This window comes from Streptomyces sp. NPDC005803, from assembly GCF_040630435.1.
GTDB lineage: Bacteria > Actinomycetota > Actinomycetes > Streptomycetales > Streptomycetaceae > Streptomyces.
In genome coordinates this window covers 112,155-226,743 of sequence record NZ_JBEXXO010000012.1, presented here as the reverse complement: position 1 = coordinate 226,743, position 114,589 = coordinate 112,155, and the positions used below count along the sequence as shown (strand labels likewise).

The 114,589-nt window shown below is 71.7% G+C and carries 99 protein-coding genes, 7 tRNA genes and 1 pseudogene (2 of these 107 only partly in view); 23 read left to right on the top strand and 84 right to left on the bottom strand.

Going from position 1 to position 114,589, the window contains the following annotated elements:
* A protein-coding gene (locus ABZ454_RS19275) for a hydroxyacid dehydrogenase (RefSeq protein ID WP_359539371.1) crosses the window boundary here: on the top strand, positions 1-185 show its end. It extends 841 nt beyond the left edge of the window; only the last 185 of its 1,026 coding nucleotides appear in the window; its start codon lies off the left edge, out of view; its stop codon occupies positions 183-185.
* Positions 186-230: 45 nt separating this feature from the next.
* Entirely contained in the window at positions 231-1,079 is an 849-nt protein-coding gene (locus ABZ454_RS19270; RefSeq protein ID WP_359539368.1) for a fumarylacetoacetate hydrolase family protein, read from the top strand.
* Between the two features lie 8 nt (positions 1,080-1,087).
* Here ABZ454_RS19270 and ABZ454_RS19265 read toward each other — a convergent pair whose 3' ends face one another.
* From ABZ454_RS19265 to ABZ454_RS19245, 5 genes are all read right to left on the bottom strand, one after another.
* A complete protein-coding gene (locus tag ABZ454_RS19265) occupies positions 1,088-2,788 on the bottom strand; it encodes an NAD(P)/FAD-dependent oxidoreductase (RefSeq protein ID WP_359539365.1) in 1,701 nt (566 codons plus the stop codon).
* 49 nt (positions 2,789-2,837) lie between these two features.
* Positions 2,838-3,635 carry a carbon-nitrogen hydrolase family protein gene (locus ABZ454_RS19260; protein ID WP_356318793.1) on the bottom strand — a complete coding sequence of 266 codons (798 nt, stop codon included), beginning with the start codon at positions 3,633-3,635 and terminating at the stop codon, positions 2,838-2,840.
* 263 nt (positions 3,636-3,898) lie between these two features.
* Positions 3,899-4,354 (bottom strand): Lrp/AsnC family transcriptional regulator, encoded by a 456-nt coding sequence (locus ABZ454_RS19255; protein WP_018103925.1) that lies wholly within the window; start codon positions 4,352-4,354, stop codon positions 3,899-3,901.
* A 157-nt stretch (positions 4,355-4,511) separates the two neighbouring features.
* Positions 4,512-5,969 (bottom strand): aldehyde dehydrogenase family protein, encoded by a 1,458-nt coding sequence (locus ABZ454_RS19250; protein ID WP_356318792.1) that lies wholly within the window; start codon positions 5,967-5,969, stop codon positions 4,512-4,514.
* 196 nt (positions 5,970-6,165) lie between these two features.
* A complete protein-coding gene (locus tag ABZ454_RS19245; RefSeq protein ID WP_356318791.1) occupies positions 6,166-7,632 on the bottom strand; it encodes a GuaB1 family IMP dehydrogenase-related protein in 1,467 nt (488 codons plus the stop codon).
* A gap of 306 nt (positions 7,633-7,938) precedes the next feature.
* Here ABZ454_RS19245 and ABZ454_RS19240 point away from each other — a divergent pair, with 306 nt between their 5' ends.
* Entirely contained in the window at positions 7,939-8,961 is a 1,023-nt protein-coding gene (locus tag ABZ454_RS19240) for a terpene cyclase (protein WP_359539364.1), read from the top strand.
* A gap of 72 nt (positions 8,962-9,033) precedes the next feature.
* On the opposite strand, the gene ABZ454_RS19235 is transcribed toward ABZ454_RS19240, so the two are convergent.
* The 4 genes from ABZ454_RS19235 to fmt all read right to left on the bottom strand — a co-directional run bounded on the left by ABZ454_RS19235 (position 9,034) and on the right by fmt (position 13,450).
* Complete coding sequence (locus ABZ454_RS19235) at positions 9,034-10,050, bottom strand: sugar-binding domain-containing protein (RefSeq protein WP_356318845.1); 1,017 nt, start codon at positions 10,048-10,050, stop codon at positions 9,034-9,036.
* A gap of 164 nt (positions 10,051-10,214) precedes the next feature.
* The gene (gene rpe, locus ABZ454_RS19230; RefSeq protein ID WP_359539363.1) at positions 10,215-10,898 is read right to left on the bottom strand and encodes a ribulose-phosphate 3-epimerase; all 684 of its coding nucleotides are present in this window, start codon (positions 10,896-10,898) and stop codon (positions 10,215-10,217) included.
* A gap of 112 nt (positions 10,899-11,010) precedes the next feature.
* Entirely contained in the window at positions 11,011-12,444 is a 1,434-nt protein-coding gene (locus ABZ454_RS19225; RefSeq protein WP_356318788.1) for a transcription antitermination factor NusB, read from the bottom strand.
* Positions 12,445-12,517: 73 nt separating this feature from the next.
* Positions 12,518-13,450, bottom strand: a complete 933-nt coding sequence (gene fmt / locus ABZ454_RS19220) for a methionyl-tRNA formyltransferase (protein ID WP_359539360.1) — start codon at positions 13,448-13,450, stop codon at positions 12,518-12,520.
* A gap of 241 nt (positions 13,451-13,691) precedes the next feature.
* Between fmt and ABZ454_RS19215 the strand changes: the two genes are divergently transcribed.
* Complete coding sequence (locus tag ABZ454_RS19215; protein ID WP_359539358.1) at positions 13,692-14,237, top strand: hypothetical protein; 546 nt, start codon at positions 13,692-13,694, stop codon at positions 14,235-14,237.
* 730 nt (positions 14,238-14,967) lie between these two features.
* On the opposite strand, the gene ABZ454_RS19210 is transcribed toward ABZ454_RS19215, so the two are convergent.
* From ABZ454_RS19210 to pyrR, 14 genes are all read right to left on the bottom strand, one after another.
* Positions 14,968-17,115, bottom strand: coding sequence for a primosomal protein N' (locus ABZ454_RS19210; protein WP_359539355.1), 2,148 nt, complete (start codon positions 17,113-17,115; stop codon positions 14,968-14,970).
* A gap of 215 nt (positions 17,116-17,330) precedes the next feature.
* Positions 17,331-18,539 (bottom strand): methionine adenosyltransferase, encoded by a 1,209-nt coding sequence (gene metK / locus ABZ454_RS19205; RefSeq protein WP_359539354.1) that lies wholly within the window; start codon positions 18,537-18,539, stop codon positions 17,331-17,333.
* A 240-nt stretch (positions 18,540-18,779) separates the two neighbouring features.
* On the bottom strand, positions 18,780-19,982 hold the full coding sequence (coaBC, locus tag ABZ454_RS19200; protein ID WP_359539353.1) for a bifunctional phosphopantothenoylcysteine decarboxylase/phosphopantothenate--cysteine ligase CoaBC: 1,203 nt from the start codon (positions 19,980-19,982) through the stop codon (positions 18,780-18,782).
* A 146-nt stretch (positions 19,983-20,128) separates the two neighbouring features.
* Positions 20,129-20,401 carry a DNA-directed RNA polymerase subunit omega gene (gene rpoZ / locus ABZ454_RS19195; protein ID WP_003970369.1) on the bottom strand — a complete coding sequence of 91 codons (273 nt, stop codon included), beginning with the start codon at positions 20,399-20,401 and terminating at the stop codon, positions 20,129-20,131.
* Between the two features lie 80 nt (positions 20,402-20,481).
* Entirely contained in the window at positions 20,482-21,099 is a 618-nt protein-coding gene (gene gmk / locus ABZ454_RS19190; RefSeq protein ID WP_356322765.1) for a guanylate kinase, read from the bottom strand.
* Between the two features lie 38 nt (positions 21,100-21,137).
* Positions 21,138-21,461, bottom strand: a complete 324-nt coding sequence (locus tag ABZ454_RS19185; RefSeq protein WP_018524251.1) for an integration host factor — start codon at positions 21,459-21,461, stop codon at positions 21,138-21,140.
* Between the two features lie 245 nt (positions 21,462-21,706).
* The gene (gene pyrF, locus ABZ454_RS19180; RefSeq protein ID WP_356322766.1) at positions 21,707-22,546 is read right to left on the bottom strand and encodes an orotidine-5'-phosphate decarboxylase; all 840 of its coding nucleotides are present in this window, start codon (positions 22,544-22,546) and stop codon (positions 21,707-21,709) included.
* Entirely contained in the window at positions 22,543-23,652 is a 1,110-nt protein-coding gene (locus ABZ454_RS19175) for a quinone-dependent dihydroorotate dehydrogenase (protein ID WP_359539350.1), read from the bottom strand. Before ABZ454_RS19175 ends, pyrF begins: the two co-directional genes overlap by 4 nt.
* Before the next feature lie 96 nt (positions 23,653-23,748).
* Complete coding sequence (gene carB, locus ABZ454_RS19170; protein WP_359539348.1) at positions 23,749-27,057, bottom strand: carbamoyl-phosphate synthase large subunit; 3,309 nt, start codon at positions 27,055-27,057, stop codon at positions 23,749-23,751.
* A complete protein-coding gene (carA, locus tag ABZ454_RS19165) occupies positions 27,050-28,192 on the bottom strand; it encodes a glutamine-hydrolyzing carbamoyl-phosphate synthase small subunit (RefSeq protein WP_356322769.1) in 1,143 nt (380 codons plus the stop codon). The genes carB and carA overlap by 8 nt, the downstream gene beginning before the upstream one ends.
* Positions 28,189-28,776 carry a hypothetical protein gene (locus ABZ454_RS19160; RefSeq protein ID WP_356322770.1) on the bottom strand — a complete coding sequence of 196 codons (588 nt, stop codon included), beginning with the start codon at positions 28,774-28,776 and terminating at the stop codon, positions 28,189-28,191. Before ABZ454_RS19160 ends, carA begins: the two co-directional genes overlap by 4 nt.
* A complete protein-coding gene (locus tag ABZ454_RS19155) occupies positions 28,773-30,059 on the bottom strand; it encodes a dihydroorotase (RefSeq protein ID WP_356322771.1) in 1,287 nt (428 codons plus the stop codon). Before ABZ454_RS19155 ends, ABZ454_RS19160 begins: the two co-directional genes overlap by 4 nt.
* A gap of 2 nt (positions 30,060-30,061) precedes the next feature.
* Positions 30,062-31,048 carry an aspartate carbamoyltransferase catalytic subunit gene (locus ABZ454_RS19150; protein ID WP_356322773.1) on the bottom strand — a complete coding sequence of 329 codons (987 nt, stop codon included), beginning with the start codon at positions 31,046-31,048 and terminating at the stop codon, positions 30,062-30,064.
* Between the two features lie 86 nt (positions 31,049-31,134).
* Positions 31,135-31,719, bottom strand: coding sequence for a bifunctional pyr operon transcriptional regulator/uracil phosphoribosyltransferase PyrR (pyrR, locus tag ABZ454_RS19145; protein WP_359539345.1), 585 nt, complete (start codon positions 31,717-31,719; stop codon positions 31,135-31,137).
* A gap of 221 nt (positions 31,720-31,940) precedes the next feature.
* On the opposite strand from pyrR, the gene bldD reads away from it, so the two are divergent.
* Positions 31,941-32,441: a transcriptional regulator BldD gene (gene bldD, locus ABZ454_RS19140; RefSeq protein WP_018103903.1), complete on the top strand. Its 501-nt coding sequence runs from the start codon at positions 31,941-31,943 to the stop codon at positions 32,439-32,441.
* Between the two features lie 185 nt (positions 32,442-32,626).
* Here bldD and nusB read toward each other — a convergent pair whose 3' ends face one another.
* The 13 genes from nusB to ABZ454_RS19075 all read right to left on the bottom strand — a co-directional run bounded on the left by nusB (position 32,627) and on the right by ABZ454_RS19075 (position 45,995).
* Positions 32,627-33,058 (bottom strand): transcription antitermination factor NusB, encoded by a 432-nt coding sequence (nusB, locus tag ABZ454_RS19135; protein ID WP_266776532.1) that lies wholly within the window; start codon positions 33,056-33,058, stop codon positions 32,627-32,629.
* 2 nt (positions 33,059-33,060) lie between these two features.
* A complete protein-coding gene (efp, locus tag ABZ454_RS19130) occupies positions 33,061-33,627 on the bottom strand; it encodes an elongation factor P (RefSeq protein WP_311313502.1) in 567 nt (188 codons plus the stop codon).
* A gap of 74 nt (positions 33,628-33,701) precedes the next feature.
* The gene (locus ABZ454_RS19125) at positions 33,702-34,808 is read right to left on the bottom strand and encodes an aminopeptidase P family protein (protein ID WP_356322774.1); all 1,107 of its coding nucleotides are present in this window, start codon (positions 34,806-34,808) and stop codon (positions 33,702-33,704) included.
* A gap of 100 nt (positions 34,809-34,908) precedes the next feature.
* A complete protein-coding gene (locus ABZ454_RS19120) occupies positions 34,909-35,793 on the bottom strand; it encodes a Pro-rich N-terminal domain-containing protein (protein ID WP_359539343.1) in 885 nt (294 codons plus the stop codon).
* A 138-nt stretch (positions 35,794-35,931) separates the two neighbouring features.
* Positions 35,932-36,372, bottom strand: a complete 441-nt coding sequence (aroQ, locus tag ABZ454_RS19115) for a type II 3-dehydroquinate dehydratase (RefSeq protein ID WP_356322776.1) — start codon at positions 36,370-36,372, stop codon at positions 35,932-35,934.
* Positions 36,369-37,997 (bottom strand): 3-dehydroquinate synthase, encoded by a 1,629-nt coding sequence (gene aroB, locus ABZ454_RS19110; protein ID WP_356322777.1) that lies wholly within the window; start codon positions 37,995-37,997, stop codon positions 36,369-36,371. Before aroB ends, aroQ begins: the two co-directional genes overlap by 4 nt.
* Entirely contained in the window at positions 37,994-39,178 is a 1,185-nt protein-coding gene (gene aroC / locus ABZ454_RS19105; protein WP_359539341.1) for a chorismate synthase, read from the bottom strand. Before aroC ends, aroB begins: the two co-directional genes overlap by 4 nt.
* Positions 39,179-39,325: 147 nt before the next feature.
* The gene (locus tag ABZ454_RS19100) at positions 39,326-40,162 is read right to left on the bottom strand and encodes a shikimate dehydrogenase (RefSeq protein ID WP_359539339.1); all 837 of its coding nucleotides are present in this window, start codon (positions 40,160-40,162) and stop codon (positions 39,326-39,328) included.
* Positions 40,149-41,951 carry an endolytic transglycosylase MltG gene (gene mltG, locus ABZ454_RS19095; protein WP_359539338.1) on the bottom strand — a complete coding sequence of 601 codons (1,803 nt, stop codon included), beginning with the start codon at positions 41,949-41,951 and terminating at the stop codon, positions 40,149-40,151. Before mltG ends, ABZ454_RS19100 begins: the two co-directional genes overlap by 14 nt.
* Positions 41,952-42,045: 94 nt before the next feature.
* Positions 42,046-42,531, bottom strand: a complete 486-nt coding sequence (gene ruvX / locus ABZ454_RS19090) for a Holliday junction resolvase RuvX (protein WP_359539336.1) — start codon at positions 42,529-42,531, stop codon at positions 42,046-42,048.
* The gene (gene alaS, locus ABZ454_RS19085; RefSeq protein WP_359539334.1) at positions 42,528-45,197 is read right to left on the bottom strand and encodes an alanine--tRNA ligase; all 2,670 of its coding nucleotides are present in this window, start codon (positions 45,195-45,197) and stop codon (positions 42,528-42,530) included. The genes ruvX and alaS overlap by 4 nt, the downstream gene beginning before the upstream one ends.
* The gene (locus tag ABZ454_RS19080; protein WP_359539333.1) at positions 45,197-45,547 is read right to left on the bottom strand and encodes a DUF6167 family protein; all 351 of its coding nucleotides are present in this window, start codon (positions 45,545-45,547) and stop codon (positions 45,197-45,199) included. The genes alaS and ABZ454_RS19080 overlap by 1 nt, the downstream gene beginning before the upstream one ends.
* Positions 45,548-45,554: 7 nt before the next feature.
* Positions 45,555-45,995 (bottom strand): DUF948 domain-containing protein, encoded by a 441-nt coding sequence (locus tag ABZ454_RS19075; RefSeq protein WP_356322793.1) that lies wholly within the window; start codon positions 45,993-45,995, stop codon positions 45,555-45,557.
* 211 nt (positions 45,996-46,206) lie between these two features.
* Between ABZ454_RS19075 and ABZ454_RS19070 the strand changes: the two are divergent.
* Positions 46,207-48,439, top strand: a pseudogene (locus tag ABZ454_RS19070) (tetratricopeptide repeat protein).
* 18 nt (positions 48,440-48,457) lie between these two features.
* On the opposite strand, the gene rpsD reads toward ABZ454_RS19070, so the two are convergent.
* A complete protein-coding gene (gene rpsD / locus ABZ454_RS19065) occupies positions 48,458-49,072 on the bottom strand; it encodes a 30S ribosomal protein S4 (protein ID WP_136327444.1) in 615 nt (204 codons plus the stop codon).
* A 188-nt stretch (positions 49,073-49,260) separates the two neighbouring features.
* On the opposite strand from rpsD, the gene ABZ454_RS19060 reads away from it, so the two are divergent.
* Positions 49,261-49,962: a DUF2470 domain-containing protein gene (locus ABZ454_RS19060; protein ID WP_359539331.1), complete on the top strand. Its 702-nt coding sequence runs from the start codon at positions 49,261-49,263 to the stop codon at positions 49,960-49,962.
* A 10-nt stretch (positions 49,963-49,972) separates the two neighbouring features.
* Here ABZ454_RS19060 and ABZ454_RS19055 read toward each other — a convergent pair whose 3' ends face one another.
* The 4 genes from ABZ454_RS19055 to ABZ454_RS19040 all read right to left on the bottom strand — a co-directional run bounded on the left by ABZ454_RS19055 (position 49,973) and on the right by ABZ454_RS19040 (position 54,422).
* Positions 49,973-51,364: a replication-associated recombination protein A gene (locus ABZ454_RS19055; protein WP_356322787.1), complete on the bottom strand. Its 1,392-nt coding sequence runs from the start codon at positions 51,362-51,364 to the stop codon at positions 49,973-49,975.
* 101 nt (positions 51,365-51,465) lie between these two features.
* The gene (locus tag ABZ454_RS19050; RefSeq protein WP_356322788.1) at positions 51,466-52,101 is read right to left on the bottom strand and encodes a vitamin K epoxide reductase family protein; all 636 of its coding nucleotides are present in this window, start codon (positions 52,099-52,101) and stop codon (positions 51,466-51,468) included.
* Between the two features lie 358 nt (positions 52,102-52,459).
* Positions 52,460-53,722: a histidine--tRNA ligase gene (gene hisS, locus ABZ454_RS19045; RefSeq protein WP_359539327.1), complete on the bottom strand. Its 1,263-nt coding sequence runs from the start codon at positions 53,720-53,722 to the stop codon at positions 52,460-52,462.
* 13 nt (positions 53,723-53,735) lie between these two features.
* A complete protein-coding gene (locus ABZ454_RS19040) occupies positions 53,736-54,422 on the bottom strand; it encodes an MBL fold metallo-hydrolase (protein ID WP_356322790.1) in 687 nt (228 codons plus the stop codon).
* Between the two features lie 148 nt (positions 54,423-54,570).
* Here ABZ454_RS19040 and ABZ454_RS19035 point away from each other — a divergent pair, with 148 nt between their 5' ends.
* Entirely contained in the window at positions 54,571-55,362 is a 792-nt protein-coding gene (locus ABZ454_RS19035) for a peptidylprolyl isomerase (protein ID WP_359539324.1), read from the top strand.
* A gap of 187 nt (positions 55,363-55,549) precedes the next feature.
* Entirely contained in the window at positions 55,550-56,779 is a 1,230-nt protein-coding gene (locus ABZ454_RS19030) for a DUF349 domain-containing protein (protein WP_356322792.1), read from the top strand.
* Positions 56,780-56,878: 99 nt separating this feature from the next.
* On the opposite strand, the gene ABZ454_RS19025 is transcribed toward ABZ454_RS19030, so the two are convergent.
* The 15 genes from ABZ454_RS19025 to pgsA form a co-directional block, all read right to left on the bottom strand.
* Entirely contained in the window at positions 56,879-59,446 is a 2,568-nt protein-coding gene (locus ABZ454_RS19025; protein ID WP_359539322.1) for a bifunctional (p)ppGpp synthetase/guanosine-3',5'-bis(diphosphate) 3'-pyrophosphohydrolase, read from the bottom strand.
* A 181-nt stretch (positions 59,447-59,627) separates the two neighbouring features.
* Entirely contained in the window at positions 59,628-60,179 is a 552-nt protein-coding gene (locus ABZ454_RS19020; protein ID WP_359539321.1) for an adenine phosphoribosyltransferase, read from the bottom strand.
* Positions 60,176-61,288 (bottom strand): protein translocase subunit SecF, encoded by a 1,113-nt coding sequence (secF, locus tag ABZ454_RS19015; RefSeq protein ID WP_356324040.1) that lies wholly within the window; start codon positions 61,286-61,288, stop codon positions 60,176-60,178. Before secF ends, ABZ454_RS19020 begins: the two co-directional genes overlap by 4 nt.
* A 1-nt stretch (position 61,289) precedes the next feature.
* Entirely contained in the window at positions 61,290-63,014 is a 1,725-nt protein-coding gene (secD, locus tag ABZ454_RS19010) for a protein translocase subunit SecD (protein ID WP_356324038.1), read from the bottom strand.
* A gap of 146 nt (positions 63,015-63,160) precedes the next feature.
* Positions 63,161-63,637 carry a preprotein translocase subunit YajC gene (gene yajC, locus ABZ454_RS19005; protein WP_359539318.1) on the bottom strand — a complete coding sequence of 159 codons (477 nt, stop codon included), beginning with the start codon at positions 63,635-63,637 and terminating at the stop codon, positions 63,161-63,163.
* A gap of 164 nt (positions 63,638-63,801) precedes the next feature.
* Positions 63,802-64,875: a Holliday junction branch migration DNA helicase RuvB gene (ruvB, locus tag ABZ454_RS19000; RefSeq protein WP_359539316.1), complete on the bottom strand. Its 1,074-nt coding sequence runs from the start codon at positions 64,873-64,875 to the stop codon at positions 63,802-63,804.
* A gap of 80 nt (positions 64,876-64,955) precedes the next feature.
* Positions 64,956-65,582 carry a Holliday junction branch migration protein RuvA gene (gene ruvA / locus ABZ454_RS18995; protein ID WP_359539314.1) on the bottom strand — a complete coding sequence of 209 codons (627 nt, stop codon included), beginning with the start codon at positions 65,580-65,582 and terminating at the stop codon, positions 64,956-64,958.
* The gene (ruvC, locus tag ABZ454_RS18990; RefSeq protein WP_356324029.1) at positions 65,579-66,154 is read right to left on the bottom strand and encodes a crossover junction endodeoxyribonuclease RuvC; all 576 of its coding nucleotides are present in this window, start codon (positions 66,152-66,154) and stop codon (positions 65,579-65,581) included. Before ruvC ends, ruvA begins: the two co-directional genes overlap by 4 nt.
* Positions 66,155-66,287: 133 nt before the next feature.
* On the bottom strand, positions 66,288-67,040 hold the full coding sequence (locus ABZ454_RS18985; RefSeq protein ID WP_329035552.1) for a YebC/PmpR family DNA-binding transcriptional regulator: 753 nt from the start codon (positions 67,038-67,040) through the stop codon (positions 66,288-66,290).
* A gap of 61 nt (positions 67,041-67,101) precedes the next feature.
* A complete protein-coding gene (gene pdxT / locus ABZ454_RS18980) occupies positions 67,102-67,695 on the bottom strand; it encodes a pyridoxal 5'-phosphate synthase glutaminase subunit PdxT (RefSeq protein ID WP_356324027.1) in 594 nt (197 codons plus the stop codon).
* A 6-nt stretch (positions 67,696-67,701) separates the two neighbouring features.
* Positions 67,702-68,622: a pyridoxal 5'-phosphate synthase lyase subunit PdxS gene (gene pdxS, locus ABZ454_RS18975; protein WP_356324025.1), complete on the bottom strand. Its 921-nt coding sequence runs from the start codon at positions 68,620-68,622 to the stop codon at positions 67,702-67,704.
* 157 nt (positions 68,623-68,779) lie between these two features.
* Positions 68,780-69,325 (bottom strand): hypothetical protein, encoded by a 546-nt coding sequence (locus ABZ454_RS18970; protein ID WP_356324023.1) that lies wholly within the window; start codon positions 69,323-69,325, stop codon positions 68,780-68,782.
* 72 nt (positions 69,326-69,397) lie between these two features.
* Positions 69,398-70,558, bottom strand: a complete 1,161-nt coding sequence (locus tag ABZ454_RS18965) for a glycosyltransferase family 4 protein (protein WP_356324021.1) — start codon at positions 70,556-70,558, stop codon at positions 69,398-69,400.
* 254 nt (positions 70,559-70,812) lie between these two features.
* Positions 70,813-71,742: a phosphatidylinositol mannoside acyltransferase gene (locus ABZ454_RS18960; protein WP_356324019.1), complete on the bottom strand. Its 930-nt coding sequence runs from the start codon at positions 71,740-71,742 to the stop codon at positions 70,813-70,815.
* A complete protein-coding gene (gene pgsA, locus ABZ454_RS18955; RefSeq protein WP_356324017.1) occupies positions 71,739-72,419 on the bottom strand; it encodes a phosphatidylinositol phosphate synthase in 681 nt (226 codons plus the stop codon). The genes ABZ454_RS18960 and pgsA overlap by 4 nt, the downstream gene beginning before the upstream one ends.
* A 464-nt stretch (positions 72,420-72,883) precedes the next feature.
* On the opposite strand from pgsA, the gene ABZ454_RS18950 reads away from it, so the two are divergent.
* Both ABZ454_RS18950 and ABZ454_RS18945 read left to right on the top strand, forming a co-directional pair.
* Positions 72,884-75,109, top strand: coding sequence for an elongation factor G-like protein EF-G2 (locus ABZ454_RS18950; RefSeq protein ID WP_356324014.1), 2,226 nt, complete (start codon positions 72,884-72,886; stop codon positions 75,107-75,109).
* A 147-nt stretch (positions 75,110-75,256) separates the two neighbouring features.
* Positions 75,257-76,927 (top strand): hypothetical protein, encoded by a 1,671-nt coding sequence (locus ABZ454_RS18945; RefSeq protein WP_356324012.1) that lies wholly within the window; start codon positions 75,257-75,259, stop codon positions 76,925-76,927.
* A 66-nt stretch (positions 76,928-76,993) separates the two neighbouring features.
* On the opposite strand, the gene ABZ454_RS18940 is transcribed toward ABZ454_RS18945, so the two are convergent.
* Positions 76,994-77,560 carry an HIT domain-containing protein gene (locus tag ABZ454_RS18940; protein ID WP_359539306.1) on the bottom strand — a complete coding sequence of 189 codons (567 nt, stop codon included), beginning with the start codon at positions 77,558-77,560 and terminating at the stop codon, positions 76,994-76,996.
* A 66-nt stretch (positions 77,561-77,626) separates the two neighbouring features.
* On the opposite strand from ABZ454_RS18940, the gene ABZ454_RS18935 reads away from it, so the two are divergent.
* A complete protein-coding gene (locus tag ABZ454_RS18935) occupies positions 77,627-78,304 on the top strand; it encodes a potassium channel family protein (RefSeq protein ID WP_356324006.1) in 678 nt (225 codons plus the stop codon).
* A 24-nt stretch (positions 78,305-78,328) separates the two neighbouring features.
* Here ABZ454_RS18935 and thrS read toward each other — a convergent pair whose 3' ends face one another.
* From thrS to ABZ454_RS18920, 3 genes are all read right to left on the bottom strand, one after another.
* Complete coding sequence (gene thrS / locus ABZ454_RS18930; RefSeq protein WP_356324004.1) at positions 78,329-80,305, bottom strand: threonine--tRNA ligase; 1,977 nt, start codon at positions 80,303-80,305, stop codon at positions 78,329-78,331.
* 115 nt (positions 80,306-80,420) lie between these two features.
* Positions 80,421-81,674 carry a hypothetical protein gene (locus tag ABZ454_RS18925; protein WP_359539303.1) on the bottom strand — a complete coding sequence of 418 codons (1,254 nt, stop codon included), beginning with the start codon at positions 81,672-81,674 and terminating at the stop codon, positions 80,421-80,423.
* Entirely contained in the window at positions 81,674-82,240 is a 567-nt protein-coding gene (locus ABZ454_RS18920) for a DUF4365 domain-containing protein (protein WP_359539300.1), read from the bottom strand. The genes ABZ454_RS18925 and ABZ454_RS18920 overlap by 1 nt, the downstream gene beginning before the upstream one ends.
* A gap of 190 nt (positions 82,241-82,430) precedes the next feature.
* On the opposite strand from ABZ454_RS18920, the gene ABZ454_RS18915 reads away from it, so the two are divergent.
* A complete protein-coding gene (locus tag ABZ454_RS18915) occupies positions 82,431-83,156 on the top strand; it encodes a 3'-5' exonuclease (RefSeq protein WP_359539298.1) in 726 nt (241 codons plus the stop codon).
* A gap of 138 nt (positions 83,157-83,294) precedes the next feature.
* On the opposite strand, the gene ABZ454_RS18910 is transcribed toward ABZ454_RS18915, so the two are convergent.
* Positions 83,295-83,366, bottom strand: a tRNA-Val gene (locus ABZ454_RS18910).
* 39 nt (positions 83,367-83,405) lie between these two features.
* Positions 83,406-83,852: an SRPBCC family protein gene (locus ABZ454_RS18905; protein WP_356323996.1), complete on the bottom strand. Its 447-nt coding sequence runs from the start codon at positions 83,850-83,852 to the stop codon at positions 83,406-83,408.
* 83 nt (positions 83,853-83,935) lie between these two features.
* On the opposite strand from ABZ454_RS18905, the gene ABZ454_RS18900 reads away from it, so the two are divergent.
* Positions 83,936-86,428, top strand: coding sequence for a hypothetical protein (locus ABZ454_RS18900; RefSeq protein WP_359539297.1), 2,493 nt, complete (start codon positions 83,936-83,938; stop codon positions 86,426-86,428).
* A 36-nt stretch (positions 86,429-86,464) separates the two neighbouring features.
* Here the strand turns inward: ABZ454_RS18900 and ABZ454_RS18895 are convergent, their stop codons facing one another.
* From ABZ454_RS18895 to ABZ454_RS18865, 7 genes are all read right to left on the bottom strand, one after another.
* Positions 86,465-89,212, bottom strand: coding sequence for a Tat pathway signal sequence domain protein (locus tag ABZ454_RS18895; protein WP_359539295.1), 2,748 nt, complete (start codon positions 89,210-89,212; stop codon positions 86,465-86,467).
* 91 nt (positions 89,213-89,303) lie between these two features.
* Positions 89,304-89,885, bottom strand: coding sequence for a hypothetical protein (locus tag ABZ454_RS18890; RefSeq protein ID WP_359539293.1), 582 nt, complete (start codon positions 89,883-89,885; stop codon positions 89,304-89,306).
* A gap of 7 nt (positions 89,886-89,892) precedes the next feature.
* Positions 89,893-90,774, bottom strand: coding sequence for a carbohydrate ABC transporter permease (locus tag ABZ454_RS18885; protein WP_356317246.1), 882 nt, complete (start codon positions 90,772-90,774; stop codon positions 89,893-89,895).
* Entirely contained in the window at positions 90,771-91,703 is a 933-nt protein-coding gene (locus ABZ454_RS18880; RefSeq protein WP_359539414.1) for a sugar ABC transporter permease, read from the bottom strand. The genes ABZ454_RS18885 and ABZ454_RS18880 overlap by 4 nt, the downstream gene beginning before the upstream one ends.
* Before the next feature lie 70 nt (positions 91,704-91,773).
* On the bottom strand, positions 91,774-93,057 hold the full coding sequence (locus ABZ454_RS18875) for an extracellular solute-binding protein (RefSeq protein ID WP_356317248.1): 1,284 nt from the start codon (positions 93,055-93,057) through the stop codon (positions 91,774-91,776).
* 176 nt (positions 93,058-93,233) lie between these two features.
* Positions 93,234-93,305: transfer RNA gene (locus ABZ454_RS18870), tRNA-Val, on the bottom strand.
* 54 nt (positions 93,306-93,359) lie between these two features.
* Positions 93,360-93,848: a TIGR02611 family protein gene (locus ABZ454_RS18865; protein ID WP_356317250.1), complete on the bottom strand. Its 489-nt coding sequence runs from the start codon at positions 93,846-93,848 to the stop codon at positions 93,360-93,362.
* A gap of 190 nt (positions 93,849-94,038) precedes the next feature.
* Between ABZ454_RS18865 and ABZ454_RS18860 the strand changes: the two genes are divergently transcribed.
* Together ABZ454_RS18860 and ABZ454_RS18855 are read left to right on the top strand one after the other, a co-directional pair.
* Positions 94,039-94,452 (top strand): SsgA family sporulation/cell division regulator, encoded by a 414-nt coding sequence (locus ABZ454_RS18860; RefSeq protein WP_003987206.1) that lies wholly within the window; start codon positions 94,039-94,041, stop codon positions 94,450-94,452.
* A gap of 349 nt (positions 94,453-94,801) precedes the next feature.
* Positions 94,802-95,377, top strand: a complete 576-nt coding sequence (locus tag ABZ454_RS18855) for a CGNR zinc finger domain-containing protein (protein ID WP_359539290.1) — start codon at positions 94,802-94,804, stop codon at positions 95,375-95,377.
* 4 nt (positions 95,378-95,381) lie between these two features.
* Here ABZ454_RS18855 and ABZ454_RS18850 read toward each other — a convergent pair whose 3' ends face one another.
* The 4 genes from ABZ454_RS18850 to ABZ454_RS18835 all read right to left on the bottom strand — a co-directional run bounded on the left by ABZ454_RS18850 (position 95,382) and on the right by ABZ454_RS18835 (position 98,485).
* Positions 95,382-95,537: a hypothetical protein gene (locus ABZ454_RS18850; protein WP_356317255.1), complete on the bottom strand. Its 156-nt coding sequence runs from the start codon at positions 95,535-95,537 to the stop codon at positions 95,382-95,384.
* 179 nt (positions 95,538-95,716) lie between these two features.
* Positions 95,717-96,688 carry an acetylxylan esterase gene (locus tag ABZ454_RS18845; protein WP_359539288.1) on the bottom strand — a complete coding sequence of 324 codons (972 nt, stop codon included), beginning with the start codon at positions 96,686-96,688 and terminating at the stop codon, positions 95,717-95,719.
* Between the two features lie 75 nt (positions 96,689-96,763).
* A complete protein-coding gene (locus ABZ454_RS18840) occupies positions 96,764-97,783 on the bottom strand; it encodes a LacI family DNA-binding transcriptional regulator (protein ID WP_356317259.1) in 1,020 nt (339 codons plus the stop codon).
* 246 nt (positions 97,784-98,029) lie between these two features.
* The gene (locus ABZ454_RS18835) at positions 98,030-98,485 is read right to left on the bottom strand and encodes a hypothetical protein (protein ID WP_359539287.1); all 456 of its coding nucleotides are present in this window, start codon (positions 98,483-98,485) and stop codon (positions 98,030-98,032) included.
* Positions 98,486-98,705: 220 nt separating this feature from the next.
* On the opposite strand from ABZ454_RS18835, the gene ABZ454_RS18830 reads away from it, so the two are divergent.
* A complete protein-coding gene (locus ABZ454_RS18830; protein ID WP_359539284.1) occupies positions 98,706-99,221 on the top strand; it encodes a DsbA family protein in 516 nt (171 codons plus the stop codon).
* 302 nt (positions 99,222-99,523) lie between these two features.
* Here the strand turns inward: ABZ454_RS18830 and ABZ454_RS18825 are convergent, their stop codons facing one another.
* The 3 genes from ABZ454_RS18825 to ABZ454_RS18815 all read right to left on the bottom strand — a co-directional run bounded on the left by ABZ454_RS18825 (position 99,524) and on the right by ABZ454_RS18815 (position 102,332).
* Entirely contained in the window at positions 99,524-100,366 is an 843-nt protein-coding gene (locus tag ABZ454_RS18825) for a GNAT family N-acetyltransferase (RefSeq protein ID WP_359539282.1), read from the bottom strand.
* Between the two features lie 110 nt (positions 100,367-100,476).
* The gene (locus ABZ454_RS18820; RefSeq protein WP_359539279.1) at positions 100,477-101,298 is read right to left on the bottom strand and encodes an aminodeoxychorismate lyase; all 822 of its coding nucleotides are present in this window, start codon (positions 101,296-101,298) and stop codon (positions 100,477-100,479) included.
* Entirely contained in the window at positions 101,295-102,332 is a 1,038-nt protein-coding gene (locus ABZ454_RS18815; protein ID WP_359539412.1) for a chorismate-binding protein, read from the bottom strand. The genes ABZ454_RS18820 and ABZ454_RS18815 overlap by 4 nt, the downstream gene beginning before the upstream one ends.
* A 163-nt stretch (positions 102,333-102,495) precedes the next feature.
* Between ABZ454_RS18815 and ABZ454_RS18810 the strand changes: the two genes are divergently transcribed.
* From ABZ454_RS18810 to ABZ454_RS18790, 5 genes are all read left to right on the top strand, one after another.
* Positions 102,496-102,568 (top strand) — tRNA-Gly (locus ABZ454_RS18810).
* Positions 102,569-102,605: 37 nt separating this feature from the next.
* Positions 102,606-102,679, top strand: a tRNA-Cys gene (locus ABZ454_RS18805).
* A gap of 1 nt (position 102,680) precedes the next feature.
* Positions 102,681-102,752: transfer RNA gene (locus tag ABZ454_RS18800), tRNA-Val, on the top strand.
* Between the two features lie 19 nt (positions 102,753-102,771).
* Positions 102,772-102,843: transfer RNA gene (locus ABZ454_RS18795), tRNA-Val, on the top strand.
* A gap of 23 nt (positions 102,844-102,866) precedes the next feature.
* Positions 102,867-102,938: transfer RNA gene (locus ABZ454_RS18790), tRNA-Val, on the top strand.
* A 105-nt stretch (positions 102,939-103,043) separates the two neighbouring features.
* Here the strand turns inward: ABZ454_RS18790 and ABZ454_RS18785 are convergent.
* The 4 genes from ABZ454_RS18785 to ABZ454_RS18770 all read right to left on the bottom strand — a co-directional run bounded on the left by ABZ454_RS18785 (position 103,044) and on the right by ABZ454_RS18770 (position 105,465).
* A complete protein-coding gene (locus ABZ454_RS18785) occupies positions 103,044-103,328 on the bottom strand; it encodes a zf-TFIIB domain-containing protein (protein ID WP_356317269.1) in 285 nt (94 codons plus the stop codon).
* Positions 103,329-103,396: 68 nt separating this feature from the next.
* A complete protein-coding gene (locus ABZ454_RS18780) occupies positions 103,397-104,404 on the bottom strand; it encodes an aminoglycoside phosphotransferase family protein (protein ID WP_359539277.1) in 1,008 nt (335 codons plus the stop codon).
* A gap of 405 nt (positions 104,405-104,809) precedes the next feature.
* Positions 104,810-105,019, bottom strand: coding sequence for a hypothetical protein (locus ABZ454_RS18775; RefSeq protein WP_359539275.1), 210 nt, complete (start codon positions 105,017-105,019; stop codon positions 104,810-104,812).
* A gap of 185 nt (positions 105,020-105,204) precedes the next feature.
* Positions 105,205-105,465, bottom strand: a complete 261-nt coding sequence (locus ABZ454_RS18770) for a hypothetical protein (protein WP_356317275.1) — start codon at positions 105,463-105,465, stop codon at positions 105,205-105,207.
* A gap of 205 nt (positions 105,466-105,670) precedes the next feature.
* Here ABZ454_RS18770 and ABZ454_RS18765 point away from each other — a divergent pair, with 205 nt between their 5' ends.
* Positions 105,671-106,954 (top strand): protein kinase, encoded by a 1,284-nt coding sequence (locus tag ABZ454_RS18765; RefSeq protein WP_359539273.1) that lies wholly within the window; start codon positions 105,671-105,673, stop codon positions 106,952-106,954.
* A gap of 238 nt (positions 106,955-107,192) precedes the next feature.
* Here the strand turns inward: ABZ454_RS18765 and ABZ454_RS18760 are convergent, their stop codons facing one another.
* The 4 genes from ABZ454_RS18760 to cbiE form a co-directional block, all read right to left on the bottom strand.
* A complete protein-coding gene (locus ABZ454_RS18760; protein WP_359539271.1) occupies positions 107,193-108,011 on the bottom strand; it encodes an RNA methyltransferase in 819 nt (272 codons plus the stop codon).
* 63 nt (positions 108,012-108,074) lie between these two features.
* The gene (cobA, locus tag ABZ454_RS18755; protein WP_359539269.1) at positions 108,075-109,328 is read right to left on the bottom strand and encodes a uroporphyrinogen-III C-methyltransferase; all 1,254 of its coding nucleotides are present in this window, start codon (positions 109,326-109,328) and stop codon (positions 108,075-108,077) included.
* A gap of 216 nt (positions 109,329-109,544) precedes the next feature.
* Positions 109,545-113,102, bottom strand: a complete 3,558-nt coding sequence (gene cobT, locus ABZ454_RS18750; protein WP_359539267.1) for a nicotinate-nucleotide--dimethylbenzimidazole phosphoribosyltransferase — start codon at positions 113,100-113,102, stop codon at positions 109,545-109,547.
* Between the two features lie 331 nt (positions 113,103-113,433).
* On the bottom strand, positions 113,434-114,589 hold the 3' portion of the coding sequence (gene cbiE, locus ABZ454_RS18745; RefSeq protein ID WP_359539264.1) for a precorrin-6y C5,15-methyltransferase (decarboxylating) subunit CbiE. 95 nt of this gene lie beyond the right edge of the window; 1,156 of the gene's 1,251 nt are visible here — the last part of the coding sequence; its start codon lies off the right edge, out of view; it ends in the stop codon at positions 113,434-113,436.

Here is a 114,589-nt window from a genome sequence, read left to right as displayed (position 1 = left end):
CGCTGCCCGTGGACCACCCCTTCCGCGCGCTGCCGAACGTGCTGCTCACCCCGCACCAGGCGGCGGGCAGCGTCGAATGCCGGCAGCGGCTGGGAACCAGCGCCGTCAACGAGGTGCTGCGGCTGCTGGCCGGGCGTCCCCCGGTGCACGCCGTCACCGCCGACGCCCTCACCCGCCTGCACTGATCCCCCCAGTCCCGCACCCCGTACCCGTCAGGAGACCTCACCGCCATGCGACTGATGCGCATCGGCGAGCCGGGCCGTGAACGCCCGGTCGCCGTCTGCCCCGAGGGGCGCCCCTACGACCTGTCCGGCATCACCGACGACATCGACGGCGCCTTCCTCGCCGCCCTGGCCGACCAGCCGCACCTGATCCCCGCCGAACCGAGGCTCCCTGGGACCGACATCACCGGACAGCGCGTCGGCGCGCCGGTGGCCCGGCCCTCCGCCCTCCTGTGCATCGGCCAGAACTACGCGGCCCACGCCGCGGAGTCCGGTGCCGAACCGCCGGAGCAGCCGATCCTCTTCTACAAGTCGCCCAACACGGTGGTCGGTCCGTACGACGACGTGCTCATTCCGCGCGGCTCGAAGAAGACCGACTGGGAGGTGGAGCTGGCCGTGGTGATCGGCCGCCGCGCCTCCTACCTGGACTCCCCCGCCGACGCCGCCGCACACATCGCGGGTTACGCGGTGAGCAACGACGTCTCCGAGCGGGCGTTCCAGCTGGAGGAGTCGGGCGGCCAGTGGTCCAAGGGCAAGAGCTGCGCCACCTTCAACCCGCTGGGCCCGGTGCTGGTGACCGCCGACGAGGTGGGCGATCCGCAGCGGCTGCGCCTGCACAGCTCCGTCAACGGCGAGCCCCGGCAGGATTCCTCCACCGCGGACATGATCTTCAGCGTGGCGCATCTGGTGCACCACCTGTCGCAGTACCTGGTGCTGGAGCCCGGCGACATCATCAACACCGGTACGCCGCAGGGCGTGGCGCTGTCCGGGCGCTTCCCGTACCTCGGCCCGGGCGATGTGATGGAGGTCGGGATCTCGGGTCTGGGCCGGCAGCGCAGCGTCTGCCGGCCCGCGTAGCGCCCGGCTCAGTCCTCCGGGAGTTCGACCGGGGCGATCTCGTCGAAGAGGTCGCCGGGGCCTGGGTTGGTCGCGTCGGTCGCCCCGCCGAACTGGGTCATCACGCCCCAGACGGCGTTCAGCGCGGTCTGCACGGCCCCCTCGGCCCAGCCGGCGGTCCAGGAGATGTCGTCGCCCGCCAGGAACAGGCCCCGCTTGTCGGCGGGCAGCCGGTCCTGCATGAAGTGGGTGAACAGGCGGCGCTGGTAGCGGTAGTGGCCGGGCAGATTCGCCTTGAACGCGCCCATGAACCAGGGCTCGTTCTCCCAGGAGACGGTCACCGGGTTGCCGGTGATGTGCCCCCGGATGTCCACGTGCGGATAGATCTCGCCGAGCGACTTCAGCATGACGTCCATGCGCTCGGTCGCGGACAGCGGCAGCCACTTCAGGCTGTCGTCGCACCAGGTGTACGAGAGGCAGATGCTGGCCGGCTTGTCCGGGCCGTCGTCCAGGAGGTACGTGCCCCGTGTCATCCGGTCGGTCAGCGTCATCGACATGGCGTCGCGTCCGGTGGTCTCGTCCTTGTCCAGCCAGAACGGCCGGTCGACGGGGACGAACAGCTTGGACGACTCCATGTAGTGGGTGCGCTCCATCGCCGTCCAGTGGTCGATCGGGAAGAGCGCGTCGTCACAATCGATCTTGGACAGCAGCAGCCAGGACTGCCCGGTGAAGACGGCGGCCCGGAAGGTGCGGATGTCACCCGTGGCGTCGGTGACGGTGATCCGGTTGCCGGCGGTGCGGTTCAGCCGGGTCACCGCGGGGCGCGGCTCACCGTCGTGCAGCGAGGCCAGCGAGGTGCCGAGCGGCCAGTGGACGATCTTCTGCGGTTCGCGTTCCCACAGGCGCAGCGGGAGCTGCTGGCTTCCGCCGACGATGGAGCGGTGGTGGTCGTCGGCCTCGGTGTAGACGACGCGGAGGATCTCCAGGATGGAGTTGGGGAAGTCGGTGTCCCAGCCGCCGGTGCCGAAGCCGACCTGTCCGAAGATCTCGCGGTGGCGGAAGGACGCGAAGGCGTCGGAGTCGCAGAGGAAGCCGTAGAAGGTCTGGTTGTCGAGCTTCTCGACGAGCCGGGCCCAGATCTCCCGGATCCGCGGCACGTCGCGCTCGCGCATGGCCCGGTTCATGTCGGAGAAGTCGGCGCCCTCCTCCAGGCAGGCGTTCCAGGCGTCCATCACATCGCGGTAGACCTGCGGGAGGTCGTCGATGGTCTCGGCGTAGTGCGACTCGCCCTTCAGGTCGACGACGGTCGACGGGGTGGTCGGGGAGAGCGGGTTGGGGAACGGCTTCGTCTCCAGGCCGACCAGGTCGATGTAGTGCTGGAGCGCGGTCGAGGACGGCGGGAAGCGCATCGCGCCCATCTCGGCGGTGAGCGGTTCGCCGTCGGTTCCGCAGCCGTCGAACTCGACGGTGCGCAGCCGTCCCCCGATGCGGTCGGCCTCGTAGACGACGGGCCGCAGCCCCATCTTCATCAGCTCGTAGGCGGTGACGATGCCCGAGAGCCCGCCGCCGATGACGGCCACCTCGCTGCCGTGCTCGGTCGCGGGTATCTGCCCGATTCCGGCGGGGTGCGCGAGGAAGTCGTCGTACGCGTACGGGAAGTCCGGCCCGAACATCGTGATGGGCGGGGCAGCGTCGGTGTGCGGGACGGCCGGGGGCACCGTGGACGTCATGGGGTACGGACTCCTTGCGGGAAAAGGGAAAGTGAGCGGGGCGGCGGGCTCAGACGAGGGAGCCGTACAGGCCGGGGCGGCGGTCGCGGAGGTAGGGGTTGCCGGCCCGGGACGCGGTCAGCAGGCCGGGGTCGACATCGCCGATGACGAGTTCCTCGCCCCGTCCCGCGCGGGTGCGGACCGTGCCGTCGGGGCCGGCGAGGGCACTGAGTCCGACGAACTCGAAGGGCCCCTCAGGGCCGGTCCGGTTGGCGTAGGCGACGTACATCTGGTTCTCGAAGGCGCGGACCGGGACGACGGACTCCGCGACGAACGGATAGGGGTGCATCAGCGCGGTGGGAACCAGCAGCAGATCGGTGCCGGCCAGGGCGTGCGCCCGTACGTTCTCCGGGAACTCGACGTCGTAGCAGATCAGCAGCCCGACGCGGACGCCGTCCAGCTCGGCCTGGACGACCGGGAGGTCACCGGGGGCGAACCAGCGCTCCTCGAAGTCGCCGAAGAGGTGGGTCTTGCGGTAGTTGGCGAGGGCGGACCCGTCGGGCCCGATCAGCTGCGCGGCGTTGTAGAGGACGTCGCCGTCGCGCTCGGGGTAGCCGTAGTGGACCGCGATCCCGTGCCGTACGGCGATGTCGGCGACGGCCCGGGCCGCGGGCCCGTCGGCGGCCTCGGCCAGCAGGGGCACGTCGTCCCCGATCGCGTATCCGGTCAGGAACATCTCGGGACAGACCAGCAGCCGGGCGCCGCTCGCGGCGGCGCGGCTCGCGGCGCTCTCCAGCACCTCGATGTTCCGGGCCACCGAGCCCGGACATCCGGAGCTCTGGAGCAGGGCGGTGCGCAACGGCGGCATGGCTGACCTCGGACGATACGGGCGGGGCGGGGACGTATTGACGGTACGTTCCGCGATTCCCCCCGGACAAGGCGCGAGCGTTGCGCACCGACCGCCGATCCGTTGCGTCCGATCGCGCGGTCGCGGCGATTCGTTGCGTGAGGGGGGCGGACCCAGCGCGAATCCGGGCCGTCCGGCGTTCGACGACAGGACCACCGCGGCAGGACCCGGCCGCCCCTGCGCCACCGGCCGACGGTCGCGCCCCGCTGCGCGGACAGCCGGCGCTACCCCGGTGATCCCGACGAATACCGCCGCAGCAGCGGCGAGAGGACCAGCACGGACTTCGTCCGCTCGACGTACGGCTCGCCCGCGATGCGCTCCAGCACCTGCTCGAAGTGGCGCATGTCGGCGGCGAAGACCTGGACGAGCGCGTCCGCGTCACCCGTCACCGTGGACGCCGAGGCGACCTCCGGATAGCGGGCCAGCCCCTGCTTGATGGACTCCGGGGAGGTGTTGCGGCTGCAGTAGATCTCGATGTACCCCTCGGTCTCCCAGCCGAGCGCCGCCGGGTCCACCCGCACGGTGAACCCGGTGATCGCCCCCTCGGCGCGCAGCCGGTCCACGCGGCGCTTCACCGCGGGTGCGGACAGACCGATGATCGAGCCGATGTCGGCGTAGGAGCGGCGGGCATCTTCGGCGAGGGCGTGGACGATGCGTTCGTCGAGGTCGTTCAGTCGCACGTCGTACGGGTCACTTCTCTGCGATGGCGAGGCCTGGTGGGGCCGGGGCGCGGCTGTTCCGGGGGCGGCGGTGCCGCCCCCGGAAGTAGACCACGGGCCCGCCCCGCGGGGCGCGCTCAGCGCGGGTGGTGCCGGGTCGCGAGGGGTCGGAGGGGGATCAGAAGGGGAACTGCGAGCGGCCGTGCTGGACGGAGATCCACTTCTGGGTGGTGAAGGCCTCCAGCATGGAGTCGCCGTTCAGCCGTCCGAGCCCGGAGTTCTTCTCGCCGCCGAAGGGGACGATGGGCTCGTCGTGGACGGTCCCGTCGTTGATGTGGATCATGCCGGTGCGGATGCGCTGCCCGACGCGGACGCCGCGCTCGATGTTGCCGGTGTGCACGGCGCCGCTCAGCCCGTACGGGGTGTCGTTGGCGATCCGGACCGCTTCGTCCTCGCCGTCGAACGGCACGAGGAGGGCGACCGGGCCGAAGATCTCCTGGGACAGCACGGGGGAATCGGCGGGCAGCCCGGTGAGGACGGAGGGGCTGACCACGTTCCCTTCGGCCCGTCCGTGCAGCAGCGCCGTCGCGCCGGCCTCGACGGTCTGGTCGACGAGGGCGGCGATGGCCTCCGCCTGCGTCGAGTTGATCAGCGGGCCGATCTGCGTCGCCGGGTCGGCCGGGTCCCCGACCCGCAGGGAGGCGACCTTCGCGACGAACTTCTCGGTGAACTCCTGCTCCACCGCCCGGTCGACGAGGATCCGGTTGGCGGCCATGCAGACCTGCCCCTGGTGCACGTACCGGCTGAACACGGCCGCGTCGACGGCGTAGTCCACGTCGGCGTCGTCGAGCACGATCAGCGCGCTGTTGCCGCCGAGTTCGAGCACGGAGCGCTTGAGGTTCGCCGCGCACACCGTCGCGACGTGCCGTCCGACCTTGTCCGAACCGGTGAAGGAGATGACCTGCGGTATGGGGTGCTCCAGCAGCGCGTCACCGATCTCCGCGATGTCGGTGACGACGACGTTCAGCAGACCGGCCGGCAGTCCGGCGTCCTCGAACACCTTGGCCACCAGGGTGCCCCCGCAGACCGGGGTGTTCTGGTGCGGCTTGAGCACCACGCCGTTGCCCAGCGCCAGGGCCGGCGCCACCGACTTCAGGGACAGCAGGAAGGGGAAGTTGAAGGGGCTGATGACCCCGACCACGCCGACCGGCACGCGGTAGACGCGGTTCTCCTTGCCCGGGGTCGGCGAGGGCAGGATCTGCCCGGTGGAGCGCAGCGCGAGCCGGCTCGCCTCGCGCAGGAACTCCTTCGCCAGGTGCAGTTCGAAGGCCGCCTTCAGCCGGGTGCCGCCGAGCTCGGCGACGATCGCGTCGCCGATCTCCTCCTCGCGCTCCTCGACGATCCGCAGGGCCTTCTCCAGCACCGCTCGCCGGGCGTACGGGTTGGTGTCCGCCCACGCCTGCTGAGCGGTCTCGGCCGCGCGGTAGGCCTGGTCCACCTCGTCGGCCGTGGCGACCGTGATGGAGGCGAGCTTCTCCCCGTCGAACGGGTTGAAGTCGATGATGTCCCAGGCCCCCTTGCCCGGCCTCCACTGTCCGTCGATGTACTGGTGGGCCAGGTCGGTGAAGAAGGACATGTGATCCCTTACAGCAGAGTGACGGGCAGCTGATTGGGATTCATATTACTTATCTTTCAACAGAGTTGGTATGGATCTCGGCCCCGTCCCGAGCACGGTTTCCAGCCATGTTCCACCCCTCGGACGCCCGGAGAACGCCGGTGCCCCTCCCGGCGCGGACAGCCGGAAGGGGCACGGTCGGTGCGAGGGCGCGGGATCAGCTCCAGCTGGCGTGCAGCGCCTTGCCCTCCGCGTATCCGGCGGCGCTCTGCACCCCGACGACGGCCTTCTCGGCGAACTCCGCGAGGGAGCCGGCGCCGGCGTAGGTGCAGGAGGAGCGGACACCCGCGATGATCGAGTCGACCAGGTCCTCGACGCCGGGGCGCGCCGGGTCCAGGAACATCCGCGAGGTGGAGATGCCCTCCTCGAAGAGCGCCTTGCGGGCCCGGTCGTACGCCGACTCGTCGGACGTGCGGTTCTTCACGGCACGCGCGGACGCCATGCCGAAGGACTCCTTGTAGAAGCGTCCGTCGGCGGACTGCTGGAGGTCGCCGGGCGACTCGTACGTCCCCGCGAACCAGGAGCCGATCATCACGTTGGAGGCGCCGGCGGCGAGCGCCATGGCCACGTCGCGCGGATGGCGGACGCCGCCGTCGGCCCACACGTGCTTGCCGTGCTTCTTCGCCTCGGCGGCGCACTCCAGGACGGCGGAGAACTGGGGCCGGCCCACGCCGGTCATCATCCGGGTGGTGCACATGGCGCCGGGTCCGACCCCGACCTTGATGATGTCGGCGCCGGCCTCGATGAGATCACGCACGCCCTCGGCGGCGACGATGTTGCCGGCGACGATCGGCACCTGGGGGTCCAGTGCCCGGACGGCCCGCACCGCGCTGATCATGGACTCCTGGTGACCGTGCGCGGTGTCGACGACCAGGGTGTCGGCGCCGGCGTCCAGGAGCTGCTTGGCCTTGCCCGCCACGTCGCCGTTGATCCCGACGGCGGCCGCGATGCGCAGCCTGCCCGCCGCGTCGGTGGCGGGCGTGTAGAGCGTGGCGCGCAGTGCGGCCTTACGGGTGAGGATGCCGACGAGCCGGCCGTCCGCGTCGACCGCGGGGGCGAGCTTGCGGTTGGCGCCGTCGAGCTTGTTGAAGGCGTCGCGCGGGTCGATGTCCGCGTCGAGCAGCACCAGGTCCTTGGACATGACCTCGGAGAGCTGGGTGAAGCGGTCGACGCCCGTCAGGTCGTGGTCGGTGACCACACCGACGGGACGCCGGTCGCCGTCGACGACGACCCCGGCGCCGTGGGCGCGCTTGTGCAACAGGGACAGGGCGTCGGCGACCGTCTGGCCGGGCGCCAGCACGATGGGGGTGTCGAGCACGAGGTGGCGCGTTTTCACCCAGCTGATGACCTCGGTGACGACCTCGATCGGGATGTCCTGCGGGATGACGACGAGCCCACCGCGGCGGGCGATGGTTTCGGCCATCCGGCGGCCCGCGATGGCCGTCATGTTCGCGACGACGAGCGGGATGGTGGTGCCGGTGCCGTCGGGCGAGGACAGGTCGACCCCCTGGCGGGATCCGACCGCCGACCTGCCCGGAACCATGAAGACGTCGTCGTACGTGAGGTCGTACGGGACGGCGGGCTGCTCTGTGTATCGACCGGTGCCGGGCTCAAGAAAACGCATAACACTCATTTTTTCATACGAAATGGCGCAGGTCGTTGCCCCGAAGACACAGCAAACGACTCCCGCCTTCGTATGTTCCTCCGAGGAACAGGATCGGGAGTCCCGGGCAAGTGGAACCTGCCTTACCCACGGACCTTACCCGACGGGCATCCGGATCATTCGTGATCATCTTCCCTGGACCTGGTGACTGGGGGTCAGGTAGCTTCAAACGCGCAGGTCCCGCGGGTCACCCGATACCCCTGAGCATCAGGCGGAGCGGTCACAACTCCCGCCATCCTTGCGACCGGAGAGGAGCACGACCCGCCCGTGGAGAGCGAACTGCCGGACATCTACTGCCCGTTCCCCCAGCGGACGAACCCGCACGTCGGGCACGTAAGGGAACACCTCGACAGCTGGACCCGCAACACCGGCCTGGTGCACCGGGATTCGGCCAGGGACCGCTTCGAGCAGGCGGACTTCGGAGCCTTCGTCGGCATGGTCTACCCGACCGCCGACAGCAAGAACCTGGACCTCGTCGCCGACTGGTTCGTCTGGCTGTTTCTGGTCGACGACCAGCTGGACGACGGACACCTGGGCCGCAGCCCGGAGCGCGTACGGGACGTCGTCGCCCTGATGCAGTCCGTGGTCGAGGGCAGCGGCACGGGCACCCTGGCGAACGAGAGGCTGCCGGCCGCGGTCGTCGCCCTCGTCGACCTGTGGGAACGCACGACGCCCGCCGCCGCGGCGCCCTGGCGGCGGCGCTTCGCCTGGCACCTGATCACGTACCTCACCACGGCCACCACCTGGGAGGCCGGGAACCGCGCGAACGGCGTGGTCCCGTCCGAGGAGACGTACATCGAAAAGCGCCGCCACACGGGCGCGATACACGTCTGCATGGACCTGATAGAGATCGTGGCCGGCATCGAGGCGCCCGAGTCGATCCACAACGACCCGCGCTTCATCACCGCGCTCGAAGCCTCGTGCAACGTGGTGTGCTGGGCCAATGACGTCTACTCGTACGAGAAGGAGCAGGTGCTCGGCGAGATCCACAACCTGGTCCACCTCGTCCGGCACCACCGCGGTCTCGGCAAGCGGGAGGCGCTGGAACACGTCTGCGCGGAGATCGCCACGGAGACCGAGCGCTTCCTGACCGCGGAGGCCGAACTGCTGGCCGCCTACCCCCAGCTCGCGTGGATGCTGGAGCCGTATCTGGACGGGATGCGGAGCTGGATGCGGGGCAACCTCGACTGGTCCCGGCAGACGCCGCGCTACAACCCGGCCGACGTCAGCCAGTACGAGGAGCCGGAGCAGTATCTGGAGGCGACGGTCCTGGGCGTCCGGCAGGACTGAGCGGAGCCCCGCGCAACGGACGGAAGGGGCGGGCGGTGAGGACACCGCCCGCCCCTTCCGTCGCCTTCCGGTTCAGTCCCCGTCCGGGTCGGCCCGCTCCAGCGCGGGACGGCGCGGCGCGGCCGAGTCCGTGAGCAGGTAGTCGGCCGCCGCGGTGTCGGTCACCAGACTGGTGACGAGACCGGACCGCAGCACCGCTCCGATCGCCGCGGCCTTGCGCTGGCCGCCGGCGATCGCCACCACCTCGGGGATGCGGCGCAGCCGGTCAGCCTCCACCGTGATGCAGCGCTCGCCGAGGTCGCGGCCGACCCTCCGCCCGTCGGCGTCGAAGAGGTGCGCCGACATCTCGGCGGCCACGCCGAGTGAGGCGTAGTGCTCGCGCTCCGCGTCGGTGAGCATGTCGTGGACCGTGGAGATGCCGGGCTCCCAGGAGCCGATGGAGACGGCCGCGACCGTCACCTTGTCGAAGTACTCGAAGGCTCGCGCGATGCCCGTCTGATGGCGCAGCGCGGCGGCCGTCGCCGGGTCGGGCAGCAGCATCGGCGCGTAGATCGGATGGGCCTCGCCGCCGGACACCTGTGCGGCCCGCCGCACGGCCTCGACCGAGCCGCGTTCGGCCGTGCCCGCGTCGTACACCCCGGTGAGCTGCACGACCGTGCACGGCGGCAGCCGGTCGAGGGCCGCGGCCATGTGGATGGTGGACCGCCCCCAGGCGAGCCCGAGCACATCGCCCTCGTTCACCAGTTCGCCGAGGAGGTCGGCCGCGACCTCGCCCAGGTTCTCCGGGTCGGCGGCGTCGTCCTGCTCCTCCGCCGGGGATTCGACCACGACCGCGTGGCGGAGCCCGTAGCGGGCGCGGAGCGCGTCCGAACGCTCGGCGTCCAGCTCCGCGGGCACGCGGATCTCGATCCGTACGAGGTCACGTTCCAGGGCCGTCTCCAGGACCCTGGCCACCTTGAAGCGGCTGACGCCGAACTCCTCGGCGATCTGGATCTTGGATTTGCCCTCGAGGTAGAAGCGGCGGGCCATGGCCGCCGCCTGCACCAGCTCCGCGGGCCCCATCCGCAGGGCGGACCGGCCCGCCGACATTGCAGACACCGCGTTCTCCTCACTGCTGTTCACGCTCTCGATACGCCGTTCATCCTGTCAGATACGGCGATCCTTGATCGGTCCCGTCGGACCGCGTTCATCTGCACTTGGCCCGGCCGACTTGCGATCGGGGACCGGAGCGGGTGCCTGCGCCGGCATCGGCCTCAGTGGCCGCACGCCCACCCCGCCGAGGCGATGGCCCCGTCGGCCTTGTCGCGCAGGGCGCGGACGGCCGCGGCCGGGTCCTGCGCTCCGTACACGGCGGAACCCGCGACGAAGACGTCCGCCCCCGCCTCCGCGCACCGTTCGATCGTGGACTCGGAGACGCCGCCGTCGACCTGGAGCCACAGTTCGAGTCCGTGCTTGGAGATCAGCTCACGGGTACGGCGGATCTTCGGCAGCATGATGTCGAGGAACGCCTGGCCTCCGAAGCCCGGCTCCACCGTCATGATCAGCAGCATGTCGAGCTCGGGGAGCAGGTCCTCGTACGGCTCGATGGGCGTCGCCGGCCTGAGCGCCATGGACGCGCGGGCGCCCTTGGCCCGGATCTCCCGCGCCAGCCGGACGGGGGCCGCCGCGGCCTCCACGTGGAAGGTGACGGAACCCGCGCCGGCCTCGACGTACTGCGGGGCCCAGCGGTCCGCGTCCTCGATCATCAGATGGCAGTCCAGCGGCGTGCTGGTGGCCCTGCTGAGCGATTCCACGATCGGGACGCCGAGCGTCAGATTGGGCACGAAGTGGTTGTCCATGACATCGACATGGAGCCAGTCGGCGCCTTCGACGGCCTGCGCCTCCTCGGCGAGACGTGCGAAGTCGGCGGAAAGAATGCTGGGGTTGATCTGGGCCATGGGGCCAAGCCTGCCACGTTCCAGGGCACTTCCCCGCTTCGGTGCGCTTCAAAGCCTCACGGGATCATTACAGTTCGCGCATTCCCGCCGTTTTCGCCCCCGAGAGGCATGATCAGCCGGTGCGCCGCAGCAAGGCCAGGTACATCGCGTCCGTGCCGTGCAGATGCGGCCAGAGCTGGACGTCCGGTCCGTCTCCCAGTGCGGGCACCCCGGGCATCAGCGGGCGGGCGTCCACCCACTCGGCCTCGACGGGTGCGCCGCCGCGGCCCTTGAGCACGTCCTCGACGACCACCCGGGTCTCCGCCAGGTGCGGCGAGCACGTCGCGTATCCGACGACACCGCCGATCCGTACGGCCTTCAGCGCCTCGCGCAGCAGTCCGCGCTGGAGGGGCGCGAAGCTCTCCAGATCCTCCTTGCGCCGGCGCCAGCGGGCCTCCGGCCGGCGGCGCAGCGCACCGAGTCCCGAGCACGGGACGTCCATCAGGATGCGGTCGAAGGTGTCGGGGAGCCACGGCGGGCGGGTGCCGTCGGCGGTGATCACCTGGTACGGGCCGGGGTTGCCGGCCAGCGAACGCTCGACGAGGCGGGCCCGGTGCGGCTGCTTCTCGGCGGCGATCAGCGCGGCGCCCCGGCCGGCGGCGAGGGCGGCGAGCAGGGCGGCCTTGCCGCCGGGACCCGCACAGCCGTCGAGCCAGCGGGTGTCGCCGCCTTCCAGCGGGGCGTTGGCGAGAGCGGCGGCGACGAGCTGGCTGCCCTCGTCCTGGACACCGGCCCGGCCCTCCTGCACGGCGGTCAGGGCGCCGGGCTCGCCGCCCTCGGCCATCCGTACGGCGTAGGGGGACCAGCGGCCCGGCAGGCCGCTCTCCTCGCCGAGGGCGTCGAGCAGTTCCTCGGTGGTGGAGCGTCCGGGGCGGGCGACCAGGGTGACCTCGGGCCGCTCGTTGTCGGCTTCGAGCAGGTCCTCGATCCCCGCGCGGCCGCCGCCGAGCGCGTCCCAGAGAGCGGAGACGACCCACCGCGGATGCGAGTGCACGATCGCGAGGTGGTCCTCGGCGTCGTCCTCGTACGAGGGAGCGACCTTCGCGACCCAGCCGTCGAGGTCGTCGGCGGACACCTTACGCAGGACGGCGTTGACGAACTTGGCGCGTCCCTCGCCGAGCACCACCCGGGCCAGCTCCACGCTCGCGGAGACCGCGGCGTGGGTCGGGATGCGGGTGCCCAGCAACTGGTGCACGCCCATGTTCAGCACGTCCAGCACGGGCGGGTCGACCTCGCGCAGCGGCCGGTCGATGCAGGCGGCGACGATCGCGTCGTACGTGCCCTGGCGGCGCAGCGTCCCGTAGACCAGCTCGGTCGCCAGCGCCGCGTCGCGGTGGTCGAAGTCTCCCTTGGCGCGGGCCTTCTTCAGCAGCGGGGGAAGGACGAGGTTGGCGTACGCGTCGCGTTCGTCGACGGCCCTGAGGGCTTCGAAGGCGAGGAACCGGACCGGGTCCTTCTGCGGGCGGCGGTGCGGCTTGGCGGGACGGCGACGCGGCTGGTCGTTCACGTGAAAGGTGCTCCGCTGATGGTGAGGGGGCGAACCCTCCCAGCCTACGTCCCCGGCCCGGCCCGCCGGTCCTTCAGCTGCCCAGGAGCTCGCCGTGGACGATGCGCACCCCGCGCGCCCAGTCCGCGGCGCGCATCGGCTTCTTGCCCTGCGGCTGGACCCAGAGCAGCTCGACCGCGTGGGACCCGGTGCCCACGTACACGTTGTTCTTGGCGGCGGACAGCTCGCCGGGCGCCAGATCGGCCCGGTCCACGACGGGCACGGCCTGGATCAGCTTGAGGCGCTCGCCGCGGAACAGCGTCCACGCGCCGGGGGCCGGGGTGCAGCCCCGGACCACCCGGTCGACGCGCAGGGCGGGGGCCGACCACTCGACCCGGGCGTCCTCGACGGTGATCTTAGGGGCGAGGGTGATGCCCTCGGCGGGCTGCGGCACGGCGTGCAGGGTGCCGTCCTCGATGCCGTCCATCGTCGCGGCGAGCAGCCCGGCACCGGCGAAGGCCAGCCGGGTCAGCAGATCACCACTGGTGTCGGTGGGCCGCACCTCTTCGGTGAGGACGCCGTAGACCGGTCCGGAGTCGAGCCCCTCCTCGATGAGGAACGTCGAGGCCCCCGTCACCTCGTCGCCGGCCATGACGGCGTGCTGGACGGGCGCGGCGCCGCGCCAGGCGGGCAGCAGCGAGAAGTGGAGGTTGACCCAGCCTCGGGCGGGGACGTCGAGGGCGGTCTTGGGCAGCAGCGCCCCGTAGGCGACGACGGGGCAGCAGTCCGGCGCGATCTCCCGCAGCCGCGCCAGGAACTCCTCGTCCCGGGGCCTGGCCGGCTTGAGCACCTCGATGCCGGCCTCCTCGGCCCGCTCGGCCACGGGACTGGCCACCAGCCGGCGACCGCGCCCCGCGGGCGCGTCGGGCCTGGTCACGACCGCCGCGACCTCATGGCGACCGGAGGCGATCAGGGCGTCCAGTGCGGGTACGGCTACCTCGGGGGTGCCTGCGAAGACGAGCTTCATGGGTGGCTGACTGCCTCTCAGGCCGAAACGTTACGGTGACGAGCAACGCACAAGTCTATGGGTCCGGGGGCCGGCGGGGGGCTGGGGGGCGTACGCGCGGACACGCGCCCCTCGCTTGTGCGCATGCGCCCCCGGAGCGTGACCAGATCGCCCGGTGAGGCGTTGGTCAAGAGAGATTGACCGAAGCGAGCCGCTCTGGTGCGGCCCGATCCCTTTCAACGCCGGTTCGAGAGGCTTCTTCATGGCCGACCACGCAACCCACGACGCCCAAGCGCGGGCCAGCTTGCATCTTCTGGTGCGGGACATCGAGCGGGTCCGGCGGCAGGTGGACGCACTGCGCACACTCACCGCGCAGCTGGGCAACGTCTACCGTCCGCGCCGCTCCGGCCCGTCCGCGGGCTTCGTCGTCTACGGCAGGGCCCCGGCCCCCACCGTCAGGCTGGCCCAGGAACTGCGGGACAGCGTCGAGACCCTGGTCACGGCGGCGGTGGACTTCGACCGTTCGCTGGGCTTCTCCTGGGACGCGGTGGGCTCCGCGCTCGGAGTCACCAAGCAGGCGGTCCACCGCCGCTACGGCGCACGGCGCGCCGCTCCCCAGCCGGCACCGGCCGAGAGCCCGGCCGACGTGGTGGCCCAGCGTCCGGTGCCGGTGGCGCCCGGAACCCCGGCTTCCGCGCTGCCCACCGTCCCGGCCGCGCGCTCGATGCCGCCGCAGCCGTCTTCGGACCGCCCGCCGCTGCGGGAGGACCTGCGCCCCGGCGCCTTCCCGGGACCGCGCAACGGCTGACCCTCCCCGGGCCCCGCACACCTGCGCCGGGGCCGGCCGGTGCGGGTCCGCTTCGGTGCGGGGTTCCGTCCTCAATCGCCGGACGGGCTGCATTGTGCGGGTTCCCCGCGGGGTTCCCTGCGGGGCGCTTCTGTCCGGTGGGTGGGGGTGGGGGCCCTCCGGGCAGACTCCTCAAAAATGGCGTGTGCACCCGACGACGCACGGGGACCCGGGTCGTACGCCATTTTCTGCGGGGACTGCCCTGCACGCCCCCACCCGGCATCAGTCGCGTCTGCGGATCAGTCCGATGGCTGTCGCAGCCGCGAGACGGCTGGGTTCGGGGGCGTGCAGGGGAGTCCCCGCAGGACGACGAACAGATACCCGGGTCCGCTACGTACCCGCAGAACGTTCGTCGTCCGAGGAGACGCCCCGGAGGGCCCCCGGACCCCCACCCACCGGGCAACGGCACACCCCACGGAGCAAGCCGCACCACCCAAGCCCGTCCGGCGATTGAGGACGGAACCCCGCGCCCGGACCGGGGCGAACAACAGGGGCCCGCGCCCCGGACCACCGCACCCCGCCACCCCGCGGAGCACCCGCACCAACCGAGCCCGTCCAGCGATTGAGGACGGAACTCCGCGCCTCGGACCGGGGCGAGTAACGGGGGCCCGCCCCCCGGACGCCCCGGACCGGGGCGAACGACAGAGGGGACCGCAACCCCGGAGGACCCCCCGGGCAGCGCAGCCGGCCGTTACCCGATGTCAGGCGGGTCCACCCTGATCCGTACCGCGCCCCCGCCGCCCCCACGGGACATCCGCGCGGCCTGTGCAGCCTTCAGCGCGGCCGCCAGCGCCGCCCCGCTGCCCGGCGGCACCCTGATCAGGGCGCGCTCCCAGGCCTCGCCCACCGGCGGGTCGGAGGGCCGGCGGGGACGTCCGGGCTCGCCCCCCGGGACCGGCACCGGACCGAGCACCTCGGCGTCGGGGGGAAGCGCTGCGGCGGCGAGGAACGCGGCGAGCGCCTCCGGCGTCCCCGTCACCGATGCCATCCGGGACACCGGGGGAAAGCCCAGCTCGGCCCGTTCCGCGAGCTCACGCCGGGCGTGTCCGACCGGGTCCCAGCGCACCAGGGCCTGTACGGGCCGCAGCGTCGGCTCGGCGACGATCACCACCGTGCCGCCCTCCGGCTGCCCGCGGACCAGCGCGGCAGCGGCCGTCCAGCGGCGCAGCGCCTCCTCACCGGCCCGCAGGTCGGGGCGGCCGACCATCGCCCAGCCGTCCAGCAGCAGGGCCGCCGCGTAGCCGCCCTCCGCGACCGGCTCGGCGCCCGGGGTGCTGACCACCAGCGCGGGCTGATCGGGCACGGCCTCCAGGATGTGATCCCGGCCCGAGGTACGCACCGGCACGGCGGGGAAGGCCCGGCCGAGCTCCTCCGCGGTCCGGCGGGCGCCGACGATCTGGGCCCGCAGCCGGCGGGAACCGCAGGCGACGCAGTGCCAGGACGTCTCGGCCCGCCCGCACCAGGTGCAGTTCAGATCCTGCTGGTCGGGCGCCTCCAGCGGTCCGGCGCAGTGCCGGCACCGCGCGGGCTCCCGGCAGCGCTCGCAGGCGAGCCGGGGCGCGTAGCCGCGGCGCGGCACCTGCACCAGCACCGGACCGGTGCGCAGCCCGTCCCGCACGGTCTGCCAGGCCAGGCTCGGCAGCCGGGCGGCCCGGGCGGCTCCGTCCCGGGCGAGTTCGCCGTCGCCGACGGTGCGGACCAGGGGCGCCGCGATCCGCAGCTGTTCCCGGTCGGCGCGCAGCGGCAGCGCCCAGCCGCTCTCGACCAGTTGCGCGGCCTCCACGGTGCAGCTCGTGCCGCCGAGCAGGAAGGCGCACCGGCCGTGCGCGGCCCGCAGCTCCAGCACCTCGCGGACGTGCGGGAAGGGCGCGTTGTCGTCGCTGTGGCTGGAGTCCCCGTCGTCCCAGACCGCCACCAGGCCGAGGTCGGCGACGGGGGCGAACATCGCGGACCGGGTCCCGACGACCGCCCGGACGGATCCGCGGCTCACGGCGAGCCACTCCCGGTAGCGCTTCTCGGGCCCCGAACCGGCCGTCAGCAGGGCGTGCCTGCCCTCACCGAGCAGTCCGGTCAGGGCGGCGTCGACCCGCCCGGCGGTCCGCCCGTCGGGGACGACGACCAGCGCGCCGCGTCCCGAGGCGAGGGTCGCGGCGACGGCAGCGGCGATCTCCTGGGGCCAGTGCGGTCCCGGCAGCGCGGTCCACACGGCGCGCGGCGCTCCCCCGTCGGCCAGGGCCGACAGGAAGGCGGGGCCCTGCGCGTACCGCTGCCAGGTCCCGGCCGGCGGCGGCGGGGGCGGCGGCAGCGGCTGCGGCGACGGCTTGGCCTCGGCCCGGGCGTTCCTCGGCGGGACCGCGAGCTGCAGGACGTCGGCGAGGCTGCCCGCGTACCGGTCGGCGACGGCCCGTGCGAGTGCGAGCAGCTCAGGCCCGAGGACGGGTTCGGGTGAGACGACGGAGGCCAGCGCGGCCAGCGCCCCGCCGTAGTCGGACTCCGCCAGCCGTTCGACCAGGAATCCGTCGATGAGCCCGCCGCCCTCGCGGCGCCCTCCCCGGACGTTGCGTCCCCCGGCCCCGAACCGCACCCGCACCCGCACGCCCGGCCGCGCCTCGGCGTCGAGCTCTTCGGGCACGGCGTAGTCGAAGTACTGGTCGAGGTGGAGCGCCCCCTTGTTGACCAGCACGCGGGCGACGGGAAGCTCCTTGGCGAGCGCCGCCCCGCGCCAGGTCCGCGGTTTGGCACGCGGCACCTTGGCCCGGCGTACGGTCTCCCGGATCAGCGCAAGCTGTTCCGGTGCCCCGGCGTCGGGCTCGTCGGACCGCTTGTCGTCGCTGCTCACAGCCAAATTCCTACCAGACGCCACTGACAGCCGGGCCCCGCCGGCCGTCGGGGAGCTCGCCCCCGGGCCGCCCCGGACAGGGACAGCCGGGGCCGCGGGTCCTCCGGGGCCGGGGCGGCCCGTCCGGGGCGCGGACGCGCAGGAGCCCGGACACCGTGACGGCATCCGGGCTCCTGCGCGTACGTACGAAGCCCCTGGAGGGGCGGACCGCGGGTCTAGAGGCCCGCGGCCGTGCGCAGTGCGTCCACGCGGTCGGTGCGCTCCCACGTGAAGTCGGGGAGCTCACGGCCGAAGTGTCCGTACGCGGCGGTCTGGGCGTAGATCGGGCGCAGCAGGTCGAGGTCGCGGATGATCGCGGCCGGGCGCAGGTCGAAGACCTCACCGATGGCGTGCTCGATCTTCTCGGTCTCCACCGCGGCGGTGCCGAAGGTCTCGACGAACAGGCCGACGGGCTCGGCCTTGCCGATCGCGTACGCGACCTGGACCTCGCAGCGGGCCGCGAGGCCGGCGGCGACGACGTTCTTGGCGACCCAGCGCATCGCGTACGCGGCGCTGCGGTCCACCTTCGACGGGTCCTTGCCCGAGAAGGCGCCGCCACCGTGACGGGCCATGCCGCCGTAGGTGTCGATGATGATCTTGCGGCCGGTGAGACCGGCGTCGCCCATCGGGCCGCCGATCTCGAAGCGGCCGGTCGGGTTGACCAGCAGGCGGTAGCCCTCGGTGTCGAGCTTGATGCCGTCCTCGATGAGCTGGCCCAGGACGTGCTCGACGACGAACTCGCGGATGTCGGGAGCGAGCAGCGAGTCGAGGTCGATGTCGCTCGCGTGCTGCGAGGAGACGACGACCGTGTCGAGACGGACGGCCTTGTCACCGTCGTACTCGATGGTGACCTGGGTCTTGCCGTCGGGGCGCAGGTACGGGATGGTGCCGTTCTTGCGGACCTCGGACAGACGGCGCGACAGCCGGTGCGCGAGGTGGATCGGCAGCGGCATCAGTTCGGGCGTCTCGTCGCAGGCGTAGCCGAACATGAGGCCCTGGTCGCCGGCGCCCTGCTTGTCGAGCTCGTCCTCGTCGCCTTCGACCCGCTTCTCGTACGCGCTGTCGACGCCCTGCGCGATGTCGGGCGACTGCGCGCCGATGGACACCGAGACGCCGCAGGAGGCGCCGTCGAAGCCCTTCTTGCTGGAGTCGTAGCCGATCTCCAGGATCTTTTCGCGCACCAGCTGGGCGATCGGGGCGTAGGCCTTGGTCGTGACCTCACCCGCAACATGCACCAGACCTGTGGTGATCAAGGTCTCGACGGCGACACGCGACGTCGGGTCCTCGCTGAGGAGTGCATCGAGAATGGTGTCGCTGATCTGGTCAGCGATCTTGTCGGGGTGACCCTCGGTGACGGACTCCGAGGTGAAGAGACGGCGGGACACATCGCTCCCTGGGGTTGCAGCGGCTGCTGGCTGATCATTGGCGGACGGCCCGGGAGCTGCGCCCGGTACGAACCTCGGCACAGTTTATCGGTCGGCTCCGGCTACCGGACAACGTGTCTCGCCCTTTGGAGGATCTGTGACATGCCACACCGCTGCCCGGATGTGCCGCGAGCGCCGCTCCCGCACCGTTCGCGCCCGTGGCGCAAGGGCTCGGACGGCCGGGGCGACGACACGCGGAATTCACCCGAGTCGCGCCGCCACGAGATCCCAGACCGTGTCGGCGAGCGCCTCCTTGGGCCCGTAGGGCACCGGCGTCTCGCTCCCGTCGGCCGCGAGCACCACCGCCTCGTTCTCCTCCGAGCCGAAGGTCTTACGCTCCCCCACCTCGTTGACCACCAGCAGGTCGCAGCCCTTGCGGCGGAGCTTCACCCGCCCGTTGGCGAGGACGTCGTCGGTCTCGGCGGCGAATCCGACGACGACCTGCCCGGGCGCGGCGCGGTCGGCCGCCACCTCGGCGAGGATGTCGGGATTGCGTACGAGGGCGAGGGGCGCGGGCTCCTGGCCGTCCTTCTTCTTGATCTTGCCCGTCATGTACTCGGCCGGGCGGAAGTCGGCGACCGCCGCCGCCATCACCACGACATCGGCGTCCGCCGCCGCCTTCAGCACGGCCTCGCGCAGTTGCACCGCGGTGCCGACGCGGACGATGTCGGCGCCGGACGGATCGGGCAGACCGGTGTTGGCCTCGACCAGCGTGACCCGGGCGCCGCGGGCGACGGCGGTACGGGCGAGGGCGTACCCCTGCTTGCCGGAGGAACGGTTGCCGAGGTAGCGCACCGGGTCGAGCGGCTCACGGGTGCCGCCCGCGCTGATCACCACGTGCCGGCCGGCGAGGTCGGGGGCGAGGGGGCCGCGGGCCAGGACGCGGCGGCAGACCTCGAAGATCTCCGCGGGGTCGGGCAGCCGCCCCTTGCCCGTGTCGACGCCGGTGAGCCGGCCGACGGCGGGCTCGATGACCACGGCGCCCCGGCGCCGCAGGGTGGCGACGTTCTCCTGGGTGGCCGGGTGCTCCCACATCTCGGTGTGCATCGCGGGCGCGAAAACGACCGGACAGCGGGCGGTGAGCAGGGTGTTGGTGAGCAGGTCGTCGGCCAGGCCGTGCGCCGCCTTGGCCAGCATGTCCGCGGTGGCGGGGGCGACGACGACGAGGTCCGCGTGCTGTCCGATCCGCACGTGCGGGACCTCGTGGACGTCGTTCCAGACCTCGGTGGAGACGGGGTGGCCGGAGAGCGCCGACCAGGTGGCGGCGCCCACGAAGTGGAGCGACGACTCGGTCGGGACGACCCGTACGTCGTGTCCCGACTCGGTCAGCCGGCGCAGCAGCTCGCACGCCTTGTACGCGGCGATGCCCCCGCTGACCCCCAGGACGACCTTCGGCTTGTCCACTGCGTCTCCCCGCACTCGGATACGTACGCGCTCCGTACATCCCCCATGCTGCCTCACCGTCGCGGGCGCCGGTCCGTCGCCCCGGGACACACCACAGGCCCGGCGGTCGTGACCGCCGGGCCTGTGGTGAAGGTGCGTTCTCCTGCTTACTGCGCGGGGCCCTCGATGGCCTCGGAGGTGAGCAGGCCCGCGTTGATCTCGCGGAGCGCGATCGAGAGCGGCTTCTCGTGCACGTGGGTGTCGACGAGCGGACCGACGTACTCGAGGAGTCCCTCACCGAGCTGCGAGTAGTACGCGTTGATCTGGCGCGCGCGCTTGGCGGCGTAGATCACGAGGCTGTACTTCGAGTCGGTTGCTTCGAGGAGCTCATCAATCGGCGGGTTGATGATGCCCTCGGGCGTGGTGATGGAAGAGGACACTCTCTGCCTTCCGAAGGGGGTGAAGATCAAAGAAATCTTTGACACTCAGGGGCTTTGTGGCCGTGCCCCCGTGTCGTGCGCTACTCGCCGCCGGCACGGTGGCCGGAAGCCTCCAGCATCAAGGCTAGCAGCTCGCGTGCCACGTCCTCGACGGAGGTGTTGACGAGCGTCGTGTCGAACTCGGATTCGGCGGCCAGTTCGACCTTCGCCGCGCCGAGACGGCGCTCGATCACCTCGGGCGCCTCGGTGCCGCGGCCGGTGAGCCGGCGGACCAGCTCGTCCCAGCTCGGCGGCGCGAGGAAGACCAGCTGGGCGTCGGCCATGGACTGCCGGACCAGCCGGGCGCCCTGGAGGTCGATCTCCAGGAGCACCGGCTCACCGGCCTCCAGCCGCTCCTGCACGGCGCGGCGCGGTGTGCCGTAGCGGTTGCCGGCGAACTCGGCCCACTCCAGCAGCTCGCCGTTGGCGATCAGCTTGTCGAACTCCTCGTTGTCCACGAAGAAGTAGTGGACGCCGTTGCGTTCGCCGGGGCGGGGCTTGCGGGTCGTCGCCGACACCGAGAGCCATACCTCGGGGTGGACCTTGCGCATATGCGCGACGACCGTGCTCTTGCCGACCCCCGAGGGGCCGGAGAGCACGGTCAGCCGCGGACGTACGTCCGGGGGTACGGGGGACGTCCCCCGGGATGTTGCAGCCATGGAACGATTATCCCGGTTCTCAGGAGTGCCTGAGACCGTCAGGCGGCGCTGCCGCCGAACTCACGCTCCAGGGATGCGATCTGGTTGGAGCCGAGACCCCGGACCCGGCGGCTTTCGGAGATGCCGAGCCGCTCCATGATCTGCTTGGCGCGGACCTTGCCCACGCCGGGCAGGGACTCCAGCAGGGCGGAGACCTTCATCTTGCCGATGACGTCGTTCTCCTGGCCCGACTTGATGACCTCGTGGAGGGAGGCGCCGGAGTGCTTGAGTCGATTCTTGACCTCGGCCCGCTCCCGGCGAGCCGCGGCGGCCTTTTCGAGCGCGGCTGCGCGCTGTTCAGGGGTAAGGGGCGGAAGAGCCACGCCTACGTCACCTCGGATGTCGATCTGTCGGATACGGACCGGTGAGGCAGCGGGATCGCCCCTCACCTGGTGAGCCGCGAACAACCTGTGCTCGTTGGCTCTCGACGGAGACTAGCGGCCAAGGCCGCCGGAGTCAGCGAGAACAGACGAAAAGTCCTGGTCAGCCTGCGCCGACCAGGACATTTCTGGCATAACACCTGAGTTTTTTGGTCAGGATTCCGTCAACAGGCTGTTACGTGACAGTGTCAGCGGTCCGAGAGGGCCGCGCGGACCTCGTCCGCGAACCGCTCGGCGGCTTCGCGCAGCCCTGACGCGTCCGGACCGTGGCGCAGCACGCCCCGGCTGACGCTGGGCACCACGTTGCCGACCGCGTCACCGAAGACGCCCGGCAGATCCGCGGGCGTCGCGCCCTGGGCGCCGATGCCGGGCGCGAGCAGCGGGCCGTTGATCGCGAGGTTCGCCCCCGCGTCGCCGAGCGTCGCGCCGACGACCGCGCCGACCGAGCCGAGCGGGGTGGCGCCCTCGTTCTCGGCGGCCATGTGGTCGAGCATCACCTGGGCCAGCGAGCGGCCGTCGGCCGCCGTGGCGCGCTGCACCTCGGCGCCCTCCGGGTTGGAGGTGAGGGCCAGCACGAAGACGCCGGAGCCGGAGACCGCCGCCGCGTCGAGCGCCGGCCGCAGCGAGCCGAAGCCGAGGTACGGCGAGACCGTGACCGCGTCGGAGAACAGCGGCGAGTCCTTGTCCAGGTACGTCGCGGCGTAGGCGCCCATGGTGGAGCCGATGTCGCCGCGCTTGGCGTCCATCAGGACCAGCGCGCCGGCAGCCCTGGCCTCCTCGACGGCCTTCTCCAGTACGGCGACGCCCCGCGAACCGAACCTCTCGAAGAACGCGGACTGCGGCTTCAGGACGGCGACCCGGTCGGCCAGTGCCTCGACGACCGTGCGGGTGAAGCGCTCCAGTCCCGCGACGTCGTCGCTCAGACCCCAGGAGCTCAGCAGGGAGGCGTGCGGGTCGATGCCGACACAGAGCGGTCCACGGGTGTCCATGGCGTGGCGCAGACGCGCGCCGAAGGGTTCCTGGGTCATTTCGCGGCCTTCCGGGTTTCCGCGCCGACCGCGTCGGCGAGGGTGGCGTACGGGGAGGCGGCCAGGCGCGCGGCCAGGCCCTTGTGGATCGCGCGGGCGTAGAACGGGCCCTCGTAGATGAAGGCGCTGTAGCCCTGGACGAGCGTGGCGCCCGCGAGGATGCGCTGCCAGGCGTCCTCGGCGTTCTCGATGCCGCCGACCCCGACCAGGGTGATCCGGTCGCCCACCCGCGCGTACAGGCGGCCCAGGACCTCCAGGGAGCGCTTCTTGAGGGGCGCGCCGGACAGGCCGCCGGTCTCCCCGGTCAGGGAGGCCGGGGACTTCAGCCCCAGTCCCTCGCGGGCGATGGTGGTGTTGGTGGCGATGATGCCGTCGAGGCCCAGTTCTACGGCGAGGTCGGCGACGGCGTCGACGTCCTCGTCCGCGAGGTCGGGGGCGATCTTGACGAGCAGCGGGACGCGCCGGGCGGTGACCGTCCGGTCGGCCGCCTCGCGCACGGCGGTCAGCAGCGGGCGCAGCGACTCGGTGGCCTGGAGGTTGCGCAGTCCGGGGGTGTTGGGCGAGGAGACGTTGACGACGAGGTAGTCGGCGTGCGCGGCGAGGCGCTCGGTCGACTTCACGTAGTCGGTGGCCGCGTCGGCCTCCGGGACGGTCTTCGTCTTGCCGATGTTGACGCCGACCGTGGTCCGGAAGACCGGGTTGCGGGCGGCCAGGCGCTCGGCCACGGCGGCCGAGCCCTCGTTGTTGAAGCCCATGCGGTTGATGAGCGCGCGGTCCGCGACGAGGCGGAAGAGCCGCTTCTTGGGGTTTCCGGGCTGCGGTTCGCCGGTGACGGTGCCGATCTCGACGTGGTCGAAACCGAGCATCGCCATGCCGTCGATGGCGATGGCGTTCTTGTCGAAGCCGGCGGCGAGGCCGAAGGGGCCGTGCATCCGCAGGCCGAGCGCCTCGGTGCGCAGTTCCTTGTGGCGGGGGGCGAGCGCGGCCGCGACGAAGGTACGCAGGACGGGGGTGCGGGCGGCCAGGCGGATCCAGCGGAAGGCCAGGTAGTGGGCCTCCTCCGGGTCCATCCGCTTGAAGACCAGCTGGAAGAAGAACTTGTACATCGGTGGTGTCCTCGGGGTTCTCACGGAGCGTCGGTGTCGCGCGTGGGTGTTCTCGCGAAGAGGGGGACACCGTTTCCGGTGTCCCCCTCTGGGCTGCTAGTCGCGCGCTGCGGTCAGATGCTCCGCGTGTTCCTGGAGGGAACGGACTCCCACGTCTCCGTGGTTGAGGGCGTCGATGCCCTGCACGGCCGCGGCGAGCGCCTGGACCGTGGTGAGGCAGGGCACGGAGCGGGCGACGGCCGCGGTGCGGATCTCGTAGCCGTCGAGCCGGCCGCCGGTTCCGTACGGCGTGTTGACGATGAGGTCGACCTCGCCGTCGTGGATCAGCTGGACGATCGTCCTCTCGCCGTCGGGGCCTTCGCCCTCGGACTGCTTGCGCACGACGGTCGCGCTGATCCCGTTGCGCTTGAGCACCTCGGCCGTACCGGAGGTGGCCATCAGCTCGAAGCCGTGGGCGACCAGCTCGCGGGCCGGGAAGATCATCGAGCGCTTGTCGCGGTTGGCGACGGAGATGAAGGCGCGGCCTTTGGTGGGCAGCGGGCCGTAGGCGCCGGCCTGCGACTTGGCGTACGCCGTGCCGAAGACCGAGTCGATGCCCATGACCTCGCCGGTGGAGCGCATCTCCGGGCCGAGGACCGTGTCGACGCCGCGGCCGTGGATGTCGCGGAAGCGCGACCACGGCATGACGGCCTCCTTGACGGAGATCGGCGCGTCCAGCGGCAGGGTGCCGCCGTCGCCCTGCTTCGGCAGCAGGCCCTCCTCACGCAGTTCCGCGACGGTCGCGCCCAGCGAGATGCGGGCGGCGGCCTTGGCGAGCGGGACCGCGGTCGCCTTCGAGGTGAAGGGGACGGTGCGGGAGGCGCGCGGGTTGGCTTCGAGGACGTAGAGGATGTCGCCGGAGAGCGCGAACTGGATGTTGATCAGTCCGCGTACGCCGACGCCCTTGGCGATGCCCTCGGTGGAGGCGCGCAGCCGCTTGATGTCGTAGCCGCCGAGCGTGATCGGGGGCAGTGCGCAGGCGGAGTCGCCGGAGTGGATGCCGGCTTCCTCGATGTGCTCCATGACGCCGCCGAGGTAGAGCTCGGTGCCGTCGTAGAGGGCGTCGACGTCGATCTCGATGGCGTCGTCGAGGAAGCGGTCGACCAGGACCGGCCGGGTGGGGCTGATCTCGGTGGACTCGGCGATGTACGAGGAGAGCCGGGTCTCGTCGTACACGATCTCCATGCCGCGTCCGCCCAGCACGTAGGACGGGCGGACGAGGACGGGGTAGCCGATCTCGTCGGCGATGGCCTTGGCCTCGGCGAAGGTGGTGGCGGTGCCGTGCTTCGGGGCGGGCAGGCCGGCCTCGGCCAGGACGCGGCCGAAGGCGCCGCGGTCCTCGGCGGCGTGGATCGCCTCCGGGGAGGTGCCGACGACGGGCACGCCGTTGTCCTTGAGCGCCTGCGCCAGGCCCAGCGGGGTCTGGCCGCCGAGCTGCACGATGACTCCGGCGATGGGGCCCGCGAGGGACTCGGCGTGCACGATCTCCAGCACGTCCTCGAGCGTCAGCGGCTCGAAGTACAGGCGGTCGGAGGTGTCGTAGTCGGTGGAGACCGTCTCCGGGTTGCAGTTGACCATCACGGTCTCGTAGCCCGCGTCGCTCAGGGCGAACGAGGCGTGGACGCAGGAGTAGTCGAACTCGATGCCCTGGCCGATGCGGTTGGGGCCGGAGCCGAGGATGATCACCGCGGGCTTGGTGCGGGAGGCTACCTCGCTCTCCTCGTCGTAGGAGGAGTAGAAGTACGGCGTCCTCGCCGCGAACTCGGCGGCGCAGGTGTCGACCGTCTTGTAGACCGGGCGGATGCCGAGCGCGTGCCGCACCTCGCGCACGACGTCCTCGCGCAGGCCGCGGATCCCGGCGATCTGGACGTCCGAGAAGCCGTGCCGCTTGGCCTCGGCCAGCAGCGCGGGGTCGAGCTCGTCGGCGGCGGCCAGCTCGTCGGCGATCTCCTTGATGAGGAAGAGCTGGTCGACGAACCAGGGGTCGATCTTCGTGGAGTCGAAGACCTCTTCCTGGGTGGCGCCGGCCCGGATCGCCTGCATGACGGTGTTGATCCGGCCGTCGGTCGGGCGGACGGCCGCGGCCAGCAGCTCGGCCTTGTCGCCGGGCTCGCCGGTGAAGTCGAACTGCGAGCCCTTCTTCTCCAGGGAGCGCAGTGCCTTCTGCAGCGCCTCGGTGAAGTTCCGGCCGATCGCCATGGCCTCGCCCACGGACTTCATGGTGGTGGTGAGGGTGGAGTCGGCGGAGGGGAACTTCTCGAAGGCGAAGCGCGGGGCCTTGACCACGACGTAGTCGAGGGACGGCTCGAAGGAGGCCGGCGTCTTCTCGGTGATGTCGTTGGGGATCTCGTCGAGCGTGTAGCCGACGGCCAGCTTGGCGGCGATCTTGGCGATCGGGAAGCCGGTGGCCTTCGACGCGAGCGCCGAGGAACGGGAGACGCGCGGGTTCATCTCGATCACGATGACGCGGCCGTCGGCCGGGTCGATGGCGAACTGGATGTTGCAGCCGCCGGTGTCGACGCCGACCTCGCGGATGATCGCGATGCCGATGTCGCGCAGCCGCTGGTACTCGCGGTCGGTGAGCGTCATCGACGGGGCGACGGTGATCGAGTCACCCGTGTGGACGCCCATCGGGTCGAAGTTCTCGATGGAGCAGACGACCACGACGTTGTCGTTCTTGTCGCGCATCAGCTCCAGCTCGTACTCCTTCCAGCCGAGGATGGACTCCTCCAGGAGCACCTCGGTGGTCGGGGAGAGCGTGAGGCCCTGTCCGGCGATGCGGCGCAGCTCCTCCTCGTCGTGGGCGAAGCCGGAGCCGGCGCCGCCCATGGTGAAGGAGGGGCGGACGACGACGGGGTAGCCGCCCAGGGTGTCGACGCCCTTGATGACGTCGTCCATGGTGTGGCAGATGACCGAGCGGGCGGACTCGCCGTAGCCGATCTTCGCCTTGACGGCTTCGACGACGCCCTTGAAGAGGTCGCGGTCCTCGCCCTTGTTGATGGCCTCGACGTTGGCGCCGATGAGCTCGACGCCGTACTTCTCCAGGACGCCGTTCTCGTGCATGGAGATCGCGGTGTTGAGCGCGGTCTGGCCGCCGAGGGTCGGGAGCAGCGCGTCGGGGCGCTCCTTGGCGATGATCTTCTCGACGAACTCGGGGGTGATCGGCTCGACGTACGTGGCGTCGGCGATCTCCGGGTCGGTCATGATCGTCGCCGGGTTGGAGTTCACCAGGATGACGCGCAGGCCCTCGGCCTTGAGGACGCGGCAGGCCTGGGTGCCGGAGTAGTCGAACTCGGCGGCCTGCCCGATGACGATCGGACCGGAGCCGATGACCAGGACGGACTGGATATCGGAGCGCTTAGGCACGCTGGTCCTCCATCAGGGATACGAAGCGGTCGAAGAGGTAGGCGGCGTCGTGCGGGCCGGCTGCTGCCTCCGGGTGGTACTGGACGCTGAAGGCCGGCCGGTCGAGGAGCTGGAGGCCCTCGACCACCTGGTCGTTCAGGCAGACGTGGGAGACCTCGGCGCGCCCGTAGGCGGTCTCGGAGACCTTGTCGAGCGGGGCGTCCACGGCGAAGCCGTGGTTGTGCGCGGTGACCTCGACCTTGCCGGTCGAGCGGTCCTGCACGGGCTGGTTGATGCCGCGGTGGCCGTACTTCAGCTTGTACGTGCCGAAGCCGAGCGCGCGGCCCAGGATCTGGTTGCCGAAGCAGATGCCGAAGAGCGGGGTCTCGCGCTCCAGGACGCCCTGCATGACGGAGACGGGGTGGTCGGCGGTGGACGGGTCGCCGGGGCCGTTGGAGAAGAAGACGCCGTCGGGCTTCACCGCGTACACCTCCTCCAGCGTCGCGGTGGCGGGCAGGACGTGCACCTCGATGCCGCGTTCGGCCAGCCGGTGCGGGGTCATGCCCTTGATGCCGAGGTCGACCGCGGCGACGGTGAACTTCTTCGTGCCGATCGCGGGGACGACGTACGCCTCCTTGGTGGCGACCTCGGCCGAGAGGTCGGCCCCCTTCATCTGGGGGGCCCGGCGCACCCGGTCGAGCATCGTGTTCTCGTCGGCGACGGCGTCACCGGAGAAGATGCCGACGCGCATCGCGCCGCGCTCGCGCAGGTGGCGGGTGAGCGCGCGGGTGTCGATGCCGCTGATGCCGACGACGCCCTGGCTCGCGAGCTCCTCGTCCAGGGACCGGCGGGAGCGCCAGTTGGAGGGCACGCGCGCGGGGTCGCGGACGACGTAGCCGGCGACCCAGATCCGCTTCGACTCGGGGTCCTCGTCGTTCACACCGGTGTTGCCGACGTGCGGGGCGGTCATCACGACGACCTGGCGGTGGTAGGAGGGGTCGGTCAGGGTTTCCTGGTAGCCGGTCATGCCGGTGGAGAACACCGCCTCGCCGAAGGTCTCCCCCACGGCCCCGTAGGCGCGGCCGCGGAAGGAGCGGCCGTCCTCCAGGACGAGTACGGCGGGAGCTTTGGCGGCTCCCCGGGTGGAGATCGTCATCGTGCGGTGCCTTCCGTAGTGCTGGTGAGGTGGTTGACGGCTTCGACCCAGGCCAGGTGTTCGGCCGAGCGGTCGGAGCGGAAGCCGGAGTCGATCAGCTGGTCGCCGAGCGCCCAGGTGATGACCAGCAGGCCGCCCTCGGGCAGGACCTTGCCGGCGAGTGCCTTGTCGGTCCGGGCGCCGCGCAGGTCGGCCGCGGGGACGAAGAAGTCCGTCGCGCCGGGCCGGTGGACGTCGAGGCCCTGCTCGGTGAGGGTGAGTTCGACGCGGCTGCGGGTGCCGAGGCCGTGGGCGACGATGCGGTCGAGCCACTGTCCGGCCGTCGTCGAGGCGTGGTAGCGACCGGTCAGCGTGAGCAGCTTCTCGCCGTCAGCGAAGCCTTCCGGGGTGGCCGCCAGGTCGGAGAGACCGGACTGGAGGCTGCCGCGCCACTTCCATCCCTGGCGCATCAGCCAGTAGACGAAGGCGATGAGGACGATCAGGCCGATCACCCAGCTGATGCGGGCCGACCAGTCGGTCACGTCCGCCGACTTCTGCTCGGCGGCCAGGTGGTACAGCTGAGAGGTAGGGCTGAGTGTTGTCACGCGAGCTTCCCGTCGACGACCGTGGCACGGCCCCGCAGGAAGGTGTGCGTCACTCGGCCCGGCAGCTCGCGCCCCTCGTAGGGGGTGTTACGGCTGCGGGAGGCGAAGCCCGCGGGGTCCACGACTCCACGGTATGCCGGATCGACCAGAGTGAGGTTGGCGGGCTCGCCCTCCGAGACGGGCCGGCCGTGTCCGTCGAGGCGGCCGATGGCGGCGGGGCGGACGGACATGCGGTCGGCGACGCCGGCCCAGTCGATCAGTCCGGTCTCCACCATCGTCTGCTGGACGACGGAGAGCGCGGTCTCCAGGCCCACCATGCCCATGGCGGCCGCGGCCCACTCGCAGTCCTTGTCCTCGTGCGGGTGCGGGGCGTGGTCGGTGGCGACGCAGTCGATGGTGCCGTCGGCGAGGGCCTCGCGCAGGGCCATGACGTCGGCCTCGGTGCGCAGCGGCGGGTTCACCTTGTAGACCGGGTTGTAGGACCGTACGAGCTCGTCGGTGAGGAGCAGGTGGTGCGGGGTGACCTCGGCGGTGACGTTCCAGCCCTTGGACTTGGCCCAGCGGACGATCTCGACGGAGCCGGCGGTCGACAGGTGGCAGATGTGCACCCGGGAGCCGACGTGCGCGGCGAGCAGGACGTCGCGGGCGATGATCGACTCCTCGGCGACGGCGGGCCAGCCGCCGAGACCGAGCTCGGCCGAGACGATGCCCTCGTTCATCTGGGCGCCCTCGGTGAGGCGGGGCTCCTGGGCGTGCTGGGCGACGACCCCGTCGAACGCCTTCACGTACTCCAGGGCGCGGCGCATGATCACCGCGTCGTCGACGCACTTGCCGTCGTCGGAGAAGACCTTCACTCCGGCGGCCGAATCGTGCATGGCCCCGAGTTCGGCGAGCTGCTTGCCCTCCAGGCCGACGGTGACGGCGCCGATGGGCTGCACGTCGCAGTAGCCGGACTCCTTGCCGAGCCGCCAGACCTGCTCGACGACGCCGGCGGTGTCGGCGACCGGGAAGGTGTTGGCCATGGCGTGCACGGCGGTGAAGCCGCCGACCGCGGCGGCCTTGGTGCCGGTCAGGACGGTCTCGGAGTCCTCGCGGCCGGGCTCGCGCAGGTGGGTGTGGAGGTCGACCAGCCCGGGCAGCAGGATCTGGCCCGCCGCCTCGATCACGGTGGCGTCGCCGGCGTCGAGCCCGGTGCCGACCGCCGCGATGGTCTCGCCGTCGATGAGGACGTCCTGGGGTTCGCCGCCGAGGATCTTCGCGCCGCGGATAATGATCTTGCTCATGGTTACTTGCTCTCCTCGGTACGGGCGTGAACGGCGGGGGCGGCGGGCTCGGAGCCGCCGAGCAGCAGGTAGAGCACGGCCATCCGGATCGACACGCCGTTGGCGACCTGCTCGACGACCGTGCACCGGTCGGAGTCGGCGACCTCGGCGGTGATCTCCATGCCGCGGACCATCGGGCCGGGGTGCATGACGACGGCGTGCTCGGGCATCTTCGCCATCCGCTCGCCGTCCAGGCCGTAGCGGCGGGAGTACTCGCGCTCGGTCGGGAAGTACGCGGCGTTCATCCGCTCACGCTGCACACGAAGCATCATCACCGCGTCCGACTCCGGCAGCACCTCGTCGAGGCTGTAGCTGATGTCGCAGGGCCACTGTTCGACCCCGACCGGGACGAGGGTGGGCGGGGCCACCAGGGTGACGTGGGCGCCGAGGGTGGTCAGCAGATGGACGTTGGAGCGGGCGACCCGGCTGTGCAGGATGTCGCCGACGATCGTGATCCGGCGGCCGTCGAGGTCCTTGCCGAGCCCGGCGTCGGCCCCGACCAGCCTGCGGCGCATGGTGAAGGCGTCCAAGAGGGCCTGGGTGGGGTGCTCGTGCGTCCCGTCGCCCGCGTTGACGACCGCGCCGTCGATCCAGCCGGAGGTGGCCAGGCGGTACGGGGCGCCGGAGGCGCCATGCCGGATGACGACGGCGTCCGCGCCCATCGCCTCCAGGGTCAGGGCGGTGTCCTTGAGCGATTCGCCCTTGGACACCGAGGATCCCTTGGCGGAGAAGTTGATGACGTCGGCGGACAGCCGCTTGGCCGCCGCCTCGAAGGAGATGCGGGTCCGCGTCGAGTCCTCGAAGAAGAGGTTGACGACGGTACGGCCGCGCAGGGTCGGGAGCTTCTTGATCGGCCGGTCCGCGACCCTGGCCATCTCCTCGGCGGTGTCGAGGATCAGGACGGCGTCGTCGCGGGTGAGGTCGGCGGCCGAGATGAGGTGACGCTTCATCTGGGTGTTCTCCGGGTGGCTGGAGGGTTCAGGCGTGCGGGCGTGCGGAAGCCGCCGTACGGCTGGTGGGCCGTACGGGAGGGCAGCTAGCGCTCGACCGCCGGGGCGGCCTGCTCGACCCCGAGCAGCACGGCGTCACGGCCGTCCTCCTCGGCGAGCTGGACCTTGACCGTCTCCCGCAGCGACGTGGGGAGGTTCTTGCCGACGTAGTCGGCACGGATCGGGAGTTCGCGGTGCCCTCGGTCGACGAGGACCGCGAGCTGTACCGCGCGGGGCCGGCCGATGTCGCCGAGCGCGTCGAGTGCGGCGCGGATCGTGCGGCCGGAGAAGAGCACGTCGTCGACGAGAACGACCAGGCGGCCTTCGATGCCCTCGCCGGGGATCTCGGTGCGGGCCAGGGCGCGCGCGGGGCGCAGCCGCAGGTCGTCGCGGTACATGGTGATGTCGAGCGACCCGACCGGCATTTTCCGGCCGGTGATCTCTTCGAGCTTGTCGGCGAGCCGGCGGGCGAGGAAGACGCCCCGGGTCGGGATGCCGAGGAGCACCACGTCGTCGGCGCCCTTGGCGCGTTCGACGATCTCGTGGGCGATGCGGGTCAGTACCCGGGCGATGTCGGGAGCCTCGAGAACGGGGCGTGCCGCATTGCCGGTGGCGTCGTGCTGTGCGTCCATAAGAAACGGACCTCCTTCTCCGCCTCACTGGACGGATCTTAAAGGACGTCGAAATTGCGTCATCCACGTTACCAGGGCCTGAGCAGGGCCCTTGTCCCACCCCCGGGAGGTGTCGGTCCGGACCATTCAGCTTGACGCACCCAAGTAACGCTGCGTAACCTCACAGTGAGTTACCAGCCACGCGGCGGAGCCGCACAATGTTCCAGCGTCCGGGGAGCCTTATGTCCAGCGAATACGCAAAACAGCTCGGGGCCAAGCTCCGCGCCATCCGCACCCAGCAGGGCCTCTCCCTCCACGGCGTGGAGGAGAAGTCCCAGGGCCGCTGGAAGGCCGTCGTGGTCGGCTCGTACGAGCGCGGCGACCGTGCCGTGACCGTGCAGCGCCTTGCCGAGCTGGCGGACTTCTACGGCGTTCCGGTGCAGGAGCTCCTGCCCGGCACGACGCCCGGCGGGGCCGCCGAGCCGCCGCCGAAGCTCGTGCTCCAGCTGGAGCGCCTCGCCCACGTCCCGCCGGAGAAGGCCGGACCCCTCCAGCGCTACGCGGCGACGATCCAGAGCCAGCGCGGCGACTACAACGGCAAGGTGCTCTCGATCCGCCAGGACGACCTGCGGACGCTGGCCGTGATCTACGACCAGTCGCCGTCCGTGCTCACGGAGCAGCTGATCAGCTGGGGCGTCCTGGACGCGGACGCGCGCCGCGCGGTCGCTCACGACGAGGGCTGACCACCCCAGCAGAAACGTACCGCCGGGTCGGCGGGGCCCTTCCCGGGCGCCCCGCCGGACCCGGCGTTTCCGTTTTCCGGGCAGCTCCCGGCCAGCCGGCCATGCCGGCAATGCCAAGGGGCCGGGCATGCCGAAGGGCCCACGGCCGGTGGCCGTGGGCCCTTCGTCGGCAGAACACCGCCGGGCTACTGCTCCCGGCGAAGGTTCGGCTTGAGCTCCTTGAAACGGGCCAGCAGGCCGTTCACGAAGGACGGGGAGTCGTCGGTGGAGAACTCCTTGGCGATCTGCACCGCCTCGTCGATCACCACCGCGTCCGGTGTCGCGTCCACCCAGATCAGCTCGTACGCACCGAGCCGCAGGATGTTCCGGTCGACGACCGGCATGCGGTCGATCTCCCAGTCCACGGCGTAGGTGACGATGAGGTCGTCGATCCGGTCCGCGTACTGCGCGTACCCCTCGACGAGCTCCATCGTGTACTCGGTGACCGGCGGCTGACGGGTGTCGGACCGCGAGTGCCGGACCCAGTCCGCGAGGACCGTCTGCACGGACTCACCGCGCTGGTCGGCCTCGAAGAGGATCTGGAAGGCGCGCTTGCGGGCCGTATTCCGGGCAGCCACGGTTAGCTGTTCACCCGGCCGAGGTAATCGCCCGAGCGGGTGTCGACCTTGATCTTCTCACCGGTGGTGATGAAGAGCGGGACGCCGATCTCGTAGCCGGTCTCCAGGGTGGCGGGCTTGGTGCCACCGGTGGACCGGTCGCCCTGGACGCCCGGGTCCGTGTGCTGGATCGTCAGCTCGACGGCGGCCGGCAGCTCGACGTAGAGCACCTCGCCCTCGTGCTGGGCGACGGAGGCGGTGAAGCCCTCGATCAGGAAGTTGGCGGCGTCGCCGACTGCCTTGCGGTCGACCATCAGCTGGTCGTAGGTGTCCATGTCCATGAAGACGAAGTACTCGCCGTCCATGTACGAGAACTGCATGTCGCGCCGGTCAATGGTGGCCGTTTCGACCTTCACGCCGGCGTTGAACGTCTTGTCGACGACCTTGCCGGAGAGCACGTTCTTGAGCTTGGTGCGCACGAAGGCCGGGCCCTTACCGGGCTTGACGTGCTGGAACTCGACGACGGACCAGAGCTGGCCTCCGTCGAGCTTGAGCACCAGGCCGTTCTTGAGGTCGTTCGTGGAAGCCACGGTTGCGGAATCTCCTGGACTGAAGCTGGTGGAACGGCCAAGGATGCGCGCCGGAGGCTCCGTGAGGAGTTCTCCTAGAGCGCGAGCAGCTCCTTGGTCGTAATGGTGAGTAGCTCGGGTCCGCCGTCCGCCTCTGGGCGCACGACGAGCGTGTCATCGATCCGGACTCCGCCCCGGCCCGGGAGGTGGACCCCCGGTTCGACGGTGACCGGCACACAAGCGTCCAGTTTACCCATGGCCGCAGGTGCCAGCTGCGGGTCCTCGTCAATTTCGAGCCCGACCCCGTGCCCGGTCCAGGGTGCGAGGCCCTCACCGTGGCCCGCGGAGTCCAGGACCTGGCGGGCCGCACGGTCCACGTCACGGTAGGCGGCGCCGGGCACGAGCGCCTCGCGTCCGGCCCGCTGAGCGGCGAAAACCAGGTCGTAGAGCTCGATCTGCCAGTCGGCCGGCGCCGTTCCGATGACGAAGGTGCGGCCGATCTCGCACCGGTAGCCGCGGTAGTTGGCGCCGAGGCAGACGGAGAGGAAATCTCCTTCCTCGACCCGTCGGTCCGAGGGGCGGTGGCGGCCCTGGCCGGAGTGGGGACCGGTGGCGACGGACGTCGCGAAGGCGGGTCCGTCGGCGCCGTGGTCCACCAGCCGGCGTTCGAGTTCGAGCGCGAGATGCCGCTCGGTGCGGCCGACCAGGATCGATTCGAGGAGTTCGCCCAGCGCCTGATCGGTGATCTCGGCGGCGATCCGCAGACAGCCGATCTCCTCCTCGTCCTTGACGATGCGCAGCTGCTCGACGTTGGCGCCGAGGTCGGCCAGCCGGAGCTTCGGGGCGACCGCGGCCATGGCCCGGTGCCGGGCGACGGTCAGGTCGTGTTCCTCGACGGCCAGGGACTCCGCCCCGCCGGCGGTGGCCAGATCCGCGGCGGCGACCACCGGATCACCGCCGGCCACCGGCAGCAGGTCCACCCGCAGCTGTTCGTCGGTGCGCCCGTCGGCCGGATCACCGGCCACGGAACGCGGGCAGAGCAGGACGTCCTCGTCGGGGCCGAGCAGCAGCACGGCGCCCGGGGGCGCTCCGCCCGCCAGGTAGCGGACATTGGCGGGGCGGGAGACCAGGGCGGCCGCGGATCCGACGGCGGCGCACCGGTCGCGCAGCAGCCCGCGGCGGACGGCGTACACCTCTGACATGCGTCGAGCGTACGAGCGCGGGCGCGGGCCCGCCCGGCCAGCGCACCCGACCGGGGGGCGGCCGTCCCTCAGCCGCCGGGCGGCCCTGCCGGGCGCGGGCTCACCAGGCCGGAGGGCTGGCGAGGGAACGGGCGAGCACGTCGTCCAGGACGCGGGCCGTGGTCTCCACGTCGTACGTGGAGTTGTCGATGATCGGCAGACCGGAGCCGTACCAGCCGGCCATCCGGCCGTGGATCCGGGCGACTTCCTCGTCGGAGAGGCGGCGGTTGCCGCTGCGGGCCGCGTTGCGCTCGAGGACGACCTCCAGGCCCGGCAGCAGGACGACGGGGAGCAGGCCGGGGCCGACGTGGCGCTTCCAGCCGCCGAGGCCGACGACGGGCCGGTCCGGGAAGACCGCGTCGTCGAGGATGCAGGAGATGCCGTTGGCCAGGAAATTGCGGGCCGCGAAGCCGCAGGTGCGCCGGGCCAGGCGGTACTGGGCCTCGGACTGGTCGTTCCACCCCGCCTGCGGGTCGGCGAAGCCGGTGCAGACCCACTCGCGGACGTCGTCGAGGCTGATGTGGGCGGTCGGGACCCGGCGGCGGCCGGCCCAGAGCTTGGCCACCGTGGTCTTCCCGGCGCCTGCCGGGCCGATCAGGAGCACGGCGAGGGTCGCGGTGCCGGTGCCGGGCCCGGCGGGCGGTGCGGGCAGCGGCACGGGCCCGCCGGGCGGCAGCTGGATGTGGCCGGTGGTCTCCCTGGAGACCGGGACGGACGCCTGGTGGGGGGCGGGCCCGGTCCAGCCCTGGCCGCGCGGGGCGGGCGGTGGACCGGGAGGGCCGGCCGGCGGCCGGCCCGGGTGCCCGGGCGGGGGCTGAACGGGCGGGCCGGCCGGCGGGACCGGCGCGCCCGGGTGGCCGGGGTGCTGGGCCTGGTGCGACCAGCCGACGGGCCCGTTACCGGGTCCCTGGGGCGGCGGCAGCGGAGCCCCCACTGCGTGCTGCATCCGGTGGCACTCCGTCTCGTACAGGCAACTGGCGCTGGTGGAACGGCAACCGTACCGTCCCCGGCCGCCACAGAGGCAACGGCCGGGGGCGGCCCACAGTGCCCCGTCGGCCAGTCGGCCTTCCGGTGCGGTGGTGCGTCAGTCCGTCAGTTCGTCCGCGAGCGCGCGCAGGGCGAGCCGGTAGGAGCCGATGCCGAATCCGGCCACGGTCCCGGTGGCGACCGGCGCGACCACGGAGTTGTGCCGGAATTCCTCCCGCGCGTACGGGTTCGAGATGTGCACCTCGATCAGCGGGGCGGTGCGCTGGGCGGCCGCGTCCCGCATCCCGTACGAGTAGTGCGTGAAGGCGCCCGGGTTGAGAACGACCGGAATTGAACCGTCCGCGGCCTCGTGGAGCCAGCGGATCAGCTCGCCCTCGTCATTGGTCTCCCGGACGTCGACGTCGAAGCCGAGTTCCTTGCCGAGGGTGCGGCAGGTCTCGACGAGTCCGGCGTACGAGGTGGCTCCGTAGACATCGGGTTCCCGGGAGCCCAGGCGGCCGAGGTTGGGTCCGTTGAGGACGAACACCCGGCGGCTCACGCGGAGACCTCCCCGTAGGCGGCGAGCAGCACGGCCGGGTCGGGGCCCTCCAGGACGGCGGGCTTGCCGAGCCCGTCCAGGACGATGAAGCGCAGCAGGTTGCCGCGGGACTTCTTGTCGACCTTCATGTTCTCCAGCAGCTTGGGCCACTGGTCGCCGCGGTAGGTGAGCGGCAGCCCGACGGACTCCAGGACGCTGCGGTGCCGGTCGGCGGTGGCGTCGTCCAGGCGTCCGGCGAGGCGGCCCAGTTCGGCGGCGAAGACCATGCCGACCGAGACGGCGGCGCCGTGGCGCCACTTGTAGCGCTCGTTCTTCTCGATCGCGTGGGCCAGCGTGTGCCCGTAGTTGAGGATCTCGCGGAGTCCGGACTCCTTGAGGTCGCTGGAGACGACCTCGGCCTTGACCCTGATGGCCCGCTCGATGAGCTCGGAGGTGTGCGGTCCGGCCGGGGTGCGGGCGCCCTGCGGGTCCGCCTCGACGAGGTCGAGGATCACCGGGTCGGCGATGAAGCCGGCCTTGATGATCTCCGCCATGCCGGAGACGTAGTCGTGGACCGGCAGCGAGTCCAGCGCGGCCAGGTCGCAGAGCACCCCGGCCGGCGGGTGGAAGGCGCCGACGAGGTTCTTGCCCTCGGCGGTGTTGATGCCGGTCTTGCCGCCGACGGCCGCGTCGACCATGCCGAGCACGGTCGTGGGTACGGCGATCCAGCGCACCCCGCGCAGCCAGGAGGCGGCGACGAAGCCGGCGACGTCCGTGGTGGCGCCGCCGCCGATGCCGACGATGACGTCGGTGCGGGTGAAGCCGGTCTGGCCGAGCGCCTTCCAGCAGTAGGCGGCGACCTCGACGGTCTTGGCCTCCTCGGCGTTGGGCAGCTGGATCGCGATGGCCTCGTAGCCCTGGTCCGCGAGGTCCTGGCGGACGGCCTCGCCGGTCTCGGCGAGCGCCTCGGGGTGCAGGACCGCCACGCGCTGCGCGCGGTCGCCGATGAGCGTGGGCAGCTCGCCGAGGAGCTGCCGGCCGATCAGCACCTCGTACGGGTCGGTGCCCGCGCTGCCGGCGATCTGGATGCGGGTGGGTGCCTGCTCGGTCATGCGTGTCTCCCGGCCGGACGGTGCGTCCGGCAGCTCCAGTGCGTCGAGGACCGCCTGGGCGACCTCTTCCGGTGTGCGCTCGTCGGTCGCGACGACCGCGCGGGCCACCTCCGTGTAGAGGTGGCGACGGGCCTCCATGAGCTCGCGCCACTGCCGGCGCGGGTTCACGGCGAGCAGCGGGCGGGCGGTGTTGAGCCCGACCCGCCTGACCGCCTCGTCGACGTCCATGGAGAGGTAGACGACGGGGTGGTCCGCGAGCAGGGCGCGCGTCGCCTCGTCGAGCACGGCGCCGCCGCCGAGCGAGAGGACTCCCGTGTGTTCGGCGACGGCGGCCCGGACGGCGTCCCGCTCCAGGGCGCGGAAGTGTTCCTCGCCCTCGTCGTAGAAGATCTCGGCGATGGGCTTGCCGGCCGTCGCGACGACATCGGCGTCGGTGTCCCGGTAGCCGGTGCCCAGCCGGCCGGCGAGAAGCTCGCCGACCGTGGACTTGCCGACGCCCATCGGCCCGACCAGGACGATCAGCGGACCGCTCATCGGATCTGGAGGTGGTCGAGGTACGACTGGACGTTGCGGTGGGTCTCGGCGACGCTGTCCCCGCCGAACTTCTCCGCGACCGCGTCGGCGAGCACCAGCGCGACCATCGCCTCGGCGACGATGCCGGCCGCCGGAACGGCACAGACATCGGAGCGCTGGTGGTGCGCCTTGGCCGGCTCGCCGGTCACCACGTCGACCGTGGCCAGGGCGCGCGGCACGGTCGCGATCGGCTTCATCGCGGCGCGCACGCGCAGCAGCTCCCCGGTGCTGAGTCCGCCCTCGGTGCCGCCGGCGCGGCCGGAGGCGCGCCTGATCCCGTCGTCCGTCACCAGGATCTCGTCGTGCGCCTTGGAGCCGGGCACCCGGGCGAGGTCGAAGCCGTCGCCGACCTCGACGCCCTTGATGGCCTGGATGCCCATGAGCGCGGCGGCGAGGCGGGCGTCGAGCCGGCGGTCCCAGTGCACGTGCGATCCGAGGCCGACCGGCACTCCGTACGCCAGCACCTCGACCACGCCGCCGAGCGTGTCGCCGTCCTTGTGGGCCTGGTCGATCTCGGCGACCATCTGCTTGCTCGCGTCGGCGTCGAGGCAGCGCACCGGGTCGGCGTCGAGCTTCTCGACGTCGGCGGGGACCGGGTAGACCCCGTACGGCGCCTTGGCCGCCGCCAGTTCCACGACGTGGCTGACGATCTCGATGCCGGCCGTCTCCTTGAGGTACGACCGGGCGACGGCGCCGAGGGCGACTCGGGCCGCGGTCTCCCGGGCGCTGGCGCGCTCCAGGATCGGCCGGGCCTCGTCGAAGCCGTACTTCTGCATGCCGGCGAGGTCGGCGTGGCCGGGCCGGGGGCGGGTCAGCGGGGCGTTGCGGGCCTGGGCGGCCAGCACCTCGGGGTCGACCGGGTCGGCCGACATGACCTGCTCCCACTTGGGCCATTCGGTGTTGCCCACCATCACGGCGACGGGCGAGCCCATGGTGAGGCCGTGCCGGACGCCGCCGAGGAAGGTGACCTCGTCCTTCTCGAACTTCATCCGGGCTCCGCGCCCGTAACCGAGCCGTCGCCTGGCGAGCGCGTCCGCCACCATCTCCGTGGTGACGGGGATACCGGCGGGAAGACCCTCCAGCGTCGCCACCAGTGCGGGGCCGTGCGACTCTCCGGCGGTCAGCCAGCGCAACCTGCTCAACGGTGCTCCTCATGCTCGCGCCTGTAACTGCGACGGCGCGACCGGGTGCGCGGCCCTGGCCCGCCGCCCCCGATCCTCCCACGACCGGGCCCCCCGGCCCGCCGCCGGTCCAGCAGACGGACGGGGGCGGGGCGGGGAGGTGCGCGGTCAGCGGGCGGCCAGCGCCTGTTCGCCGGCCTGGCGCATGGGGGCCAGAGGGGCGGGCGAGCGGCCCGTCATCTGCTCGACCTGGAGGACGGCCTGGTGCACCAGGAGGTCAAGACCTCCGACGACTGCCCCGCCATGGCCCGCCCAGACGGATGCGAGGGCTGTGGGCCAGGGCTCGTACAGCACGTCGAAGAGAGTGCCCGGATGCTCCGGCACGGCGTCCGTCAGCCCGTCCGTGGCCCCGGCCGGCGTGGTCGCGATGACCAGGGGCGCGTGCAGTGCCTGCTCGGCCTCGGCCCAGTCGGCGATGCGCACCTCGGTCCCGAGCCGCTCACCCCAGCCGCGCATCTCGTCACCGCGCGCGCGACTGCGGACGTAAGCCGTGACCGGTCCCGTGCAGATCTGCGAGAGCGCGGCGAGCGCGGACGAGGCGGTGGCTCCGGCGCCGAGGACGGCGGCGGATTCGGCCTTCTCCACCCCCCGCTCACGCAGGGCGGCGATCATGCCGGGGATGTCCGTGTTGTCGCCGACCCGTCGGCCGTCGCCGGTGAACACGACCGTGTTCACGGCCTCGACGGAAGCGGCCGTCTCACTGACCTCGTCCAGCAGCGGGATGATCGCCCGCTTGAGCGGCATGGTGAGGGAGAGCCCGGCCCAGGTGGCGTCCAGGCCCTCGACGAAGCCGGGCAGCGCCTGCTCGTCGATCTCGAACCGGTCGTACGACCAGCCGTCGAGGCCGAGCGCGGCGTACGCGGCCCGGTGCAGGACCGGGGAGAGCGAGTGGGCGATGGGCGAGCCGAGGACGGCCACCCGGCGGGGCCCGTCAGTCGAGGGCATCGAACTTTTCCTTGAGCTTCAGGAACTCGGCGTAGGTCTTGGCGAACTCGGTCTTGTGCTGCCCGTCGGTGGCGACGAAGTAGACCCATCCGTCCTTCGTCGGGTTCAGGGCTGCGGCAAGGGCTTCGTTTCCAGGGTTCCCGATGGGGCCAGGGGTAAGACCCTGTCTCGTGTACGTGTTGTACGGATCCTTGTTCTTCCGGATCTCTTCCAGGGTGATATTGATCTTGCTCTGCTTATTGAGGTAGTTGAACGAGGAGTCGAACTGAAGATACTGGTTCGTCTCCGTATTGGTCGGCTTGAGCCGGTTGTAGATGACTTCCGCCATCTTCCGGAAGTCGTCGTGCGTCTTGCCTTCTGCCTGGACGAGACTGGCTGCCGTGAGCATCTGCCAGGGGCCGTCCAGATTGTGCTTCTTGGCCGCACCCGCGAGGTCGAGCTCTTCGTACTCCTCGTTGGACCGAGAAACCATCTTCTTGAGGAGCGCCTCCGGCTTGGTCGCCTTCGTGACCGGATACGCCGCCGGATAGAGGAATCCTTCGAGCGGGTCCTTGATGTCCTTGTTCGTGCTCGCCCAGTCGGGCAGGCCCAGGTCGGACTTCTTGGACTTGGCGATGCCCTCGGTCGTGCCCTTCTTGAGGTTCAGCTTCTTGTCGACCATCGCGTAGACGGCCACGTTGCGCGTGCCCTCGGGAATCACCAGAAGGTTCTGGCTCTTCGGGTCGACCATCATCTTGACGGCCTCGGACGCGGACATCTCCTCGTGGAGCAGGTAGACCCCGGCCTGGATCGACTTCCCCTTCGGGTTCTCGTTCTGGGCCGAGACGAACGCGTCGACGCTCTTGACCACACCCGCCTTCTTCAGGATGTTGCCGATGTCGTATCCGTACGCGCCCTTCGGGATCTCGATCTCGACCGACCCCGAACCGCTGCCGGAGTAGTCGGGGGCCGAGCCGAACTTGTCCTTGTAGAACGAATAGCCGAAGTAGCCCACTCCGCCGACGCCGCCGACCAGGACGAGGGAGACGACCAGGCAGGCGCAGCCGCTGCGGCCCTTCTTCTTCTTGCCCTTGCCGCGGCGCTCCCCTCCCCCGTCAGCGCGGCGGGACTCGCGGGGGTCGTCGTCGTCCTCGTCGTCCTTGGCTTCGCCGTCGTCCGCGCCCGTGAAGAACGAGTGGGTCTCCTCCGGCTGGACCTCAGGGTCCCAGTCCGGGTTCTGCTCGGGAGCCTGTGGGGGCGCCGCCTCGCGGCGGCCCGGGGGCTGCGGCGGCGGGTAGGCCTCGGGGGTGCCGTAGTAGTCGTTCGTCTCGCCGTAGCCGTACGCGCCGGGCTGGCCCTCGTACGGCATCGCGGCGGCCTGCTGACCGGTGTCCCACCCGCCGTCGTAGGCAGGCTGCTGGGCATACGGGTCCTGCTGCTGGCCGTACGGGGGCTGCTGCTGGTACTGCGGCTGCTGTGCGTACGGATCCTGCTGGTGCTGCTGATCTTGCGGGTGCTGTTGGTGCTGTTGGTGCTGCTGATCTTGCGGGTGCTGCTGGTGCTGTTGGTACTGCTGCGCGTAGGGGTCGTGCTGGGGGGCGTACGGGTCATGCGACTGGGCATACGGGTCCTGCGGCTGCTGCTGGCCGTACGGGTCCTGCGGCTGCTGCTGGGCGTACGGGTCCTGCTGCTGGCCGCCGTACTGGCCCTGGCCGTGGGCAGGCTGCTGGCCTTCCCATCCCTGGTCCCCAAACAAGGGGTCCTCGGGATGCCACGGTTCGGAGCCGGGGCCCCGGCCATACTCAGTCATCGATCCCCTTGAGCCGCGAGACGATGTCCCGTCTCTTTGCTGTGCGGTGTTTGTTCGAACCCGCCGCATCGCGCGGAACGTTACCGTATCGCGATCAGACAACCACTTCGACGCCCTCGCCAGGCGGATTGCCCGAAGCCCGTTCGGACTCCAGAGCGTTCTGAAGGATCACCACAGCGGCAGCCTGGTCGATCACGGATCGGCCTTTTTTGGACTTCACGCCGGATGCGCGCAGCCCTTGAGTGGCCGTCACTGTGGTCATCCTCTCGTCCACCAATCGCACCGGAATGGGTGCGACCGCACGGGCGAGCACGTCGGCGAAGGCGCGGACCTTGACCGCGGCCGGACCCTCACCTCCGCCCAGGGAGCGGGGCAGGCCGACGATGACCTCGATGGGCTCGTACTCCGCGACGATCTGCCCGAGCCGCCGGTGGGCGGCCGGGACGTCACGTCCCGGCACGGTCTCCACCGGCGTGGCGAGGATCCCGTCGGGGTCGCACGAGGCGACCCCGATCCGGGCGTCCCCGACGTCGATCGCCAGCCGGCGACCGCGGCGCATCCGCGTCATGTCCGGCGTCACGCCGTCTCGGTGACGAGGCGTTCGACAGCGGCGACCGCGTCGCCGATGGCGTCCGGGTTCTGGCCGCCGCCCTGGGCGACGTCCGGCTTGCCGCCGCCCCCGCCGCCGAGGGTCTTGGCGGCGGTACGGACCAGGTCGCCGGCCTTGAGGCCGCGCTCGCGGGCGGCCTCGTTGGTGGCGATGACCGTCAGCGGACGCCCGTTGGCCGTGGTGAACAGGGCCACGACGGCCGGCCGGCCGCCCTGGATGCGCCCGCGGACGTCGAGGACGAGCTTGCGCAGGTCGTCGGCGGTGGTGCCGTCCGGCACCTGACCGGTGACCAGGGCGACGCCCCGTACGTCCTTCGCGGAGTCGACCAGGCCCCCGGCGGCCGCCAGGACCTTCTCCGCACGGAACTTCTCGATCTCCTTCTCGGCGTCCTTCAGCTTGCCGAGCATGGAGGCGATCTTCTCCGGCAGCTCCTCCGAGCGGCCCTTGACCAGCTCCTGGAGCTGGGCGACGACCGTGTGCTCCTTGGCGAGGAAGTTGTACGCGTCGACGCCGACGAGGGCCTCGATGCGGCGCACACCGGAACCGATCGACGACTCGCCGAGCAGCTTCACCAGGCCAAGCTGGGCGGTGTTGTGGACGTGCGTGCCGCCGCACAGTTCCTTGGAGAAGTCGCCGATGGTGACGACGCGGACCCGCTCGCCGTACTTCTCGCCGAACTCGGCGATGGCGCCCTGCTTCTTCGCCTCGTCGATCGACATGACCTCGGCCTGGACGTCGAGTTCCCGCGCGAGGACCTCGTTGATCTTCTGCTCGACGTCGACGAGCACGGTGCCGGGCACGGCGGCCGGCGAACCGAAGTCGAAGCGGAAGCGGCCCGGGGAGTTCTCCGAACCGGCCTGCGCGGCCGTCGGGCCGAGGGCGTCGCGCAGCGCCTGGTGCGTGAGGTGGGTGGCGCTGTGGGCGCGGGCGATCGCGCGTCGGCGGGTGTTGTCGATGGTGGCGAGGGCGGAGGCGCCGACCGTCACCTCGCCGACCTGGACGGAGCCCTTGTGGACGGAGACGCCGGGGACCGGCTGCTGGACGTCGCGCACCTGGACGACGGCGCCGTTGTCGAGCCGGATCCGGCCCTGGTCGGCGAGCTGGCCACCGCCCTCGGCGTAGAAGGGGGTGCGGTCCAGGACGACCTCGACCTCGTCGCCCTCGGAGGCCGCGGGCGAGGAGACGCCGTTGACGAGGAGGCCGACGATGGTCGACTCGCCCTCGGTGGAGGTGTAGCCGGTGAACTCGGTGACTCCGGAGTTGTCGGCGACCTCGCGGTAGGCGGACAGGTCGGCGTGACCCGTCTTCTTGGCCTTGGCATCGGCCTTGGCCTTGTCCCGCTGCTCCTGCATGAGGCGGCGGAATCCGTCCTCGTCCACGGACAGGCCCTGTTCGGCGGCCATCTCCAGGGTGAGGTCGATCGGGAAGCCCCAGGTGTCGTGGAGCAGGAACGCCTTGTCCCCGGGGATGACCCGGCCACCGGCGGCCCTGGTCTCCGTGACGGCGGTCTCCAGGATGTTGGTGCCGCCCTTGAGCGCCTTGAGGAAGGCGGCTTCCTCGGCGAGGGCGACGGTCTCGATGCGCTTGCGGTCGGTGATCAGCTCGGGGTACTGCAGCCCCATCGTGTTGATCACGACGTCGGCCAGCTCGCTGACCACCGAACCGGTGGCGCCCATCAGCCGCATGTTGCGGATGGCCCGGCGCATGATGCGGCGCAGCACATAGCCGCGGCCCTCGTTGCCGGGGGTGACACCGTCGCCGATGAGCATGACGGAGGTGCGGATGTGGTCGGCGACGACGCGGAGCGATACGTCCGTGCCGTGGGCGGCGCCGTAGCGCACGCCGGTGAGCTCGGTGGCCCTGTCCATGACGACGCGCAGGGTGTCGGTCTCGTACATGTTCTGCACGCCCTGCAGGATCATCGCGAGGCGTTCGAGGCCGAGGCCGGTGTCGATGTTCTTGGACGGCAGGTCGCCGAGGATCGGGAAGTCGTCCTTGCCGTCGCCGGCGCCGCGCTCGTACTGCATGAAGACCAGGTTCCAGATCTCCACGTACCGCTCGTCGTTGACGGCCGGGCCGCCCTCGACGCCGAACTCGGGGCCCCGGTCGTAGTTGATCTCGGAACAGGGGCCGCAGGGGCCGGGGACGCCCATGGACCAGAAGTTGTCCTTCTTGCCCAGGCGCTGGATGCGCTCGGCGGGGACACCGATCTTGTCGCGCCAGATCTGCTCGGCCTCGTCGTCGTCGAGGTAGACCGTGATCCACAGACGCTCGGGGTCGAGCCCGAAGCCGCCGTCGGCCAGGGAGCTCGTGAGCAGCTCCCAGGCGTACTCGATGGCGCCTTCCTTGAAGTAGTCGCCGAAGGAGAAGTTGCCGCACATCTGGAAGAACGTGCCGTGCCGGGTGGTCTTGCCGACCTCTTCGATGTCCGGCGTACGGACGCACTTCTGCACGCTGGTGACGCGCGGGGCGGGCGGCTTGACCTCGCCGAGGAAGTACGGCTTGAAGGGCACCATGCCGGCCGGCACCAGCAGCAGAGTCGGGTCGTCCGCGATGAGCGACGCCGAAGGGACAACGGTGTGACCGCGCTCCTCGTAGAAGCTCAGCCAGCGGCGACGAATTTCAGCCGACTCCATCAGTGGTCCTCATTCCGGTTGTACGAGTTGTAGGTGCGTGACGTGGGGGGAAGCGTGCGCTGCGCCTCGGGCTCCGCCGCCTCGACGGCGAAGCGGCGCCGCACGGGGAGACCGGGGTCGACGGGCGCTTCGAGCCCGAGCGCCTCGCCCAGCTCGGCCTCGCGTCTGGCCATGCCCTCGCGGACGTCCAGGGCGAAGTCCTTGAGCTTGTGACCGGCCACGAGCGCCTTGTCGGCGGCCTGCGCCGCAAGGCTTTCGGGGGTCAGCTGCTTGATCTTCCGGTTGACCTTGGCGGTGGCCCAGACGCCGGCGGCTGCGCCGGCGGTGAACCAGAACGTACGGCGGAACATCGCTGCGTCAGTCCTTCGATCCGCGGGAGTTTCTGCCGTCACGCTTCCTGCCACGCGCGGACGGCACGGTCCGGCCGACGATCACCGCGCGCCGGGAACGCGCCTCCGGTTCGGCCCCGGCCTTGCGGCCGATGGCCTGCCGGACCCCGTACCCGAACGCCGCGACCTTGACCAGCGGGCCGCCGAAGGTGGAGGCGACGGTGGAGGAGAGCGCCGAGGCGTTGGAGGTGACCTCCTGGACGTCCGTCGCGATCGCGTCGACCTTGTCGAGCTGGGTCTGCGCGGACCGTACGGTCGCGGAGGCGTCGGCGAGCAGCGGGACGGCCTGTTCGGTCACGTCCGCCACGAGTTTCGTGGTCGCCCTGAGCGTCTGGGCGAGCCTCACCAGCACGACGGCGAGGAACGAGACCAGGATCGCCCAGAAGACGGCCACCAGGATCCCGGCCACCTCACCACCGGACACAGTGCACCGCTCTCTGGCTTGTCGTCTGTCTGTCTTGTACGTGCTCTTCGGCGACGGCCGCCGCGGCGGCCGGACACCGTCCCCCGAGCCTATCGCGCCGCGGCTCGCGCCCTGTACCGCATGACCGGCCGGGGCAACGGGAGTTCCCGCGACGAGATTGTACGGAGCGCTTTCGGGCCAGTACTCTGCGTGTTTCATGCGACGCCCTCAGTCCCCCCTTCCGTCCCCCGACGATTCGAGTCCCCCCGTCGGCTCCCGCGCGACGCCCGCGCCCCGCCGGCCCGGCAACCTCCCGGCGGAGCTGAACGGATTCGTGGGCCGCGAAGGCGAGTTGGCCGATATCACCCGGCTGCTGGAGGAGTCCCGGCTCGTCACCGTCGTCGGGGTGGGAGGGGTGGGCAAGACCCGGCTGGTCACCAAGGTGGCGGCGCTCCTGGAGAAACGGTACTGCGACGGCGTCTGGCTGGTGGAGCTGTCGGCGGTCCACGACCCCGCGCTGCTGGAGCACGCCCTGGCCGGCGCGCTGGGCCTCACGGACCACACGAGCAGGTCGCCCCGCACGACACTCCTCGAACACTGTGCCGAGCGCCGGCTCCTGCTGGTGATCGACGGCTTCGAGCATCTGGTCGACGCCTGCGCCCAGTTGGTACGCGATCTGCTGCGCCGGGCTCCCGGACTGCGGGTGCTGGCCGCCGGCCGGCTGCCGCTGGACCTCGACGGCGAGGCCGGATACCCGCTGGCGACGATGAGCGACGAGGACGCGTTGCGGCTCTTCGCCGAGCGGGCCGCCTCGGTGCGGCCCGAATTCCGGCTGACCGAACACACCCAGGACGCCGCCCTGGAGCTGTGCCGCCGCCTCGACGGCATCCCGCTCGCGCTGGAACTGGCCGCCGGCCGGCTGCGCGCGCTGTCGACGGAACAGGTGCTGCAGCGTCTGAACGACCGCTTCCGGCTGCTGACCGGCGGCAGCCGCAGCGCGCTCGCCCGCCACCAGACACTCCGTACGGCCATCGGCTGGAGTCATGAACTCTGCGCCCCGGAGCAGCGGCTGCTGTGGGCGCGGCTGTCCGTCTTCGCCGGACAGTTCGACCTGGAGGCGGCCGAGTACATCTGCAGCGGCCCCGAGCTGCCGGCCGGCTCGGTGCTGGACGTGCTGTCCGGGCTGCTGGCGCAGTCCGTGGTCCTGCGGGAGGAATCGGCGGTCGGCGCCCGTTACCGGCTGCTGGACACCGTGCGGGAGTACGGCGCCGAGTGGCTCGCGGCCACGGGCGACACCGACCGGCTGCGCCGCCGCCACCGGGACTGGTACCTGGGGCTCGCGACCTGGTGCGAGCTCGACTGGTTCAGCCCGCGGCAGGCCGAGGTGGCCGCGCGGGTGGAGAGCGAGCTGCCGAATCTGCGGCGGGCCATGGAGTGTTCGCTGGAGAGCCCCGAGGAGGCGCACCTCGCGCAGTACCTGGCGGGCGCGCTCTGGTTCCTGTGGGTCGGGTGCGGACGCCTCGCGGAGGGGCGGCACTGGCTGGAGCACGTACGGGAGGAGGACACGCCCTACGACGCCTCACGACTGAAGTCGCTGTGGGTGCTCGGGTACGTCGCGGTCCTCCAGGGCGATCCGGTGGCCGCGATCTCCGCGCTGACCGAGTGCCGGGAGGAGGCGGACCGGGCGGGCGACGCCGTGGCGTCGGCGTACGCGGTGCACCGCACCGGCTGCCTGGCCCTGGTCACGGACGACATGGCGCGCGCCCACGACATGCTGCAGGAGGCGCTCGGCCGTTACCGGGAACTCGGCGAGCTCAACAGCAATGTGCTGATGGCCCAGGTCGAGCTGGCCATGGCCGTCGGGTTCCAGGGCGATCTGGACGGCGCGGCCGTGATCTGCGAAGAGGTCCGGGAGATCTGCGAGGACCACGGGGAGCGGTGGGCGCTCAGCTACGCCTTGTACGTGCTGGGTTTCGCCGCACTCCAGCAGGGCCGTCCCGCCCGGGCCCGGGAACTGCTCCGGGAGTCGCTGACCATCAGCCACACCTTCCACGACCGGCTGGGCACCGTGCTCACGCTGGAGCTGCTGGCGCTCGTCACGGTGATCGAGGGCGACGCCGCTGAGGCGGCTCTGCTGCAGGGGGCCGCCGACCGCATCTGGCCGTCGGTGGGGCTGCGGCTGTTCGGTTCGGCGCACTACGGGAGGCCGCGGGTCCGGTGCGAGGAGCTGGCCCGCCGTGAGCTGGGCGAGGCGTCGTACGCGTCGGAGCGGGGCGCCGGCGCGAGGCTGGGCACGGACGCGGTGGTGGCCAGGGCGCTGTCGGCCCGGCCCGGCAAGCGGCGGCCGGGGGCGGAGCCGGCCGGGGCGGAAGCGCCGCCGCCCCCGGCCGGGAAGACGCGAAAGCCCGCCGCCTCCCCGGTCGGGGAGGGGCGGGCCTGAGCGCCGGTGACGAGCGGCTACGCCTGAATCAGCGGGCGTAGTACTCGACGACGAGCTGCTCGTCGCAGATCACGGGGATTTCCTTGCGGTTCGGGTCCCGGTCAAGGCGGAAGGCCAGGGCCTTCAGGTTCACCTGCAGGTAGCGCGGGGTCTCACCGTCGGTGTCGTAACCACCCTCGCGGGCAACCTGGAAGGGGTACTTCTCGCGGCTGCGCTCACGGACCATGACGATGTCGTCCGGACGGACACGGAACGACGGCTTGTCGACCTTGCCACCGTTGACCTCGATGTGGCCGTGGACGACCATCTGGCGGGCCTGGTAGATCGTCTTGGCGATGCCGGAACGCAGGACCAGCGCGTCGAGGCGGCGCTCGAGCTCGACGACGAGCGCCTCGCCCGTCTTGCCTTCGGCCTTCTTGGCGCGGTCGTAGGCACGCGCCATCTGGCGCTCGCTGATGTCGTACTGGGCGCGCAGACGCTGCTTCTCGAGCAGACGGACCTTGTAGTCCGAGTTCTGCTTGCGGCCACGGCCGTGCTCGCCCGGCGGGTAGGGGCGCGCCTCGAAGTACTTGACGGCCTTCGGCGTCAGCGCAATGCCGAGCGCGCGGCTCTTCTTGACCTTGGGACGCGACTGATTAGGCACGTTCTCCAGACCTCCGTTGTAGGTTAGGTTAGGCTCACCTTACTCAAGGAGATCGCATGTCTCGCCCTGGGAACACCACACACGTCACGGACAGCACTGACAGCGTCGACGCAACTGAAGGCGTCGAAACGACGGAGGACCGATCAGATCGTGGTCAGCCGCGTCCCAGCGGGCTTGAAAACACTCGGATGCCGTCAGCAGCCGAGCGCACACGAACTCTCGTACAGAGTACCTGCTCCGCGGTGCTGCTCGTACCCGGGCTGGAGACCGCGGGCTCGGACCAGCTGATGCCGCTGTCCCGGACCGTGGGTCCGGACGGCGACCTGTTCCTCGAACTCCCCGCTGATTCCCCGGCCGTGCGGGCCGCGACCCATGCCCAGGACGACGAGCTGACGGCCGTGCTGGAGATCACGGACGTCGCTCCGGTCTCCGTCCCGCACCGCGTCCGCGGCCGGGCCCGCGTCTGCGGATGGCTCACGTCCGTACCCGGGGTGGCGGGCCCCGGCCGGATGCTGCTGCGGCTGGAGACGGGCGAGGCCTACGTCGAGGACCTCTGGGGCGCCGAGGCGGTCGAGCCGGAGGAACTGCGGGACGCGGCCGCAGACCCGCTCCTCGCGCACGAGGCGGAGCTGCTGCAGCATCTGCACGCGGCGCACGGGGACCGGCTGGGGACGCTGTGCGAGCTGGTCGGTGCGCGGGCGGCCCGCGCGGGCGCGGAGAACCGGCCGTCCGTCGTGCCGGTCGCCCTGGACCGTCACGGGCTGCGGGTCCGCTTCTTCGAGCGGAACGGGCCGTGCTTCGACGCCCGCTTCGAGTTTCCCGAGCCGGTGCGCGACGTGGAGGAGCTCCGCCGGGCCATGCGCACCCTCTTCGACGCGGCCGCGCACTGAGAACGGCCCCCTACGCCTCCGGGCCGTCCGGCGCGCTCGTACCGCCGTCGGTGTCCGTGCGGCCCAGGCGCTCGCGGACCCGGTCGGCCACGTCCGCGTACCGCGCCTCCGCCCCGTAGCGGGTGGGCCGGTAGTAGCGCTTGTCGCGGACGGCGTCCGGAGCGTACTGCTGGGCGGCGATGCCGCCGGGGACATCGTGCGGATAGACGTACCCCTGCGCATGGCCGAGCTTGGCGGCGCCCTTGTAGTGGCCGTCGCGCAGATGGGCCGGCACCGGGCCGGCCAGTCCCTTGCGCACGTCGTCCCGGGCCGCGGAGATCGCCAGCGTCGCCGCGTTGGACTTCGGGGCCAGCGCCAGCGCGATGGTCGCGTGGCTGAGCGTGAGGGCCGCCTCGGGGAAGCCGATCAAGGCGACCGCCTGGGCCGCCGCGACGGCGGTGGGCAGCGCCGTGGGGTCGGCGAGACCGATGTCCTCGCTGGCCGAGATCATCAGCCGCCGGGCGATGAACCGGGGGTCCTCCCCCGCCTCGATCATCCGGGCCAGATAGTGCAGCGCCGCGTCGACGTCGGAGCCGCGGATCGACTTGATCAGCGCACTCGCCACGTCGTAGTGCTGGTCGCCGTCCCGGTCGTACTTCACCGCCGCCCGGTCGACGGTCTCCTCCAGGGTGACGAGGGTGATCTCGGCCTCCTGCTTGGACAGCGCCGCACCGGCCGCCGCTTCCAGCGCGGTCAGCGCCCGGCGCGCGTCGCCTCCCGCGATGCGCAGCAGATGCTCCTCGGCGTCCTCGGGCAGTGTCACCGCGCCGCCGAGTCCGCGCTCGTCGGTCAGGGCCCGGCGCAGCAGGCCGCGCAGATCGTCGTCGGTCAGCGACTCCAGCGTCAGCAGCAGCGAGCGCGACAGGAGCGGGGAGATGATCGAGAAGTAGGGGTTCTCGGTGGTCGCGGCGATCAGCGTGACCCAGCGGTTCTCCACGGCGGGGAGCAGGGAGTCCTGCTGCGCCTTGGAGAAGCGGTGGATCTCGTCCAGGAAGAGGACGGTCTCCTTGCCGTAACCGCCGGTGGCACGACGGGCGCCCTCGATCACGGCCCGTACTTCCTTGACGCCCGCGGTGATCGCGGAGAGCTCGACGAACCGCTTGTTCGTGGCCTTGCTGACCACGTACGCCAGGGTCGTCTTCCCGATGCCGGGCGGGCCCCAGAGGATCACCGACGAGGGGCCGGCCGGTCCCCCGCTCCCCTCGCCGACGAGGCGGCGCAGTGGCGAGCCCGGCTTGAGCAGATGCTGCTGGCCCACGACCTCGTCAAGGGTGCGTGGACGCATCCGGACAGCGAGGGGGCTGCTGGACGGGTCCTTCTCCTGGCGGTCTTCGGCTGCTGCGGTAAAGAGGTCGGGCTCCACGTCGTGAAGCCTATGTCACCGCACTGACATCCCGGCCGGGCCGGACCGCCGGGCCCCGAGCGGCGGGCGGGCCGGTGCGGCGGGCCGGCGCGACGGGCCGGTCAGCTGGTCCAGAAGTCCCACCAGCGGGTCAGGATGAGCATGCCGATGATGCCGACCCACAGGACCGGGGGCACCCAGTGGAACTCGGTGAGCCCGTTGCGCAGCCAGTTCGGCGCGGGGAGGATCCGGTGCTTGATGTTGTGCGTGGTGACGTAGCAGAACATGGTGATCGTGGCGACCCACGCCAGGCAGCACCACAGGCACAGCGAGTTGATGTTGTACAGCGACTGGTACTGCAGCCAGGTGCAGAAACCGACGCCGAACAGCGTGCCGGCGTTCATCCCCAGCCAGTACCAGCCGCGGAAGCGGGCGCCGGCGAGCAGGGCCAGTCCGATCCCGATGATCACGGGATAGGTGGCCATGCCGAGCCACGGGTTGGGGAAGCCGAAGGCCGAAGCCTGCTCGCTCTTCATGATGTTGCCGCAGGCCACCACGGGGTTGAGGCTGCACCCCGGGACGAAGGAGGGGTCCTCCATCATCTTGAGCTTGTCGTGCGTGATGACCCACGCGGCGAGGAGTCCGGCCGCGCCCGTGATCACCAGCAGCAGTGCCAGCGCGCGACTGCCGCCGATGGTCCTCTTCCCGCCGTCCTCGTCCTGCTCGGAAGAGGGATGGTGAACCGTTGCAGTCGTCATATCGCCGTTCCGTCAGTGAGTGGCCTGCTGGGGCACGGTCATTGTGCCGTACGGTTCCACCGCTCTTCCGTTCGATGCGCATAAAGAAGCGCGCAAAAAACGGGGGCGCTGACGCCGTCCGGCGAGGGGGTGCCGGGCCGTCGCCGCCGTGACGGGGGACCTGCCCGGGTCGCGGGGCGGAAGCCGTCCGCCCAGGGGAGTCACCGCCGCCCCCGGGGAGGAACCGCCCGGCAGGATGAATCGGCGTCCGCCAGGTTGACGGCGGAGGAAGAGGGCGTCCGCGGCGCCCTCCTGGGAGGGGGCGGCCACCGCGCTCACCGTCGCGGGCGGGTGCCTGGGCCCGCCCGCGACGGGTGGTTCACGCGAGGCGCGTGCGGACCGCCTCGGTCACCTCGGCCAGGGGCACGGCCGTCTGCTCGCCGGACTCCATGTCCTTGAGCTGGACGACGCCCTCGGCCAGATCACGCTCACCGGCCACGATCGTGAAGCGCGCGCCCGAGCGGTTGGCGCTCTTCATCGCGCCCTTGAGGCCGCGGCCGCCGAACGCGAAGTCCGCGGCCACGCCCTCACGGCGGAGCCGGGTGACGACGCCGAAGAGCACGCGCCGCGCCTCCTCGCCGAGCGGTACGGCGAAGACGCTGGTGGTGGAGGGGAGTTCGAGCTCGATGCCCTCCGCCTCCAGCGCGAGCACGGTGCGGTCCACGCCGAGCGCCCAGCCGACCGAGGGCAGCGCGGGGCCGCCGATCATCTCGGACAGGCCGTCGTACCGGCCGCCGCCTCCGACGGCCGACTGCGATCCCAGACCGTCGTGGACGAACTCGAAGGTGGTGCGGGTGTAGTAGTCGAGGCCGCGGACGAGCTTCTCGTCGTCCTCGTACACCACGCCTGCCGCGTTCAGCAGGTCCCGGACCTCCTCGTGGTACGCCTTGCAGGCGTCGCACAGGTAGTCGCGGAGCACGGGTGCGCCGGTCAGCTGCTTCTGGACCTCGGGGCGCTTGTCGTCGAGGACCCGGAGCGGGTTGATCTCGATGCGCCGCCGGGTCTCCTCGTCCAGGTCGAGTTCCCGCAGGAAGCCCTGGAGCGCGTCGCGGTAGACGGGCCGGCACTCCTTGTCGCCCAGCGAGTTCAGCAGGATGCGGAACTCGCGCAGCCCCAGGGCGCGGTAGGCCTGGTCGGCCAGGATGATCAGTTCGGCGTCCAGCACCGGGTCCTCGGCGCCGATCGCCTCGGCGCCGACCTGCGAGAAGTGCCGGTAACGGCCCTTCTGCGGGCGCTCGTAGCGGTAGTAGGAGCCGGAGTACCAGAGCTTGACCGGCAGGTTGCCGAGCTTGTGGAGGTTGGCCTCCAGGGCGGCGCGCAGCACGGACGCGGTGCCCTCCGGGCGCAGCGCGAGCTCCGAGCCGCCCTTGGTGGTGAGCGTGTACATCTCCTTGCTCACGATGTCGGTGGACTCGCCGACGCCGCGGGAGAAGAGGGCCACGTCCTCGAAGCCGGGGGTCTCGATGTAGCCGTAGCCGGAGCTCTTCAGCGGTGCGGCGATCGCCTCGCGCACGGCCAGGTACTTCGCGGAGTCGGGCGGGGTCAGGTCGTACGTGCCCTTGGGGGCCTTGAAGGTGCTCACGGTTTCGCTCTCGTCACATTCCTCGTCGGGGCGCGTCCATACCGCTGAGATACGGATTGGTGGCGCGCTCGCGGCCGATGGTCGTCTGGGGGCCGTGGCCGGACAGCACCACGGTCGAGTCGTCGAGCGGCAGGCACACCCGGGCCAGCGACTCGAGGAGCTCGGCGTGGTCGCCGCCGGGCAGGTCGGTGCGTCCGACGGAGCCGGCGAAGAGCAGGTCGCCCGAGAAGAGGACCTGCGGGACATCCGCGGCCTCGGGCATCCTGAACGTCACCGACCCCTTCGTATGGCCGGGCGCATGCGAGACGCCGAACTCCATGCCCGCCAGCGACAGCCGCGCGCCGTCGCTCAGCTCCTTGACGTCGTCCGGCTCCCCCACCGTCAGCTCGCCCATGAGCGGCATCCCGATGGAGCGGCCGAGGGCCTTCTCCGGGTCGCTCATCATGAAGCGGTCCTCCGGGTGGATCCAGGCGGGGACGTCGTGCGCGCCGCACACGGGGACGACCGAGGCGACATGGTCGATGTGGCCGTGGGTGAGGACGACGGCGACGGGCTTCAGCCGATGCTTCTTCAGCGTTTCCTCGACCCCCGAGGCCGCCTGATGGCCCGGGTCGATGATCACGCACTCCTCACCCGCGGCGGGGGCGACCAGGTAACAGTTGGTCCCCCAGGCCCCGGCGGGAAACCCGGCAATGAGCACGATCGTCCTTAATGGTCGTCCGACGAGGGAGGTCGGCTGCGAGGTCGCAGCAGTTCAGAGCCTACCGGCGCTCCTCATTCCACAGCTAACCCATATACGGTACGGGGCAACCCAGGCCCGATCACACGACGTACAAGGAGATCACCCGGTGGTCAGCAGCGATCAGCGGCGGCGGCAGCTCGCCAGGGAGAAGTTCGAGCGGCAGCAGCAGCGCCGGGAGGACGCCCGTCGAAGGACGAGGCGGCTGACCGTCGTCATCGCCTCCGCGGTGGCCGTGGCGGCGGTCATCGCCGGTGGCACGTACTTCGCCACCCAGGGCGACGACGAGAAGAAGGACACGGCCGACGCGGCCGCGAGCCAGAGCCCGTCGCCCACGCCCTCGGCCAGCGAGAAGACGGTGCCCGAGCCGGCGATGAGCATCGACAAAAAAGCGAAGTACACGATGTCGCTCAAGACGAGCCAGGGCGACATAGCGTTCGCGATGGACGCCGCGAAGACCCCGCACACGACGAACTCCTTCAAGTCCCTGGCGGACAAGAAGTTCTTCGACGGCACGAAGTGTCACCGGCTGACCACGGACGGCATCTTCGTCCTGCAGTGCGGTGACCCGAAGGGTGACGGCACCGGGGGTCCCGGCTACACGATTCCCGACGAGAACCTGACCGCTCTGGGCAAGGCGGGCGCCGACGGCACGGTGACCTACCCGGCCGGGACGGTGGCGATGGCCAACACCGGTCAGGCGCACACCGGCGGCAGCCAGTTCTTCCTCGTCTACAAGGACAGCAAACTGCCGCCCAGCTACACGCCGTTCGGCACGATGGACCCGGACTCCCTGAAGGCCGTCGAGGCCATCGGCAAGGCCGGCGTGAACGGCGGCGGCGCCGACGGTGCGCCGAAGAAGGCCGTGAACATTTCGAAGGCAGCCGTCGACAAGTCCTGAGCGCGGCAGGATCCGCCCGGCGGTCACGCGGTGGGGCCGGATAATTTCGGCCGCGCTGAGTGCGGACAGCCGGGCGGCCCGTCGCCTAGATTGGCGTGGTGCAGGGCGGGCGCGGCCCGCCCCAGGAAACTGTGGACGATGCCAAGGGGGGCGAACCCCCTCGCGGGCATCAGGTGGAGGAGGCGCTGTGAGCAGCGACCCGTGGGGCCGTGTCGACGAGACAGGCACCGTGTACGTGCGTACAGCCGACGGCGAGCAGGTCGTCGGATCGTGGCAGGCCGGTTCTCCGGAGGAGGCCCTGGCTTACTTCGAGCGCAAGTACGAGGGCATTGTGGTCGAGATCGGCCTCCTCGAGCGGCGGGTGAAGACCACCGATCTGTCGGCGAAGGACGCGACGACCGCCATCGAGCATCTGCGCGGACAGGTCGACGAGCATCACGCCGTCGGCGACCTGGACGCCTTGCGCAAGCGGCTGGACGCGCTGGTCGCGACGGTCGACTCGCGGCGTGAGGAGCGCAAGGCCCAGAAGGCCAGGCAGACCGACGAGGCGAAGCACGCCAAGGAGGCGCTGGTCGTCGAGGCCGAGGAGCTCGCGCAGAGCGAGCAGTGGCGTTCCGCGGGCGAGCGGCTGCGCGCACTCGTCGACACGTGGAAGGGCCTGCCGCGGCTCGACCGCAAGTCGGACGACGAGCTGTGGCACCGCTTCTCGCACGCGCGCTCCGCGTTCTCCAAGCGCCGCAAGGCCCACTTCGCCTCGCTGGACGCCCAGCGCGAGGAGGCCCGCAAGGTCAAGGAGAAGCTGGTCGTCGAGGCCGAGGCGCTCTCCGGGTCCACGGACTGGGGCACGACGGCTGCCCGCTACCGCGATCTGATGACCGACTGGAAGGCGGCGGGCCGCGCCCAGCGCGAGGCCGAGGACGAGCTGTGGGACCGTTTCCGCGGCGCCCAGGACCTCTTCTTCGCCGCGCGCAGCGGGGTCTTCGCGGAGCGTGACGCGGAGCAGGGCGAGAACCTCAAGCTCAAGGAGGAGCTCGCCGCGGAGGCCGAGAAGCTGGTGCCGGTGAAGGACCTGAAGGCGGCCAGGGCCGCGTTCCGGGCCCTCAACGAGCGCTGGGAGGCCATCGGCCACGTGCCGCGTGACGCCCGCCCGAAGGTCGAGGGGCGGATGCAGGCGGTGGAGCGGGCGCTCCAGGAGGCCGAGGAGTCGGAGTGGCGCCGGACCAACCCGGAGGCACGGGCCCGTGCCGCGGGCCTGACCGGGCAGCTCCAGGCGGCCGTCGACAAGCTGCGTGCGCAGATCGACACCGCTCGCGCCTCGGGCAACAACGCGCGCGCCGACAAGCTGGCCCGTGAGATGGAGGGCCGCCAGGCGCTCCTGGACCAGGCGCTCAAGGGCCTGGAGGAGTTCGGCGGCTGACCGGCCGCGGCAGGACATGGACCGGCCCCGGTACGCCTCGCGTACCGGGGCCGGTCCATGTCCTGCGAAAGGGCCCTGGGGCGGGTCGTGGGCCCCCGCCTACGGCCGGCGGGCCGAGGTCACCCGGTAGACGTCGTAGACGCCCTCCACGCCGCGTACGGCCTTCAGGACGTGTCCCAGGTGCTTGGGGTCGCCCATCTCGAAGGTGAACCGCGAGGTGGCCACCCGGTCACGGGAGGTCTGGACGGCCGCGGACAGGATGTTGACGTGCTGGTCGGACAGGATCCGCGTGACGTCCGACAGGAGCCGGGACCGGTCCAGCGCCTCGACCTGGATGGCGACCAGGAAGACCGAGGACTGGGTGGGAGCCCACTCCACGTCGAGGATCCGTTCCGGCTGCTGCGAGAGCGAGTCGACGTTGACGCAGTCGGCCCGGTGCACCGAGACGCCGCTGCCCCGGGTCACGAAGCCGATGATCGGGTCGCCGGGCACCGGTGTACAGCAGCGGGCGAGCTTGACCCAGACGTCCTCGACGCCCTTGACGACCACGCCCGGGTCCGCGTTGGCGCGGCGCTTGTTGCGGCCGTGCGAGGGCGGGGAGCTCTCCGCCAGGTCCTCGTTGGCCGCGTCCTCGCCGCCGAGCGCCTGCACCAGCTTCTGCACGACGCCGGCCGCCGCCACGTGCCCCTCGCCGATCGCGGCGTAGAGGGAGGAGATGTCGGGGTAGCGCATCTCGTGGGCGAGCGTGACCAGGGAGTCGCCCGTCAGGATGCGCTGGATCGGCAGGTTCTGCTTGCGCATCGCCCGCGCGATGGCGTCCTTGCCCTGCTCGATCGCCTCGTCGCGGCGCTCCTTGGAGAACCAGGCACGGATCTTGTTGCGGGCGCGCGGTGACTTGACGAAGCCGAGCCAGTCGCGGGAGGGCCCGGCGCCGGCCGCCTTGGAGGTGAAGACCTCCACCAGGTCGCCGTTGTCGAGCGTCGACTCCAGGGGGACGAGCCGCCCGTTGACCCGGGCGCCTATGGTCCGGTGGCCGACCTCCGTGTGGACGGCGTACGCGAAGTCGACGGGTGTGGCCCCGGCGGGAAGCGCTATGACGTCGCCCTTGGGCGTGAAGACGAAGACCTCGTTGCGGGAGAGGTCGAAGCGCAGCGACTCCAGGAACTCGCTGGGGTCCTCGGTCTCCTTCTGCCAGTCCAGGAGCTGGCGCAGCCACGCCATGTCGTTGACGGTGTCCTGGCCGCGGCCGGTGTTCTTGGGCACGTCGGTGCGCACCTTGGAGGCGCCCGCTACGGCTTCCTGCTTGTACTTCCAGTGCGCGGCGATGCCGTACTCGGCGCGGCGGTGCATGTCGAACGTACGGATCTGCAGCTCGACGGGCTTGCCGCTGGGGCCGATCACCGTGGTGTGCAGCGACTGGTACATGTTGAACTTGGGCATCGCGATGTAGTCCTTGAACCGGCCGGGGACCGGATTCCACCGCGCGTGCACCGTGCCGAGGGCCGCGTAGCAGTCGCGGACGGTGTCGACGAGCACCCGGATGCCCACCAGGTCGTAGATCTCGGCGAAGTCCCGGCCGCGCACGATCATCTTCTGGTAGACGCTGTAGTAGTGCTTCGGCCGTCCGGTGACGGTGGCCTTGATGCGGGCGGCGCGCAGGTCGGACTGGACCTCGTCGGTCACTATGGCGAGGTATTCGTCGCGCTTGGGGGCCCGCTCGGCGACGAGGCGGACGATCTCGTCGTACATCTTGGGGTAGAGGATCGCGAAGGCGAGGTCCTCCAGCTCCCACTTGATGGTGTTCATGCCCAGGCGGTGGGCCAGCGGGGCGTAGATCTCCAGCGTCTCGCGGGCCTTCTTCTCCTGCTTCTCCCGCTTGAGGTAGCGCATGGTGCGCATGTTGTGCAGCCGGTCGGCGAGCTTGATGACGAGGACCCGGGGGTCCTTGGCCATGGCGACGACCATCTTGCGTACGGTCTCGGCCTGCGCGGCCTCGCCGAACTTGACCTTGTCCAGCTTGGTGACGCCGTCGACCAGCAGGGCGACCTGGTCGCCGAAGTCGCGGCGCAGCGTGTCCAGGCCGTACTCGGTGTCCTCGACCGTGTCGTGCAGCAGGCCGGCCATCAGCGTGGCCGGATCCATACCCAGCTCGGCCAGGATCGTGGTCACGGCGAGCGGGTGGGTGATGTACGGGTCGCCGCTCTTGCGCTTCTGGCCGCGGTGCCAGCGCTCGGCGACCTGGTAGGCGCGCTCGATCTGGCGCAGCGTGGACGACTCGATCTTGGGGTCGTTGCTGCGGACGGTACGCAGCAGCGGTTCCAGGACCGGGTTGTACGGGCTGGAGCGCTGGACGCCGAGGCGGGCCAGCCGGGCCCGGACGCGGTTGGAGGAGCCGCCGGTACGGGACACCGGGCCCACGGGGGCGGCCGGCGCCGTCGCGGGCTTGGAGGGCGGCTTCGGGGCGGTGGGCGCCGGGGAGGCGGGGACGGCCGGCTGCGCGGGGGAAGCGGGCGCGGGCCCGTTCGCCTCGGCGGGGGCCGGGCCCGCGCCGGGCTCGGGCGCCGGGGGCTTCGGCTTCTCCGCGGGCTGCTGCTTCGCGGGCGTGGCTGGGGCCGCCGCGGGCTTGTCGGGCTGCGGGGCGGCGACTGGCTGGGCCTCGTCTGGCAAGAGCGCTCCTCGTGCGGATCCGGACACCCGGAAAGGCCATCGTATCGACCCTGTGGCCGGAGCTCCCCCGGGGACGGTGAGAGCCCTCACAACGCGAAACGGGCACCCGGTTGTTCCCGGGTGCCCGCCGCGCTGTGCGGTCAGCTGTGCCGGCTGCCGTCCGGCAGCCGTCGGTCCGTGGTCAGACCGTGATCAGGGCTTCCAGCGGAGCGCCCCGCAGGTGCGGTTCCAGCCGTTCACGGCCGGCCAGGAAACCCAGCTCCATGAGCACGCAGACACCCGCGACCGTGGCCCCGGCCCGCCGGATCAGCTCCAGCGAGGCCCCGGCGGTGCCGCCGGTGGCCAGGACGTCGTCGATGACCATGACGCGGTCGTCGGCCGACAGGTCCTCCGCGTGGACCTCGATCTCCGCGGTGCCGTACTCCAGCTCGTACGCCTGGCCCAGCGTGGCTCCGGGCAGCTTCCCGGCCTTGCGGACGGGGATGAAGCCGAGGCCCGCCCGTACCGCGACCGGCGCGGCCAGGATGAAGCCGCGGGCCTCCAGACCGACGATCTTCGTGGCACCGTGCCGTACGCACAGTTCCGCGAGGGCGTCCGTGAGGGCCGTGAACGCGACCGGGTCCGCGAGCAGCGGGGTGATGTCCTTGAACATCACGCCGGGCTTCGGGTAGTCCGCCACGTCACGGATCCGGCTGAGCAGGAGCTCCCTGGTGCTCTCGGCCGTGCTGGTCATCGGCGCTTCCCCGGGGTCCGGCCGTGGCCCCTGGGGGGCTGCTGGCGCTGGCCGACGACCGCACCGGCGGGCGCGGTGTCCTCGGCGTCCTCGGGGGTCCGCTCGTCCGTCTGCTCGCCCTCGTAGGACTCGCCCTTGGCCGCGGCCGCGGCGCGCTTGGCGAGGATCCGCTTCTTCAGGGCCTTCATCTGCGGTTCGCGTTCCTTGAGGTCGGCGACGAGCGGAGTGGCGATGAAGATCGAGGAGTACGCACCGGCGGCGAGGCCGACGAAGAGGGCCAGCGAGATGTCGTTCAGCATGCCGGCGCCGAGGACGCCGCCACCGATGAACAGCAGACCGGCGACCGGCAGCAGGGCGACGACCGTGGTGTTGATCGAGCGGACCAGCGTGCCGTTGATGGAGCGGTTGGCGATCTCGCTGTACGTCCACCGGGTCTGCTTGGTGATCCCCTTCGTGCCCTCCTTGAGGCTGTCGAAGACGACGACCGTGTCGTAGAGGGAGTAACCGAGGATCGTCAGCAGACCGATCACCGTGCCCGGGGTGACCTCGAACCCGACCAGGGCGTAGACGCCCACGGTGATGGTGATGTCGTGGATCAGCGCGACGAGGGCCGCGATGGCCATCCGCCACTCGAAGGCGATCGCCAGGTAGATCACGACGAGGACCATGAAGACGCCGAGGCCGGTCCAGGCCTTGTTGGCGATCTGCTCACCCCAGCTGGGGCCGACCAGGTCGGCCGCGATCTTCTCGGCCGGGACGTCGAGGCCCTTGGAGAGCTCGCCCTTGATCTGGTCGGACTTCGCGGTGTCGACCTCGGTGATCTGGATGCGCAGACCGCCGTTGCCCAGCTTCTGGACGATGGCCTGGTGGCCCGAGCTCTCGGACGCCAGCTCCTCCGCCTTGTCGACGGAGATGCTCGTCTTCGGGGTGGTGAAGACGGCGCCGCCCTTGAACTCGATGCCCATGTTCAGGCCGCTGACCGCCAGGCCGACGATGGCCGTGATGGTGATCAGGATCGAGACGCCGTACCAGATCTTGCGCTTGCCGATGAAGTCGTAGCCGACCTCGCCGCGGTAGAGACGGGCGCCGAGATTGCCGAGTCGCGACATCTCACGCCTCCTTCGGGTCGGTGGGGGCGTTGACACGGCGCGAACGACGCAGCGGCGGCTTGGCGCCGAGCCGCTTCGGGTCCAGTCCGGACCACGGGTGACCGCTCGCGAAGAACTTCGTGCGGGCCATGAGCGTCATGACGGGCTTGGTGAAGAGGAAGACCACGACCACGTCGAGCAGGGTGGTGAGACCCAGCGTGAACGCGAAGCCCTGGACCTTTCCGACGGTGACCACGAACAGGACCGCCGCCGCCAGGAACGACACGAAGTCGGAGACGAGGATGGTGCGCCGGGCGCGCGGCCAGGCCCGTTCGACGGCCGGGCGGAGGGTGCGGCCCTCGCGGATCTCGTCCCGGATGCGTTCGAAGTACACGATGAACGAGTCCGCGGTGATGCCGATCGCCACGATGGCGCCGCAGACCGCCGGCAGGTTCAGCGCGAAGCCGATGGCCGGGCCGAGCAGCGACATGATCGTGTAGGTCAGGATGCCGGAGACCAGGAGGCTGAGAAGCGCGATGATCGCCAGCCCGCGGTAGTAGGCCACCAGGTAGATGACCACCAGGGCCAGGCCGATGGCGCCCGCGATGAGGCCCGCGCGGAGCTGCTCGCCACCGAGGGCGGCGGTGACGGTGGTGACGCTCTGCTCCTGGAAGGAGAGCGGGAGCGCACCGTAGGAGAGCACGTTGGCCAGATCCTCGGCGGACTGCTGGGTGAAGCTGCCGGAGATCTCCGCGTTGGCGCTGAGCGCCTCACTCACGGAGGGCGCCGACACGACTTCACCGTCGAGCGCGATGGCGAACTGGTTCTGCGGCGACTGCTGCTGGGCGAGCTTGCCCGTGGTCTTCTGGAACTTCTTGGCGCCGCCGCCGGTGAACTCCATCTGAACGATCCACTGACCGCTCTGCTGGTTGATCGCGGCCTTGGCACTGTCCACGTCCGTGCCCGACACCTCGGCCGGGCCGAGGATGTACTTGGCGCTGCCGTCCTGCTCACAGGCGACGACCGTGTCGGTCGACTTGGTGCCCTGGCTCGCCTTGGCGCGGGAGGCCTTGCTGGAGCAGTCCAGCGCCTCGAACCTCTTCTGCAGATCGGCGGCTGCCGCCTGCTCCGCGGCGGAGGGCGTCGGGGTGGAGCTCGCCTTCGGCGTGGGCGAGGAGTCCGCCTTCAGGGCGCCGGTGACCGCGCGGCCCTGGGTGGTGGCGGTCGCGCCGGGCTTCGCGGACGGGCTGCTCGCCTTGTCCGAGGCGGAGGCGCTCGGCGTGGCGGACGGGCTGGCCTTGTCGGTGGACGAGGCGCTCGGCGCGGGTGTGGGCGTGCCCTGGGCGACGGTCAGCACCGGCCGGAAGTAGAGCTTGGCGGTCGTGCCGACCTGCTCACGGGCCTGGGCGGAGTTCGTGCCCTTGGGGATGTTGACGATGATGTTGCGATCGCCCTGGGTCTGGACCTCGGCCTCGGAGACGCCAAGACCGTTGACGCGGCGTTCCATGATCTGGACCGCGGTGTCCATGTTGGTCTTGTTGACCGCCGACTCCTGGCCGGGCTCGGCCTTCGCCTCCAGCGTGATGGACGTGCCACCGGCCAGGTCGATGCCGAGTCGCGGCGTCGGCTGGTGGGCCAGGAACATCCCGCCGGTGAGAGCGACCATGGCGATCAGGATCAGAGCCAGGGAACGCCCCGGCCTGCCCTGACCGCCGGCCGGTCCTCGGCCCTTCTTCGGTGCTGCCACCTTCTCGTTTCTCCCTGTCCAACCGCCCCGCGCCGGGTACGCGCCCGAGCGGCCACGAAGTTTAGTGGGGACCCGCCCCCGCAGAAGACCGCACGGTCCGGGGATGGCCGGATGCCTGTGGGCTCACGGCATCCCCGGGTCGTGTGCTACTTCGCGTCGGCCTCGCCGTCGGCCTTGCCCTCGGTCTTCTTGTCGGCCGTGTCGTCGGCCTGCTCGGCGTCGTCCGCCTCGGTCTTCTTGACCAGGTCGGGCTTCGCGTCCTTCGAGGTGTCCTCGTCGGCTTCGGTCAGCGAAGAGGCGTCGTCCGGGACGATCGCGCCGTCGACGTCGAGCTCCTCCGCGTCGCCGTGGACGATGCGGTTGTACTCCGCGTCGTCGAGGACGGCGCCGATGGCGTTCTTCGCGTAGATGGCGTGGACGCCGGGGGCGACCTCAAGGAGGACCGTGTCGTCGTGAAGCTCCTTGACGGTGGCGTACATGCCCCCGATCGTCCGGACGCCGGTGCCGGGCTGCATTTCATTGCGCATGTTCGCAGCCGCCGCCTGCTTCTTCTTGGCGGACCGCGTCATCAGGAACATGGCCCCGATGAGCACGATGAAGGGGAGGAGAGTCACGGGATTCACGGGACGATTTTCCTTCGCACGACCGCGCTGGAGGGCGGCCTGATCTACGGGGGTGGGTACACCGACCTTTAAGGGCGGCATCGGCGGAGTCTAAGCGAGTCCGCATCGATGGAACAACGCCCAGCATGGCACCGTGGTTCCTCTGTGGGTCAACCTGTGACGCATCACGCCCCGAACAGGCCCTGTTGTCCCTTTCCGCCGTGCTGCGGAGGAACCAGTCCGAGGTGGGCCCAGGCGGCCGGGGTGGCGACCCGCCCCCGCGGCGTCCTGGCCAGCAGGCCTTCCCGTACGAGGAAGGGCTCCGCGACCTCCTCGACCGTCTCGCGCTCCTCACCCACGGCGACCGCGAGCGTGGACAGGCCCACCGGGCCGCCGCCGAAGAGCTTCAGCAGGGCCCCGAGCACCGCCCGGTCCAGCCTGTCCAGTCCGCGGGCGTCGACCTCGTACACCCGCAGGGCCGCCGCGGCGATCTCCCGGTCGATCCTGCCCTCGGCCTTGACCTGGGCGTAGTCCCGGACCCGGCGCAGCAGGCGGTTGGCGATGCGGGGCGTGCCCCGGGAGCGGCCGGCGATCTCGGCGGCGCCTTCGAGGTCTATCGCGACGTCCAGGAGTCCGGCCGAGCGGTGAATCACCCGTTCCAGTTCGGTCGGGGCGTAGAACTCCATGTGTCCGGTGAAGCCGAAGCGGTCGCGCAGCGGGGGCGGCAGCAGTCCGGCCCGGGTGGTCGCGCCGACCAGGGTGAAGGGCGGCAGCTCCAGCGGGATGGCCGTGGCCCCGGGGCCCTTGCCGACGATGACGTCGACCCGGAAGTCCTCCATGGCCATGTAGAGCATCTCCTCGGCGGGCCGGGACATGCGGTGGATCTCGTCGAGGAAAAGGACCTCTCCCTCCTGGAGCGAGGAGAGGATCGCCGCCAGGTCGCCCGCGTGCTGGATGGCGGGTCCCGAGGTGATCCGGATCGGGGCGTTCATCTCCGCCGCGATGATCATCGACAGGGTGGTCTTGCCCAGACCGGGGGCTCCGGAGAGCAGCACGTGGTCGGCGGTGGCGCCGCGGGCGCGGGCCGCCTTGAGGACCAGGTCGAGCTGTTCGCGCACCTTCTCCTGGCCGACGAACTCGTCGAGGTCCTTGGGGCGCAGCGCCGCCTCGACGGCGGTGTCCTCGCCGTCGGCGCCGGCGTCGACGAGCCGCTCGTCGAGCAGCTCGCCGGTGTCGGGTCCGGTCTCGTCCCAGTTCATCTCGTCAGTCCCGCCTCGGGTGTCTCGGTGCCGGGCCGTGGGTGGCAGGCCGGGCGTCAGGGGTGTGGGCCCGGGCCCGCTCAGCGCGCGCGGTTGAGGGTCTGCAGGGCGGCCCGCAGCAACTGCGGTACGGGCGGCTGGGCGCCCTGGGCGAGCGCCTCCTCCGCCTGCGGCGCCACGGCGGACACCGCTTCGTCCGCCTCGCGGGTGGCGTAGCCGAGACCGATCAGGGCGGCCTGGAGCTGGTCGCGCCAGGAGGACGAGACCGCGGTGGCGATGCCCTGCTGGCCGATGTGGGCGCCGACCGGCTCGCCGAGTCTGTCCTTCAGTTCGAGCAGGAGCTTCTGGGCGCCCTTCTTGCCGATGCCGGACACGGCGGTGAGCGCCTTCTCGTCGCCGGTGGCCACGGCGATGCGCAGGGCGTCCGGGCTGTGCGTGGCGAGCATGGCCTGGGCGAGCCGGGGACCGACCCCGCTGGCGGTCTGGAGGAGCTCGAAGACCTGCCGTTCGTCGTCGTCGGCGAAGCCGTAGAGGGTCAGCGAGTCCTCCCGTACGACGAGGGAGGTGGCGAGCTTGGCCTCCTTGCCGACGCGGAGGGCGGCGAGGGTGTTCGGCGCGCACTGGACGGCCATGCCGATGCCGCCTACCTCGATCACGGCCGTGGTCGGGGCGAGTGCGGCGACGGGGCCGCTGACGAAGGCGATCATCGGGGGACCTTCCGGACGGGGACTGCCGCGGTGCGCGGGATGCGGGGGGTGCGGGAAGCGGCTGCGGCGGCCGCGTGCGCCTGCTGGAGGCGGTTGATCGCGGGGGCGCGCCAGATGTGGCAGATGGCGAGGGCGAGGGCGTCGGCCGCGTCCGCCGGTTTCGGCGGGGCGTCCAGGCGCAGGAGCCGGGTGACCATGGCGCCGACCTGGGCCTTGTCGGCGCGTCCGCTGCCGGTGACGGCGGCCTTGACCTCGCTGGGCGTGTGCAGGGCGACGGGGATGCCGCGACGGGACGCGCAGAGCATGGCGACCGCGCTGGCCTGCGCGGTGCCCATCACCGTACGCACGTTGTGCTGGGCGAACACGCGCTCCACGGCGACGCAGTCGGGCCGGTGTTCGTCGAGCCACTCCTCTATGCCGCGCTCGATGGCCACCAGCCGGTGGCCGAGCTCCGCGTCGGCCGGTGTGCGCACGACGCCCACCCCGGCCATCGTCAGGGGCCGGCCGGCGACGCCTTCGACGACTCCGACGCCGCACCGGGTGAGCCCGGGGTCCACGCCCAGTACCCGCACGGTTCGCCCCCTCCCTGCCGATCGGTCAACTGTTCTGGCAGGCTATCGGCTCGCACTGACAATGCGACGGGCCGACGGGGTGTGTCCCCGTCGGCCCGTCCGCCAAAAGCCTCGCCGGTCGCCCGACACCCGCTCAGGCGTCGACCTTCTCCATGACCTCGTCGGAGACGTCGAAGTTGGCGAAGACGTTCTGCACGTCGTCGCTGTCCTCCAGCGCGTCGATCAGCTTGAAGATCTTGCGCGCGCCCTCTTCGTCCAGCTCGACCTGCATGGTCGGGACGAAGTTGGCCTCGGCCGAGTCGTAGTCGATGCCGGCGTCCTGCAGCGCGGTGCGGACCGCGACCATGTCGGTGGCCTCGCTGAGCACCTCGAACGTGTCGCCGAGGTCGTTGACCTCCTCGGCACCGGCGTCGAGCACCGCACCGAGCACGTCGTCCTCGCCCAGCTCGCCCTTGGGGACGATCACGACACCCTTGCGGTTGAACAGGTACGAGACCGAGCCCGGGTCGGCCATCGAGCCGCCGTTGCGCGTCATCGCGACGCGGACGTCGGACGCCGCACGGTTGCGGTTGTCGGTGAGGCACTCGATGAGCACCGCGACGCCGTTCGGGCCGTAGCCCTCGTACATGATCGTCTCGTAGTCGGCGCCACCGGCTTCGAGACCTGCGCCGCGCTTGACCGCCGAGTCGATGTTCTTGTTCGGGACCGAGCTCTTCTTGGCCTTCTGGATGGCGTCGAAGAGGGTCGGGTTGCCGGACACATCGGCACCGCCGGTACGGGCCGCGACCTCGATGTTCTTGATCATCTTCGCGAAGAGCTTGCCGCGCTTGGCATCAATCACGGCCTTCTTGTGCTTCGTCGTAGCCCATTTAGAGTGGCCGGACATCTGCCTTCTCCTTCGCGTCACCAAAATCCGTACGAACCCGAGAGATCCTACCGGGGTCGAGTCAGGTCACCGCGCGCACCATGTCGACGAAGTACGCGTGAAGCCGGTGGTCCCCGGTCAGTTCCGGGTGGAATGACGTGGCGAGGGCGTTTCCCTGCCGAACCGCCACGATGTGGCCGCCGTGCTCCGCGACCACCTCGGCCTGCGCTCCCACGGACTCGACCCAGGGGGCACGGATGAAGACGCCCTCGACCGGGCCGCCGTCGATCCCGGCGACCTCGACGGCCGCCTCGAACGACTCGTTCTGCCGCCCGAAAGCGTTACGGCGCACGATCATGTCGATGCCGCCGACGGTCTCCTGGCCCGAGCGCGGGTCGAGGATCTTGTCGGCGAGCAGGATCATCCCGGCGCAGGTGCCGTAGACCGGCATCCCGGCCCGCACCCGCTCGCGCAGGGGGTCCAGCATGCCGAACAGCGCGGCCAGTTTGGACATCGTGGTGGACTCGCCGCCCGGGATGACCAGGCCGTCGACCTCGGCGAGTTCCTCGGGACGCCGGACCGGCCTGGCCAGGGCGTCCGCCGAGGCCAGGGCGATCAGGTGTTCCCGTACGTCGCCCTGGAGAGCCAGGACGCCGATCACAGGGGTGTCGCTCATCAGTGACTACCAGCCGCGGTTGGCGTAGCGCTCGGCCTCGGGCAGCGTGTCGCAGTTGATGCCGACCATGGCCTCGCCCAGGTTGCGGGAGGCATCCGCGATGATCTTCGGGTCGTCGTAGAAGGTGGTGGCCTTCACGATGGCGGCGGCGCGCTTGGCCGGGTCGCCGGACTTGAAGATGCCGGAGCCGACGAAGACGCCCTCGGCGCCGAGCTGGCGCATCAGGGCGGCGTCGGCCGGGGTGGCGACGCCACCCGCCGAGAAGAGGACGACGGGCAGCTTGCCGAGCTCGGCGACCTCCTTGACCAGCTCGTACGGGGCGCGGAGGTCCTTGGCGGCGGCGTACAGCTCGTTGTTGTCGTAGCCGCGCAGCCGGGCGATCTCGTTCTTGATCTGGCGCAGGTGACGGACGGCCTCGACGACGTTGCCGGTGCCGGCCTCGCCCTTCGAGCGGATCATGGCCGCGCCCTCGGCGATCCGGCGCAGGGCCTCACCCAGGTTGGTGGCACCGCACACGAACGGGGTGGTGAAGGCGAACTTGTCGCTGTGGTTGACCTCGTCGGCCGGGGTGAGGACCTCGGACTCGTCGATGTAGTCGACGCCCAGGGACTGCAGGACCTGGGCCTCGACGAAGTGGCCGATGCGGGACTTCGCCATCACCGGGATGGAGACGGACTCGATGATCTCCTCGATCATGTTCGGGTCCGACATCCGGGCCACGCCGCCGTCCTTGCGGATGTCGGCCGGCACCCGCTCCAGGGCCATGACGGCCACGGCGCCCGCGTCCTCGGCGATCTTCGCCTGCTCGGCGTTGACGACGTCCATGATCACGCCGCCCTTGAGCTGCTCGGCCATGCCGCGCTTGACGCGGGCGGTGCCGGTGGCGGGGGCGTCGGTGGACTGCGGGGCGGCGGGATTCGTGGACACGGATCGACCTCACTCGGAGAAGGGGCTGCTGAAGCGCAGGGCTGATGCACTGCTGAGCAAACTCTCCGGCACCGGTCCACAGCAAGGGCCAATGGAAGGCCGGTGGATCGTTTTGGCCCGGTACGACGGCGGGCGCGGGCAGGCCGCACCCGCTCCGTCAGCTGACCGGGCGGTCCGCGAGGGCCACCGGCGGCTCGTCGTCCATCTCGAAGGCCAGCGGGAACGGGGCGTGCCCGGCCAGCCGGAACCAGCGCACCGTGCGGTGGCGGCGCAGGGCACGCGCCGCCCGCACCGCGTCGTTGTGGAACCTGCGCGCCATCGGGACCCGGCGGACGGCCGCCGCCAGCTCCGAGGCGGCCTCCTCACCACCGGGGATCTCCTTCACCGCCTCGACCTGTGCCCGCTCCCCGAACACCGCGCGCAGGGCGGTACTCAGCTCGCTCTCGGCGACCTCGCGGTGCTCCTCCTCCGCCTGGCGGGCGGCGTGCGCGGCCTCGTACAGCACGATGGAGGCGGCCGGATCGAGGACGCCGGACGTGGCGAGTTCCTGGGTGACCGAGGCGCGGCGCAGCAGTTGGGCGTCGAGGGCGGCGCGGGCCGCGTCGATCCGGGCGTGCAGCCGGTCGAGACGGCCCGCGGTCCAGCTGAGATACAGGCCGATCGCGACGAGCACGACGGCGGTCCAGATGAGGGTTACGGTCACGGGCGGCAAGGCTACCGGTGAGCGGGCGGGGCCCGGCCCCCTCGGCGGCCCGGGAGCCGTCCGGGGAAGGGCTCAGTACCGGGCCAGGCCGAACCGGGCCCGCAGCCCCGTGCGTTCGTCCGTCGCCACCGACGCGGCGCCGTCCGCCACCGTCTCGTACACCGCGAGGATGTCCGCCCCGACCGTCGACCAGTCGAAGCGCCGCACGTGCGCGGCCCCCCGGTCGCGCAGCTCCGCGCGCCGCTCCGGGTCGCCCAGCAGGCGGATCGCCGCCGCGGCCAGGGCGTCCGCGTCCTCGTTGGGGAACAGCTCCCCCGCCGCCCCCTGGTCCAGGACCTGAGCGAACGCGTCGAGATCGCTGGCCAGGACCGGCGCGCCCGCCGACATGGCCTCGACGAGGATGATGCCGAAGCTCTCGCCGCCGGTGTTCGGCGCGACGTACACGTCGACGCTGCGCAGCAGCCGCGCCTTGTCCCCGTCGCTCACCATGCCGAGGAACTCGACGCGGGCACGCATCTCCTTGGGGAGGGAGGCGACGGCCTCCTCCTCGTCGCCCCGGCCCGCCACGAGCAGCCGGGTGTCCGGACGCGCCGCGAGGATCGCGGGCAGCGCCCTCATCAGGACGGGCAGGCCCTTGCGGGGCTCGTCGATGCGCCCGATGAAGCCGATCGTGTCCCCCTGCCACTCGGGCCTGGGCTCGGCCGCGCCGAAGAACCCCACGTCGACCCCGTTGGGGATGACCACCGCGTCGCCGCCCAGGTGCTCGACCAGGGTCCGGCGCGCGTACTCGCTCACCGCGATGCGCGCGCTGATCTTCTCCAGCGCCGGCTGGAGGATCGGATAGGCGGCGATCATCGCCCGCGAGCGCGGGTTGGACGTGTGGAACGTGGCGACGATCGGTCCCTGCGCCGCCCAGCAGGCCAGGAGCCCCAGCGACGGCGAGGTCGGCTCATGGATGTGGATCACGTCGAACGTGCCGTCGTGCAGCCACCGCCGCACCCGCGCCGCGGACAGGAAGCCGAAGTTCAGCCGGGCGACGGAGCCGTTGTACGGGACGGGCACGGCCCGGCCCGCGGACACCGCGTACGGCGGCAGCGGCGTCTCGTCGTCGGCCGGGGCCAGCACGGAGACCTGGTGGCCGAGCCGGATCAGGTGCTCGGCCAGGTCACGGATGTGGAACTGCACGCCGCCCGGGACGTCCCAGGAGTACGGACAGACGATGCCGATCTTCACTGCTGGGGCCTTTCGTTCGGGTCAGGCCGGATCAGGGAGCGGGGTCCGGTGCGTGCGACTGCAAGGCGGAGGAGGGAGTCACTGCGGAGCATCGGCGACCGACGACGACGCCGGAGGGGGCCTCTCCCGGCTCGAGCGAAGCCGAGAGTGGGGTGAGTGCGTGCCGGGCGGCGCGAGCCCGGCATGACCCGGACGAAAGGTCCTGGTGCCGCGTCAGTCAAGGTTTGCCCGGGCGGACCTTGGCTGACGCGGCACTAGTCTCCGCGGGGTTCGAGGTCGGCGAGCCAGAGCCGTTGCAGCATGTGCCAGTCCTCCGGGTGCTCGGCGATGCCCCGGGCGAACGCGTCGGCCAGGGCCTGTGTCATCACAGACGTCTTCTCGGCACGGTCACCTGAGCCGGGTACCGCGACGGGCGGGTGGACCCGCGCCTTCATCACCGGCGTGTCGTCGTAGGAGAGGGTGACCGGCAGCAGCAGCGCACCGGTCTGCTGGGCCAGGAGCGCCGGCCCGGCGGGCATCCGGGCCGTGTCGCCGAAGAACGTCACCTCGACGCCGGAGGCGGACAGGTCACGGTCGGCGACCAGGCAGACCAGACCGCCCTCCCTCAGCCGCCGCGCGAGCGTCCCGAAGGCGGCCCCGCCGTTGTGCGGCAGGACCTCCATGCCCAGTCCCTCGCGGTACGCCACGAACCGGTCGTACAGCGATTCCGGCTTGAGCCGCTCGGCGACCGTCGTGAAGGGGACCTTCAGGTCCGTGGTGACCCACGCCCCCGCCAGGTCCCAGTTCCCCAGGTGCGGCAGTGCGAGGACGACCCCGCGGCCCGCGTCGAGCCCCTCGGTCAGCCGGTGGGCGTCCGTCACGTCGATGGACGCCTTGATCCGCTCCGGGGTCCAGGTGGGCAGCCGGAACGACTCCATCCAGTACCGCATGTACGAGCGCATGCCGGCCTTGGACAGCGCCGCGAGCCGGGCCGGGCTCGCGTCCGGCACGACCCGCGCCAAGTTCGACTCCAGCCGCAGCACACTCTTGCCGCGCCGCTTCCAGACCTGGTCGGCCAGGGTACGGAAGAGCGCGCGCGCGGCCGGTTCGGGCAGCTTCTTGACCGCGGCCCAGCCGAGCCCGTACAACCCGTCGCTCAGCCGTTCCTTCGGGCCGGGCCTCGCCTCCCCGGGCGCACCGCTCACTGCGCGGCCTCGCTCCCCCGGTCCGCCGCAGCCGACTCCGCGGCGGCCGCATCGGCCTCGGCGGACTCCCGGCGCACGGTCACGACCCGCTGCACCAGCGTCACCAGGCTGCCCACGGCGACGATCCAGAGGGCGATCGGCAGCAGGACGTCGATCCCCGGCACGCCGAACGCGTGGAGACCCGCCAGACCCGCGGCCACCAGCGAGATCACCAGGCGCTCGGCACGCTCCACGAGACCGTTGACCGCCACCGGCAGACCGATGGACTCACCGCGCGCCTTGGTGTACGAGACCACCTGGCCGCTGGCCAGGCAGAAGATCGCGACCGCGCAGAGCACGTTGTCGTCGCCGCTGCCCGCGTACCAGAGCGCGAAGCCGGCGAAGATCGCCCCGTCGGCGACCCGGTCGAGCGTCGAGTCGAGGAACGCTCCCCAGCGGCTGGAGATGCCCGCCTGCCGCGCCATGTTGCCGTCGACGAGGTCGGAGAAGACGAAGACCGTGATGACGATCGTGCCCCAGAAGAACTCCCCCATCGGGAAGAAGACCAGCGCACCTGCCATCACCCCGGCCGTGCCGATCAGGGTGACCGCGTCGGGGCTTACACCCAGACGGAGCAACAGTGCGGCGAACGGCGTGAGGACACGCGTAAAGAATGCACGCGCGTACTTGTTCAGCATGGCCTTCCCGGGGGTCGGTGGGCCGCATGGCCCCGTCGGCCACCGGCTGGAGGGTGCTGAAGGCCCTGGCCCGATCAGCGAGCGGCGTCCGGCGCGCGCAGCTGCGAGGCGCCGGAGCGCCCCCATGGCGGGGCCATGAGGACGATTCGACAACGCCGCAGACGCGCGTGCCGGGCGCCGCCGGACCGGCCAGGACCTCCAGCACCCTCCTGGCCCATCGTAGTCACGCCCGCCGCGCTCCACCGTCCGGGCACCCTGGGGGACCGCGTCAACCTGTCGCCGTGCGACGCACGGGCCCCGCCCCGGTGTACCGCGTATGGACGCGGCCCGGACGGAGTGGAAAGCTCGGAACTACCGCGGGCGTCGCCGAAGCCGCCGCGGCGGCCTCCCCGTGCCCGTGCGACCGCTCCCCATCCCGCGCCGGCGGTTCCCCGCCCGGCGCCCTCACCCGGGAGGCACGCGTCATGGGCGACAAGGCACACACGCACACCGGAGCCGCCGGAAGAGCAGCGACGGCCGACCACCCCTCCGCCATCCGGAACGTGGTACTGGTCGGCCACAGCGGCTCCGGCAAGACCACCCTCGTCGAGGCCCTGGCACAGACCGCGGGCGCGGTCAACCGGGCCGGCCGGGTCGAGGACGGCACCACGCTCTCCGACCACGACGGGATCGAACAGCGCCGGCAGCGCTCCGTATCCCTCTCCCTCGTCCCCGTCACGTGGGACGGCGTCAAGATCAACCTGCTGGACAGTCCCGGATACGCCGACTTCGTCGGGGAGCTCAGGGCCGGTCTGCGCGCGGCGGACGCGGCCCTCTTCGTCGTCTCGGCCGCCCAGGAGGCCGATGCCGTCGCCGGCACCACCCGGGCCGTCTGGGAGGAGTGCGCGGCCGTCGGCATGCCGCGCGCCATCGTCGTCACCCACCTGGACACCGCCCGCACCTCCTTCGACGCGATGACCCGGATCTGCGGCGAGATCTTCGGCGGCGACGACCCCGACGCCGTGCTCCCGCTCTACCTGCCGGTGCACGGACCCGAGACCTCGGACGGGCACGCCCCGCTGACCGGACTCACCGGACTGCTCACGCAGCGGATCTTCGACTACTCCGGCGGGGAACGGCGGGAGCACCCGCCCGCCGACTCCCAGCAGGCGCCCCTGGCCGACGCCCGCGACCGGCTGATCGAAGGGATCATCGCCGAGAGCGAGGACGAGACCCTGATGGACCGCTACCTCGGCGGCGCCGCCATCGACATCAAGACACTCGTCGACGACCTCGAACGTGCCGTGGCGCGGGGCACCTTCCATCCCGTCCTCACCGCCGCCCCCGCCGCCGACGGCGCCCGCCAGGGCATCGGCACCGTCGAGCTCCTCGACCTGATCACCCGCGGCTTCCCCACCCCGGTCGAGCGTCCGCTGCCCGCCGTCACCACCCTGCACGGCACCTCGCTCCCCGCCCTGGACTGCGACCCGCACGGCCCCCTGGCCGCCGAGGTCGTCAAGACGGCTTCCGACCCCTACGTCGGCCGCCTCTCGCTCGTACGCGTCTTCTCCGGCACGCTGCGCCCCGACGACACGGTGCACGTATCCGGCCACGGACTCGACGACCCCGGCCACGAGGCCCGGCCCTTCCACGAGGCCGAGATCCGCGTCGGCGCCCTCTCCTCGCCGTTCGGCAAACAGCAGCGGCCGCTCGCCGCCTGCGTCGCCGGCGATCTCGCCTGTGTCGCCCGGCTGGACGCCGCCGAGACCGGCGACACCCTGTCCGCCCCGGACCACCCCCTGCTGATGGAACCGTGGACGATGCCCGACCCGCTGCTGCCGCTCGCCATCGAGGCGCACAGCAAAGCCGACGACGACAAGCTCTCCCAGGGCCTCGCCCGCCTCGTCGCGGAGGATCCGACCCTGCGCCTGGAACAGAACCCGGACACCCACCAGGTGGTCCTGTGGTGTCTCGGGGAAGCCCATCTGGACGTGGCGCTGGACCGGCTGCGCACGCGCTACGGCGTCCAGGTCGACGCGGTCCCCCACCGGGTCGCCCTGCGCGAGACGTTCGCCGGGCCGTCCACCGGACGCGGCCGCCACGTGAAACAGTCCGGCGGCCACGGCCAGTACGCCATCTGCGAGATCGACGTCGAGCCGCTGCCCCCGGGGTCCGGCATCGAGTTCGTCGACAAGGTGGTCGGCGGATCGGTGCCCCGGCAGTTCATCCCCTCCGTCGAGAAGGGCGTCCGCGCCCAGGCCGCCCGCGGCCTCACCACCGGGCACCCACTGGTCGACGTGCGGGTCACCCTGCGGGACGGCAAGTCCCATTCCGTGGACTCCTCGGACGCCGCCTTCCAGGCCGCGGGCGCCCTGGCCCTGCGCGAAGCCGCCGGCGAGGCCCGCATCCGGCTCCTGGAACCCGTCGCCGAGGTCCGCGTCCTGATCCCGGACGACTACGTCGGGCCGGTCATGAGCGACCTCTCGGGCCGCCGCGGCCGGGTGACCGGCACCGAGCAGTCCGGTGCCGGACGCACCCTCGTGCGGGCCGAGGTCCCGGAGGTGGAGATCGGCCGCTACGCGGTCGACCTGCGTTCCCTGTCGCACGGAACCGGCCGGTTCGACCGCTCCTACGCCCGCCACGAGGCCATGCCCCCACAGCTCGCCGACCGCCTCCACGCCCACCAGGAGAACGGCACGGCCAGCCGGTGACACCCCCGGCCGCTCGTCGTTGTCCACAGGGCCGGACGGCAAACCGGTCCGGACGATACGCTGTGCTCCCAGCTCAGAAAGTGTGCCGGGCCCGGCAGTTGGGAAACAGCCGCAGGAGCGGTTCCTCGGTGGCGAGTGGGGGCGACAGTGGCCAGCAACGGATTCGATTTCTCTCCCGGAGCACAGATTCCGCTCCAGGGATCGGCAGGAGCGGCGGTGGCGACCAACGCCCTCGCCTCTGCCGCGTACCGCGACAGCCCGGTGGAGGAAATCCTCAAAGCCAACAGCGAATGGCACAAGTCCCAGGTGAAGGAAGGGCGTTCCAAGCTCTTCAAATCCGTCTACTTCAAACCCGACCTCGGCGAGGCCTTCTGCCGCGCCGTCCAGGAACGGATGCTGGGCGGCGCACGGGCCGCCCTGATCCAGTCGTTCGGCAGCGACCCCCAGACCGTCGTCGAGCACTGCCTCTCCGCGACCCGGCTGCGCAAGGCCCGCGACACCAAGCTCACCCTCGTGACCGCCCTGTTCGGCTTCGCCTTCCTGCCCGGGATGCTGCTGTGGGTCATCGCGTTCCGTCTCCGTGACGGCCTCGGCAGCACCAAGGACAAGGTTCTCGCCACCCTCGGCAACGCCCTCCTGCCGATCATCGGCATCGCCGCCCTGTTCTTCCTGGTCAAAATGCCCCTCACCGGGCTCCTGGGGCTGTATCTGCGAGCGATGATCGTGGCGCCCGTCATCGGCTGGTTCATCGCCAAACGGATCGCCGAGGCCTCCGCCAGGGACATGCGCGCCCGCTGGGAAGGCCTCCTCTCCGGCGGCGGCGTCATCGCCAAGATCCCCGAAGCCGTGCCGAAGAATCCCAACGAGACCGCCCGCGAGGCCCTCCGCCAGGGCCTGGAGAAGCTCTCCGCCGAACAGCAGTCCAACTCCGTCTTCTACGCCGGTCCCAAGGGCATCCTCGGCATGGGCACCCGCTGGGGCAGCTGGCAGCTCGCCGAGGACCTCGTCCCGAAGGAGCCCGGCAAGGAGTTCCACCAGTTCCGCAGCTGGGACCTGATACGCGTCATCCACGACCAGCTCAAGATGCTGGAGCGCGGCCCGCTGAACACGGGCGGTTTCCCCACCCCCTCGGTCACCCACTGGATCGTGTCGCCCGTCGGGGAGAACGCCGACACGGTGTCCCGGCCCGAGGGCGAGGACGTCGCCACCTTCCAGGTCAAGCCCCACGAGATCCAGCGGATCTGCAACCACCAGCAGTTCGGCGGCGGAGACCGCCACTACCTGGGCGTGCAGTTCACCCTCTGGGACGGCCAGCTGGTCATCACCATGATGATCACCGTCACGGTGCTCTTCGAGACCTTGCGCATCGAGGTCACCGGACACGCGCTCGGCCCCGTCCACTCCCTGTTCACCAGCAAGCCCGCCGCCAAGAAGAGGACGGTCAACAAGACCGTCAAGTTCTGGGAGACCCGCGACATCACCCTGGCGCTGGTGGAGTCCAAGGAAGTCGTCCGCCTCGCCCTGCGCGCCCCCTTCACCTGGTACCCGCCGCTCCTCGACTACCTGGGCGGCAAGATCGTCCTGCCCGAACCCTTCGGGCTGCGGCACGCCTGGGCCGAGAAGCCGTGGCGCCACCGCTTCATGGCCGACGACGCGATGCGGGCCGCCACACCCGTCCTGCGCGTCGTGCACAGCGCCGCCATGAAGGTCCTCGATGAGAACGGCGTCGACACGGAACGCTTCGGCAACCGCTCGTCGATACTGAGCGGACTGGTCCAGGACCCCTCTCCGCGCAAGGCCGACCTGTACGACGCCTAGACGCCTACGCGCGAGGGCGCCCCGGATCTCCGGGGCGCCCTCGCGCGCGAAGAGGAAGAACGGGAGTCAGGCGGCGGCACGCGGCCAGGCGTCCGCCAGCATCTTCCGCGTATCCGCCAGCAGCTGCGGCAGCACCCGGGTGTGCCCCACCACCGGCATGAAGTTGGCGTCCCCGCCCCACCGGGGCACCAGGTGCTGGTGCAGATGCGCGGCGATGCCCGCTCCGGCCACCGCTCCCTGGTTCATCCCGATGTTGAAGCCGTGCGCCCCCGACGCCGCCCGCAGCGCGGTCATCGCCCGCTTGGTGAAATCGGCGAGCTCCACCGTCTCCGGACCGTCCAGCTCGGTGTAGTCCGCGACATGCCGGTACGGCACCACCATCAGGTGACCGCCGTTGTACGGATACAGGTTCAGCACGGCATAGACCTTCTCGCCGCGCGCGACGATGAGCCCGTCCTCGTCCGACTTCGAGGGGATCTCACAGAACGGACAGCCGTCGCCGGCCTCCGGACCGGTCGGCTTGTTCTCGCCCTGGATGTACGCCATCCGGTGGGGCGTCCACAGGCGCTGGAACGCGTCGGGCGTTCCCACTCCGATCTGCTGCTCCGGGTCACTCGTCATGCTGATCAGCATATGGCGTACCCCCGGCGAAGCGTGTCGCCGGGGCCGAACCCGCTCACCCGGCGCGATGCTGGCCCGATGAGCGACCGCACCCCGGACCGGCCCTCACCCGCCCTCACCCTCTGGGAGCAGCGCACCGAGGTACCGCTCTTCGCCGCCTCGCTGCTCTTCCTGCTCGGCTACGCGGCCCGCGTCCTCGCCCCGCACGACGCCGAACCCTGGCACGACCTCTCCCTCGCCCTGGTCGCCGCCACCTGGCTCCTCTTCGTCGTCGACTACGCCGTACGGATCCGGCTCAGCGGCCTGGGCCACCGCTTCGTCCGGGTCCACTGGCTCGACACGCTCGTGCTCCTGCTGCCGCTGCTGCGCCCGCTGCGCCTGGTGAAGGTCTACACGGCCGTACAGAAGCGGCGCGACGAGCCGCGGCTGAGCCTGTACGCGCGGGTGATGTCGTACGCCGGCATGGCGGCCCTGCTGCTCGGTTTCTCGGCGGCTCTCGCCGTCTACCACCAGGAACACGACGCGCCGGGCGCCTCGATCCGGACCTTCGGCGACTCGGTCTGGTGGGCGTGCGCGACGCTCACGACGGTGGGGTACGGGGACGCGGTGCCGGTGACCCTGTGGGGCCGGGTCGTCGCGACGTTCCTGATGGCCTGCGGGCTGGCGCTGCTGGGGGCGGTGACGGGTTCGTTCTCGTCGTGGCTGATCCAGGTGTTCCGGCGGGAGGACGAGAAGGGGCCCCCGGTGAGCGGGTAGCTCACCGGGGGCCCCTGCCACGGATCAGACCTGGACGCGGTCCTCGACGGCCTTGGCGATCTTGGCGATGGCGTCCTCGACCGGGATGCCGTTCTCCTGCGAACCGTCGCGGTAGCGGAAGGAGACGGCACCGTTGGCCATGTCCTCGTCACCCGCGATGATCATGAACGGCACCTTGGCCCGCTGCTGGTTGCGGATCTTCTTCTGCATCCGGTCCGACGAGGCGTCCACGTCGACGCGCAGCCCCTGCTTGCGGGCCTTGGCGGCGAACTCCTGGAGGTACGGGATGTGCGCGTCGCCGATCGGGATGCCGACCGCCTGGACGGGCGCCAGCCACACCGGGAACGCGCCCGCGTAGTGCTCCAGCAGCACCGCGAAGAAGCGCTCGATGGAACCGAACAGGGCGCGGTGGATCATGACCGGGCGCTGCTTGGTGCCGTCGGGGCCGGTGTACTCCAGGTCGAAGCGCTCCGGCAGGTTGAAGTCGAGCTGCACGGTCGACATCTGCCAGGTCCGGCCGATGGCGTCCTTGCACTGCACGGAGATCTTCGGGCCGTAGAACGCGGCGCCGCCCGGGTCCGGGACCAGCGGCAGACCCTGCTTCTCGGCGACCTGGCGCAGCGTCTCGGTGGCCTCTTCCCAGATCTCGTCCGAGCCGACGAACTTCTCCGGGTCCTTGGTGGAGAGCTCCAGGTAGAAGTCGGTCAGACCGTAGTCGCGGAGCAGGTTCAGCACGAAGGTGAGCGTCCGGTCGAGCTCCTCCGCCATCTGCTCCTTGGTGCAGTAGATGTGCGCGTCGTCCTGGGTGAAGCCGCGCGAGCGGGTCAGGCCGTGCACGACGCCCGACTTCTCGTACCGGTACACTGTGCCGAACTCGAAGAGGCGCAGGGGAAGTTCACGGTAGGAGCGGCCGCGGGCGTCGAAGATCAGGTTGTGCATCGGGCAGTTCATCGGCTTGAGGTAGTAGTCCACCCCGTCGTCGAGCTGCATGGGCGGGTACATGCCGTCGGCGTACCAGTCCAGGTGGCCGGACTTCTCGAAGAGCTTGCCCTTGGTGGCGTGCGGCGAGTAGACGAACTCGTAGCCCTCCTCCTCGTGGCGGCGCCGCGAGTAGTCCTCCATGGCCCGGCGGATGATGCCGCCCTTGGGGTGGAAGACCGCGAGACCGGGGCCGATCTCGTCGGGGAAGGAGAAGAGGTCCAGCTCGTTGCCGAGCTTGCGGTGGTCGCGCTTGGCGGCCTCCTCCAGGAACTCCAGGTGCGCCTTCAGCTCGTCCTTGGTCGGCCAGGCGGTCCCGTAGATGCGCTGGAGCATCGGGTTCTTCTCGCTGCCCCGCCAGTACGCCGCCGCGTTCCGCATCAGCTTGAACGCCGGGATGAACCGGGTGGTCGGCAGGTGCGGGCCCCGGCAGAGGTCCTTCCAGCACAGCTCGCCGGTCTTCGCATCCAGGTTGTCGTAGATGGTCAGCTCGCCGCCGCCCACCTCGACGTCCGCGCCGTCGTCCGAGGAGGCGGAGCCCTTGATGCCGATGAGCTCCAGCTTGTACGGCTCGTCGGCGAGCTCCTCGCGGGCCGCCTCGTCCGTCACGACCCGGCGGGAGAACCTCTGGCCCCGCTTCTGGATCTCCTGCATCTTCTTCTCGATGGCCTTGAGGTCCTCGGGCGTGAACGGCTTCTCGACGTCGAAGTCGTAGTAGAAGCCGTCCTTGACCGGCGGGCCGATGCCCAGCTTGGCCTCGGGGTGGAGCTCCTGCACGGCCTGCGCCATCACGTGCGCGGTGGAGTGCCGCAGGATGTTGAGGCCGTCCTCGGAGGAGATCTCGACGGGCTCGACGGTCTCGCCGTCGGCGACCACGTACGCGAGGTCCTTCAGTTCTCCGGCGACGCGGGCGGCGACGACGGTGCGCTCGCCGGGGAAGAGCTCGGCTGCCGTAGTGCCCGTCGTCACCACGCGCTCTTCCCGCTCGGAATCGCGTTGGATGGTCACACGGACGTCTGACACCGGTCTCTCCTGACTCAGGGGGCGCACCCGCATTCCTCTAGCGCGTGCAGAAGGAATCGTACCGAGCCGACGCCCCCCATTGCGAAAGGGCCGGTTCCCGGCGGCCTCCGCCCCGCTACTCGCCGGTGCACGCCTCCTCGAAAGAGTCGACGTTCTCCTGGAGCGACTTCATCAGCCGGTCCCGTTCCTCCTCGTCGACCTGCACGGGAACCACCTGCGAGGCCCTGGTCAGCCGGCGGAAGCCGCCCCGGCTCTCCAGCCGCCCCTCCACCCGCACCGGCAGCCCCACGAGGTGGGCCTGCCCCGCTATGCGGTACGCCTCCTCGTCGAGTTCCAGCCGTACGTGCGGAACCTCGGCGCCCGCCAGCACCCGCAGCCGTACGATCCCGGCTCCGCGTGGTCCCGAGCGGCGCAGGCGGACGACGGCGCCGGTGATCCGTACCGTCACCGCGGGTTCGTCGCGCAGGTAGCGGGCGCCCGCCCGGCGCAGGGCCGGCAGGTCGCCGGGTGAGAACTCGACGGGTTCGGGGCGGACCGGGCAGCCGTCGGGGGTGCCCGCCGCGGGCGCCCAGTCCAGCGCTATCCGGGCTCCCTCCGAGCCACGGACCAGCGCGATGACCGCCTCGGTCAGTTCGCGGCTGACGCCCGCCTCGACGGCGGTGTCGAAGGCCTCCATGCCGCCGGTGGCCCGTTGGTAGTCGACGGCCTCCCGGGCGGCGTGCAGGGCGTGGTAGAGCCGTACGGCGAGGGGGCGGCCGGCCTCGACCGGGACGAACGCCGTGAGGTCGCGGCCACCGGGTGCGGGGCCTATGAGGATGGAGCCGAGCGCCGCCAGAGCGCGTCGGCGGTGCCGGGCGCCGTGGTAGCCGGCCCGGCCCCGGACGGCGAGTGCGCCGGCCAGCAGGATCTGCCGGGCCGCGCCGTGCAGCTGCTCCGCTCCGGTCCAGGCGGCGGCTCCGCCGGCCGGTTCGGGCACCTCGCGCCGCCAGCGGATCTCGTCGCTGGGGACGGTGAGGGAGACCAGGACCTCGCGGGCCCAGGGCTCTGCGCTCCGGGCGAGAGCGGTCAGGGCCTCCCCCAGCAGGTCCTCGCTGTCGGGAAACGCGGTGGTGTCCGGCACGAGCAGGCTGGTGGAGCCGCCGGGCGGGCCGGGCGGGGTCCAGCGGCTGTAGCGGCCGGCCGCGCCCCCGCGCCGCCGCCAGCCGTGCCGGGCGAGCAGGACACCGAGCACGGCGGGGTCGACCCGGGCCGGATCGGGGAGGCCGCCGGCCGGGGAGCCGGTGGGCCAGGGCCCCGGCTGCTCGTCGGGGTGGGCCCGGACGGCTGACGGGATCACTTCGTTGGGCGGTTCGTCCATCGGCCGGTGCATCAGGGTCTCCCTCCCGCCCCGACACGGGTCATGATCTCGCAGAGCGCTCGGTCGTCGAAGATGCGCGAGGTCGGGATCCGCACGGTGGTCCGGTTCCGGCCGGTCACGGCGTGGCCGGCCAGGTTGGTCCAGTAACAGCAGTGCCGCAGGTCGAGGCGGTCGTGCCCGGCCCGCAGCCAGTCGTCCTGGCTTCGGGGCACGAGCATCACCACGAGGATCTTGTGCACGGACACGGGGGTCCGGGCGAGCTTCATGAGGTGGGCGTTGTCGAGCGTGAAGGCGAACGTCGGGCCGGGCGGACGGGGCGGTATCTGATAGGTGCACTTCAACTGGACCTTGATGGTCACCTCGTCGTCGACGACGTGGCCGGGGGCTCCGTGGCTGACGTGCCAGTCGATGCCGTTGTCGGGGAAGGGCTGCGACAGGGAGCAGCCCGCCGCGGCGGCGACGGCGTGCAGGTAGCCCACCTGGAGGGTCTCCATGCAGGCGGTGGTGGCGAGTGCGCCGCGCAGCGGTGCGGTCCGCTGGGGCAGCAGCCCACTCGGTTCGGGCTGCGTGAGCGCCATGGCTCCGTATGCCTTCCGGGCTGTGCCGATGAGTAGGTCGGACGCGACGGCCGGTCAACTTCCGGCCCCGTCACCTGTGTTGTCACCGCACAGGACCGCCCCCAAACGGCGTATCAGGCAAAGGGCGCGGGTATCACCGAACCGGGCAGAGGAATCACACATCTGCCGCTCGGGCGCGAGGAGTTCGGGGATGACTCATTGGTATGAGGGGCCGCTGGCCGCTTTCGACACGGAGACGACGGGAGTGGACGTCGAGCAGGACCGGATCGTTTCGGCCGCGCTCGTCGTCCAGGACAGTGCGGGCGGGCGCCCGCGCGTCACCCGCTGGCTGGTGAATCCGGGCATTCCGGTGCCCGTGGGGGCGACGGAGATCCACGGTCTGACCGACGACCACCTCCAGCGCAACGGGCGGTGGCCCGCGCCGGTGGTGGAGGAGATAGCCAGGGCGCTGGCCGAGCAGAGTACGGCGGGCCGGCCGCTGGTCGTGATGAACGCACCGTTCGATCTGACGCTGCTGGACCGGGAGTTGCGCCGGCACCGGGCCTCGTCGCTCGCGGGCTATCTGGGCGACGCCTCGCTGTGCGTGCTGGATCCGCGGGTGCTCGACAAGCATCTGGACCGCTACCGCAAGGGCCGGCGCACCCTCACGGATCTCTGCGAGCTGTACGGGGTGGTGCTGGACGGGGCGCATGACGCGGCGGCCGACGCCGCGGCGTCCCTGGAGCTGGTCCGGGCGGTGGGGCGGCGGTTCGCCACCCGGCTGGAGCGGCTGACGCCGGCGGAGCTGCATACGCTCCAGGCGGTCTGGCACGCGGCCCAGGCGCGTGGCCTGCAGGCCTGGTTCGCCAAGAGCGGGACGCCGGAGACGGTGGACCCGGCCTGGCCGCTGCGCCCGGAGCTGCGGGCCGCGGCGTGAGCGGAGGCGGCGGGCGGGGAGCCGGTGGCCGCTGCCCGCGGCGTGAGCGGGGACGAGGGCCTGCGCGCCCGGGTATGGAAGCCCGGACGCGCGAAGGCCGGTCCGTCGGTGTTGCTGACGGACCGGCCTCTCCCGGGGTGGGCGATACTGGGTTCGAACCAGTGACCTCTTCGGTGTGAACGAAGCGCTCTCCCACTGAGCTAATCGCCCGGGAACGGGTTGAACCATACAGGGCTCGGCGGGTGTGGTTCAAACCGCTTCCAGCCGGGCCGCGAGACCGCGTCGTCCGGCCCGCATCATCACGGCGTGGTTGGCCCGGAACACGGCGCGCCCCGGCACCGCGAGGACCCGCATCAGAGCGCGGCGCACCACGACCTCCTGTTCGTACGTGGCGCGGCTCCCGGCGCCGTGCGGGGTGACGGTCCAGCGCGCCCAGCCTTCGAGGTCGCCGGTGAGGGTCACTTCGAGGACGCCGCCGGGCACGTCGCGGCGGCGTTCGCGCAGGGTCATGACGAGGTCGTACGGGAGGAGGGACCGGATCCGGGCGGTGTGGGCGGCGGCGTCGACGGGGGCGACCTCGCGGACCTGGGGCCACCAGCGCGGGTAGTGCTCGACCCGTTCGAGGTGCGTGTAGACGGCGCGGGGCGGGGCGGGCAGGTCCCACATGCTGACGAATCGGTAGTGATTCCAGTCCATGGCTCCAGGATGCACGTACTCAGCGGGCAATCTGAGTATCCGTGCCCATGCCCGATCGTGTGGCCGGCACCACACTCGCGTCCATGGAACATGTGCCGCCACCCGCCGAGGAACTGATCGTCCTCGACCGTGAGCTCGCCCGGCTCGACCTGCGCCGGTCCCAGCTGCTGACCCGTCGCGCCTGGCTGCTGAGCGTGCTGCAGGCGCCCGCGCCTCAGTCACCGCCGCCCCAGCCCCGTGCCGGGGCCACGGCCTCCTTCGGCCCGCCGTTCGCCCCGCCTCCTCCCCCGGCCCGTACCGGGGGTGCGCAGAATGTGCTGCTCACTCTCGGCGGTCTGCTGCTGACGGTCGCCGCGATCGCGTTCACCCTGGTCAGCTGGGGCCACATGGGGATCGGCGGCCGCTCCGCGGTGCTGACCGCCGTCACGGTCGCCGCGCTGACCGCGCCCGCGGTGCTCCTGCGGCGTGGTCTGTCCTCGACGGCGGAGGCGCTGGGGGCGCTGGCGTCGGTGCTGATGGTGCTGGACGCCTTCGCGCTGTACCTGGTCGCGGTGCCGGACACCGGCGCGCTCGGATACGCGGCCGCCGCCTCGGCGGTGCTGGCGGTGCTCTGGGCGGCGTACGGCCTGCTGCTGGACCGGCTGCGGCTGCCGTTGCCCCTGGCCGTGGTCACCGCGCAACTGCCGCTGGTGCTGTGGGCGTGGGCCGGGCAGGCGGACTCCCTGGTCTTCTCCGCCGTGCTGCTGGCGACGGCGGCGCTGGACTGTGCGATCGCGGTGCGGGGCAAGGGGATCGCGGTCCGGGCCACGGCCTGTGCCGGGATCTGGGTCACCGGCGGCGCGGGGCTGCTGGTGGCCCTGGCGCGGTCCGTGTGGGCCACGGGGCCGGTGGGCGCGGCGGCGCCCGGGGCACTGCTCCTGGCCGGTGCGGTGATCGCGCTCGCGGGTGCCCGGCGAGCGCCGGTGGCGCTCGCGGTGGCCGCGGGCGCCGTGGCCGGACTGGCCGCCGTCGCCGCGGTGGGCGGGGTCCTGGCGGCGGGAGTGTCCGGTGGCTGGGCGGTGCCGGTGTACCTGGTGTGCGGCGGGCTGCTGCTGGGGGCCGTACGGGCTCCGCTGGGGCGCCCGGCCGGGCAGGGTCTGGTGTGGGCCGCGGGTTCTGTGACGGCCGCGTCGGTGCTGTTCTCGGCCGCTCCGGTAGCGGTGGTTCTGGTGGGCCCGGCGGGTCAGCTGGGCCGTCTGTGGTCGGGGGCGGCCGATGAAGGAGTGCGGCGATCTCTGGGGGCCGCGGGGCTGCCGTGGCGGGAGATGGCGGCGGCTCCGGTGGTGCTGCTGTCGGTGGCCGTGGCGCTCGGGGCCGCGTACCGGTGCTGGGAGACCGTGGTGCGGTGGGCCGGGCCCGTGCTGACCCCCGGTCCCGGGGGGCGGGCGGCCGTCGGCGCGTCGGCCGTGGTGGCGGGCTGGGCGGGGCTGACGGTGCTGCCGCCCGCGCTGGACGTCTCGTACACGGCGGCCGTCGCGTCGCAGGCGGTGCTGGTCGCGGGGGTGCTGGCCCTCGCGGTGGGCGCGCTGCGCCGCGGTGCGACGGGGGTGGCGCCTGCCGCGTGGGTGTGCGCGTCGGTCGGGGCGCTGGGCGTGGCGTTGCTCGCGCTGGGGTCGGAGCCCGCCACGTATGCCGTGTTCGGGGCGCTGGTGCTGATGTTCGCCGGCGCTGCCACGGCGCTGGACGCGCCCGGTGCCCCGGCGCGTGCCGGGGTGTTCGGAGCCGTGCAGGCAGGGGTGGCGTGCGCGGCGGCGGTCTGCGCGGCGGTGCTCGCGGCCGCGTCCGGTGCGTCGCTGGGACTCGCGTCGCACGAGGCGGCGCCCCTGCTGCTCGTCGTCCCCGCGATGACGGCCGCCCTGGGGGCGCGACTGAGGGGGCGCCCAGTCGCGCTGCCTCTCGAACTGACCGGTGGGGCGGTGGGGCTCGCCGCCGTCGTGGCGGCTCTGGCCGACCCGCCGTTCCTGGCTCTGGTGCTGGCCCTGTGCGGGGTGCTGGCCGCGGGTACGGCACTGCGCCCGGAGCGGCGGGAGGTGGCCGGGTACCTGGCGACGGCGCTGTTCGTCCTGGCGTCCTGGGTGCGGCTGTCGGCGTCCGGGGTGTCGTCCCCGGAGGCGTACACGCTGCCGGTGACCGTGCCGGCGCTCGTGATCGGTGTGCTGCGCCGGCGTCGCGACCCGGCGGCGTCGTCCTGGACGGCGTACGGGGCGGCCTTGGCGGTGACGATGGTGCCGGCGCTCTTCGCCGCCTGGGTCGACCCCCACTGGTTGCGGCCGTTGTCGCTGGGGGTGGTGGCGCTGGTGGTCACGCTGCTGGGGGCGCGGCTGCGGCTCCAGGCACTGCTGGTGCTGGGGGGTGTGGTGCTGGCGCTGGACGCCCTGCACGAACTCGCGCCGTACGTGGTGCAGGTGGTGGGTGCGATGCCGCGCTGGGCGGCGCCGGCGCTGGCCGGGGTGCTGCTGCTGGCGGTGGGGGCGACGTACGAGAAGCGGTTGCGTGACGCCCGGCGGCTGAGGGACGCCCTGGGCCGCATGCGGTGATCTGCCGCGTGCCGGCCCGGGGCGCCCTCACGGGCCTCAGGCCGGCATGTGGTCTCCGACGAGGGCGAGGTTCTCGATGGCGGCGAGTCCGTACAGCGCGGTGTCGTTGGTGTAGACCCAGTTGGCCTCGCTGCCCGGGACGGTGGTGACCGGGCCGCTCACCTTCTCGGTCTTCCAGGGGACGGATTCCTTGTAGCCGTCGCTGTTGTAGAACTTCTCCCAGGCACGGGCGGCGAGCTTCTCGTCGCCCGTCTGCACGGCGGCGTAGGCGTCCATCCGGGAGTGGCCCTGGAAGAGGAGCAGGCTGCCGAAGTCGGAGCCGTAGCGGGCGGCCTGTTCGGCCTTGGTGGCGTTGAAGTAGCGGCAGTAGTCGAGGTACGCCTCCTTGAACTCCGGCATGTCGACCAGGCCGATGAGTTCGGCGCACAGTTCGTTGAGGCCGAAGACACCGGAGAGGTGGGAGACGCTGACGACGGGTTCGGCGGCGACGGCGAACTTCCCGGTGTCCAGGTCGTACAGGCCGCTTCCCTGGACGAATCCGTTGGGCTGGGCGGCGATGGTCTCCATCGTGCCGAGCACCCGGGCCTTGGCCTTCTCGGCCTGCGGTCCGCCGCGCTCCCATTCGGTGAGCCAGGCGGAGACGAGTCCGCTCCAGTCGGTGCCGAAGCCGACGGACAGGGCGTGCCGGTCCGGGGTGTAGGGCTCGGTGCGGATCTTGCGCAGCGGGTCGAGGCCGAGGAAGGTCTCGTCGGAGTCGACGTTGGCGCGCATCAGGTCGCCGACGCGTTCGTCCGCGGTGAGGAAGTAGTAGAAGCGCCGGTAGGTGGTGTTGGCGATGCGCTGCTGCTTGGCGCTGTCCGCGAAGTGCTGGACGCCGTGGCGGGTGCCGAGGCCGGCCCAGTCGCCGAGGTGGTAGACGTCGACCTCGCCGGTGTGGCGGGTCATGGCCTCGGCGAAGCGGAAGATGTCGGCGCGGCCGGAGCGCAGGTAGGCGTACCAGAGCCACAGGTCGGGTGAGAGTTCGGAGTTGTCCCAGGCGTAGCCCCCTACGTCGTAGCGCCACTGGTGCCGGGCGGGGTCGTAGGAGTGCATGATGTCGCCGTAGTCCCAGAAGCCGTACCAGCGGCGCATCTCGACCTGGTCCTTGTAGTACGTGAACAGGAAGTCCAGGTGGTCCTCGATCTTCGCCTTGGCCGGGGTGGAGCGGTCGACCGGGGAGAAGAGGCCGCCGAAGACGCCCGCCCCGATGAGCTGGGACGGCGGGGCCACGAGCTGCGGGAGGGTGCGCACGGTGCGGGCCTGCTGGGCGAGGGCCTCGGCGCTGGGGGTGGAGTCGTTGGCCCAGAAGACGAGTTCGCTGGTGCGGGCGATGCCGTACGGGGTGCCGAAGCCGGGCTCGTAGTCCTCGTAGGTGATGTTGAGGCCTTCGAGCTGTTCGGGATAGGTGTCCTGGCCGAGACCGTCGTGGTAGAAGCGCAGGTCCATCGGTTCCGCTTCCGGCGACCAGAGCCAGAGGGTGACCTCGGCCGCGTCGGTGTCGGCGCCGCGGATGTCGAGCTGGGCGGGGAACTTCTCCCAGAAGTCGCGCAGCCCGAAGGAGAGTCCGCCGCTCGCGCCGCCCACGTAACCGAAGCCGGAGGCGCGCCGTCCGCCGCCGGCGGCGATCCAGCCGTGGCCCTTCTTGGTGCGCTTGCGCAGCGAGAAGCCGTCGGCGGAGAGCTGGCTGAGGGTGTAGTCACCCCAGGTGGGGATGAGCGGGAGCCGGGTGGTGACGCGCTGGTCCCAGGTGGCCGGGTCGGGCAGTTTCGTGCCCTCGAACTGGGCGGCCTGGACGGCGGCTCCGGGGTCGCGGCGCAGCCCGGTGATGCCCTTGACCGCTTCCCGGAGCATGCCGGTCTCGTCGCCGCCGATCCGGATGTGCCGGTCGTAGGCCTCGTCGCGCAGGGGGACGGTGAAGCGGACGCCGAGGCCGCGGATGAAGTCGCCGCTCGCCTTGCCGGGTTCCTGGGTGCCGTCGAAGGTGATGGTGTGCATCATGCGGAACGAATCGGCGCCCGCGTAGAAGTAGAGCCGGACGGAGAACGGCAGCCAGGAGCGGTTGCCGTGGCGGTGCTTGCCGTCGATGCGGACGACGGCGCGGACGGGGCCGCTCTGTTCGACCTCGGTCCTGGAGATGGCGCTCTCGAAGCGTTCGTACTTCTGCTGTCCCTGGTCGCCGTCCTCGATCTCGCCCTGGCGGATCAGGACGAGGCGGCCGTCCTTGGCGATCTCGGTGGAGCCGCGGGTGAGGGAGGCGATGAGCGAGGAGCCGGTCTTGCCGATCTTCGCGGTGACGACCCCGGTGGAGACGGTGATCGAGCCGCCGCTGTTCTTGACGGTGACCTTGTGGGCGGCGGTGGCGGGTGCACCGGTGGTGAGGGTGAACTTCTTGGCGCCGCCGGCTTCGGGGCCGACCGCGTGGGCGGTCCACTTCAGGGAGCCGTCGGGCCATGTGGCGGTGGCCCAGGTCTGGACGGGGACGTCCTTGCCGTCGGCGGTGGCGAGGGCGAACTTCTGGTCGGCGGGGAAGCGGCCCTTGGCCCACGGGACGCCGAAGGTGGAGCCGGGTGCCGCGCCGAGGCCGGTCTCCTCCAGCCAGCCGATCTCGACGGGCCCTTCGTCGGCCGCCTTCCCGGTGGCGGCGGTGGCCTGCTGGGCGGTGTCGCTCAGCACCCAGGAAAAGGGGGTGGCCGCGCCGGCGACTGCGGCTGCCTTGAGGACGGTGCGGCGGGGGATCGGGGACATCACGACTCCAGTTCGTGGCGAGAATGGGCATGACTGATCGCACGCTGACGCGTGGTGGGGAGATGGTGCGGTAGGGCGTCCGGCGGCCGGGTCAGCGGCGGTCGGCGGCGACGGCCGCCGCGGCCAGACAGCCGAGAGCGGGCGCGGCCAGGGGTGGGATCTGCCAGGAGGCGAGGGCCAGGGCGACGAATCCGCCGACGAGGAGCAGTGATCCGGCGGGGTCGGTCAGGGTCCGGCGGCCGGCGGCCCGCGCCGTTGCCGTCCAGGGCGTGCCGGGCCGCCAGGCGGCAGCCGTACGCAGCCCCCAGACGGCGACGGCCGGAAGTCCGAGCAGGCTCACGACGAGGAGCGGGCGGCCGCCCGGCAGCAGGCCGGACCGGGCGACCTGCCAGTCGAAGGCCAGCAGGGCCAGCGCCGCCCACCACAGCAGGGAGACCCGCCAGCCGGTGCGGAACGCCTCCCGTACGTCGGCGGCGAACTCCCGCACCCCGCCCGCCTCACCGGCCAGGTACCGGCGCAGGTGCCGGCTCCCCGCGGCGAAGGCCGCGGGGAGCGTGACCAGGGGCAGGGCGGCGACGGTGATCCACACGCCGGTGAGCAGGCATTCGGAGAAGACGCTGAATCGCTCCCGGACGAAGGAGGTCCTCGGTACGGTGCCGGATTTCGTCGCCACGGGGTGCTCAGCCCTTCAGGCCGGAGGTGGCCATGCCGTCGATGAGGTAGCGCTGGAAGGCCAGGAAGAAGGCCAGGACCGGCAGCAGCGCCACCAGTGACATCGCGATCATGCCGCCGTAGTCGGCGACGGCGTCCTGGTCGATGAACATCCGCAGCCCCATCGACACGGTGTACTTGTCCGGCTCGTTGAGGTACAGCAGGGGGCCCATGAAGTCGTTCCAGGCCTGGATGAAGGTGAAGATGGCGCTGGTGATGAGCGCGGGCCGGCACAGCGGCATCACGACCGACCAGTAGATGCGCAGGTGCCCGCAGCCGTCGAGCCGGGCCGCCTCGTCGAGTTCCTTGGGCAGTCCGCGCATGAACTGGACCATGAGGAAGACGAAGAAGGCGTCGGTGGCGAGGTACTTGCCGATCAGCAGCGGAGTGAAGGTGTTGATCAGCTCCAGCTTCTGGAACATCACGTACTGCGGGATGATCAGTACGTGGTACGGGAGCAGCAGCGTCCCGATCATGACGGCGAACATGATGTTGCGCCCGGCGAAGCGGACCTTGGTGAAGGCGTACGCCGTGAGCGAGCAGGAGGCTACGACTCCGATGACCGAACCGACCGAGATGTAGGCCGAGTTCAAGAAGAACTTCCAGATCGGGATGTCGGCGATGCCGTCGGCGAGCCGCCGGTAGTTGTCGGTGATCGGGTCGGTCGGAAAGAGGTTCAGCGCGCCGACGATGTCCTCGCTCGGCTTGAACGAGGCCCCGATCGTCCACACCACCGGGTAGAGGACCACCACGAGCAGGGCGAGCGCGCCGATGTGCCAGGCGAGGGAGCCGGGGAGCCGGCGTCGTACGGGTGGGGCGGTGGCGGTGGCGGTGGTGTCCATCGGGGTCATCGGCCCCCCTCCTCGTAGTGCACCCAGCGCTTCTGGGACCAGAACAGCACGGCGGTGACCAGGCCCACGGCGACGAGCAGCAGCCATGCCATGGCGGAGGCGAAGCCCATCCGGCTGTTCGCGAAGCCCTGGTCGTACAGGTAACAGGTGTAGACGAGCGTCGCGTCGGCGGGGCCGCAGCTGCCGTTGCTGACGATGTAGGCCGAGCCGAAGATCTGGAAGGAGTGGATGGTCTCCAGCAGGACGTTGAAGAACAGCACCGGCGAGATCATCGGCAGGGTGATGCTCCAGAACCTGCGCCAGGGGCCGGCCCCGTCCATCGCCGCCGCCTCGTACAACTCCCTGGGGACCTGCTTGAGGCCCGCCAGGAAGATGACCATCGGGGCGCCGAACTGCCAGACCGTGAGGGCCACCAGCGCGTAGATGATCATCTGCGGGTCGCCGATCCAGCCGCCCGCGTCGATGCCGAACAGCTGCTGTCCCCGGTCGACGACGGCGTCGTCGGAGAACAGGGCCCGCCAGACGATGGCGGCCGAGACGCTCGCGCCGATCAGGGAGGGGGCGTAGAACGCCGCCCGGTAGAAGGACTGCCCCCAGCGCTTCTGGGCCAGCAGCATCGCCACGGCGAGCGCGGCGGCCAGCTTGACCGGGGTACCGATTACCACGTACCAGGAGGTCACCTTGACCGACTGGCGCCAGCGGGGGTCGGCGAACATGTCGGTGAAGTTCTGCAGGCCCACCCACTTGGGGGCGTCGAACAGGTTGTAGTCGGTGAACGCGAGGTACAGCGAGAACACCATGGGTCCGGCGATCAGGAACAGGAAGCCCGCGATCCAGGGCGACATGAAGAGATAGCCGGTCAGATTCTCGCGGTGGCCCCGCGGTTGCGGTGCGGGGCGGGTCTTGCGTCCCGGGCCGCTCCGCTCCACGGCGGCGAGGTCCTTGCCGAGGACCGGGCCGCTCGTGGAGGTCTGGATGTGAGTCACCGCGTCGTTCCTCTCAGTTGGAGGCGAGGGCGGTCTTCGCCTCGGAGAAGAACTGCTTGACGGAGTCCTCCGGCGAGGCCTTGCCCAGGGACATGTCACCCGCGATGCGCAGGAACGCCGCCTCGACGACGTCGGCGCCGGCCGGGTGCGGGGTGATGGGCTCCAGCACGCCCGCCTCGGCGATCTCGCTCTCGTACGCGCCGATCGCCTTGCTCGGGGCGTCGGTGGGCTGGAAGGCCTCGAACTGGGCGGTGGTGGCGGGGACTCCGCGGTCGTAGCCCATGATGCGCGCGACCGCGGGATCGTGGGTCATGAAGCTGATGAAGGTGGCGACCTCGGCGGGGTGCTTGGTGCGGGCCGTGCCGCTCAGCATCAGCGAGCCGAGGTACTGACCGGTCTTCTTGCCGTCGGTGGTCGGGACGGGCGCCAGGCTGTAGCTGCTCTTGCCCTCCGCGCTGTAGCGGACGGAGAAGTTGTCCCAGGTGAACTCGCCGGCGGAGAGGCCCTTGGCGAGCGCGGAGGCCGGCTTGATCTGCTCGACCTTCTTCTGGTCGGCGTAGAGGCCCGCCTTGACGCGTGCCAGCGCCTCGGTCCAGTACGGCAGCAGCTCGTTCTCGCCGAAGCCCATGCCCTCCTCGGTGAAGAACGCCTTGCCGTTCTGGCGGAGGATCAGGTCGTACAGGTACATGACGCCGTGCGGACCGGAGTCGCCGGCTATGCCCTGACCGGACTTGATCTTCCGCAGACCCGCGTACCAGTCGTCCCAGGTCCAGCCGAGACCGTGGTCGACGCCGGCCTTCTCGAAGACCTTCTCGTCGATGACCAGGGCCATCGAGTTGCTGCCGACCGGGACGCCGAGCAGCTTGCCGTCGATCTCGGCGAACTTCTCCAGACCCGCCCGGAACCCCTCCAGCTTCAGGTTGCCCTTCTTCGCCTGCGGGTTGAGGTCGAGCAGGACGTGCTTCGCCTCGTACTTGCGCAGGAAGGTGACCGCGTTCTGGATGACGTCCGGCGGGTTGCCGCCCGCCGCCTGGGTGTTGAACTTCTTCCAGAAGTCCCCGTACTGCTGGAAGTCCGTCTTCACCTTGATCTTCGGGTGCTTCTTCTCGAAGAGCGCGACGCACTCCTGGACCTTCTTCGCCCGGTCGTCGGCGCCCCACCAGGCATGCCGGATGGTGACCGGCCCGTTCGAGCCGCCGCCCGAGCCGCAGCCGGCCGCGGTCAGCCCGAGACCGGCAGCCGAGAAGCCCGCGAGCTTCAGCATCTGCCGCCGGTCCATGCCTTGGTTCCGAGACATAGTTCGCCCCTACGCTTGATTGAATCGTTTTAGAAAGCGCTTGCCGGGTCAAAGTAGGGAGCGGCAACGGTGACGTCAATGGCTGGGACGAAAATCGATTGAAGCGCTTCAACGGAAGAGCCGGAAACGCCGACGGCCCGGAAGCTTCGAGAAGCTTCCGGGCCGTCGGTCCGGGGTGGGCGATACTGGGTTCGAACCAGTGACCTCTTCGGTGTGAACGAAGCGCTCTCCCACTGAGCTAATCGCCCGGGCGCACACCGAACATTACCCCATGTCAGCGGCGCCCCCGGACCATCACCGGGTCACTCGTCGATCTTCCACGGCATGACGATCCCGAACTTCCACACGTAGATCCCCACCAGCACCCCGATGATCACGAGCCCGATCACCGTGAGGGCGATGTTGCGCCGCCGCACCTTGGGATCGAGCGCGCGCTGGGCGGCCTCGGTGACCTTCCGGCGCGTCCAGCGCAGCACCAGCTGGGCCCAGACGAACTCGGTCGCCCAGATCGCCATGCCGCCGAAGATCACCAGCCATCCCGGGCCCGGCAGCGGCAGCATGACGATGCCCGCCGCCACCACGGCCAGTCCGACCACGAACACGCCGACCTGCCAGCTCAGGTGCAGCGCCCTGGAAGCCTTGATGAACCCGGGCGCCCTGGAACCGAGCTCCCGGTCCTCCTTCGTCACACCCTCCGTGACGTCCCCCGTCCCGCTCGCGCGCACTTCCCCCGTCGCGGGTTCCGGATCCGCCGGTGCGGCTCCGCCCCGCTCGTCACTCTCCGCATTCATGGAGCCCAACCTACCGGAACGTTCCTCGTCACCGGAATGGCCGCATAACCCAAAGTTACACACCGCTGTACGAGCTACCTGAAGGATCGCAAAACGGTCAGAGGGGTTTACAACGCCACCGTAGGTGGCATGTCGATTTCGCCGACGTGCGAATCCCCGAGCGCACACTGAGCGAAAGGCCCTGGCGCTTATGAACACCACGGTCAGCTGCGAGCTGCACCTGCGCCTCGTTGTGTCGAGCGAGTCCTCACTGCCTGTACCCGCGGGCCTGCGGTATGACACGGCCGATCCGTATGCCGTGCACGCCACCTTCCACACCGGAGCGGAGGAGACGGTCGAGTGGGTTTTCGCCCGCGACCTCCTTGCCGAGGGGCTTCACCGGCCCACCGGCACCGGAGACGTCCGCGTCTGGCCATCCCGTAGTCACGGCCAGGGCGTCGTCTGTATCGCACTGAGCTCCCCAGAGGGCGAAGCCCTGCTGGAGGCCCCCGCACGGGCCCTGGAGTCGTTCCTGAAGAGGACCGACGCCGCGGTTCCGCCGGGGACCGAGCATCGTCACTTCGATCTCGATACGGAGCTCTCACACATCCTGGCCGAGAACTGAGCCAGGCCGAGAGCTGCACGGCGCCGTCGACTCGGGGAGACGGCGCCGCGCGGACAACCTCATAGGGCTGACACCGGCGCCGTCTCCACGGAAACCACCGTGGGGACGGCGCCGGTCCGCTCTCCCCCGCGCCTCCGGCCTGGCATCGCGCCCGCTACGAGGCCCTGAGGGGCCCAGGCGCCCGGGGGGACCTCCCGCGCCGCCTCATGGCCTTCATGGCCGCCAGGCGCGCCTCAGGGGCCCCCAGGGCCCCAGGAGCCCCTCGCGCCCCGGCACGTACGGGCCGAGCCAGTAGAGTCAGCCGGCATCGGCGGGCGTCCCGTCCCGCAGGAGGCCAGGGAGCGGAAGCGTGCTGATCCCCCACGACACCCGGATCGCCCTCGAAACGGTGGTCGATCTGGTGAACACCGTGCCGGAGAGCGAACAGCCCGAGGGCGGCTCACCCGCCGACGGGCTCGCCGACATCGAGGCGCTGCACGCGTTCGCCGTACGCCACCGCGTGAGCGGCGTGCACGAGCTCGGCGAGAAGGACCTGCGAGCCGTCCACGACGTCCGGGCACGGTTCGCCGACGTCTTCGCGGCGGCCGACGTCCAGGTCGCCGCCTCGCTCGTCAACGCGCTGGTGGCCGCCGCGGGCACCACGCCGCAGCTCAGCGACCACGACGGCTACGACTGGCACGTGCACTACTTCGCACCGGACGCCTCGCTCGCCGACCACCTGGCAGCCGACTGCGGCATGGCCCTGGCGTTCATGATCGTGGCGGGCGAGACGGAGCGGCTGAGGCGCTGCGAGGCGCCGGACTGCCGGCACGCGTTCGTCGACCTGTCGCGCAACCGTTCACGCCGCTACTGTTCCAGCCGCACCTGCGGTAACCGCTTGCACGTCGCCGCGTACCGGGCGCGCCGCAGGGAGGCGGCCGGCTGACGGCTCACAGCATGAAGAGATCGTGCAACGCGGCCATCAGCAGCAGGCCGCCGATCACCGTGAGGAAGATCATCAAGGGGGGCTGGGAAAGCGCGAAGAGGCAGCCACGCGGCTCTTCGGCAGGGGGTGCGGGGGCATCGCCCCGGGAGGTGTCCGCCATCTCGGGACGATCATGACGCAGACCGGCACCCGTTGGCGATCAACGCACCTTTTCGTGACCGGAGTTCACTCCTCGCAGGGTGGGCCGAATCGCTCCCGCGTCCGATCGCCCATCACGCTTTCGGAACTCCGCTCCCCACACCCCGGTCCCGCGTCCGGCAGCCCGGGCCCCGCCCCCGGTCAGCCCAGGTCGCGCAGCATGCGCAGCTGCGCGGCCCGGTGGGCCGAGGTGCCGCCCTCGTGGCCGTTCCAGGGGTAGACCTCGATCTCCTTGGGGCCTGCCCAGTTGTTGTAGGCGGCGAAGACCGTGGACGGCGGGCAGATGGGGTCCATCAGGGCCACCGAGTACAGCGCCGGCATGTCCGCCCGGGCGGCGAAGCTGATGCCGTCGAAGTACGACAGGGTGCGGAAGACCTGGTCGGCGTGGCCGTGCTGGGTGGCCAGGAAGCGCACGATCTCCTGGTACGGGTCCTTGTCGGTGATCTCGACGGCCCGCCGGTAGTGCGTCAGGAACGGTACGTCGACGAGCGCGGCCTTGACGTGGGGGCTGAGCCCGGCGACCGCCTGGGCGATGCCGCCGCCCTGGCTGCCGCCGTGCACGACGATCCGGTCGGGGTCCACGGCCGGGTGGGCGCGGGCCACCTCGACGGCGCGCACCGCGTCGGTGAACACCCGGCGGTAGTAGTACGCGTCGGGGTCGAGGATGCCGCGGGTCATGAAGCCCGGCGACTGCGGGTTCGCACCGCCGTACGGGTCGGCGGTGGAGCCCGCCGAGTGACCGTTGACGGCACCCTGGCCCCGGGTGTCGACGACCAGGGTGGCCCAGCCGGCGGCGGGCCAGACCAGGTGGTCGTGGGGCAGTCCGCGTCCGCCGCCGTAGCCGAGGTAGTGGACGACGGTGGGCAGCGGGCCCCCGGCCCCGGCGGGCACGTTCAGCCAGGCGCGTATGCGGTGGCCGCCCCAGCCGCCGAAGGACACGTCATGGACGTCGACGTTGCTCAACGCGGCGTCGTACGGAGTGAATTCGGCGTCCAGAGGGTGCGCACTGGCCTCGTCGAGGGTGCGGCGCCAGAAGGCGTCGAAGTCATCGGGTTCGCCGGACTCCGGCCGGTAGGTGCGGAGTTCACTCAGGGGCAGGTCGAAAAGGGACACGACATCTCCATATCGGGCTGCGTAAAGGAAGGGAAGGGCGGACGGCGGTCGGAGAGAGGAGCCGGACGCCGGGGCTCAGCGGGGCGTGGAGCTCGATGCGCGCACGACGAGTTCGGGCTGGAGCACCACGCTGCGGTGCTCGTGGGTGCCGCCCTCGTCGTCCGCCTCCTCCAGCAGGAGTTCGGCGGCCATCCGGCCCATCACGACCGCGGGCTGGCGGACCGAGGTGAGCGGTACGGCGGCCGCGGCGGCGAATTCGATGTCGTCGTACCCGACGATGGCGATGTCCTGCGGCACCCGCACCCCCGCCGCGTACAGGGCCTGGAGGACGCCCAGGGCGAGCAGGTCGTTCGCGCAGAACACGGCCGTGGGGCGCGGGACGAGCCCGAGCAGCCGAGCCCCGGCGTCCCTTCCCGCCGCCACGTCGAGGCGGTCGGAGGGAATCTCGACGAGCGACTCGGGCGGCAGCCCGGCCTGGGCGAGGGCGGACAGCGCGCCCTCGCGGCGGTCCCTTATCTGGTGCAGGTCGCCGGGTCCGCTGACGTACGCCACCGAGCGGTGCCCGGCCGAGACCAGGTGGCCGACGGCCAGGGCGCCGCCCCGCACGTCGTCGACGGAGACGGCGCAGGTGCCCGTGCCCGACGCGACCCGGTCGACCAGGACGTAGGGGATCCGGTGGCGGCTGAAGGAGTCGAGGTTGCGGCCGGTGGCGTCGGCCGGGGTGACCAGCACGCCGCACACCCGCTGCTCCGCGAAGAGGCCGAGGTATTCGGCTTCCTCGGCGGGACTCTGGCCGCTGTTGCAGACCATGACGCCGAGGCCCGCCTGACGGGCGGCGCGCTCGGCGCCGCGGGCCACGTCGACGAAGAAGGGGTTGCCCATGTCCAGGACGAGGAGCGCCATGATCCGGCTGCGGCCGGCCCTGAGCTGGCGGGCCGACTCGCTGCGGACGTATCCGAGCTCCTCGATGGCGGCCAGCACCCGGGCCCGGGTCTCGGGCAGCACGGCCTCCGGGCGGTTGATCACGTTGGACACCGTGCCCACCGAGACACCGGCCTGCCGGGCCACGTCCTTGATGCCTGCCACACGCGCCACTTGTCCTGCCCCACTGGTGCCCTCGGCCGCACTCGACAAGCGGCGTCACCCCATCGTACGGAGGGGGTGAATGAATTGTTTCAATCCGCTCGGGACGCTAGCCCGCTCGTCGGGAGCCGTCAAGGATCATGCCTGAATCGATTCATGCACGCGGGCGTGCCGACGTCACGGAGAGGGGCCGCGCGGCGTCACCGAAGAGGGGCCGGGAGGCGTCACCGGAGAGGGGCCGGCAGGACGAGCCCGCCGTCAGATGCCGTGCTTCTTCAGGATGGCCTCGATGTCGCCGAAGTCGTCGCCCGATCCGTTGGCCGCGGCCTGCTTCTTCGGCTTCTGCCGGGGCTCGGCAGCCGGTGCGCCCGCCCCCAGCGAGGGGGCTGCGGCGCCGGGCGCCACCGCGCCGCTCCGCGCGGCCCGGGCCGCCGCCTTGCGCTCCTTGCGGGTGGCCCCGCCGCGACGTTCGATCGCACGGGTGATCATGAACAGCAGCCAGGCCACACCCAGCACCCCGAAGCCGAGCCAGACACTGGGCTTGAAGGCGATGTCCGACACCCACTCGACGACGCCGGTCAGCACGAGGCCGATCGGGACCAGGGAGTAGGCGGCGATCCTGGTCGCCGTGAGGAACCGCTTCCGGTAGGCGGTGACGGCGGCGATGCCCAGGCCCGCGGCGGACACCGCGGAACAAATGGTCTCGGCAAGCATCGGTGCCTCCAGGCGCAGGGGAAACGTCCCTTCCATCCTGCACCGACGACCGGGCGGGCGGCCATGCCGCGAGCCCACCTCAGGGACATTTCAGGGCCGGGATCCTCCCCAGGTGCCGCACGACCCGCACGCGGGCCCAGGACGCGGCCGCCGACGCCCGCTCGTCCGCTCGTCCGCTGCCGCCCGTGGCGGCCAGGGTGTGGCCTGGGAGACTGGTCCCATGAGCGATTCCACCCCTGCGGCACCGGTCGTCCTCGACGTCTGGTGCGAGCTCCAGTGCCCCGACTGCCACCACGCCCTCACCGATGTGCACGCCCTGCGCGCCCGCTACGGCGACCGGATCGAGATCCGGCTCCGGCACTTCCCGCTGGAGAAGCACCGGCACGCCTACGCCGCGGCGCAGGCCGCTGAGGAGGCCGCGGCACAGGGCAAGGACTGGCCGTACATCGAGGCGGTGCTCGCCCGCACCGCCGACCTCGCCCGCGCCGGCGAGCCGCTGCTGGTCGAGGTGGCGGGGGAACTGGGCCTGGACGCGGAGGAGTTCGACACCGCCCTGATCGACGGCCGGCACATGCTGATCGTCGACGCCGACCAGGCCGAGGGCAAGGCGATCGGGGTCACCGGCACGCCGACGTACGTGATCGGTGACGAGCGGCTGGACGGCGGCAAGAGCCAGGAAGGGCTGCGCGAGCGCATCGAGGCCATCGCCGACCGGCTGCTCGCCGAGCAGGACTGAGGACGGGGAGCGGGCTGCGGGCCCCACGCCGGACCGGACGGGGCGCGGAGGGCCGAAGCGGCCGGGACGGCTTGTTCGAGAAGGGCTGGAGCGACCCGGGCGGCCGGCTCAGGGCAGGGGGCCGGGCGGCCGGCTGCCCAAGACGGGCTGGAGCGGCCGGGCAGCCCGCGGGTCGCCGCCGCCCGCTCCGCGGCCGGTCCCGCTTCCGCTGCCCGGCCCCGGCCCCGAACCGCTCCTCGCCGCGGGACGGCGGGACGGAGCGGCGGGCGGGAGCGGGGAGCCAGGCAGCGGGTCGGAGCGGGTCAGAGTGGTTTGGCCAGGTTGTACTGGGTCGGCTCGTAGCCGAGCGACTCGTACAGCCGGAGCGCGGGCGTGTTCGCCGTGACGACGTGCAGGCCCAGCCGCTCGTCGCCCGCCGCGAGCGCGAGGCGTTCGGCCTGGAGCATCAGCGCCCGGCCGTACCCCCGTCCCCGGAAGCGTTCGGCCACCTCGACGTCGAAGACGTAGCCGACCCTCAGGCCGGGGTGCATCTCGAACCGCGCCACCCAGAGGAACCCGGCCTTCTCGCCGTCCTCCTCGTGGATGAGGTGGTACAGGTACGCGCCCTCGGTGGCGAGGCCCTGCGGCAGGTGTGTGGCGTGCGAGGCGCGGGCCGCCTCCAGCGCCGACTCCCGCGGCATGCCGCGCGTCACCAGGCTCTCCGCGTACCCGGCGATCGCGCCGTCCTCCCAGGCCGTGAACTCCTCGGGCGTCATCGGTCGTGCGGTCAGTCCGCCGGGCAGTGCCGGGGGCTCGGCGGGCAGTCGCTTGACCATGTTCCGGCTGCGTTCGGTGTAGCCGAGTGCGGTGGTCAGCCGTCGCCCCGCGATGTCGTCGGCGGCGACATCCGTCCGCACCTGGGTGCAGCCCCAGCCCCGGAGCACCTCCTCGGCCGCCAGCGCGGCGATGGTGCCGCGGCCGCGCCGCCGTACCCGCTCGTCGATCCGCAGGGACCGCAGCACTCCCGTCCCACCGTCCGACCCGGGCTCCGTGGCGATCTCGACGGAGCCGACGGGCCGCCCGTTGTCGCACACGTCGTAGGCGCGGCTCTGTGCGCCGTCGGCGCCTGGCTGGATCGGCCCGGAGGGCCGCAGTGTCGTGGTCATCAGAGGTTTCTATCCCCTGCGCGCGGGCCCGTCATCCGCTTTTGCGGGGCGGCCCGTACGGCCGGTCCGCGTCCGTCGCGCGGCCGCCCGCCCGGGCGCGGCCGCCGTGCTCACGGGTCCAGGTCGTCGCCGGCCCGCTCGTCGAAGACGCGCATGGCCTTGGCGGTCACCGGCCCCGGCCCGCCCGGCAGCTCCCGGCCGTCGACCCGGTGAACGGCCTGGATGTCACGGAGCGTGGAGGTCAGGAAGATCTCCTCGGCCCGGTCCAGGACGTCGAACGGCAGGTCCGTCTCCTGCGCCCCGGTCCATTCCACCGCCAGGGCCCGGGTGATCCCGGCCAGGCAGCCGGAGGCGACGGGCGGCGTGTGCAGTTGCCCGTCGAGGACGACGAAGACGTTGGAGCCGGTGCCTTCGCAGAGCCGGCCGACGGTGTTGGCGAACAGTGCCTCGGAGGCGCCCTGCTCATGGGCGCGGGCGAGGGCGACGACGTTCTCCGCGTACGAGGTGGTCTTGAGCCCGGTGACCGCGCCGCGTTCGTTGCGCGTCCAGGGAACGGTGATGACCGCCGTGGTGTCCGGGCGGCGCTGCACCTCGCCGAGGGCGACGACCAGTCCGGGCCCGGCGGTGCCGCGGTCGGAGCCGAGCGGCGAGATCCCCCCGGTGTAGGTGATGCGGAGCCTGCCGAGCGCGGCCGGGTTGGCCTCGATGACGGCGGCGCAGGCCCGGCGCACCTCGTCCAGGTCGGGCGCGGGAACGCCGAGGCCCACCGCGGAGCGGGTCAGCCGGTCGAGGTGGCGGGTGAGTGCGAAGGGCCTGCCGTCGGCGGTCCTCACCGTCTCGAAGACGCCGTCTCCGACGGTCAGCCCGTGGTCGAGCACGGACACCCGGGCGTCGTCGGCGGCCCGCAGCCCTCCGTTGACCCAGATCTTCATGGCGCGGTCCTTCCGGTTGCTTCGTATGCGCCCGACGCTACAGCCAGCAGCCTGGCCGCCTTCAGTTCGGTCTCGTCCCATTCGCGTTCCGGATCCGAGCCCCAGGTGATGCCCGCACCGGTGCCGAACCGCAGGACCGGGACCGCGCCGGTGCGGTCGGTCCAGAAGGTGCGGATGCCCACGGCGAGCGAGGCGGTGGCCCGGTCGGCGTCCACCCAGCCGATGCCGCCGCAGTACGGCCCGCGCGGGGCGGTCTCCAGTTCTCCGATGATCCGCAGGGCGCTGGACTTGGGCGCCCCGGTCACCGAACCCGGTGGAAAGGCCGCGGCGAGCAGCTCGGGCCAGCCCGCGCCGTCGGCGAGGCGTCCGCGCACGGTGGAGACGAGGTGGACGAGGCCCGGGTGCTTCTCGACGACGCACAGACCGGGGACCGTGACCGATCCGGTGGCACAGACCCGGCCCAGGTCGTTGCGGACCAGGTCGACGATCATCACGTTCTCGGCGTGGTCCTTCTCCAGCAGATCGGCCTCGGTGCGGCCGGTGCCCTTGATCGGTCCGGACTCGACCGCACGCCCCTCCCTGCGCAGGAACAGCTCCGGCGAGGCGGTCGCGATCTCGACGCCGTGACCCGGCAGGCGAATCGTTCCCGCGTACGGGGCGGGGTTGCCGCGCGCGAGCAGGGCGGTGAGGGCGTCCACGTCCGCCGCGGCCGGATCGGGCAGCGGCGCCGTCATCACGCGGCAGAGGTTGGCCTGGTAGACCTCGCCCGTCGCGATGTACGCGCGGATGCGGCGTACGCCCTCGATGTACGCGGCCCGGTCCAGGGAGGAGGCCCAGGCGTCGGCGGCGGGGCCGCGCCAGGCGCCGCGCACCGGTGCGGGGACGGCCTCGGTGCGCACGGTGGCGAAGCGGGCGCAGACGAGCCGGCCCTCGAAATCGGCGGACACGGCCCAGAAGCCGGACGAGTCGAGGGCCGCGGGATCACTGGTCACGTCCCGCAGACCGGAGGCGACGAGGCCGCCGAAGCGGGCCATGGGAGCAAGGTCGTGCACGCCGGTGAGTCTAGGACCGCGCGCGGTGACCTGCGCCGGGGCGAGCGCGCCTCAGCACGCTGCACAAACGCGTTTTTGTACTGGCCCCGGAATCCGCTAGAGTTCAACACGTCGCCGGGACGCGCAAGTGAACCGGAACCGACAAGCGGACGTAGCTCAGTTGGTAGAGCGCAACCTTGCCAAGGTTGAGGTCGCCAGTTCGAACCTGGTCGTCCGCTCGCAGAAGGTGGGGGATCTTCCCGAACCCTCACCCCTGGTGGAGTGGCCGAGAGGCGAGGCAACGGCCTGCAAAGCCGTCTACACGGGTTCAAATCCCGTCTCCACCTCCAAGGACGATTAGCTCAGCGGGAGAGCACTTCCCTGACACGGAAGGGGTCACTGGTTCAATCCCAGTATCGTCCACAGGTCCGCGAGGACCCCCGCGCGATTAGCTCAGCGGGAGAGCGCTTCCCTGACACGGAAGAGGTCACTGGTTCAATCCCAGTATCGCGCACGCAGTACACGCAGGGTCACCCTGCGCGATTAGCTCAGCGGGAGAGCGCTTCCCTGACACGGAAGAGGTCACTGGTTCAATCCCAGTATCGCGCACCGTCCGAAGCCCCGGTCGTCTCGACGACCGGGGCTTCGTCGTTCCCGCACGTGCCCGCGCCGCGGCCCGGACGTGTTCCGTCCGGACCGCGGCGCCGGGACGGGTCAGGAAGAGAAGAGCATCCGGCCGAAGCTCTTCTGCCGGTAGTGGCCCTGGTGGTGTCCGCCGTGGTGCTGCGGCGCGCCCCAGGCGGGCGCCGGGGCTGCCGGGTAGGCCTGCGGGGCGGGCGGCGCCGGCGGAGCCTGCTGCGTCCACTGCGCCTCCACACGGGTCAGGGACTCCAGCTCGCCGTAGTCCAGGAATATCCCCCGGCAGCCGCTGCACTGCTCGATCTGAATGCCGTTGCGGTTGTACGTGTGCATCTGTGCGTGGCACTTGGGACACTGCATCTTCGGGCTCACTCCTCGCCGTCGGTTAGCCGCCGCCGGAATGCATGCCCGGTGGCGGTCGGTTCACCCTACGACGAGTGTTCGGCGGTCAACTCGGGCGGGAGAGCGGCAATTCGGGCACAGGCGTCGAGCATCACCTGTTCCACCTCATCCGGAGCCCGGTGCTCCGTCGCGGACTTGGCGAGTGCCAGGGCCGCCGTCTGTACGGTCAGGGCGCGGGCGGCGAGGTCCAACTCGGGCCACGGGTCGCCGTCCGCGCGTACCGCGGGGCCGCCCGCGGTCCGGTAGGCGGCCAGGAAGCGGAGCCAGACCTCGGGGGGCAGCAGCCCTGCCGCGTACCAGGCGGCGGGCCGCGCGAGGTCCCAGGAGGGGTCGCCCCATCCCGCGTCGTCGACGTCGATCAGCAGCCACGGGCCGCCCGGCGCGGGGCTCCGGACGAGCTGGCCCAGGTGCAGGTCCCCGTGGCAGAGGGCGTTGGCCCGGTCCGCGGGAGCGGGCGCCTCGTCCCGCGCCCAGGGCGGCAGCCCGCGCCAGGCCGCGAGCACGGGAGCCGTGGCCGGGTCGCCGGGCCTGGCCGCGCGCATCCGGGACACGGCGAGCGCGGCCTTCGCCGGGCCCCTCATGGCGGGGAGCGCCTCCGGCCCGCCCGGTGCGGGCCGGACACGGTGGAGGCGGGCCAGCAGGACGGCTGCCTCCTCCCACGGCGCCGCGTCCGGGTCGCCCGGGTCCACCGGTTCCCCGTACGGCCACAGGCTGACCGGACGGCCGTGCAGTTCGGTGAGGTACGGCGAGGCGGCGCCGTCCCCCGCGGGTACCGCAGCGGTCCGTGCGGGGAGCGGGGCGAGCAGGATGCCGGCCGGACCGGGGCCGGCGGTCAGGCCGAGGCGTACGGCGAGGGCGGCGGTGTCCGTGCCGGCGGCGTGGGCCTTGGCGACGACGGGGCCGCAGCGGACGACGGTGCCGTCCGCCCGGTCCGCGAGGACGGCCGGCGCCGGGCAGCCGCACCGGGGCCCGGGAAGGGCGTGGGCCGCCGCGTGGGCGAGGGCGCCCAGCGCACGAACGACTGCGGTGGTCATGGACTCCCCCGGTGGCACAGGATCGGCGGGCCCGGCCGGCACCGCACCCGCCGCAGAGCGTACGCGGGGCACGGGAGCGGGGCGCCCGGCACCGGGCCTTCGACCGGAGCTCCGGACGACGCGGCGCCGGCCCGTACCCCACATGCCGGCGAGTGCACGCGGATCGCGCCGGCGGCCGACGCACCACGCACGGATCGCGGCTCCCGGCCGGGGCGTCCCGCCGGCGCGGCGCGCGGAACGACGACGCGCCTGTCGCGCTCCGGGCCGCCCGGACCCGGACAGCGCGATGTCCGGTCAGCTCCCCAGCTGACCGGACAAACGCTGCCGCCCGCCGCACCCCCGTCCCCACGGGGTTGTTGGCCGGATGTCCCGGTCCGGACCGCTCTTCCGGACCCGGGGCGCCGCTCAGCGCCCCAGCATCACGCCCACGGACGACGCCTGTGTGACCACTGCCTCCCAGCCGCCGAAGACGACTGCGAGCAGGGCCGCCAGAGGAAGAACCATGGCCGTCGCCACCAGCGGGTGGCGCTTGCCGGACGACGGGCGGCTGCCGAACGGGGCAAAGGCCTTGCGTCCCTGCGTGCGGACCATCGTCCGCGCTGCCGTGTCCGCCATGGTTCCTCTCCTGACCTGTTGTGGAGCGGCGGGCGTCTGACCTCGGGGGACGAGTGCGACCCCCGCCGCTTGACTTCAACATTAGGCATCCGGGAGGCGGGCGGCGTCATGCCCGCGTACCGAATGCCGGGCCTCCCGGAGGATGAGCCGTGGGTAGTCGGCGTACTCCCCTGGGTGGAGACGGACTACCCGGCGTTGGGGTCATCCCGGAGGGGACGCTCGGAGGCGTCCTCCCTGGGTACCGGTTGTTCGACCAGGGCGAGCACCCTGGTCGCCATGAAGCGGGCGGTGCGCACCACGGAGCCGTTCCTCGTGACTTCACTCACTTCGACGACACCTCGGCGGACCGCGGTCTCCACCCTGCGCCCGGCCCTGGAGGCCACCATTTCGTAGGTTCGCGTCGTGTCTCCGGCGTCCACGACTATCTCGACTCGATCGCCCTTCATTGATCCAATCCCCCTTCTGCGACGGACCTTTGAGATCTCGCACGGGCCGGGGCGCCTGGATCCGCGGCTCCCTGACCACTCCTCAAGTTTCCCACCCGGCACTGACAATCGATTGTCCGGCGAGGGCGCGGCCTCTGAGCGCCCCGGGCGGCGGGTACGTAAGCTGTGCCTCGTCAGGCGGACCAGGCAGCGGGGATGGGCAGACATGGCGATGATGCGGCTCCGGCGCGAGGACCCGCGTGTCGTCGGCTCGTTCAGGCTGCACCGGCGGCTCGGGGCGGGCGGCATGGGTGTCGTCTACCTCGGCTCGGACCGCCGTGGCCAGCGGGTGGCGCTGAAGGTGATCCGCCCCGACCTGGCGGAGGACCAGGAGTTCCGCTCGCGGTTCGCGCGCGAGGTGTCCGCCGCCCGGCGGATCCGCGGCGGCTGTACGGCACGGCTGGTCGCCGCCGACCTGGAGGCGGACCGCCCGTGGTTCGCGACGCAGTACGTTCCGGGGCCCTCGCTGCACGACAAGGTGGCCGAGGAGGGTCCGCTGTCGGCCGCCGAGGTGGCCTCGATCGGGGCCGCGCTGTCCGAAGGCCTGGTGGCGGTGCACGAGGCCGGTGTCGTCCACCGTGACCTGAAGCCGTCGAACATCCTCCTCTCCCCCAAGGGCCCGCGGATCATCGACTTCGGGATCGCCTGGGCGACCGGCGCGTCCACGCTCACGCACGTCGGCACGGCGGTGGGTTCGCCCGGTTTCCTCGCGCCCGAGCAGGTGCGGGGCGCCGCGGTGACGCCCGCTACGGACGTCTTCTCCCTGGGGGCGACGCTGGCGTACGCGGCCATGGCCGATTCGCCTTTCGGGCACGGCAGTTCCGAGGTGATGCTCTACCGCGTGGTGCACGAGGAGCCGCAGCTGTACGACGTGCACGACGCGCTCGCGCCGCTGGTGAGCGCGTGCCTCGCGAAGGACCCGGAGGAGCGGCCCAGCACCCTGCAACTGTCCATGCGGCTCAAGGAGATCGCGGCGCGGGAGGCGCAGGGCCTGCACGAGAGCCGGCCGCCCGCCCAGCGTTCGGCCCAGGAGGCGGACCGGCCGACGGGTCGTCTGGACGGCCCGTACACCGAGCAGCAGACCCGGCGGACGCCCGGCCCCCCTCCGCTGTCCCGGCCGCAGAGCCGGCAGACGGCCCCGTCGCGGCCGGCGTCGCCCCGCACCGGGGGCTCGCGCCCCGCGCAGCAGCAGCCGCGTGGTACGACGCGTTCGGGCAGGCGGTCCCAGGGCGCGGCCGGGACGAACGGCCGTCCGGGCACCCGGCCCGGCACACGTTCGACCTCGGCCGGGCGGCGCGGCCCCGCCAATCCGCGGCTGCTGCGGCAGCGCCTGGTGGTCTTCGTCGTGGTGACGCTGCTGGTCGCGCTGGGCATCGCGGCGGCTCAGGGGTGCCAGGGGCCGGCCCGTGGGCTCGGCGCGAACCAGACCCAGGGGCAGAGCGCGCAGTAGCCGCTCCGGAGAGCTGCCTGGTGCCGCGACGGGTGCCGTCTGCGCGACGGGGCGGACGTCGCCCGCCTCGGCACCAGTGCCGCGTCAGTCAAGGTTTGCCCGGTAGGAGCGGCGTCAGGTGCGTGCTCTCGGGGGGCCGGCCGGAAGTCCTCGTACGGGACGTACGTGGACTTTCGGCCGGTGCGGCGAGAGTGCGTGCAGGGCGTCGCGACGGGGCGAACCTTGGCTGCCCGCGGCACTAGCTCTCCGGGCGTCCGGTGGCGACCGCGTAGAAGGCGACGGCGGCCGCCGCGCCGACGTTGAGCGAGTCGACGCCGTGGGCCATCGGGATGCGCACCCATTCGTCGGCGGCGACGAGGGCCTGCGTGGACAGTCCGTCCCCCTCGGCCCCCAGCATCAGGGCCACCTGGCCCATCCGGTGGGGCGCGGCCTCCTCGATGCTGCTGGCCTTCTCGTCGGGCGTCAGCGCGAGCAGCTTGAAGCCCGCTTCCCGTACCGTCTCCAGGGCCTTGGGCCACGTGTCGAGGCGGGCGTAGGGCACGGAGAAGACGGCGCCCATCGACACCTTGACGGAGCGCCGGTAGAGCGGGTCCGCGCAGTCCGGGGAGAGGAGCACGGCGTCCATGCCGAGCGCGGCGGCGCTGCGGAAGATCGCGCCGATGTTCGTGTGGTCGTTGACGGCCTCCATGACGACCACGCGCCGCGTGGTGCGCAGCAGTTCGTCGGCCGTCGGCAGCGGCTTGCGCTGCATGGAGGCGAGGGCGCCGCGGTGCACGTGGTAGCCGGTGACGCGTTCGGCGAGCTCGGGGCTGACCGCGTACACGGGGGCGGGGACCTCGTCGATGACGTCGCGCATCAGGTCGACCCACTTCGCCGAGAGCAGCATGGAGCGCATCTCGTACCCCGCGTGCCTGGCCCGTCTGATCACCTTCTCCCCCTCGGCGATGAAGAGGCCCTCGGCGGGCTCTCGCCTGCGCCGGAGCTCGACGTCGGTCAGACCGGTGTAGTCGCTCAGGCGGGGGTCGTCGGGGTCGTCGACGGTGATGAGATCAGCCACAGGTTGATACTGCCTTGTCCGGTGTGTGGTGCCAACGGTCGGGAGAGGATCCGTTACCGATGGTTACAGTGCGGTGCCCGCGGCGGACGCCGGGCCGACCGCGACGACGTCGCCGATGACGATGACGGCGGGTGGGCGGACGTCCTCGGCCACGGCTCGCTCGGCGACCGTGGCGAGCGTCGCGTCGACGCGCCGCTGGGCGGCCGTGGTCCCTTCCTGGACCAGTGCGACCGGGGTCTCGGGTGACTTGCCGTGGGCGATGAGCGTACGGGCGATGGCGCCGATCTTGTCGACGGCCATCAGGAGCACGAGAGTGCCGCGCAGCCGGGCGAGGGCCGCCCAGTCGACCAGCGAGCGCGGGTCGTCGGGGGCCACGTGGCCGCTGACGACGGTGAACTCGTGGGCGACACCGCGGTGGGTGACGGGGATGCCGGCCGCGCCGGGGACCGAGATCGAGCTGGAGATGCCGGGCACGACGGTGCAGGGGATGCCTTCGGCGGCGAGCGCCTGGGCCTCCTCCATGCCACGCCCGAAGACGAACGGGTCGCCGCCCTTGAGCCGGACCACGGCCTTGCCCGCCTTGGCGTGCTCGATCAGCGCGTGGTTGATCGCCTCCTGCGCCATGTAGCGGCCGTACGGGATCTTGGCGGCGTCGATCACCTCGACGTGCGGCGGGAGTTCGTCGAGCAGGTCGCGCGGGCCGAGCCGGTCCGCGATGACGACGTCCGCCTCGGCGAGGAGACGGCGGCCGCGGACGGTGATCAGGTCGGGGTCGCCGGGGCCGCCTCCGACCAGGGCGACGCCGGGGGCCCGGGTGCGGTGGTGGGGTGCGGCGAGGGTGCCGTCGCGCAGGCCCTCGACGATGGCGTCGCGCACGGCGGCGCTGTGACGTGGGTCGCGGCCGTGCGCGTCGGTGGTGAGCACGGCGACCGTCACGCCCTCGCTGCGGCCGGTGGCCGGGGTCCAGGCGGTGGCGGCGTCCGCGTCGTCGCTGCGGACGCACCAGGTGCGGGTGCGCTCGGCCTCGGCGGACGCGGCGTCGTTGGCCGCCGTGTCGTCGGACGCGATGAGGGCGTACCAGGTGTCGGCCAGGTCGCCGTCGGCGTACGGGCGGCGCTCCCAGCGGACCTCGCCGGCGTCCGCCATCGCCTCGACGGACGGGGTGGCGGCGGGTGAGACGAGGACGATGTCGGCGCCGGCCGCGATGAGGGCGGGGAGGCGGCGCTGCGCGACCTGGCCGCCGCCGACGACGACTACGCGGCGCCCGCTCAGGCGCAGTCCGACGGGGTACGCGGGGTGATCGGCGTGCTCGGCCATGGCGGTGCGGGCTCCTCGTGCGATGCGGGGGCTGCGGCCGCTGCGGCGGTGGAGCGGCTGTGACGTGCGGGTTCCGGGGCGAGGTGGGGCGGGGAACACGATACGGGGTGGGGTGCGGCGGGCGGCGAGGTGCGGCGGGGCGAGGGGGCCGGCACGCCTGTCCCCTCGCCCCTTCCGCGACCGGGGCGCCGCCCCTCGCACGCCGGGAGGCGCCTGCTACTTCTCCGTGACGCCTGCCGAGTCGAACGTCGCCACCTCGTGCATCGCGCGGGCGGCGCTCTGCACGATCGGCAGGGCCAGCAGCGCGCCGGTCCCCTCGCCGAGGCGGAGGTCGAGGTCGACCAGCGGGCGCAGGCCCAGCTTGTTGAGCGCGGCGACGTGGCCGGGCTCGGCGCTGCGGTGGCCCGCGATGCAGGCGGCCAGGGCCTCCGGGGCGATGGCGCGTGCCACCAGGGCCGCGGCGCCCGCGCTCACGCCGTCGAGGATGACCGGCGTGCGCAGCGAGGCCCCGCCGAGCAGGAACCCGGCCATCGCGGCGTGCTCCAGGCCGCCCACGGCTGCCAGTACGCCGATCGGGTCGGCCGGGTCCGGCTGGTGCAGTTCGAGGGCGCGGCGCACCACATCGACCTTGCGGGCGTGCATCTCGTCGTTGATGCCGGTGCCGCGACCGGTCACCTCGGCCGGGTCCATCCCCGTGTACACGCAGATCAGGGCGGCCGACGCCGTGGTGTTGGCGATGCCCATCTCGCCGGTCAGCAGGCCCTTGTTGCCTGCCGCGACCAGGTCGCGGGCGGTCTCGATGCCGACCTCGATCGCGGCGAGGACCTCTTCGCGGGTGAGCGCGGGGCCGGTCGTGAAGTCCGCCGTTCCGGCGCGCACCTTGCGGGGCAGCAGGCCGGGCTGCGCGGGGAGCTCCATGGCCACACCGACGTCGACGACGCACACCTCGGCGCCGACCTGCGACGCGAAGGCGTTGCAGACCGCGCCGCCGCCGAGGAAGTTGGCGACCATCTGGCCGGTGACCTCCTGCGGCCAGGCCGTGACGCCCTGGGCGTGCACCCCGTGGTCGCCCGCGAAGATCGCGACGGCCGCGGGCTCCGGGATCGGCGGCGGGCACATCCGGGAGAGTCCGGAGAGCTGCGCGGAGATGATCTCCAGCATGCCGAGCGCACCGGCCGGCTTGGTCATCCGCTTCTGGCGCTCCCACGCCTCACCGAGCGCCTTGGCGTCCAGCGGCCGGATGCTGGAGATGGTCTCCTGCAGCAGGTCGTGGGGCTCCTCGCCGGGCAGTGCGCGGCGGCCGTACGTCTCCTCGTGGACGACCCAGGACAGCGGGCGGCGCTTGGACCAGCCCGCCTGCATCAGCTCGGGCTCCTCCGGGAACTCGTCGACGTAACCGACACAGAGGTACGCGACGACTTCGAGGTGCTCGGGCAGGCCCAGGGCGCGGACCATCTCGCGCTCGTCGAAGAAGCTGACCCAGCCGACGCCGAGGCCTTCGGCCCGGGCGGCGAGCCACAGGTTCTCCACGGCGAGCGCCGAGGAGTACGGCGCCATCTGCGGCTGCGTGTGCCGGCCGAGGGTGTGGCGGCCGCCACGGGTGGGGTCGGCCGTGACGACGATGTTGACCGGGGTGTCGACGATCGCCTCGATCTTCAGTTCCTTGAACTGCTTCGCCCGCGCCTTGGGGAGCGACTTCGCGTACGCCTCGCGCTGGCGCTGCGCCAGTTCGTGCATGGAGCGGCGGGTCTCCGCGGAACGGATGACGACGAAGTCCCAGGGCTGCGAGTGCCCGACGCTGGGCGCCGTGTGGGCGGCCTCCAGGACCCGCAGGAGCACCTCGTGCGGGATGGGGTCGCCGCGGAAGCCGTTGCGGATGTCGCGGCGCTCCCGCATGACCCGCAGGACGGCTTCGCGCTCGGCGTCGTCGTAGCCGGGTGCGGGGGGCGAGGCCGCCGGTGCGTCTTCGGCCTCGGGGGCCGCCGGGGCGTCGGGAGTCGCGGCCTCGGCGTCCGTCGCGGGGGCGGGGGCCCCGGCGGTCTCCGCGGGCGCGGCGGCCTCGGCCCGCTGCTCCGGCTCGGGCTCGGTGGCCGCGGGCTGTACGGGCTGCGGGTGGTGGTCCGTCAGGTCCGGGGTCTCGATGATCTCGGGGCCCGTCTCCGGCTCCGGTGCGACGACGGGCTCCGGAGCGGGGGTCTCGATGACCGGCACCGCCCGCACCGCGTCGGCCGGCCCGGACTCCGTGGCAGCCACGACCTCGGCTTCGGCAGCGGGCTCCGCCGGCGGCTCGGTCACGGGCGCCGGGGCCGGGTGCGGTGCCGTCGGCAGCGAGCCCGTCACGGGCACGAACCCGCCCAGGGACGCTCCGTCGGGGACCGGCTCCACCGGCGCCCGCACCGCTGTCTCGGCCTCGGCCTCGGCCGGGACTTCCCCGACTTCTTCGGCCCGCGCGTCCGGCGCGGGCATGGTTTCGATGGGCAGGGTCTCGGCGGGCACGGTCTCGACGGGAACGGTCTCGGCGGACACGGCCTGGACGTGCGGGGCTTCAGCGCTCGCGTCCTCGACGAGCACGGCCTCGGCAGGCGCGGCCTGGGGGGCCACCTCCTCCGCGGGTGCGGCCTCGACCGGGGCCACGGCCTCGGCGGGTGCGGCCTGGGCCGGCGCCTCGAACTCGGCCGCCTCCTGGACGGCTTCCACCACGGCGACCGGCACGGGCTCGGCGGACACGGGCGGGACGGGCCGCGCGACCGGCGCGGGCTCCTGGGCCCGCACCTCGGCCACGCTCTCCTCGGCCACGGGCTGCTCAGCCACGGGCTGCTCAGCCACGGGCTGCTCAGCCATGGGCTGCTCAGCCATGGGCTGCTCGGCGTGCTCCTGGACCACGGGCTGCTCGGCCACGAACTCTTCGGCGACCGGCTGCGGGGCGACCGCCTCCGGAGCGACCTCCGGAACCACCGTTTCCGCCGTCGGCGTCTCCGGGGCCGGCGGCTCCGCCTCTGCGGCGGCCGGGGCGGCGGTCTGCTGCGGTGCCTGGGCCGCCCACTGCGCCACGCCCTGCGGCGGGATCTCGCCGAGCTGCGGGCCGGGGAGCGCGGCCACCTCGTCGGCCGGGAGCTCGAAGTACTCCGGTTCGGCGGTGGCCGGGCCGGCGTGCCGGGCGGGCGCCTGAACGGCTGCCTGCGTCTGGGGCTGGGCGGCCTGCGGCTGCGGCGCGCCCGCCGGGCCCCGGTCCGCCAGCGAGCGGACCACGCCGCCGGACGTACCCCCGTAGGAGGGACCCTCGGTGGAGGCCGGGCCGCGGTGCAGCGGGCGGCGCGAGGGGGCCTGGGTCTGGGCCGCGGGGGCCCGGGCCGGTGCGGGGGCGGGCGACGGGATGCGGACGGCACCGAGGTCGACCTGGCCGGAGTCGCGGCCGCCGGACTCGTGGGTCCCCTGGCCGGTCTCCTGCGGCGATGCGGCGGCGGCCTGCTGCATGGCGTACACCGGGGCCTGAACCTGCTCCGGGAACTGGACCGGGCCCTGCTGCGCGCTCGGCGGCTGCGCGGCGGGGCCGGGCTGGTAGCCGCCACCCTGCTCGGGCAGGGGCGCCGGGCCCGCCAGCGGTTCGCCCCAGGCGCCCTGGGCGCTCGGCATCAGCAGGAGGTCGTCGTCCTCGGACACGTGCTCGGAGGGGTCGAGGAAGGTGTAGGCGTCCGAGGCGGGGACGCCCGGCTGCTCCACCATGCCTGCGTTCTCCGGCAGTCCCTCGCCCGGGATCTGGCCGGTGTCACTCATGCGTACCCCTCGCCCATCGTCAGTGCTCCTTCGGCCCTTCGCCCGGGACGCCCCGACACGGCACGCCGGTGCTCGTCCCATGGACGAGCGGGCGCGCCGCGCGGCACGAGTCGGACGCGGACATACTGCATTCTCGCGGCCGTTCGGCGCCGCGGCAGGTCATTTCGCCACGGCTCGCTGTGGACTGCGCCACGTTGCGCGTCCCCCGGTTCTGCCGTACCACACCGGGGTCCAAAACAGTCCCCTTTTCCGGACATTGACGAACGAAGCGACGAACGTCCGGGCGCGGTGCAACGATCGGCCAGCCTACCTCGCACCGGGTGCCGACGGGTCAGGGGGCAAGGTCCGAACGCAGCGCGGAGAGCAGGAAGACGACATTGCGTTCGCGCTCCGACCATGCGGTTGTGTCGAGTTCGACGGACTGGAGGAGGGAGCAGGCGACGGTGTAGCCGTTCTCCGTGAGGGCGGCGCCCAGCGCCTCGGCCTCGTCCCGGGTCGACGCGTGCGTCACGATCCGCTCCGGCCTGCGGTCGGCGACGGCGGTGACGACGGGGGCGCCGCCGCCGCCGATGCGTACGACATCGGGCTCGGGCAGCCGTTCCAGTGCGTGCGGTGCCTGGCCCTGGACGACCTGGAGCTGGACGCCGAAGGCCCGTGCCGCCGCGGTCGTGCGGGCGCAGGCGTCGGGGTCGCGGTCGACGGCCAGGACGGCCGCGCCGAAGCGGGCCGCCTCCACGGCCAGGGCGCCGCTGCCGGAGCCGATGTCCCAGAGCAGGTCACCGGCCCGGGGTCCGAGGTGGGCGAGTTGGGCGGCGCGGAGGCCGGGGGTCTCGCCCTCGCCGCTGCCGCCCCCGGCGCCCGTCGCGGCGTCCCTGCCCGCGCCCGGGTAGGCGTCGGCGGGCAGCGCCCAGCCGCGTACGCCCTGGGGGTAGGCGGGATGGCGGCCCGCGATCCAGGCGCCCTCGGCCCGCTGTTCGGGGCCCTGGCCGATGACGATGACGACGTTGGGGTCGCGCCAGACGTGGTCGGCGGCGGCGTCGGAGGTGACGACCGTGACCTGTTCGCGGTCGGTGCCGAGTTCCTCGCAGATGACGAAGGTGCGATGGACGCCTTCGAGGAGGAGGGCGAGTTCGGCGGGGCCCGCGCCGGGCGAGGTGAGGACGGCGACCTTGTGGTGGGCACGGCAGACGTTCACGGCGCGGCGCAGGGTGCGGGGGTGGGCGACGACCGTCTGTGCGTCCTCCCACGGCATGCCGGCGCGGGCGAAGGCGGTGGCCACGGAGGAGACGGCGGGCACCACTTCGACTTCGAGGCCGTGTTCGGGGGCGCGCAGCGTGCGTACGACACCGAAGAACCCGGGGTCCCCGTCGGCGAGGACCACGGCGCTGCCGCGGTGGCCGGCGATCCTGCGGGCCGCGAGGTCGACGGAACCGAGCCGGATGCGCTCCGCGCCGTGCGGGACCTCGGGCAGCGCGAGGTGGTGGGCG

Coding starts and splice junctions, on each gene's coding strand:
- ABZ454_RS19270 (WP_359539368.1), top strand. CDS start 231: ATGCGACTGATGCGCATCGGCGAGCCGGGCCGTGAACGCCCGGTCGCC.
- ABZ454_RS19265 (WP_359539365.1), bottom strand. CDS start 2,788: ATGACGTCCACGGTGCCCCCGGCCGTCCCGCACACCGACGCTGCCCCG.
- ABZ454_RS19260 (WP_356318793.1), bottom strand. CDS start 3,635: ATGCCGCCGTTGCGCACCGCCCTGCTCCAGAGCTCCGGATGTCCGGGC.
- ABZ454_RS19250 (WP_356318792.1), bottom strand. CDS start 5,969: ATGTCCTTCTTCACCGACCTGGCCCACCAGTACATCGACGGACAGTGG.
- ABZ454_RS19245 (WP_356318791.1), bottom strand. CDS start 7,632: ATGCGTTTTCTTGAGCCCGGCACCGGTCGATACACAGAGCAGCCCGCC.
- ABZ454_RS19235 (WP_356318845.1), bottom strand. CDS start 10,050: ATGTCGGCGGGCCGGTCCGCCCTGCGGATGGGGCCCGCGGAGCTGGTG.
- rpe (WP_359539363.1), bottom strand. CDS start 10,898: ATGGCCCAGATCAACCCCAGCATTCTTTCCGCCGACTTCGCACGTCTC.
- fmt (WP_359539360.1), bottom strand. CDS start 13,450: ATGAAGCTCGTCTTCGCAGGCACCCCCGAGGTAGCCGTACCCGCACTG.
- ABZ454_RS19215 (WP_359539358.1), top strand. CDS start 13,692: ATGGCCGACCACGCAACCCACGACGCCCAAGCGCGGGCCAGCTTGCAT.
- gmk (WP_356322765.1), bottom strand. CDS start 21,099: ATGGCTGCAACATCCCGGGGGACGTCCCCCGTACCCCCGGACGTACGT.
- pyrF (WP_356322766.1), bottom strand. CDS start 22,546: ATGACCCAGGAACCCTTCGGCGCGCGTCTGCGCCACGCCATGGACACC.
- ABZ454_RS19175 (WP_359539350.1), bottom strand. CDS start 23,652: ATGTACAAGTTCTTCTTCCAGCTGGTCTTCAAGCGGATGGACCCGGAG.
- carA (WP_356322769.1), bottom strand. CDS start 28,192: ATGACGATCTCCACCCGGGGAGCCGCCAAAGCTCCCGCCGTACTCGTC.
- ABZ454_RS19155 (WP_356322771.1), bottom strand. CDS start 30,059: ATGAGCAAGATCATTATCCGCGGCGCGAAGATCCTCGGCGGCGAACCC.
- ABZ454_RS19150 (WP_356322773.1), bottom strand. CDS start 31,048: ATGAAGCGTCACCTCATCTCGGCCGCCGACCTCACCCGCGACGACGCC.
- pyrR (WP_359539345.1), bottom strand. CDS start 31,719: ATGGACGCACAGCACGACGCCACCGGCAATGCGGCACGCCCCGTTCTC.
- bldD (WP_018103903.1), top strand. CDS start 31,941: ATGTCCAGCGAATACGCAAAACAGCTCGGGGCCAAGCTCCGCGCCATC.
- ABZ454_RS19125 (WP_356322774.1), bottom strand. CDS start 34,808: ATGTCAGAGGTGTACGCCGTCCGCCGCGGGCTGCTGCGCGACCGGTGC.
- ABZ454_RS19120 (WP_359539343.1), bottom strand. CDS start 35,793: ATGCAGCACGCAGTGGGGGCTCCGCTGCCGCCGCCCCAGGGACCCGGT.
- aroB (WP_356322777.1), bottom strand. CDS start 37,997: ATGAGCGGTCCGCTGATCGTCCTGGTCGGGCCGATGGGCGTCGGCAAG.
- ABZ454_RS19100 (WP_359539339.1), bottom strand. CDS start 40,162: ATGCCCTCGACTGACGGGCCCCGCCGGGTGGCCGTCCTCGGCTCGCCC.
- mltG (WP_359539338.1), bottom strand. CDS start 41,951: ATGACTGAGTATGGCCGGGGCCCCGGCTCCGAACCGTGGCATCCCGAG.
- alaS (WP_359539334.1), bottom strand. CDS start 45,197: ATGGAGTCGGCTGAAATTCGTCGCCGCTGGCTGAGCTTCTACGAGGAG.
- ABZ454_RS19080 (WP_359539333.1), bottom strand. CDS start 45,547: ATGTTCCGCCGTACGTTCTGGTTCACCGCCGGCGCAGCCGCCGGCGTC.
- ABZ454_RS19060 (WP_359539331.1), top strand. CDS start 49,261: ATGCCGTCAGCAGCCGAGCGCACACGAACTCTCGTACAGAGTACCTGC.
- ABZ454_RS19050 (WP_356322788.1), bottom strand. CDS start 52,101: ATGACGACTGCAACGGTTCACCATCCCTCTTCCGAGCAGGACGAGGAC.
- ABZ454_RS19020 (WP_359539321.1), bottom strand. CDS start 60,179: ATGACCAGCACGGCCGAGAGCACCAGGGAGCTCCTGCTCAGCCGGATC.
- secF (WP_356324040.1), bottom strand. CDS start 61,288: ATGTCGCGACTCGGCAATCTCGGCGCCCGTCTCTACCGCGGCGAGGTC.
- ruvB (WP_359539316.1), bottom strand. CDS start 64,875: ATGAACTGGGACGAGACCGGACCCGACACCGGCGAGCTGCTCGACGAG.
- ruvA (WP_359539314.1), bottom strand. CDS start 65,582: ATGATCGCCTTCGTCAGCGGCCCCGTCGCCGCACTCGCCCCGACCACG.
- ABZ454_RS18985 (WP_329035552.1), bottom strand. CDS start 67,040: ATGTCCGGCCACTCTAAATGGGCTACGACGAAGCACAAGAAGGCCGTG.
- pdxT (WP_356324027.1), bottom strand. CDS start 67,695: ATGAGCGACACCCCTGTGATCGGCGTCCTGGCTCTCCAGGGCGACGTA.
- pgsA (WP_356324017.1), bottom strand. CDS start 72,419: ATGCTGAACAAGTACGCGCGTGCATTCTTTACGCGTGTCCTCACGCCG.
- ABZ454_RS18950 (WP_356324014.1), top strand. CDS start 72,884: ATGGGCGACAAGGCACACACGCACACCGGAGCCGCCGGAAGAGCAGCG.
- ABZ454_RS18940 (WP_359539306.1), bottom strand. CDS start 77,560: ATGCTGATCAGCATGACGAGTGACCCGGAGCAGCAGATCGGAGTGGGA.
- ABZ454_RS18935 (WP_356324006.1), top strand. CDS start 77,627: ATGAGCGACCGCACCCCGGACCGGCCCTCACCCGCCCTCACCCTCTGG.
- ABZ454_RS18925 (WP_359539303.1), bottom strand. CDS start 81,674: ATGCACCGGCCGATGGACGAACCGCCCAACGAAGTGATCCCGTCAGCC.
- ABZ454_RS18920 (WP_359539300.1), bottom strand. CDS start 82,240: ATGGCGCTCACGCAGCCCGAACCGAGTGGGCTGCTGCCCCAGCGGACC.
- ABZ454_RS18915 (WP_359539298.1), top strand. CDS start 82,431: ATGACTCATTGGTATGAGGGGCCGCTGGCCGCTTTCGACACGGAGACG.
- ABZ454_RS18905 (WP_356323996.1), bottom strand. CDS start 83,852: ATGGACTGGAATCACTACCGATTCGTCAGCATGTGGGACCTGCCCGCC.
- ABZ454_RS18900 (WP_359539297.1), top strand. CDS start 83,936: ATGGAACATGTGCCGCCACCCGCCGAGGAACTGATCGTCCTCGACCGT.
- ABZ454_RS18895 (WP_359539295.1), bottom strand. CDS start 89,212: ATGTCCCCGATCCCCCGCCGCACCGTCCTCAAGGCAGCCGCAGTCGCC.
- ABZ454_RS18885 (WP_356317246.1), bottom strand. CDS start 90,774: ATGACCCCGATGGACACCACCGCCACCGCCACCGCCCCACCCGTACGA.
- ABZ454_RS18875 (WP_356317248.1), bottom strand. CDS start 93,057: ATGTCTCGGAACCAAGGCATGGACCGGCGGCAGATGCTGAAGCTCGCG.
- ABZ454_RS18865 (WP_356317250.1), bottom strand. CDS start 93,848: ATGAATGCGGAGAGTGACGAGCGGGGCGGAGCCGCACCGGCGGATCCG.
- ABZ454_RS18860 (WP_003987206.1), top strand. CDS start 94,039: ATGAACACCACGGTCAGCTGCGAGCTGCACCTGCGCCTCGTTGTGTCG.
- ABZ454_RS18850 (WP_356317255.1), bottom strand. CDS start 95,537: ATGGCGGACACCTCCCGGGGCGATGCCCCCGCACCCCCTGCCGAAGAG.
- ABZ454_RS18835 (WP_359539287.1), bottom strand. CDS start 98,485: ATGCTTGCCGAGACCATTTGTTCCGCGGTGTCCGCCGCGGGCCTGGGC.
- ABZ454_RS18830 (WP_359539284.1), top strand. CDS start 98,706: ATGAGCGATTCCACCCCTGCGGCACCGGTCGTCCTCGACGTCTGGTGC.
- ABZ454_RS18825 (WP_359539282.1), bottom strand. CDS start 100,366: ATGACCACGACACTGCGGCCCTCCGGGCCGATCCAGCCAGGCGCCGAC.
- ABZ454_RS18820 (WP_359539279.1), bottom strand. CDS start 101,298: ATGAAGATCTGGGTCAACGGAGGGCTGCGGGCCGCCGACGACGCCCGG.
- ABZ454_RS18815 (WP_359539412.1), bottom strand. CDS start 102,332: ATGGCCCGCTTCGGCGGCCTCGTCGCCTCCGGTCTGCGGGACGTGACC.
- ABZ454_RS18785 (WP_356317269.1), bottom strand. CDS start 103,328: ATGCAGTGTCCCAAGTGCCACGCACAGATGCACACGTACAACCGCAAC.
- ABZ454_RS18780 (WP_359539277.1), bottom strand. CDS start 104,404: ATGACCACCGCAGTCGTTCGTGCGCTGGGCGCCCTCGCCCACGCGGCG.
- ABZ454_RS18775 (WP_359539275.1), bottom strand. CDS start 105,019: ATGGCGGACACGGCAGCGCGGACGATGGTCCGCACGCAGGGACGCAAG.
- ABZ454_RS18770 (WP_356317275.1), bottom strand. CDS start 105,465: ATGAAGGGCGATCGAGTCGAGATAGTCGTGGACGCCGGAGACACGACG.
- ABZ454_RS18765 (WP_359539273.1), top strand. CDS start 105,671: ATGGCGATGATGCGGCTCCGGCGCGAGGACCCGCGTGTCGTCGGCTCG.
- cobA (WP_359539269.1), bottom strand. CDS start 109,328: ATGGCCGAGCACGCCGATCACCCCGCGTACCCCGTCGGACTGCGCCTG.
- cobT (WP_359539267.1), bottom strand. CDS start 113,102: ATGAGTGACACCGGCCAGATCCCGGGCGAGGGACTGCCGGAGAACGCA.